This window comes from Microbulbifer sp. CAU 1566, assembly GCF_023156515.1.
In the GTDB taxonomy this organism is placed as follows: domain Bacteria; phylum Pseudomonadota; class Gammaproteobacteria; order Pseudomonadales; family Cellvibrionaceae; genus Microbulbifer.
Map to the genome: position 1 here is coordinate 288,358 of NZ_JALNMG010000006.1, position 101,643 is coordinate 390,000.

83 protein-coding genes (1 of these 83 only partly in view) are annotated in these 101,643 nt (G+C 57.8%); 64 read left to right on the top strand and 19 right to left on the bottom strand.

Going from position 1 to position 101,643, the window contains the following annotated elements; all coding sequences use genetic code 11:
• Both M0G74_RS15705 and M0G74_RS15710 read left to right on the top strand, forming a co-directional pair.
• On the top strand, positions 1–20,287 hold the 3' portion of the coding sequence (locus M0G74_RS15705; RefSeq protein ID WP_248219404.1) for a leukotoxin LktA family filamentous adhesin. The gene continues 4,193 nt to the left of window position 1, outside the view; only the last 20,287 of its 24,480 coding nucleotides appear in the window; its start codon lies off the left edge, out of view; the stop codon is at positions 20,285–20,287.
• 68 nt (positions 20,288–20,355) lie between these two features.
• Entirely contained in the window at positions 20,356–22,041 is a 1,686-nt protein-coding gene (locus M0G74_RS15710) for a ShlB/FhaC/HecB family hemolysin secretion/activation protein (protein ID WP_248219407.1), read from the top strand.
• A gap of 92 nt (positions 22,042–22,133) precedes the next feature.
• On the opposite strand, the gene M0G74_RS15715 is transcribed toward M0G74_RS15710, so the two are convergent.
• On the bottom strand, positions 22,134–22,610 hold the full coding sequence (locus tag M0G74_RS15715; protein WP_248219411.1) for a YbaK/EbsC family protein: 477 nt from the start codon (positions 22,608–22,610) through the stop codon (positions 22,134–22,136).
• Between the two features lie 207 nt (positions 22,611–22,817).
• On the opposite strand from M0G74_RS15715, the gene rpsJ reads away from it, so the two are divergent.
• From rpsJ to M0G74_RS15860, 29 genes are all read left to right on the top strand, one after another.
• Entirely contained in the window at positions 22,818–23,129 is a 312-nt protein-coding gene (rpsJ, locus tag M0G74_RS15720; RefSeq protein ID WP_066967210.1) for a 30S ribosomal protein S10, read from the top strand.
• Positions 23,130–23,239: 110 nt separating this feature from the next.
• On the top strand, positions 23,240–23,875 hold the full coding sequence (rplC, locus tag M0G74_RS15725; RefSeq protein ID WP_160154551.1) for a 50S ribosomal protein L3: 636 nt from the start codon (positions 23,240–23,242) through the stop codon (positions 23,873–23,875).
• 18 nt (positions 23,876–23,893) lie between these two features.
• Positions 23,894–24,508 (top strand): 50S ribosomal protein L4, encoded by a 615-nt coding sequence (gene rplD / locus M0G74_RS15730; RefSeq protein WP_066967204.1) that lies wholly within the window; start codon positions 23,894–23,896, stop codon positions 24,506–24,508.
• Positions 24,505–24,801, top strand: coding sequence for a 50S ribosomal protein L23 (gene rplW / locus M0G74_RS15735; protein ID WP_160154550.1), 297 nt, complete (start codon positions 24,505–24,507; stop codon positions 24,799–24,801). Before rplD ends, rplW begins: the two co-directional genes overlap by 4 nt.
• Positions 24,802–24,815: 14 nt before the next feature.
• Positions 24,816–25,640 (top strand): 50S ribosomal protein L2, encoded by an 825-nt coding sequence (gene rplB / locus M0G74_RS15740; RefSeq protein ID WP_043320798.1) that lies wholly within the window; start codon positions 24,816–24,818, stop codon positions 25,638–25,640.
• A 39-nt stretch (positions 25,641–25,679) separates the two neighbouring features.
• Positions 25,680–25,958 (top strand): 30S ribosomal protein S19, encoded by a 279-nt coding sequence (gene rpsS, locus M0G74_RS15745; RefSeq protein ID WP_105101967.1) that lies wholly within the window; start codon positions 25,680–25,682, stop codon positions 25,956–25,958.
• Between the two features lie 15 nt (positions 25,959–25,973).
• Positions 25,974–26,306, top strand: coding sequence for a 50S ribosomal protein L22 (gene rplV / locus M0G74_RS15750; protein ID WP_043320801.1), 333 nt, complete (start codon positions 25,974–25,976; stop codon positions 26,304–26,306).
• A 19-nt stretch (positions 26,307–26,325) separates the two neighbouring features.
• Positions 26,326–27,006 (top strand): 30S ribosomal protein S3, encoded by a 681-nt coding sequence (gene rpsC, locus M0G74_RS15755; protein ID WP_160154549.1) that lies wholly within the window; start codon positions 26,326–26,328, stop codon positions 27,004–27,006.
• A gap of 11 nt (positions 27,007–27,017) precedes the next feature.
• The gene (rplP, locus tag M0G74_RS15760) at positions 27,018–27,431 is read left to right on the top strand and encodes a 50S ribosomal protein L16 (RefSeq protein ID WP_010133841.1); all 414 of its coding nucleotides are present in this window, start codon (positions 27,018–27,020) and stop codon (positions 27,429–27,431) included.
• Complete coding sequence (gene rpmC / locus M0G74_RS15765) at positions 27,431–27,622, top strand: 50S ribosomal protein L29 (RefSeq protein WP_160154548.1); 192 nt, start codon at positions 27,431–27,433, stop codon at positions 27,620–27,622. The genes rplP and rpmC overlap by 1 nt, the downstream gene beginning before the upstream one ends.
• 2 nt (positions 27,623–27,624) lie before the next feature.
• Positions 27,625–27,888, top strand: a complete 264-nt coding sequence (gene rpsQ, locus M0G74_RS15770; RefSeq protein ID WP_160154547.1) for a 30S ribosomal protein S17 — start codon at positions 27,625–27,627, stop codon at positions 27,886–27,888.
• A 49-nt stretch (positions 27,889–27,937) separates the two neighbouring features.
• Positions 27,938–28,306 (top strand): 50S ribosomal protein L14, encoded by a 369-nt coding sequence (gene rplN, locus M0G74_RS15775; RefSeq protein WP_043320805.1) that lies wholly within the window; start codon positions 27,938–27,940, stop codon positions 28,304–28,306.
• 20 nt (positions 28,307–28,326) lie between these two features.
• Complete coding sequence (gene rplX / locus M0G74_RS15780; protein ID WP_160154546.1) at positions 28,327–28,644, top strand: 50S ribosomal protein L24; 318 nt, start codon at positions 28,327–28,329, stop codon at positions 28,642–28,644.
• Between the two features lie 18 nt (positions 28,645–28,662).
• Positions 28,663–29,202, top strand: coding sequence for a 50S ribosomal protein L5 (rplE, locus tag M0G74_RS15785; protein WP_160154545.1), 540 nt, complete (start codon positions 28,663–28,665; stop codon positions 29,200–29,202).
• Between the two features lie 9 nt (positions 29,203–29,211).
• Complete coding sequence (rpsN, locus tag M0G74_RS15790) at positions 29,212–29,517, top strand: 30S ribosomal protein S14 (RefSeq protein WP_160154544.1); 306 nt, start codon at positions 29,212–29,214, stop codon at positions 29,515–29,517.
• A gap of 24 nt (positions 29,518–29,541) precedes the next feature.
• The gene (rpsH, locus tag M0G74_RS15795) at positions 29,542–29,934 is read left to right on the top strand and encodes a 30S ribosomal protein S8 (RefSeq protein WP_160154543.1); all 393 of its coding nucleotides are present in this window, start codon (positions 29,542–29,544) and stop codon (positions 29,932–29,934) included.
• A gap of 12 nt (positions 29,935–29,946) precedes the next feature.
• The gene (gene rplF, locus M0G74_RS15800; RefSeq protein ID WP_160154542.1) at positions 29,947–30,480 is read left to right on the top strand and encodes a 50S ribosomal protein L6; all 534 of its coding nucleotides are present in this window, start codon (positions 29,947–29,949) and stop codon (positions 30,478–30,480) included.
• A gap of 9 nt (positions 30,481–30,489) precedes the next feature.
• The gene (gene rplR, locus M0G74_RS15805; RefSeq protein ID WP_160154541.1) at positions 30,490–30,840 is read left to right on the top strand and encodes a 50S ribosomal protein L18; all 351 of its coding nucleotides are present in this window, start codon (positions 30,490–30,492) and stop codon (positions 30,838–30,840) included.
• 10 nt (positions 30,841–30,850) lie between these two features.
• On the top strand, positions 30,851–31,360 hold the full coding sequence (gene rpsE, locus M0G74_RS15810; protein ID WP_160154540.1) for a 30S ribosomal protein S5: 510 nt from the start codon (positions 30,851–30,853) through the stop codon (positions 31,358–31,360).
• 66 nt (positions 31,361–31,426) lie between these two features.
• A complete protein-coding gene (rpmD, locus tag M0G74_RS15815) occupies positions 31,427–31,612 on the top strand; it encodes a 50S ribosomal protein L30 (RefSeq protein WP_010133829.1) in 186 nt (61 codons plus the stop codon).
• A 1-nt stretch (position 31,613) separates the two neighbouring features.
• Positions 31,614–32,048 carry a 50S ribosomal protein L15 gene (rplO, locus tag M0G74_RS15820; RefSeq protein WP_160154539.1) on the top strand — a complete coding sequence of 145 codons (435 nt, stop codon included), beginning with the start codon at positions 31,614–31,616 and terminating at the stop codon, positions 32,046–32,048.
• Positions 32,049–32,060: 12 nt separating this feature from the next.
• Positions 32,061–33,407, top strand: coding sequence for a preprotein translocase subunit SecY (gene secY, locus M0G74_RS15825; protein WP_160154538.1), 1,347 nt, complete (start codon positions 32,061–32,063; stop codon positions 33,405–33,407).
• A gap of 39 nt (positions 33,408–33,446) precedes the next feature.
• Positions 33,447–33,563, top strand: coding sequence for a 50S ribosomal protein L36 (rpmJ, locus tag M0G74_RS15830; protein WP_010133825.1), 117 nt, complete (start codon positions 33,447–33,449; stop codon positions 33,561–33,563).
• A gap of 386 nt (positions 33,564–33,949) precedes the next feature.
• On the top strand, positions 33,950–34,306 hold the full coding sequence (gene rpsM / locus M0G74_RS15835; RefSeq protein WP_160154537.1) for a 30S ribosomal protein S13: 357 nt from the start codon (positions 33,950–33,952) through the stop codon (positions 34,304–34,306).
• A 64-nt stretch (positions 34,307–34,370) separates the two neighbouring features.
• On the top strand, positions 34,371–34,760 hold the full coding sequence (gene rpsK / locus M0G74_RS15840) for a 30S ribosomal protein S11 (RefSeq protein WP_020411406.1): 390 nt from the start codon (positions 34,371–34,373) through the stop codon (positions 34,758–34,760).
• Positions 34,761–34,775: 15 nt separating this feature from the next.
• Positions 34,776–35,396 (top strand): 30S ribosomal protein S4, encoded by a 621-nt coding sequence (gene rpsD, locus M0G74_RS15845; RefSeq protein ID WP_160154536.1) that lies wholly within the window; start codon positions 34,776–34,778, stop codon positions 35,394–35,396.
• A 45-nt stretch (positions 35,397–35,441) separates the two neighbouring features.
• Positions 35,442–36,446: a DNA-directed RNA polymerase subunit alpha gene (gene rpoA / locus M0G74_RS15850; protein WP_160154535.1), complete on the top strand. Its 1,005-nt coding sequence runs from the start codon at positions 35,442–35,444 to the stop codon at positions 36,444–36,446.
• Positions 36,447–36,570: 124 nt separating this feature from the next.
• Entirely contained in the window at positions 36,571–36,963 is a 393-nt protein-coding gene (gene rplQ, locus M0G74_RS15855) for a 50S ribosomal protein L17 (protein ID WP_160154534.1), read from the top strand.
• Positions 36,964–37,070: 107 nt separating this feature from the next.
• Positions 37,071–37,334, top strand: coding sequence for a DUF1315 family protein (locus M0G74_RS15860; protein ID WP_160154533.1), 264 nt, complete (start codon positions 37,071–37,073; stop codon positions 37,332–37,334).
• A gap of 188 nt (positions 37,335–37,522) precedes the next feature.
• On the opposite strand, the gene M0G74_RS15865 is transcribed toward M0G74_RS15860, so the two are convergent.
• The 5 genes from M0G74_RS15865 to uvrA form a co-directional block, all read right to left on the bottom strand.
• Positions 37,523–39,580 carry a glycoside hydrolase family 19 protein gene (locus M0G74_RS15865; RefSeq protein ID WP_248219416.1) on the bottom strand — a complete coding sequence of 686 codons (2,058 nt, stop codon included), beginning with the start codon at positions 39,578–39,580 and terminating at the stop codon, positions 37,523–37,525.
• 270 nt (positions 39,581–39,850) lie between these two features.
• Positions 39,851–40,783 carry a biotin-dependent carboxyltransferase family protein gene (locus tag M0G74_RS15870; RefSeq protein WP_248219420.1) on the bottom strand — a complete coding sequence of 311 codons (933 nt, stop codon included), beginning with the start codon at positions 40,781–40,783 and terminating at the stop codon, positions 39,851–39,853.
• Positions 40,780–41,571: a 5-oxoprolinase subunit PxpB gene (pxpB, locus tag M0G74_RS15875; protein ID WP_248219421.1), complete on the bottom strand. Its 792-nt coding sequence runs from the start codon at positions 41,569–41,571 to the stop codon at positions 40,780–40,782. Before pxpB ends, M0G74_RS15870 begins: the two co-directional genes overlap by 4 nt.
• Positions 41,562–42,314, bottom strand: coding sequence for a 5-oxoprolinase subunit PxpA (gene pxpA, locus M0G74_RS15880; protein WP_248219424.1), 753 nt, complete (start codon positions 42,312–42,314; stop codon positions 41,562–41,564). The genes pxpB and pxpA overlap by 10 nt, the downstream gene beginning before the upstream one ends.
• A 53-nt stretch (positions 42,315–42,367) precedes the next feature.
• On the bottom strand, positions 42,368–45,196 hold the full coding sequence (gene uvrA / locus M0G74_RS15885) for an excinuclease ABC subunit UvrA (RefSeq protein ID WP_248219427.1): 2,829 nt from the start codon (positions 45,194–45,196) through the stop codon (positions 42,368–42,370).
• A gap of 151 nt (positions 45,197–45,347) precedes the next feature.
• On the opposite strand from uvrA, the gene M0G74_RS15890 reads away from it, so the two are divergent.
• The 4 genes from M0G74_RS15890 to M0G74_RS15905 all read left to right on the top strand — a co-directional run bounded on the left by M0G74_RS15890 (position 45,348) and on the right by M0G74_RS15905 (position 49,718).
• Positions 45,348–46,751 (top strand): mannose-1-phosphate guanylyltransferase/mannose-6-phosphate isomerase, encoded by a 1,404-nt coding sequence (locus tag M0G74_RS15890; RefSeq protein ID WP_248219428.1) that lies wholly within the window; start codon positions 45,348–45,350, stop codon positions 46,749–46,751.
• A gap of 126 nt (positions 46,752–46,877) precedes the next feature.
• Positions 46,878–48,050 (top strand): MFS transporter, encoded by a 1,173-nt coding sequence (locus M0G74_RS15895; RefSeq protein WP_248219432.1) that lies wholly within the window; start codon positions 46,878–46,880, stop codon positions 48,048–48,050.
• 235 nt (positions 48,051–48,285) lie between these two features.
• A complete protein-coding gene (ssb, locus tag M0G74_RS15900) occupies positions 48,286–48,864 on the top strand; it encodes a single-stranded DNA-binding protein (protein WP_248219435.1) in 579 nt (192 codons plus the stop codon).
• A gap of 17 nt (positions 48,865–48,881) precedes the next feature.
• A complete protein-coding gene (locus M0G74_RS15905) occupies positions 48,882–49,718 on the top strand; it encodes a sugar nucleotide-binding protein (protein ID WP_248219438.1) in 837 nt (278 codons plus the stop codon).
• 111 nt (positions 49,719–49,829) lie between these two features.
• On the opposite strand, the gene fabB is transcribed toward M0G74_RS15905, so the two are convergent.
• Both fabB and fabA read right to left on the bottom strand, forming a co-directional pair.
• Positions 49,830–51,053, bottom strand: a complete 1,224-nt coding sequence (gene fabB / locus M0G74_RS15910; protein WP_160154525.1) for a beta-ketoacyl-ACP synthase I — start codon at positions 51,051–51,053, stop codon at positions 49,830–49,832.
• Between the two features lie 76 nt (positions 51,054–51,129).
• On the bottom strand, positions 51,130–51,654 hold the full coding sequence (gene fabA, locus M0G74_RS15915; protein WP_105103213.1) for a 3-hydroxyacyl-[acyl-carrier-protein] dehydratase FabA: 525 nt from the start codon (positions 51,652–51,654) through the stop codon (positions 51,130–51,132).
• A 262-nt stretch (positions 51,655–51,916) separates the two neighbouring features.
• Between fabA and galU the strand changes: the two genes are divergently transcribed.
• From galU to M0G74_RS15930, 3 genes are all read left to right on the top strand, one after another.
• Complete coding sequence (gene galU / locus M0G74_RS15920) at positions 51,917–52,753, top strand: UTP--glucose-1-phosphate uridylyltransferase GalU (RefSeq protein ID WP_160154524.1); 837 nt, start codon at positions 51,917–51,919, stop codon at positions 52,751–52,753.
• Between the two features lies 1 nt (position 52,754).
• Positions 52,755–54,104 (top strand): phosphomannomutase, encoded by a 1,350-nt coding sequence (locus M0G74_RS15925; RefSeq protein WP_248219440.1) that lies wholly within the window; start codon positions 52,755–52,757, stop codon positions 54,102–54,104.
• Positions 54,105–54,322: 218 nt separating this feature from the next.
• Entirely contained in the window at positions 54,323–55,048 is a 726-nt protein-coding gene (locus tag M0G74_RS15930) for a hypothetical protein (protein WP_248219443.1), read from the top strand.
• Between the two features lie 68 nt (positions 55,049–55,116).
• On the opposite strand, the gene ispB is transcribed toward M0G74_RS15930, so the two are convergent.
• Entirely contained in the window at positions 55,117–56,079 is a 963-nt protein-coding gene (ispB, locus tag M0G74_RS15935; RefSeq protein ID WP_248219446.1) for an octaprenyl diphosphate synthase, read from the bottom strand.
• A 296-nt stretch (positions 56,080–56,375) separates the two neighbouring features.
• Between ispB and rplU the strand changes: the two genes are divergently transcribed.
• From rplU to proB, 4 genes are all read left to right on the top strand, one after another.
• Positions 56,376–56,687, top strand: a complete 312-nt coding sequence (gene rplU, locus M0G74_RS15940; protein ID WP_160154521.1) for a 50S ribosomal protein L21 — start codon at positions 56,376–56,378, stop codon at positions 56,685–56,687.
• Between the two features lie 31 nt (positions 56,688–56,718).
• Entirely contained in the window at positions 56,719–56,976 is a 258-nt protein-coding gene (gene rpmA, locus M0G74_RS15945; protein ID WP_010132157.1) for a 50S ribosomal protein L27, read from the top strand.
• A 121-nt stretch (positions 56,977–57,097) separates the two neighbouring features.
• Positions 57,098–58,303: an Obg family GTPase CgtA gene (cgtA, locus tag M0G74_RS15950; protein WP_248219448.1), complete on the top strand. Its 1,206-nt coding sequence runs from the start codon at positions 57,098–57,100 to the stop codon at positions 58,301–58,303.
• Between the two features lie 57 nt (positions 58,304–58,360).
• On the top strand, positions 58,361–59,497 hold the full coding sequence (gene proB, locus M0G74_RS15955) for a glutamate 5-kinase (protein WP_248219450.1): 1,137 nt from the start codon (positions 58,361–58,363) through the stop codon (positions 59,495–59,497).
• A 128-nt stretch (positions 59,498–59,625) separates the two neighbouring features.
• Here proB and rpsT read toward each other — a convergent pair whose 3' ends face one another.
• The 5 genes from rpsT to M0G74_RS15980 form a co-directional block, all read right to left on the bottom strand.
• Positions 59,626–59,892 carry a 30S ribosomal protein S20 gene (gene rpsT / locus M0G74_RS15960; protein WP_160154518.1) on the bottom strand — a complete coding sequence of 89 codons (267 nt, stop codon included), beginning with the start codon at positions 59,890–59,892 and terminating at the stop codon, positions 59,626–59,628.
• A gap of 159 nt (positions 59,893–60,051) precedes the next feature.
• Positions 60,052–62,112: an ATP-binding protein gene (locus M0G74_RS15965; RefSeq protein ID WP_248219453.1), complete on the bottom strand. Its 2,061-nt coding sequence runs from the start codon at positions 62,110–62,112 to the stop codon at positions 60,052–60,054.
• A 61-nt stretch (positions 62,113–62,173) separates the two neighbouring features.
• Entirely contained in the window at positions 62,174–62,866 is a 693-nt protein-coding gene (pdsR, locus tag M0G74_RS15970; protein ID WP_248219454.1) for a proteobacterial dedicated sortase system response regulator, read from the bottom strand.
• A 254-nt stretch (positions 62,867–63,120) separates the two neighbouring features.
• Positions 63,121–63,840, bottom strand: a complete 720-nt coding sequence (locus tag M0G74_RS15975) for an OmpA family protein (RefSeq protein ID WP_248219458.1) — start codon at positions 63,838–63,840, stop codon at positions 63,121–63,123.
• A gap of 312 nt (positions 63,841–64,152) precedes the next feature.
• The gene (locus M0G74_RS15980) at positions 64,153–64,293 is read right to left on the bottom strand and encodes a hypothetical protein (RefSeq protein ID WP_248219462.1); all 141 of its coding nucleotides are present in this window, start codon (positions 64,291–64,293) and stop codon (positions 64,153–64,155) included.
• Between the two features lie 305 nt (positions 64,294–64,598).
• On the opposite strand from M0G74_RS15980, the gene murJ reads away from it, so the two are divergent.
• The 6 genes from murJ to ispH all read left to right on the top strand — a co-directional run bounded on the left by murJ (position 64,599) and on the right by ispH (position 72,386).
• The gene (gene murJ, locus M0G74_RS15985) at positions 64,599–66,152 is read left to right on the top strand and encodes a murein biosynthesis integral membrane protein MurJ (RefSeq protein ID WP_282450270.1); all 1,554 of its coding nucleotides are present in this window, start codon (positions 64,599–64,601) and stop codon (positions 66,150–66,152) included.
• A 64-nt stretch (positions 66,153–66,216) separates the two neighbouring features.
• On the top strand, positions 66,217–67,194 hold the full coding sequence (gene ribF / locus M0G74_RS15990) for a bifunctional riboflavin kinase/FAD synthetase (RefSeq protein ID WP_248219465.1): 978 nt from the start codon (positions 66,217–66,219) through the stop codon (positions 67,192–67,194).
• Positions 67,195–67,635: 441 nt separating this feature from the next.
• A complete protein-coding gene (ileS, locus tag M0G74_RS15995) occupies positions 67,636–70,440 on the top strand; it encodes an isoleucine--tRNA ligase (protein ID WP_248219468.1) in 2,805 nt (934 codons plus the stop codon).
• Positions 70,433–70,966, top strand: coding sequence for a signal peptidase II (lspA, locus tag M0G74_RS16000; protein ID WP_248219470.1), 534 nt, complete (start codon positions 70,433–70,435; stop codon positions 70,964–70,966). Before ileS ends, lspA begins: the two co-directional genes overlap by 8 nt.
• A gap of 11 nt (positions 70,967–70,977) precedes the next feature.
• Positions 70,978–71,418, top strand: coding sequence for a peptidylprolyl isomerase (locus M0G74_RS16005; RefSeq protein WP_160154510.1), 441 nt, complete (start codon positions 70,978–70,980; stop codon positions 71,416–71,418).
• Between the two features lie 32 nt (positions 71,419–71,450).
• Positions 71,451–72,386: a 4-hydroxy-3-methylbut-2-enyl diphosphate reductase gene (gene ispH / locus M0G74_RS16010; protein WP_248219472.1), complete on the top strand. Its 936-nt coding sequence runs from the start codon at positions 71,451–71,453 to the stop codon at positions 72,384–72,386.
• 17 nt (positions 72,387–72,403) lie between these two features.
• On the opposite strand, the gene M0G74_RS16015 is transcribed toward ispH, so the two are convergent.
• Positions 72,404–72,916, bottom strand: a complete 513-nt coding sequence (locus M0G74_RS16015; protein ID WP_248219473.1) for a GspH/FimT family protein — start codon at positions 72,914–72,916, stop codon at positions 72,404–72,406.
• Between the two features lie 320 nt (positions 72,917–73,236).
• On the opposite strand from M0G74_RS16015, the gene M0G74_RS16020 reads away from it, so the two are divergent.
• From M0G74_RS16020 to M0G74_RS16050, 6 genes are read left to right on the top strand one after another with little or no spacing between them, the layout of a single operon-like run.
• Positions 73,237–73,770: a GspH/FimT family pseudopilin gene (locus M0G74_RS16020; protein WP_248219474.1), complete on the top strand. Its 534-nt coding sequence runs from the start codon at positions 73,237–73,239 to the stop codon at positions 73,768–73,770.
• Between the two features lie 2 nt (positions 73,771–73,772).
• Positions 73,773–74,207 (top strand): type IV pilus modification protein PilV, encoded by a 435-nt coding sequence (gene pilV / locus M0G74_RS16025; RefSeq protein ID WP_248219476.1) that lies wholly within the window; start codon positions 73,773–73,775, stop codon positions 74,205–74,207.
• Between the two features lie 8 nt (positions 74,208–74,215).
• Positions 74,216–75,280 (top strand): PilW family protein, encoded by a 1,065-nt coding sequence (locus M0G74_RS16030; protein ID WP_248219478.1) that lies wholly within the window; start codon positions 74,216–74,218, stop codon positions 75,278–75,280.
• 16 nt (positions 75,281–75,296) lie between these two features.
• A complete protein-coding gene (locus M0G74_RS16035) occupies positions 75,297–75,824 on the top strand; it encodes a PilX N-terminal domain-containing pilus assembly protein (RefSeq protein WP_248219480.1) in 528 nt (175 codons plus the stop codon).
• Positions 75,825–75,853: 29 nt separating this feature from the next.
• The gene (locus tag M0G74_RS16040) at positions 75,854–80,113 is read left to right on the top strand and encodes a PilC/PilY family type IV pilus protein (RefSeq protein WP_248219483.1); all 4,260 of its coding nucleotides are present in this window, start codon (positions 75,854–75,856) and stop codon (positions 80,111–80,113) included.
• Between the two features lie 14 nt (positions 80,114–80,127).
• Positions 80,128–80,556 (top strand): type IV pilin protein, encoded by a 429-nt coding sequence (locus M0G74_RS16050; RefSeq protein ID WP_282450247.1) that lies wholly within the window; start codon positions 80,128–80,130, stop codon positions 80,554–80,556.
• A 44-nt stretch (positions 80,557–80,600) separates the two neighbouring features.
• Here the strand turns inward: M0G74_RS16050 and M0G74_RS16055 are convergent, their stop codons facing one another.
• Together M0G74_RS16055 and M0G74_RS16060 are read right to left on the bottom strand one after the other, a co-directional pair.
• Entirely contained in the window at positions 80,601–82,058 is a 1,458-nt protein-coding gene (locus M0G74_RS16055) for a sigma-54 dependent transcriptional regulator (protein WP_248219487.1), read from the bottom strand.
• 35 nt (positions 82,059–82,093) lie between these two features.
• On the bottom strand, positions 82,094–83,749 hold the full coding sequence (locus M0G74_RS16060; RefSeq protein ID WP_248219488.1) for an ATP-binding protein: 1,656 nt from the start codon (positions 83,747–83,749) through the stop codon (positions 82,094–82,096).
• Between the two features lie 103 nt (positions 83,750–83,852).
• On the opposite strand from M0G74_RS16060, the gene M0G74_RS16065 reads away from it, so the two are divergent.
• Positions 83,853–85,499 (top strand): NAD+ synthase, encoded by a 1,647-nt coding sequence (locus tag M0G74_RS16065; RefSeq protein ID WP_248219491.1) that lies wholly within the window; start codon positions 83,853–83,855, stop codon positions 85,497–85,499.
• A gap of 84 nt (positions 85,500–85,583) precedes the next feature.
• On the opposite strand, the gene M0G74_RS16070 is transcribed toward M0G74_RS16065, so the two are convergent.
• Complete coding sequence (locus M0G74_RS16070; RefSeq protein ID WP_248219494.1) at positions 85,584–86,528, bottom strand: outer membrane protein assembly factor BamD; 945 nt, start codon at positions 86,526–86,528, stop codon at positions 85,584–85,586.
• A gap of 125 nt (positions 86,529–86,653) precedes the next feature.
• On the opposite strand from M0G74_RS16070, the gene rluD reads away from it, so the two are divergent.
• The 5 genes from rluD to M0G74_RS16095 all read left to right on the top strand — a co-directional run bounded on the left by rluD (position 86,654) and on the right by M0G74_RS16095 (position 95,728).
• Complete coding sequence (gene rluD / locus M0G74_RS16075) at positions 86,654–87,607, top strand: 23S rRNA pseudouridine(1911/1915/1917) synthase RluD (RefSeq protein ID WP_248219499.1); 954 nt, start codon at positions 86,654–86,656, stop codon at positions 87,605–87,607.
• 84 nt (positions 87,608–87,691) lie between these two features.
• A complete protein-coding gene (gene pgeF / locus M0G74_RS16080) occupies positions 87,692–88,453 on the top strand; it encodes a peptidoglycan editing factor PgeF (RefSeq protein ID WP_248219503.1) in 762 nt (253 codons plus the stop codon).
• 254 nt (positions 88,454–88,707) lie between these two features.
• Complete coding sequence (gene clpB, locus M0G74_RS16085; protein WP_160154497.1) at positions 88,708–91,314, top strand: ATP-dependent chaperone ClpB; 2,607 nt, start codon at positions 88,708–88,710, stop codon at positions 91,312–91,314.
• A gap of 81 nt (positions 91,315–91,395) precedes the next feature.
• Positions 91,396–92,619, top strand: a complete 1,224-nt coding sequence (locus M0G74_RS16090) for an efflux RND transporter periplasmic adaptor subunit (RefSeq protein ID WP_248219509.1) — start codon at positions 91,396–91,398, stop codon at positions 92,617–92,619.
• Positions 92,620–92,665: 46 nt separating this feature from the next.
• Positions 92,666–95,728: an efflux RND transporter permease subunit gene (locus M0G74_RS16095; RefSeq protein ID WP_248219511.1), complete on the top strand. Its 3,063-nt coding sequence runs from the start codon at positions 92,666–92,668 to the stop codon at positions 95,726–95,728.
• A gap of 81 nt (positions 95,729–95,809) precedes the next feature.
• On the opposite strand, the gene M0G74_RS16100 is transcribed toward M0G74_RS16095, so the two are convergent.
• Entirely contained in the window at positions 95,810–96,298 is a 489-nt protein-coding gene (locus tag M0G74_RS16100) for a DUF4124 domain-containing protein (protein WP_248219515.1), read from the bottom strand.
• 543 nt (positions 96,299–96,841) lie between these two features.
• Between M0G74_RS16100 and M0G74_RS16105 the strand changes: the two genes are divergently transcribed.
• The 4 genes from M0G74_RS16105 (at position 96,842) to pssA (ending at position 101,224) form a co-directional block, all read left to right on the top strand.
• A complete protein-coding gene (locus tag M0G74_RS16105; RefSeq protein ID WP_248219517.1) occupies positions 96,842–98,578 on the top strand; it encodes an acetolactate synthase 3 large subunit in 1,737 nt (578 codons plus the stop codon).
• Positions 98,579–98,593: 15 nt separating this feature from the next.
• Positions 98,594–99,085: an acetolactate synthase small subunit gene (gene ilvN, locus M0G74_RS16110; RefSeq protein WP_043320882.1), complete on the top strand. Its 492-nt coding sequence runs from the start codon at positions 98,594–98,596 to the stop codon at positions 99,083–99,085.
• Between the two features lie 77 nt (positions 99,086–99,162).
• Positions 99,163–100,188, top strand: a complete 1,026-nt coding sequence (ilvC, locus tag M0G74_RS16115) for a ketol-acid reductoisomerase (protein ID WP_160154492.1) — start codon at positions 99,163–99,165, stop codon at positions 100,186–100,188.
• A gap of 118 nt (positions 100,189–100,306) precedes the next feature.
• On the top strand, positions 100,307–101,224 hold the full coding sequence (pssA, locus tag M0G74_RS16120; protein ID WP_248219522.1) for a CDP-diacylglycerol--serine O-phosphatidyltransferase: 918 nt from the start codon (positions 100,307–100,309) through the stop codon (positions 101,222–101,224).
• Positions 101,225–101,643: the final 419 nt, after the last annotated feature.

Here is a 101,643-nt window from a genome sequence, read left to right on the forward strand (position 1 = left end):
CTGGAGTGTTTCCTACAACCTCGACTCCAGTCTCACCAGCCCCGGTATTTTCAGCGATTTCGAACCCTTCAAAGACGTTACCTATAAATACGACTTTGACAGCTCGGTGGCGGTGCGCGCCTACAATCTGATTGAAAGTGCCCATGTGGCCGGCAATATCGGCACCCTGGGTATTCTGCCGAACGGCAATGGCACCAATGACGATGGCAAGTCTATCGGCGGCAGCATTACCTTCGTGCAGCAGGCCACCCAGGCGGTCGCCGGTATCGGCGATGCCAGCATTACTGCCGCAGGCGATGTGAAGGTCACCTCGGAAACCGACGAGCGCCACTTTGTGGTGACGCCGTCTTCCGGCATGGGGACCGGCACCGGCTTCAATGGTGTGATCGCGATTCTGAACAGCGAAGCACTGACCCACGCCTCCCTTTCCAATAACGCCTATGTGAGCGCAGATGACCTGATCATTACCGCCGACCACCAGATGGGTAACTGGGCGGCAGCAGGTGCGGTGAACTGGACCGCTGGTGAAAGCGCCGTGGGTGTGGCGATCGCCGCGAATATTACCCAGGGCGATACCAAGGCGTTTATCGGCGATAACTCCAAAGAAGAAGCAAAAGTCGGCTTCAAAAATGGATCCCAGCCGGATCCGTCCGCGCCCACCAATCCCTCCCAGCCAAGCTCGCCTGCGATCATTGCGCGCAATGTGGAAGTGCGCGGTAAATCCAGCGGCTCCACCGGCAGTGTCGCGGTGGCCGGTGCGCTACTTACCGAAGACACCGGTGAACCCGGTATCGGTGAAAAATTCGAAAGCTGGTACGGAGGCAAGTTTGGTGGCTGGTCCGGAGATCTGGAAAGCAACACGGCCAGCTCCCAGAGTGAAGCCAATTCCGGCTCCAGCAGCAGTTCAGTGGACTCCGCCTCCCAGAGCGGCAGCAACGACAGTTCCAGTTCCGGTGACAATGGCACTGCCTCGGTGGACTCCGACCAGACCAGCCTTGCCGGTGCCGGCAGCGTCACCGTCACCGTGTCCAACCTCGATGCAAAAGCCATCGTCGACGGCGCCACCATCAAGGGGCACACGGGTGAGGAGCTGGACCTGGATATCCAGGCCCTGCAGAAAATCATTTCTGTCTCTGCCTCCGGTTCCGCGGCACTGAACCTGTCCAAGTCCGCGTCCACACCGAACTCCAGCGCCATGGCCGGCGCCATCGCCTACCAGATTACCTTCAACGATGCGCTGGCGTGGCTGATCGAGTCCGATGTGCGCAACGTCGATGATTTATCCATTCAGGCGCTGCATGGCGGTGAGCTCACTTCCATAGGCCTGGCCCTGGCCATCGATACGCCAAGCGCCGGTGGTAAATCCACCTCCGCCGGTGTGTCCGTTTCCGGTGCCCAGGTGCGCGATGGCACCTCTGCGCGCATGGAGGGAAGTACCGTCAGCGGCAGTGGTGACGGCGACAACGATTTCGAAGTAAGTGCTTACAATAATACCGATATCGGTGTGGGCGGCGGTACCCTGTACGGCGGCGGCAAAACCGGTTTCGGTCTTGCGATTACCTTTGCGGATATCGACGACCCCGCGAACCTGATTGGCGACTCTAACCCGGACGGTAACAATGTGTTGTCGTCCGCTTATGACGAAGACGTCTACAGCGGCAAGTCGGTGGAAGCGGTCGTTACCCACGCGGACGATGCTTTCTTTACCAACAGTGCCATTTACAACTTCGACACCATCGACATCAGTGCCCGCGGCCTGCAGCGCATTGGCATCGGCGCCGCCGGCGTTGGCTACAACAATAACGCTGAAAACTCTTTCGGCTTTATGGGCAGCTTTGCCATCGGCTCCATCAAGGGCGACACCAAGGCGCGTCTTGAGGACGTCACCATTACCGGTGCGGATACGGTAGCGGTCAATGTGGCGGGCACCAAGGTCGGCAGCCTGGACGCGATTCTGGACACCCTTGGTTCCAGTTCGGTCAACGAAGATTTCGATTTCACCGGCGCTGCGGCGTTCGATAGTTCCGAGATCCACACCAGTGACGACGGCACCGGTTCTGCCTACAGCTACGGCAGTGAAGGCGAACGCATTATTGCCGTAGCCGGCGTGTTGCAGGCGGGCGGTTCCAACCTCGGCCTGTCCTATGCGCACGCGGATGTGCAGACGGAAAAAACCGCAATCATCAGAAACGCCACCATTAACACCAGTACTAGCGCCGCCAGCAGCATTGATGTGTCTGCGCGCGATGAGGCACTGCTGTATACCGTGGCCGCGGGCCTCGGTGTCGCCACCGGCAAGTACTCGGGCGTCGGTTCGGTCGCGGTCAACAGCCTGAACAACATCGTGCGCGCGGAGCTGGGAGACTGGGACGGTTACAAAAATGGCACCGTGTACGCCGACGATGTGTCGGTGACTGCGCAGAACGATATGGACCTGGTCAACGTGGCCGGCTCCGTGGCAATTTCTTCCGGCACCGGCTTTGCCGCCGGTCTTGCGGTCGCGCTCAACCTGATCGGTGACAGCGGCCACGAAACACTCGCGCGCATTGGCAATATCGACCTGGAAGCTTCCGGCGATGTTACCGTCAAAGCATCCAGCGGCTCCGACGGCGACGCCAACCTGCTGGTGGGTAATGCCATCGGTATCGGCGCCTCCAGCGGCAGCTCCGGCTTGGCCTTTGCCGGTGCCCTCAGCGTTACCGATCTGGATCAGACGGTGCAGGCGGCGATCAAGAATGTGGGTAGCAACGCACTGGGCTCCGCCAGCAGTACCGGCGGCACCATTCGCGTGCAGTCCGCGGACTACACCGACAGTGTCTCCACCGCCTGGATGGGCGCCGGTTCTGCCAGCGGTTCTGCTGGTGGTATTGCCGCGGCGGTGAACCGTATTGACAGCGATGTAACCAGCGAAATCCTCGGCGACGATAGTTCTGACTCCAGCACCGTGCTTAACGCCAAGCACGTTTATCTGGAAGCGCTGCGTGACAACTGGCTGCTCACCATCGATGCCGGTGTGGCGGCCTCCAAGCAGGTTTCCGTTGCGCCCTCTGTCGGCACCGGTGTGGTGGACGGCAATGTCACCGCGCGCATTGCCGACAAGGCCAAAATCAATGCCTACGGCAACGTGGGCGTGGAAGCCCTGGCCAATACCGAAAACCTGGTAGGCAGTGGCGCCGTGGGCGTGGGCCTGAACGGTGGCGCCGGTGCCATCGCCATTTCCACCGCGGTGGAATACGGCAAGACCCAGGCGTATATCGAAGACGCCACCGTCAAGGCCCTGGGTCTTGCCGGCACCTTCAATATTCTCGACGGTGAACTCTCCGGCATGACGGCGTTGCCGGACCTTTCCGCCACGGATGAGGACAGTGATGGCAATTCCAGCGCGGTGGGTAACGGCGATGTGTCCATGGACGACCTCACCACGGCGTTTGGTTCGCAGAACCTGAAAGAGGGGACGCAAGCCATCACCGGTATTGGTGTCAATGCCACCAGTTTTGTAAAGCAGCAGGCGATTACCGTGGGCGGCTCCGGTGGCAAGAACGTGGCGATCACCGCCAACGTGGCCACCAATGTGTTCGAGTCGAGCACCGACGCCTACATCAAGAATGCCACCATCAACAGCGGCGTTTCCAATCAGGACGGTGCCGATGTCACTGTGCGCGGCTCCAGCCACGATTACGGTCTGGGCGTTTCCGCCGGCATTGCGGTGTCGCTCGGCGGTTCCGGTGTGGGCGGTTTCACTACCAACCACATGGGCAAGTCCGCCAGTGCGGAGATCGACAATTCCACCGTCAATGCTGACGAACTGACCCTGGAGGCCAACTCCACCCAGCTGGCGCAGGCGGTTTCCGCCGGTGTCGCCGCGGGCGTCGGTGGCGAGGGCGGTATTGGTGGTACCGCGTCGGTCACCATCAACCTGATGAAGGGCGGCACCAAGGCATGGCTGCACGACAGCACCGTCACCGCCGGTGATGTGGTGGTGAATGCAGAGCGTCGCCAGGATGTGAACTCTGCGGCCGGCTCGGCGGGTATCGGCACCAACGTGGGTGTGGGTATTGGTCTCGCGGTGAATATTCTCGGCGGCAACAGCACCGCGTTGATCGGCAACGACCTGGACGATAACGCCGATGCCGACAGTACCCTGATCAAGGCCGACAATGTGACAGTGGATGCGGACCGCCTGGAGAGCGTCAACAGCTACTCCCTCGGCGCCGGTGTCAGCACCGGTGTCGGCGTGGCGGCGATGATCAACGTCACCGAGTTCAAAGGCGAGACCCGTGCGGCGGTACACGGGCTGCTGCACGATAACGGTACCGCGGCCGACAGCACCGACGACTACTTCACTACCCAGATCATAGGGCAGGACGGCAGCAACGATGCCACCAGCGTCGTGGTCAATGCGCAGGAAATTCTCGACGTCGACCAGGAAACCCTGGGCATCGGTGTCGGCAACAGCGTCGGTGTCGGCGCCGTGGCCAACGTGGTACTGGGCCGCAGCCAGGTGTACTCGGAAGTGGTTGGTTCGGAAATCGACACTGCGCTGCTGGATATGGATGCCACTGCCCAGCGCGAAGCCTGGATGATCTCCATTGCCGGCGGCGCCTCCACCAATGTGGGTGCGGCGGTGAGTATTGGTGTGGCGCTGTTTGGCCAGGGCGATACCACCACCGACGACGGCACCAATGCCGAAGACGAATTCGATCCCTCGCGCCAGTCTGCGAACAGCGTGATGGCGGAAGACACCGCGGCCTACAACCCGCATCTCTCCAGCGCGGATATCGCCGCGATAGAGGAAGAGAGCGGTACCACCATCGAGAGCACTTCTGCACCCAGCACCGCCACCAGCACCGAATCCGGTAATTCGCTGAAGCTGAGCGGTGAGAGCGTGGTGGCCGCGCGCATCTCCGGCGGCGCTATCGATGCGGACACCCTGGATGTGGACGCACAGACCCTGCTGCACACCTATCAGGGCCTGGGCGCGGCCTCCCTTGGCAGTATCGCCATCGGCGGTGCCGTGGGTGTCACCCGCCTGTACGACATGACCATCGCCACTGTGGACACCGATCTCTCCGCGAACAACGTCACCGTGGATGCGCAGGTGATGGACGTGTCCGATGACGATGCTGCAGGCGAAATGAAATCCTTCGTCATCAGCGGCGGCGGCACCGGCGTTGCGATCAGCTACAACGACTTGCGCAGTGAATTGCGCACCGTGGCGGGCGTGACGTCGGCGGCCGGTGATGACACCGGCGATCTCTCAGTATCGGCACGCGACACCACCGAACTCAGAGTGGGCGACCTGGATGCCGGTAAGCCCGGCGACCCCACCGATGGCTCGCTCAGTGTCAGTGTCGGTGCTGCGGCGATCGGTGTGTCGATCGGTTTTGCAGAGAAGAACAGTGACGTGGATGCCTGGCTGGGTGCAACCGGCCACAGCATCGACGGTTACAACAATATCGACCTCGATGCCTACAGTGGAGGTCTGGTAAAAACCAGTGCCTTCGCCTTGGCGGGTGGCCTGCTCGCCGGCGTGCAGGGCGTGATTACCGATGCGCGTGACGAGTCCAACGTCAATGCCACGGTATACGGCACCATTTCTGCGGGCAGCGGCGCGGTCAATATTGATGCCCAGGCAGTACCGGAAGTCTTTTCACGAGCCTACGGCGTGACCGTGGCCGTGGGTGGCTCCATGGGTGGCTCTTTCTCCTACGCCATCGCCGATGCCACCGCTGTGGCAGAAGCCGCCGACGGTACCTACTTCACCGGTGAAGGCACCGTGACCATGCGCGCGGAAACCGGCGATGGTTCGGACGATGACTACGTGAGCGCCGACGCCAATGCGTTTGCGGCATCCGGCGGCCTGTTGGCCGGTGTCGCGGGTTCCGAAGCGCTGGCGGAGAACCGCTCGCAGGCCGTGGCCAAAGTCGGCGACGGCGTGCGTATTCCGGATAATGATTTCGGTGTCTACGCGCGCAATACCGCGGTGCAGTACGCGGATGCCGATGGCTATTTCGTGGGCCTCTACGCCGGTGGTTTCAATTTCTCCACCGCCGAGTCGAGCACCTCGGCGCGGGTGGAATACGGCTCCAACCCGATCTCCAACGCCACCCTGCGCCTCGGCGATTTTATTCTCGACGCCTACAACTACGACGAGAACCAGAGTTTCACCACCGCGGGCGGTGGCGGTTACTACGCCGGCTCCGCGGCGGTCTCGAACGCCAACAGCTACAACAATTCCAGCGATAACAAGGCTGCCAGTGTTGAAATCGCCGACTGGGCTTCCGGCTATACTGCCGTGCCGCTCATGGGGGGCGAGGTGCGCCTGTCCGCCGCGCACGAGAGCCAGTTTTTTGCCGGCACCGACTCCACCACCGTCTCGGTGGTCGGAGGCTCCGGCGCGGTGTCCAACTCGGATATCGACAACGATGCCGAGGTGATCCTGGGCCAGAACGTCAGCTTCGAAGCGCTGCAAATCGATATCGAGGCTGAAAACACCGCGATGCAAATCCAGAGCCCGGCAGAATCCGGCTTCTCGACCAGCATCAATGCCGGCGCCGGCGGTGCCGCCAACGGTTCCGCGGCCATTTCCAATCAGGATCTCACCGGTATCGACGCCACCGTCTCCATCGGCCAGAACGCCGTGCTGGCCATCAGTGACCTGGCATGGCTCGACAGCGAGTACGATCACGGCATCTTTATCGACGCCCACTCGCGCTTCAACGTGTACGACGCCTCGGTATTGAAAGTGGGCGGCGCCCTGCAGGGCGCGGGCTCCGAGTCGGATATTGACGCGACCACCAGCAACACCGTGAACATCGGCGACAACGCGCTGATCTATAACCCGGTAGGGGAGATCGGTATCGGTACCTACACTACGGGTTCCGCGACCGCCCAGGCCGAGACCACGGTATGGGCCATCGCCGGCGTGGCCGGTGGCGTGTCCGATGTGGATATCACCGTCACCAACAAAGTGGATATCGGGCAGGACGTTGTCATTAACGGCTACGGCGATATCGGTATTTACGCCGGGCGCGGCTCCAACTATCTGGCGGAAAACCAGCTGTCCGCCGACGCGCGCACCAATGTGTACAACTGGACCGCGGTACCCATTCCCGCGGGCAATTCGGCCAACGCGGATATCAATCTCACCAACAAGGTGATCCTGGGCGACGATATCGATGTCGGCAGCGATGGCCATGTAAACGTCGAGGCCAACGAGGGCTCGCTGTACGCCAATGCCGACGGCGTCGAGCGCAACCCTTATCTCGAGCTCTTCTCTACCGAAACCACTTTCGGCTCCAGCGATACCAACGCCAATTCCACCCTGGTATTCGAGGGTTCCGGCAATATCGTCGCCGGCCAGAACGCCTATCAGTGGGTGGATATCGACGACAGCGGCAATATCACTTCCCAGCTTGCCGGCTACGGCATGGCGGAGCAGCTGTCGGACAAATACTCCTCCCGCGCCAGCCTGCAGGCCTATATCGACGAGCTGCAGACGCTGGTGGACGAATACGAAAACTGGACCGCTGATACCACCACTACAACCGGTACCGCCACCGATGGCAGCGACGACAGTGGCACTGGCGGCAGCGGCAGTGTCGGTGGCACCAGTACCAGCGGTGACAGCGGTGAAAATCCCTACCTGGATGAAATCAATGCGCTGAAGACCGAGATCGCCAACCTGAACGTGATCCTGAGCGATCTGTCCGAGCAGGAAAACAATGTGATCTCGGTGACCGGTATCGCGGCGTCTGCGGGCAACGTGAGCCTGGTGGCGGATTCCATCGACCTGCAGGGTGGTTTTGGCAATAACCCCATGGTCACCGCCCGCGGCGATGCCTACATCGATATCAACAACCGCGACGATCAGCACCTGCTGGTGGGCAACCTGTATATCGCCAACCAGACCGGCGGCAATGTGTATGTAACCGGCGGTGCCAGCCTCGACAGCAGCTATATCACCGAGGAAAACAGCACCACCACCGGCGTCAGCTCCGGTATCCATATCACCCACAATCCGTCGGGCACGAATTACCTGAATTCCGATGTGATCGTCGACGGCAACATCACCAACCTGCTGTCCACGGTAGATATCACCCTGGAAGAGGGCGACCTGTTACAGCAGTCGGCGGTTTCTGCCAATACCATCAATATCACTGTGGAGAGAGGCTCGCTGGTGGTAAACGCCGGCAATGCGGATGTTTCCTATGGGCGCTCTCCAGCTTCGCTGGTGAACTTCACCGACAAGTGGAAGCCCGTCAATGCATATGACTTCGTGCATTACTGGATCAGCGATCGCTACGAAGCGGATATCGATGCCGTGGGCATCAACGAGTTCAATAACTGGTTCTATGCGTGCGCCACCGCTAACGAATGTCATATTGGCGGCACTGCTTACAACAACGAACACAGCTACTTCGACAATCCTTCGGACGACAACGCCGACTACGACTGGATACACGTGTTCTTCAACTGGGGCTTCAGTGACTCCCAGGAATACGGCGGCGGTGACGCGGTGGATTTGAAATTCAAGACCGACAGCTCCAGCCGCGGCGGACGCCACTGGAAATTCCAGCCGGTGTACGACAAAACGGGCAATCTGATTCAGAGCGCCAGTTACTCATCGGTGAAAAGCGACCTTGGTGCGCCCGGTGCCACCATTGTTGGCGAGAAGGTGGTGATCAATGCCAGGCGGGTGGACATCAATGGCACCATTGAAGTGGGCACCGAAAATAATTGGTCGGTCACGGTGGGTAGTGGTTTCGATGCGGCCATCGCCCAGTACATTGCCGCCGCGGGACTTGCTGACGGTGACCAGATTGCGCTTACGCCCGGCGGTACCCTGCAGGTAAAAAACCCCAACTACGTGAACATGTTCGTCACGCCGTTCGAAGATCGCTATATCTACATCGATCCGCAGGTCAGCAAGATCAGCGGTGCCGAGGGCATCACCCTGACCTACGACGTGGCCAGCAAGCAGTTGCTGGTGGACGATGTGCCGGTATCCGGTGGCGGCTACCTGTCGATCAACGCGATGGTTTCTTCCACCAGTGAAGACGGCAAGATCCTGGTGCGCGACGGCCTCGGCCAGATCGATATCGATAACTACTCGAATACCCAACTGGTGATCAACAGCCTGGATGCGGGCGACGATGCCGTGGGTATCGTGCGCATTACCGATCACAACTTCACCAAAAACATGGGTGATGGCGGTAGTACCCGCGACTACTTCAGCCACTGGTACGTGCACAGCCCCGGCGGCCAGATTCAGGAGTACGAAACCACTTCCTATGCCGCCAGCTGGGAAGATGGCACCTACCTGGGCGCCAGCGGTGGTACCGGTACGACTTCCAGCACCACCTATAACCCACTCGCCGGCCAGTTGTACTACATGCGCGAAGACGCTTCCGTCAGCCGCTCTTACGTTGACTTCCCGGATGGCTACCTGGCCAAGTACCCCGACACCGTGGGCACCTGGCAGGGCACCGGCGCCGGCGGCGCGCTGGAGTGGAATCTGGGTGCCAGCTACTACACCAGCTGCAGCGCCTTCCGGGGCGCCTGTACCAATGGCTCTGCCACAGGCTTTATCCAGCAGGAGCTTTCTGCCACCAGTATCAGCCGCTACCGGTGGGGCATCGGTTACAGCTACTCGGATTACTACGGTTCCAATTGGACCAATACCGACCCGGGCACCTATATCCCCTACGAGCTGGGCATGTCCGCGCACACCTTTGTGAAGGCGGATAACACCATCGGTATTTCGTTTACCGGTGTCGGCACCGGCAGTATCGATATCGATTCCAGCGCCGGCGTGATCATCAACGGCAACATCTACAACCCGCTGGGCACCACCGACATCAACACCAGTGCCAGCCTGACCACCGGCACCGGCGCCTCGTTCAATGCCGATATCCTGCGCCTGTATGCCGGGCAGGGTGACCTGGGCACGCTGGAAGATCCGCTTAACATCACCACCGGAACCGTATCGCTGGATGCCAACGGCGGCTCTCTGTATTTTGATATCACCGGTAAATCCGGCGCGGTGAATCTGGAGCGCTTTGCTGCGCAGTACGACATCGTCGGCTCAGTGGACAAGGGATTGAGCGGCGTCGGCAGCGGCGTTCATATTCAGGGCGATACCCTGAACCTGGTGAGCTATTCCGGCAGCATTGGCAGTGTCGGCACCATCGGCGACAGCGCGACTTACGACTACATCAATTTGGACGTCAACGAAGTCACCCTGGAAGCCGCGGACGATATTGCGATTTATCAGGCCGTGGGCGACCTCGCCGTGAACACCATTTCTGCCAGTGAGGATGTGGTCATCGGCCTCGGTAACGGCAGCCTGTTGAACGGTATCGGCCAGAACGAGAAATCCGATGAGGAACTGGCCTACCTGCAAACCGTATGGGATCGCCTTGGCATTCAGGACGGCAGCGCGGGTGAAGTGGCCGTTACCGGCTACGAGAACCAGTTCACTGGTAACTACCACACCTACTGGTTGATCAAGCAGCGCCTGGATGACGATAGTGAAGCGGGTTTCACCATCAATGCGGCGTTTATGGACAGCTTCAAATCCCGCTACGGTGTTTCCACCGATGCGGAAGCGACCGCGGCGGCGAAGGCGGAATTCTTCGGTCTGGAAGACTGGTTTGCCGATCAGGTCGCGGCACCGGATACCTATGCCGATGCCGCCGATGCCATCGGTCTGGAGCAGAAAGGCACGCTTGAGGGCTACGACTACGGCGACCTGTTCACCAGCAACTACGACAGCAGTTACGCGCTGGAGATCGACGACACTTCCAGCTGGTATACCGGTCTCACCGAGGGCTCCCAGTGGAGCCAGAGCCAGTTGGATATCAGCATCAACGCGGCAGCGCTGAATGCGGATGCCCAGGCTACGTTGTCGAGCCGTGAAGCCAATATCGTTGCGCCGAACCTGCATATCGCCGTCAACGGCGGTAGTGTGGGCCAGGATCTCGCGGACCTGGTGTTCTCCATCGATCGCAACAATCCGGTGATTACCGACGCGCAGAAAATCGCGCTGTTGGAAGCGGGCCCCGGCGATATCGAAACAACCGAAAACGGCGATCTGGTGACCTTCAGCGTGTCGCAGGTGGACCCGATCAAGATCGACACCACCGGCGAGCTGAATGTCAGCGCGAGTGACGAAATTTATATCGAATCTGCCAGTGGCCTCACTATCGGCAATATCACTTCAAGTACCAGTGATGTGCGCCTGGCAGTGAACGGTTCCATCAGTGCAGCATCATCGGGCTTCAATATTTCCGCGCGGGATTTGTATATCGCCAATACCCAGGGGGATATCGGCGCGGGCAGCAGTAACCTCAAACTGCAGCTCTCTGGCGTGCTGCGCCAGGCGGGCGCTGCAGGCAGTCTCTATGTAACCCAGACCGGCGCCGACCTGGTGGTGGACGCCATCAGTGCCGGTGATCGTATCTGGATGGTCAGCAGTGACAATATTGTCGGCCTCGATAGCGAAAGCGTGATCTCCGCCAGCCGTCTCGGCCTTTACACAGACCACAATCTGGGTTCTTCCTCACAGGCGCTGAACCTGCGCATGTCCGGTGGCGGCCAGTTGGCCTTCGGTGCCGGCGATGCCTGGCTGAATATCGCCGACACGTCGGAAGCGGCAATTGCCGGAGGGACCACCGGCGTCATGAGCATCGATGCCAGCGGCGATCTGGTGCTGTTTGGCGACTTGCGCGCAGACGCACTCGACCTGTATGCCGCGGGCGATATTTTCACTTCGGCTACCGGCGTCGTTGAGGTCAACGGCCTGGCGAAATTCGAAGCGGACAACATCACTCTCGATACCCACGACATCACCATCGGCAGCGGCGACTTCGACGCGACGGCCGGTAGCATGACTCTGGGTAACGTCACCACCAGTGGTGACCTGGACCTGGTGGCGAGTGGCCATCTGCAATTCAATGGCGACGTGGACGTGGCCTATACCAGCGCGTCGAGTGGTGGTAGCGCCCGCCTGCTGGCGGATGCCCAGAGCATGGCGATGGCTGCGGCAACCGAGCTGCGTTCCGAAGGCGACATGACCCTGACGGCAATCGACAGCATGGATCTGCAGACGCTGATTGCCGGTGGCGATATCAATCTGACTGCACTGAACCTGATCGATAACGTCAGTGGCAGCATCAATGCGGCGCAGTTGAACGCAGCCAATGTATTTGCCGATGCGCAGGCGATGCTGACACTCGGCAGCGTCAATGCGGGGAATATCGACCTGGAAGGTAACGCCATCCTCGTTACCGGTAATCTGTTCGGCAGTACTGCGGTCACGCTCGATGCGAACGATGGACTGGAAGTGCAGGGCGATATTGGCAGCGCAGCCGCGCGCGCGGTTTCCATTGCATTGAATGGCGGCAGCGGCAATGTGGCACTGGGGGGCAGCGCCTATAGCAGCGGTGCCTTCCTGATTAGCAATGGCAATCTGTTTACCCTAGCGGATGCAAGTACGGTCGACGCGGGCTCGATCAATGTGACCGCCACTGGCCTGTTGGCGGATGTAAATAGCCAGCTTATTTCTGCGAATGGTGCTGCTTTTGATCTTGGTATGAGCGGTGCAGAATTCGGTGCACTGAATATTATCGGTACATTGCAGGTCGACAGTGATGGCGATGTGACATTCCTCGCCGACACCTCTGTAGGTAGCGACCTTGCGCTGAATGCCGCCGGTGACGTGACGGTAGTAGACGCCGTGCTGTTGGACGTTGCGGGAAGCCTGCGCGGAATTGGCGGCACCCTGGCACAAGCCAACAGCTGGAATATGGGGGTGGGCAGTCACCTGATGGTGGACGGCGACGTCGGAGTGGAAACGCTGGCGGGCCAGGAGTTTGCAGAGCTTACGGTCGGCGGTGACATGACGGTAATTGCCGGTGACGACATTGCCTTCAATGACAGTGCGGATATCGGTGGCTTCCTGGATATTTCCGGCGCTGCCGATCTGGCATTCAACGGGAATGTCGGTGTTGGTTCCGCTGCGGCCAATTATCTGTTGATCGATGTTGACGGTGTGGTTTCACAAGCCGCTGGCCAGCAGCTCACCAGCTCCGATGCGATGACGGTTGTGGCTTCCGCCTGGAACGCCGATGCAACCAGCCTGCTGCAGAGCGGTAGCTCGGCAGAATTTACCCTGTCCGATGACAGCAGCTTTGGATTGCTGACCACCGCTGCCGCTCTCACCATTGATGCCGGCGGCGATCTCGATTTCCAGAACACCACCACCGTGGGCTCCGCGGTGAGCGGCGCCGACATGTTGCTGGAAGCCGATGGCGCGGTGATGGTCGCAGACGATGTGCTGTTTGATATTTTCGGCGCGCTGCGCGGTATTGCGGGCACAACGGCAACCGTGGGCAGCTTCAATGCGGGTAGCAGTAGCCTGGTACGTACACGCGGCAAGCTGCAATTGCAATCTGCCGACAGTATCCGCTTCGCCCAGCTGGTTGCCGGTGACGATGTCACTCTGAGCAGTCTCGGTAATATGACATTCAGCGAGACCGGCGATATTGCCGGGGGCCTACTGATTACTGATGCTGCAGATGTGTCTTTCGTCGGGGATGTGGCGGTTGGCAACGCGACCTCTGTCGGCGGCGTCGACCTGACCGCCCGCGGCGCGGTCAGCCAGTCCGCGGGCCAGTCTCTCGTAAGTTACGGCAATGTGATCGGCATTGCGGACAGCTGGAGCATGGGAGCCGGTGCTGGACTGCAGTCCCTCGCGGGTTCGGTACAGCTCACCACTAGCGGCAACATGACGCTGGACAATATTGATAGTGCGAGCGGGATTGCCCTCAACGCCGGTGGCGATCTGGCGTTTAACAATGCATTGACCACCAACGCTAACCTGTTTGTGGATGCCGCCAGTCTGGTTATGGATGCGGCAGCCAGCCTGCAGGTAGCCGGTGACTTCGAGGCGGCCACCGCGGGCGATCAGCAATTCGCACTACTGGATGTTGAGGGTGCCTCGCTGCTGGCGGCCGGTGGCGATATCTATTTCAACGATACGGCGGATTTCGGTGGTGCTCTGACAATCAGCGACGGCGGTAACCTGTCGCTGATCGGTGATGTTGCTGTGGGAACCCTGAGTTCGGCCGACGCCGACCTGAGTTTGCGCGGTGACATTTCTCAAGCCGCGGCGCAAGTCTTTGTCATCAGCGGCGTGCTGGATGCCTCCGCGAACAGCTGGGGCATGAATGACGGCGCACTGCTGCAAACCGGTGGTGCTTTGGCTATCACCACGGCAGCTGGTATGGACCTGGCGCAGTTGGATAGCGGTGCTACCGTCATTCTCAACAGCGGTGCCGGTATTGCTCTCCGCGAATCCCTGGTCGCAGCCGATAGCATTACCCTGCGGGCAGTCGACGCCATCGCCATGAGTGACGCGGCGCTGCTGCAGGGCGGTGCGAACTTGGTTCTTAACGGCAACAGCTTCACCATGGGCAGCGGTGCTCAGCTGAATCTGGTCGGCGACTTCACCGCCGAAACTGCCGCCGAGCAACAGCTTGCGCTGCTGACTGTTGGTGGTAACACCCAGCTCACCGCCGGTGGCGATATCGCGTTCAATGAAACCGCAGATTTGACCGGTGCCCTCACCATCGTTGATGGCAACAATCTGGCACTGGTCGGTGACGTCAATGCGGCAAGCGCAGATCTCACCCTGCGTGGCGATGTCACCCAGTCCGCGGCACAAACCTTCGCTCTCGCGGGCGACTTGCTGGCTTCCGCCAATAGCTGGAGCATGGGTGACGGTGCACTGCTGCAAACCGGTGGCACTCTGGCGATCACCACGGCAGCCGGTATGGATCTGGCGCAGTTGGATAGCGGAGCTACCGTTGCGCTCGACAGCGGTGCCGGTATTGCTCTGCGCGAATCCCTGATCGCAGTAGATAGCATTACCCTGCGGGCAGTCGACGCCATCTCCATGAATGACGCGGCGTTGCTGCAGGGCGGTGCGAACCTGGTACTTAACGGTAACAGCTTCACTATGGGCAGCAGCGCTCAGCTGAATCTGGTCGGCAACTTCACTGCCGATACTGATGCAGGACAAGACTTTGCACTGCTGACCGTTGGCGGCAATACCCAGCTCACCGCCGGTGGCGATATCGCGTTCAATGAAACCGCAGAACTGACCGGTGCCCTGACCATCGTTGATGGCAATAACCTGGTGCTGATCGGTGACGTCAATGCGGCAAGCGCTTATCTCATTCTGCGTGGCGATGTCAGCCAGTCTGCGGCACAAACTTTTGCGCTCGATGGCGACCTGCTGGCTTCCGCGAACAGCTGGAGCATGGGTGAAGGTGCTCTGCTGCAAACCGGTGGTGCTCTGGCGATCACCACCGAAGCCGGTATGGATCTGGCGCAGCTGAATAGCGGCGCCACCGTTGCGTTCAACAGCGTTGCCGGTATTGCTCTGCGCGAATCCCTGATCGCAGCCGATAGCGTTACCCTACAGGCAGTCGACGCCATCGCCGTGAATGAGGCAGCGTTACTGCAGGGCGGTGCGAACCTGGTTCTTAACGGCAACAGCTTCACTATGGGCAGCAGCGCTCAGCTGAATCTGGTCGGCGACCTCACTGCCGATACTGATGCTGAACAAGACTTTGCACTGCTGACTGTTGGTGGTAACACCCAGCTGACTGCCGGTGGCGATATCGCGTTCAATGAAACCGCAGAACTGACCGGTGCCCTGACCATCGTTGATGGCAATAACCTGATGCTGGTCGGTGACGTTAATGCGGCAAGCGCTGATCTCACCTTGCGCGGCGATGTCACCCAGTCTGCGGCACAAACTTTTGCACTCGATGGCGATCTGCTGGCCTCCGCGAACAGCTGGAGCATGGGTGACGGTGCACTGCTGCAAACCGGTGGCACTCTGGCGATCACCACGGCAGCCGGTATGGATCTGGCGCAGTTGGATAGCGGTGCTACCGTTGCGCTCAACAGCGGTGCCGGTATTGCTCTGCGCGAATCCCTGGTCGCAGCCGATAGCATTACTCTGCAGGCAGTCGACGCCATCGCCATGAGCGACGCGGCGCTGCTGCAGGGCGGTGCGAACCTGGTTCTTAACGGCAACAGCTTCACCATGGGCAGCGGTGCTCAGCTGAACCTGGTCGGCGACTTCACTGCCGATACTGACGCTGAACAAGACTTTGCACTGCTGACTGTTGGTGGTAACACCCAGCTCACAGCCGGCGGCGATATCGCGTTTAACGAAACCGCAGAGCTGACCGGTGCCCTGACCATCGTTGATGGCAATAACCTGGTGCTGGTCGGTGACGTGAGCTCTGCAAGCACTGATCTCACCCTGCGTGGCGATGTCACCCAGTCTGCGGCACAAACCTTTGCGCTCGATGGCGATCTGCTGGCCTCCGCGAACAGCTGGAGCATGGGTGACGGTGCACTGCTGCAAACCGGTGGCACTCTGGCGATCACCACGGCAGCCGGTATGGATCTGGCGCAGTTGGATAGCGGTGCTACCGTTGCGCTCAACAGCGTTGCCGGTATTGCTCTGCGCGAATCCCTGATCGCAGCCGATAGCGTTACCCTACAGGCAGTCGACGCCATCGCCGTGAATGAGGCAGCGTTACTGCAGGGCGGTGCGAACCTGGTTCTTAACGGCAACAGCTTCACTATGGGCAGCAGCGCTCAGCTGAATCTGGTCGGCGACCTCACTGCCGATACTGATGCTGAACAAGACTTTGCACTGCTGACTGTTGGTGGTAACACCCAGCTGACTGCCGGTGGCGATATCGCGTTCAATGAAACCGCAGAACTGACCGGTGCCCTGACCATCGTTGATGGCAATAACCTGATGCTGGTCGGTGACGTTAATGCGGCAAGCGCTGATCTCACCCTGCGCGGCGATGTCACCCAGTCTGCGGCACAAACTTTTGCGCTCGATGACGACCTGCTGGCTTCCGCTAACAGCTGGAACATGAGTGACGGTGCTCTGCAGCAAATCGGTGGTGCTCTGGCTATCACCACGGCAGCCGGTATGGATCTGGCGCAGCTGAATATCGGTGCCACCGTCGCGCTCGACAGCGGTGCTGGAATTGCTCTGCGCGAATCCCTGATCGCCGCAGACAGCGTTACCCTGCAGGCAGTAGACGCCATCGCCATGAATGACGCAGCTCTGCTGCAGGGCGGTGTGAATCTGATCCTCAACGGCAACAGCTTCACCATGGGCAGCGGCGCTCAGCTGAATCTGGTCGGCGACTTCACTGTCGATACTGATGCTGAACAAGACTTTGCACTGCTGACTGTTGGTGGTAACACCCAGCTCACCGCCGGTGGCGATATCGCATTCAATGAAACTGCAGATTTGATCGGTGCCCTGACCGTCGTCGATGGCAACAATCTGGCGCTGGTCGGTGACGTCAACGCGGCAAGCGCAGATCTGACTTTGCGCGGAGATGTATCGCAGACAGCGGCACAAACCTTCGCGCTTGATGGCGATCTGCTGGCTTCCGCTAACAGCTGGAGTATGGGTGACGGCGCGTTGCTGCAAACTGGTGGTGCTGTGGCAATTACCACTGTTTCGGGAATGGACCTGGCGCAGCTTTCTAGTAGCGGCACCGTGGCGCTCGACAGCGGCGCTGGTATTAACCTGCGCGAGTTTTTGACTGCGACGAATGCTCTTTCCCTGAATGCTGTCGATACCATCACCATGAGTGACGCAGCCTTGTTGCTGGGCGGTTCTGACCTGTCGCTGGACGGCTACAGCTTCATCATGGGCAGTGGTGCCCAGTTGGATATCACCGGCGATCTCACCGCTGCGACAGGTGCAACACAAGAATTCGCACTGCTGACCATCGGTGGCAACAGCGAGCTGACTGCCGGTGGCGATATCACCTTTAGCGAAACTGCAGACTTCAGCGGATCGCTAACCATCGTCGATGGCGACAACTTGACGCTGGCTGATGATGTCACCGTTGCAAGTGCTGATTTCACTCTGCGTGGTGATGTGGCGCAGTCGGCCTTGACCCAGTTTGTCAGCGCTGGGGATGTTGTTGTGGCGGCGGCCAGCTGGTATGCGGGCGACAACAGTCTGTTGCAGAGCGGTGGTCGTTTCGCACTGGAAAGTGACGGTGATATTTCCCTGTATATCCTGGCAGCGAGCGATGCACTTTCATTGCTGAGTGCCAGCGGCGCTATTGCCTTGCGGGATAACGTGACCGCAGCGGGAGATCTTCAGCTGAATGCAGATGGCGCTGTGTCACTTGCGGCTGCACGCACTATGCATACAAACGGTGATTTCATTCTGGACGGGCAGCGCTTTGATATGGGCGACGAGGCTCTGCTGGAAGTGTTGGGCGATACCATCATTCGCACTCGCGATGGACAGGTACTGCACACGCTGGATCTCGCCGGCAGTGCCGATATTGTCAGCGGCGGCAGCTGGACCCTGAACAGCGACCTGTCGCTGGACGGTGATCTGTCACTGGTTGCTGGCGGCGATGTGGCGCTGTTCAGCGATGTGGCCATTGGTGGTAATAGTGCAATCAGCGCAGATGGCACTCTGCTGGTGCAGGAAGGTCGCCAATTGAATAATGCCGGCAGCCTTGTTGCGCAGTTAGCCAGTTGGCAAATGGGGGCTGGCAGCCTGTTACAGGTTGGCGGTACCACTGAAATCGACAGTGCTGGCGATATTGTGCTTGCCCAGTTTATCGGCAGTGGTGACGCGAGCCTGGTTAGCGGCGCTGGCGTACAGCTCAATGAGCGGGCAGAGGTCTTTGCCAGCCTGGAAGTGGATGCCGCAGCGGCTCTGGTTCAGGCTGAAGGGCAGCGCCTCGTGGTGCACGGGGATTTTGCCGCGCGGGCAGACAGTTGGCAGATGGCCAGTGACGCTCGCCTGCAAGTGGTCGGCAGTGGCCGTGTAGCACTGGATGGCGACGCGGAGCTGCAGCAGCTCAACCTGGGCGGCGATCTGTTGTTGCAAAGTGGTGGCGATGTTGCACTGCAACGCAACATTTACACCGGTGGTGCTTTGACTCTGAGCGCGGCTGGCGATATCAGTCAGGCCGCGTCCACGCTCGTCAAAGTCGGTGGTGCGGTCGATATCGACACCAATCGCTGGACCATGGGTGCAGACAGCCGAATGGAGGCACAGGGCGCGCTTCGGGTTCACAGCCGTGAAGACATGTTGCTGTCCTCACTCAGCAGCAGCTGGAGTGGCGACTACGCCTTCGACCTGAGCACTGAAGGCAGCATACTCGGGCGTAGTGACTCCGACCTGCACTTGCAGGGCGTTGTCGGTGGCCGCAGCTACTTCACCGCTGCTACCGGTATTGGTGCCCCTCTGGTGATGGATCTGCCCTGGCTGTCCGCCGTCAGTGATGAAGGTGACATCAACCTGATCCTGCTGAATGACGCCCACGCAGAACTGCTGTCTGCGCAAAATGGGGACGTGCGGATTCGCGCGTTTGGCGACGTGGATATCGAGGAATTGATTGGCACGCCGCATCTGTGGATAGATGGCTTCCTGCTGGCTAACCAGCTGACGGTCCCGCAGGGCACCTTTATTGGTGGCGAAGGCGTTCAGCTGAATCAGGTAAACCTGACCACGTCCGGCCCGCTGGAAGTCCGCGGCCCCAGTATTGATATCAACGTGGATAGCCAGGGCAGTGCGGAAACCTTCCTGACGTTAACCGGTATCGATGGTGCAGCGGCGCAGTGGGTCGGGGTGAATGTGGATAACACCAGTCGCCTCACTATTGATCGCCTGTTCACCGACTACGGCGCCATAGCCACCAGTGGTGACCTCCGCCTGGAAAGTGCGGAAGTCTACTCTGCGCTGGATATGATCAGTGGTGCGCTGACGTTGTCCCTGAACAATGTCGACCTTTCGCCCCAGGGCGTCAGCGGTCAGCTGGTGACCCCCTACGGGGAGTTCTGGTTGGATACGCGGGACAATCTGTTGCTCACCAATGCCCAGGTTACCCGTTACCGCGACCCGGTAGTGCTGACTTATCAGGGCAAGGAAGGCGAATATGTTGAGGGCGAGCCCGGCTTCTCTCGTCTGTCTATTGAATACCAGTTGGAAAACTCGATTCAGGGGGAGCGCGCGGAAGGGCGTGACCTGCAGCGTCTCTGGTTCAGTCATCCGCTGGACTTCCTCAACGCTGAGGAATACTTCTGGCAGCCGGTGGACTGGTTGGATCCAGACGAATACAGCGAGCTGGACCCGGAAGTTGAGGAGCCCGGTTACGCCGAGGTTGCCATGGATGGCGCGCTGGCCATGCGCGACTGATCGCCGCTTAATCATTAGAAATAATCAGTGCCGGCCGTTGGTAGCCGGCCGGGGAGATGTAAAACAACGTGGCAAGGTTTGATTCTAAAGTGCTCACGGTCCTGCTTGCGGGCATATTCGGTCCGCCGGGTGTGTGGGCGCAGACAGAGAGCGGCGTGCCGGCGCTTGTTCCGGGGGCGGACGCTGGTGCCCAGGCAACAGAAATTCGCCGTCGCGAACAGCTGCTGTTGGAGCGGCCGACACCGCCGATGCCGGCAACGTTAGAAGAGATCGAAGTGTTGGGTGACTCGCGCGATCTTGAAGGCCCGGTATTCGAACTGCGCAGTGTGCGCTTCAGCCCGTCGGAGCTGTTAAGCGAGCAGCAGTTGCGGGACATAGTCACCCCCTACCTGGGCCAGCAGGTCGCGCATAGCCAGTTGATGGAAATCGTAGAGGCGGTCAATCGCAGCTACCGCGAGCAGGGCGTCTATACCGCGGTGGCGGTGCTGCCGCAGCAGGAAGTGCAGGAAGGTGTGGTGGTCATTCGCCTGATTGAGGGGAAGCTCGGCGCTATCCGGTTTGAAGGCAACGAGTACACCTCGGAAGCCTTCCTGGCCCGCTGGATGGAGGCCCACCGGGGACAGGAAACCGTCGATATGCCGCGCCTGCAGGCGGACATCCTGGAGTTCAACCGGGTCAATGACGAGCGTATTCGCGCCGAATTACGTCGCGGTGAGTCCTTCGGTTTGACCGATATCGTGGTCACGGTCCAGGAGCCCGAGCGCGGATTCTTTCAGGCTTTTACCGATAATTACGGCTATGAAAGCTCGGGGCGCGAGGAACTCGGCTTCATGTACCGGCACCAGCACCTGCTGTCCGATGGCGACCGCTCAATCGCGTATCTTTCCGGCAGCGAAGGCGCCCAGTCCCTGAGTCTCAGTTACAACCGTCCCCTGGGCGGCTCTCGTTGGCGTGTCGGTGGCAGCGGCTCACTAACCCGTACCGACCTGACCGAGGGGGACTTCGCTACCAGTAATGTGGCCGGGGATTCCTATAGGTTGGGGCTGGAGTCCTCCTGGCTTGCCTGGTCTGGCGAACAGTTGTGGGTCAATGCGCTGGGCGCGGCCGGCTACACCCGGTCGACCACCGAAATCGCCGGTGTTGTTTTCAGTGACGATGCAATAACCCAGGCACAGTTGGGCGTGAGTCTGAACTGGGTAGGGCGCCAGTGGCAGTTGAGTGGCCGTCAGATGGTGTCCCTTACCGATTTCGATGACAAGTCCGACGTCGCCACCGCCCGACAGGCGACCCGGGAGACACTGTTTAATGGTGGTTTGACCGGCTATTTCCGTTACCGGGATAGCGGTCTCTACGGCCTGTTCCTGTCGCAGTGGCAATATAGTGACGGCCAGCAATTGCCGGGCTCCCTGTCATTTGCGCTTGGCGGCCCAACGAGCATTCGTGGCTACCTACCGAGTGCGGTCAGTGGAGACCGGGGATGGTATGGCCAGCTGGAAGTGCACTACGATGCCTGGCGCCCGTGGGGCGTTGCCGTGGAACCCTATCTGTTCTACGACTACGGCGAAGCCTCTTCCCTGGATCCAGGCGATACTGCCGGCGGTAAGTTACAAACGCCGCTGGCGGCCGCGGGCCTGGGGCTCAGTGTTGCCGGTAGCAACTGGGGAGTAACGCTATCGGCGGCGGAAGCGAAAAAAGAGGCCACACCCAATCAGGACTCGCGTATATTTTACGCGCGGATGAATATCCGTTATTGAGCCACTATAAGGCTCTCCCTTATCTTTCTGCCTTATATGAGGCAGCCCCGGGCTCAGCATAAGTGGCCCGGGGCCAAACACTGACTGATCAGTTAATACCAGTCGCGGCTAAGGTCACAGTGTCGGCAGCTCGATAACAGGCGATCGAACTCCCGACCGTCCATGGCGACCAGGGACTCGTGGTCACCGGACTCCAGGTAAACCGTATCGCTGCGGCCAAGGCTGCTGTCGACCAGAGTGGGTATGCCGTAGGCTGGCCCCAGCGGCGGCAGTGCGCCCACCTCACAATCGGGAAAGACGTTGCCGAAATCGCTTTCTGGCACCATCTCCAGGTGGTTGCGCCCGGTTTCGTCGTAGACCGCCCGCATATCCAGGCTGGCGCTTGCGGGAATGATCACCATCACCATACCCTGTTCATCACGCAGCAAAATCGCTTTGGCAACCCGATCCTCGCGGACGTCCGCCTTGTGCGCGGTTTCCCGGCTGGTGGCGCTGTGGGGGTGTGGAATTACCCGGTATGCGGCCGAGCGATCGTTCAGGTATTGACTGACTGTGGAGGCCATAGTCATGAGAAGTCCTCCTGTTTTGCGCACCGCAAGTGCTTTACTTGAGTGTAGCTTCGCGTCAGCCGAGCCCGCAGGCTGGCCGCATGTTTTGTAACCTCGATTGCGGTTGACAGATCAAAACTTCGCCCGTAGACTTCGCGCTCCTTTTCGCCCGCCCTCGGGGCTGTGTAAAAGGACGTTCTTTAGCTTTAATGACTGGAGTTTGATTCCATGCAGGGTCAACGCATTCGAATTCGCCTGAAGGCGTTCGATCACAAACTGATTGATACGTCTACCCAGGAGATCGTAGAGACGGCCAAGCGCACTGGCGCTCAAGTACGCGGTCCCATTCCGCTGCCGACTCGCAAAGAGAAGTACACCGTACTGATTTCTCCGCACGTCAACAAAGATGCGCGTGACCAGTACGAAATTCGTACTCACAAGCGTTTGCTGGACATCGTAGAGCCCACCGAAAAAACCGTTGACGCGCTGATGAAGCTCGATCTGGCGGCCGGTGTAGAGGTTCAGATTAGTCTCGGCTAACACTTCAAATTAACTACCGAATCCCGAACGAAAAAGGTTCGGGTAGTGTAACGCTCTGAAATTGGGCGGCCGCAGTGGGTTAAAGCCCCGTGCACTGAGAGGTTGAAAAGATGACTATAGGTATTGTCGGCCGCAAAAGCGGCATGACTCGCATCTTCACTGAAGATGGCGCGTCTATCCCGGTAACTGTTATCGAGGTAGCTCCAAATCGCGTCACTCAGGTGAAAACTCTGGAAACTGATGGCTACTCCGCGGTTCAAGTAACTGTGGGTTCCCGTAAGGCTTCCCGTGTCTCCAAGCCCCAAGCGGGCCACTTCGCCAAAGCCAATACTGAGGCTGGCTCTGCTCTTTTCGAACTGCGTACTGACGGTTCTGAAGAGTCCTTCGAAATCGGTTCTGAAATCACTGTTGCTGGCTTTGAAGCTGGTCAGAAGATTGACGTAACCGGCACTTCCAAAGGTAAAGGTTTCCAGGGCGGCGTTAAGCGCTGGAATTTCCGTACCCAGGACGCTACTCACGGTAACTCTCTGTCTCACCGCGCTCCCGGTTCTATCGGTCAGTGCCAGACTCCTGGCCGCGTGTGGAAAGGCAAGAAAATGGCCGGTCACATGGGTGCCGAGCGTGTTACCACGCAAAACCTGGAAGTGGTTCGTGTGGACGCCGAACGCAATCTGCTGCTGGTAAAAGGTGCCGTTCCTGGCGCGCCCGGCGGTAACGTAATCGTTCGTCCGGCAGTTAAAGCCTAAGTCTGAGGGGAAATAGATATGGAACTGAATATCGCTACTCCTGAAGGCGCTAAGGGCACTGTTGCAGTTTCTGAAGTGGCTTTCGGTCGTGAGTTCAATCAGGACCTGGTGCACCAGGCAGTTGTCGCCTACATGGCTGGCGCTCGTCAGGGTACCAAGGCTCAGAAAAACCGCGCTGCGGTTTCCGGCGGCGGCAAAAAGCCGTGGCGCCAAAAAGGTACTGGCCGCGCACGTGCCGGTACTATCCGCAGCCCGCTGTGGCGTTCTGGTGGCGTAACCTTCGCTGCTGAACCGCGTGATCACAGCGTTAAGCTGAACAAGAAAATGTACCGCGCTGCACTGCGCTGCATTCTCTCCGAGCTGGCTCGTCAGGAGCGTCTGGTTGTAGTTGAGTCCTTCGACGTGGAAGCGCCGAAGACCAAGCAGCTGGTAACCAAGCTGGCACAGTACGATCTTTCTGAAGCGTTGATCGTGACCGAAGAGGTTAACGAAAACCTCTACCTGGCCGCGCGCAATCTGCACAAGATCGATGTTCGCGACGTACAGGCAATCGATCCGGTAAGCCTGATTCGCTTTGACAAGGTCGTGGTTACCGTTTCTGCACTGAAGAAAATTGATGAGGTGCTGGGATGAACCAAGAGCGTATCTACAAAGTATTGCTGGGTCCGGTAATTTCCGAGAAAGCAGCTGTGCTGGCGGACACCGCCAACCAGGTAGTTTTCAAAGTAACCACCGATGCCACCAAAGCCGAAGTTAAGGCTGCGGTTGAGAAGCTGTTTAACGTTTCTGTTGAGCAGGTTCGCACCGTGAACGTTAAAGGCAAAACCAAGCGTACCCGCTACGGCATGGGCGTACGCAACGATTGGAAAAAAGCCTACGTTCGTCTGGCCGAAGGCAGCGACATCAACTTCGAAGCTGCTGAGTAAAGGGGAAAGTTGCAATGGCTATTGTAAAAGCAAAACCGACCTCTGCCGGCCGTCGTCACCTGGTTAAGGTTGTTAACTCCGACCTGCACAAGGGTGCGCCTTACGCGCCGCTGGTTGAGAAGAAGTCCAAGACTGGTGGTCGTAACAACAACGGTCGCATTACCACCCGTCATATCGGTGGTGGTCACAAGCATCACTACCGCGTAGTGGATTTCAAGCGCAATAAAGATGGCATTCCGGCCACTGTTGAGCGTCTGGAATACGATCCTAACCGCAGTGCCCACATCGCTCTGGTGTGCTACGCCGACGGTGAGCGTCGTTACATCATTGCACCGAAAGGCCTGAAGGCTGGTGCCAAGATCCAGTCTGGCGACGCTGCGCCTATCGCTGTAGGTAACACCCTGCCGCTGCGCAACATCCCGGTTGGTTCCGTGATTCATGGTATCGAGCTGAAGCCTGGTAAAGGTGCTCAGTTGGCCCGCTCTGCCGGTGCTTCTGTACAGCTGGTTGCCCGTGAAGGTCAGTACGCGACTATCCGTCTGCGCTCTGGCGAAATGCGTAAAGTTCTGTCCGAGTGCCGCGCCACCCTGGGTGAAGTGAGCAACTCCGAACACAGCCTGCGCAAGCTGGGTAAAGCTGGTGCCAAACGCTGGCGCGGTGTTCGTCCTACCGTTCGCGGTGTGGCGATGAACCCGGTAGACCACCCGCACGGCGGTGGTGAAGGTCGTACCTCCGGTGGCCGTCACCCTGTGACGCCTTGGGGTGTTCCGACCAAGGGTAAGAAAACGCGTAAGAACAAGCGCACCGACAACATGATTGTACGTCGTCGCGGCAAGTAAGCCGCGCGCGATGTGTGAGCATCTAAAGAGGAATCTAAAGTGCCACGCTCATTAAAGAAAGGTCCCTTTATTGATCTGCATCTGATCAAAAAGGTGGAGGCAGCGATCGAATCCAATGATCGCCGGCCGATTAAAACCTGGTCTCGCCGTTCCATGATTATGCCGGAAATGGTGGGCCTGACGATTGCTGTTCACAACGGTCGTCAACACGTACCCGTGCTGGTCAACGAAGAAATGGTTGGTCACAAGCTGGGTGAATTCGCTGCTACCCGCACTTACCGTGGCCACGCCGCGGACAAGAAAGCGAAGAAGCGCTAAGCCGAGGTATTAAAGATGGAAGTACAAGCAAAATTACGCGGTGCTCGTCTGTCGGCACAGAAAGCGCGTCTGGTAGCTGATCAGATTCGCGGCAAAGGTGTCGAGGAAGCCCTGGACATCCTGGCTTTCAGCCACAAGAAGGGTGCTGCGATCGTCAAGAAGGTTCTGGAATCTGCAATCGCCAACGCCGAGCACAACGAAGGTGCCGATGTTGACGAGCTGAAGGTTTCCACCATCTTCGTGGATGAGGGTATGACCATGAAACGCATTAAGCCGCGTGCCAAGGGTCGTGCCGATCGTATTCTTAAGCGTACTTGTCACATTACTGTGAAAGTAGCCGAGAAATAAGAGAGCAGGCGAGAAAACCATGGGACAAAAAGTACATCCTACCGGCATTCGTCTGGGTATCGTTAAAAAGCATACCTCTGTTTGGTATGCCGGCAGCGACGAGTACGCAGACAAGCTGTACACGGATCTGAAAGTTCGCGAATTCATTCGCAAAAAACTGGCCCACGCTTCCGTGAGCCGCATCGAGATCGAACGTCCGGCCAATACCGCTCGTGTGACCATTCACACTGCGCGTCCGGGCATCGTGATCGGCAAGAAAGGTGAAGACGTAGAGCGTCTGCGCAACGAGGTAAGCAAGCAGATGGGTGTGCCCGTGCACATCGACATCGAAGAAGTGCGCAAGCCTGATCTGGACGCAACCCTGGTTGCCCAGAACGTTGCCCAGCAGCTGGAGCGTCGCGTTATGTTCCGTCGTGCTATGAAGCGCGCCGTACAGAACGCTATGCGCCAGGGCGCTGAAGGTATCAAGATTCAGGTAAGTGGTCGTCTTGGCGGTGCCGAGATTGCCCGTACCGAATGGTACCGTGAAGGCCGTGTGCCGCTGCACACTCTGCGTGCCAACATCGACTACGGCACTTATGAAGCCAGTACTACCTACGGCATCATCGGTGTGAAAGTTTGGATCTTCAAAGGCGAAGTCATCGGTGACGAAATCCCCGAAGAGAAGCCAGCGAAGACTCGCAAGAAAGCTGCTAAGTAAGGGGTGCGCAGATGCTACAACCGAAGCGTACAAAATTCCGCAAGGTACAGAAGGGTCGCAACCGCGGTCTTTCCCAGCGCGGCTCTAAAGTGAGCTTTGGCGAGTTCGGCCTTAAGGCCATCGGTCGTGGACGCATTACTGCGCGCCAGATCGAAGCGGCTCGTCGCGCAATGACTCGTCACGTTAAGCGTGGCGGTAAAATCTGGATTCGTGTGTTTCCGGACAAGCCCATCACCAACAAGCCTCTCGAGGTTCGGATGGGTAAAGGTAAGGGTGGCGTTGAGTACTGGGTTGCCCAGATTCAGCCAGGCAAGGTCCTCTACGAGATGGAGGGTGTTTCCGAAGAATTGGCCCGTGAAGCTTTCGAGCTCGCCGCGGCCAAGCTGCCTGTAAAGACAACTTTCGTTAAGCGTTCGGTGATGTAATGAAGACTGCAGATCTACGCTCAAAGTCTGTTGAAGAACTGAACCAGGAACTGCTGAGCCAGCTTGAAGCACAATTCAAGCTGCGCATGCAGAAGTCCACCGGTCAGCTGAACCAGACTCATCTGCTGAAGCAGACTCGTCGCGACATTGCTCGCATTAAGACTGTGTTGACCGAGAAGGCAGGTAATTAATCATGGCTGAAGCACAACTGAAGCGGACTCTGACCGGCAAGGTCGTGAGTGACAAGATGGATAAAACCATCACCGTTTTGATCGAGCGCCGTGTTAAGCACCCGATCTACGGCAAAATCGTGAGCAAGTCCACCAAGCTCAAGGCACATGACGAAAACAATGAGTGCGGCATCGGCGATGTCGTAACCATCGAAGAATCTCGTCCGCTGTCCAAGAGCAAGTCCTGGTCCTTGCAGAAAATTGTAGAGCGTGCGGCGAAGGTTTAACCCTGGCCCATTGACTGTGAAGACCTAAACAGGTTTTCGGAGAGGAACAATGATTCAAGCAGAATCCTACTTAGAAGTAGCCGATAACAGTGGGGCTCGCCGTGTCATGTGCATCAAGGTGCTGGGCGGCTCCCACCGTCGCTACGCTGGCGTTGGCGACATCATTAAGGTGACCGTTAAGGAAGCAATTCCTCGCGGTAAAGTAAAGAAGGGTCAGGTAATGAATGCGGTAGTGGTTCGCACCAAGAAAGGTGTGCGCCGCCCGGATGGCTCCCTGATCAAATTTGACGATAACGCAGCGGTGCTGCTGAACCAGAACCATGCTCCGGTCGGCACCCGTATTTTTGGCCCGGTTACCCGCGAGCTGCGTGGTGAGAAGTTCATGAAGATCATCTCACTGGCTCCCGAAGTAATCTAAGCCACGAGCGGAGAAGAGTTATGCGCAAGATCAAGCGTGACGACGAAGTGATCGTTATCGCCGGTCGCGACAAGGGCAAGCGCGGCACCGTACGTAAGGTGCTGAACGACGGTCGCCTGATTGTTGCCGGTGTTCAGATGATCAAAAAACACCAGAAACCGAACCCCCAGCTGGGCGTTGCAGGTGGCATCGTTGAGAAGGAAGCCGCTATCCAGGCTTCCAACGTGGCCATTTTCAATCCGTCAACTAATAAAGCTGACCGGGTAGGCTTCAAAGTACTGGAAGACGGCACTAAGATTCGCGTCTTCAAATCCAGCGGCGATGCCGTTGACGCATAAGTAGGTCAGGTAGATATCATGGCAAGGCTTAAAGAGCTCTATAGCAAAGAACTCGCGCCCAAGCTGAAAGAAGAGCTTGGCCTCGAGAATGTGATGTCCGTGCCGCGCATCACCAAGATCACCGTCAACATGGGTGTCGGCGAAGCTGTTGGTGATAAGAAGGTACTGGAACACGCTGTTACTGATATGACAGCAATCACCGGTCAAAAACCCATCGTGACCAAGGCGCGTAAGTCCATCGCGGGTTTCAAAATCCGTGAAGAATGGCCGATCGGCTGTAAGGTAACTCTGCGCGGTGAGCGCATGTACGAGTTCCTGGAGCGTCTGATCGGTATCGCGATTCCGCGTATCCGCGACTTCCGTGGCATCAGCCCGAAGCAGTTCGACGGTCGTGGAAACTTCTCGATGGGTGTTACAGAACAAATCATCTTCCCGGAGATTGACTACGACAAAGTAGACAAAATCCGTGGTCTGGATATTTGTATTACCACTACAGCAGCTAACGACGATCAAGGTCGTGCACTGCTGAAAGCGTTCAACTTCCCTTTCAAGGGTTAAGAGGATTCCATGGCGAAGAAATCCATGATTGCGCGTGAGAACAAGCGCGCTCGAACCGCAGCTAAGTACGCTGAAAAGCGTCAAGAGCTGAAGGCGATCATCGCCAGTGCCACTGCTTCCGAAGAGGAGCAGTGGGAGGCTCAACTCAAGCTGCAGAAACTGCCGCGCGATGCAAGCCCGGTACGTCAGCAACGTCGCTGTCGTATCACTGGTCGCCCCCACGCTGTCTACCGCAAATTCGGCCTGTGCCGTAACAAGCTGCGTGAAGCAGCCATGCGTGGTGATGTCCCCGGCCTGGTTAAGTCCAGCTGGTAAGGTTGGCTTGAGGAGTCTTAAGTAATGAGTATGCAAGATCCGTTGGCAGATATGCTGACCCGCATCCGCAACGCCCTGGGCCGCGGAAAGGGCAGTGTTTCCATGCCTTCATCCAAATTGAAAGTGGCGGTAGCTGAAGTTCTGAAGAGCGAAGGTTACATCACTGAAGTAAGCGTTAGCGAAGGTGGCAAGCCTGAGCTGACTATTGAACTGAAATACTTTCAGGGCAAACCAGTAATCGCTGAGCTGGATCGGGTTTCCCGTCCGGGTCTGCGTTCTTACGCTGGTAAGAAAGCTCTGCCTACCGTACGCGGTGGCCTGGGTGTCGCGATCGTCTCCACCTCTCAGGGTGTGATGACTGACCGTGCCGCTCGTCAGGCTGGTGTCGGTGGCGAAGTGCTCTGCACCGTATTCTAAGCGGGGGTTGAAATGTCTCGAGTAGCAAATAGTCCAGTAAGCATCCCCGCTGGTGTTTCTGTTGACCTGAAGGGTCAGGATATCGCCGTAAAAGGCGGTAACGGCAATCTGAGCTTCAACATCCACTCCGATGTGGAAGTGAAGCAGGAAGAGAGCCAGCTGACCTTTGCCGCGCGCAATGGCTCCAAGCAGGCGCGTGCACTGGCGGGTACAACCCGTGCACTGGTTAACAATATGGTGGTCGGTGTCAGTCAGGGTTTCGAAAAGAAACTGCAGCTGAACGGTGTTGGTTACCGTGCGAAAGCAGCAGGTAAAACCGTAAACCTGACTCTCGGTTTCTCTCACCCGGTAGATTACGACCTGCCGGAAGGCGTTAGCGCCGAAACCCCGAGCCAGACTGAAATCGTACTGAAGAGCAGCGACAAGCAGCTGTTAGGTCAAGTAGCCGCTGAGATCCGCGCATTCCGTCCGCCGGAGCCCTACAAAGGTAAGGGTGTCCGCTACGCCGACGAACGCGTGTATCGCAAAGAGGCTAAGAAGAAGTAAGGCATAGATATGAACGTTAAAAAGCAATCTCGCTTGCGTCGTGCACGTCGTGCCCGCGCCAAAATGCGTGAGCTGGGCGCCGTTCGCCTGACAGTGAACCGCACACCTCGCCACATTTACGCACAGATCCTGACCGCCGATGGCGACAAGGTATTGGCTTCTGCCTCTACTCTGGATAAGGACCTGCGTGAAAGCAAAACCGGTAACGTCGACGCTGCGACAGCCGTTGGCACCCTGATCGCTGAGCGCGCGAAAGCCGCTGGCGTTGAAACGGTAGCCTTCGATCGTAGCGGTTTCAAATACCACGGCCGTGTTAAGGCCCTGGCAGACGCTGCCCGTGAAGCCGGTCTGAAATTCTAAGGGTTGAGTTATGGCTAGAGATAAAGTCGAAAAAGGCAATGACGAAGGCCTCCAGGAAAAGCTGGTCCAGGTCAACCGTGTTGCCAAAACTGTAAAGGGTGGTCGTATCTTTGCGTTCACCGCACTGACTGTAGTTGGCGATGGCAATGGCCGCGTTGGCTTTGGTCGTGGTAAGGCTCGCGAAGTGCCTGTTGCCATTCAAAAGGCAATGGAAGCTGCGCGTCGCAACATGATCCAGGTAGACCTGAACGGTGACACCATTCAGTACGCTACCAACGGTCGCCACGGTGGTTCCAAGGTTTACATGCAGCCCGCTTCCCAGGGTACCGGTGTTATCGCCGGTGGTGCCATGCGCTCCGTGCTTGAAATGGCTGGCGTTCACAACGTACTGGCCAAGTGCTACGGCTCTACCAATCCGGTAAACGTCGTTCGCGCTACTTTCAGTGCACTGGACCAGATGAGCAGTCCTGAAGACGTTGCCGCGAAGCGTGGCAAGTCTGTGGAAGAAATCCTGAACTGATTCGGTTTGGGCCGCGGCAGTATTACCGCTGCGGCCCGTTCTGAACTTGCTTTGAGTGAATGAGTCATGGCTAAAAAGACCATCAAAGTAACCCAGGTTAAAAGCATCAACGGTCGTCTGAAAAATCATCAGGCATGTGTTGCTGGTCTGGGTCTGCGCCGCATTGGTCACACTGTGGAAGTGGAAGACACTCCCTCTGTGCGCGGCATGATCAACAAAGTGAACTACCTCGTAAAAGTAGAGGAGGCGTAACATGCGTTTGAATGAACTGTCTCCCGCTGAGGGTCACAAGCACAGCGCCAAGCGCGTTGGTCGCGGCATCGGTAGCGGTCTGGGTAAAACCGGTGGCCGTGGTCACAAGGGTCAAAAGGCCCGTTCCGGTGGTAGCGTTCGTCCGGGCTTCGAAGGCGGTCAGATGCCTTTGCAGAAGCGTCTGCCGAAGTACGGTTTCACCTCTCGCGTTGGCCGCTTTGTTGCGGAAGTGCGTCTGGCGGAGCTGGCGAAGGTAGAAGGTGACACTATTGATTTGGCAGCGCTGAAAAATGCCGATATCATCGGCGGCCACATTAAACGCGCCAAAGTGTTCCTGTCTGGTGAACTGACCAAAGCGGTTACCGTGAAAGGTCTGGGTGTCACCAAGGGTGCTAAAGCAGCCATCGAAGCTGCTGGCGGAAAAGTAGAAGACTAAATCGAGGCCCCAATGGCACGACCAGGATCTGGTGTTAACTCCCTGGGTAACGGCAAGGGATTAGGCGAGCTTTGGGCTCGCCTTCGTTTTCTGTTTCTCGCGATTCTTGTTTATCGCATAGGGACCCACATTCCAGTGCCCGGTATTGATCCGGAAAAACTGGCGAACCTGTTTAATCAGAACCAGGGAACCATCCTTGGCCTGTTCAACATGTTCTCCGGTGGCGCACTGGAACGGATGAGTATTCTGGCCCTCGGCATCATGCCTTACATCTCCGCGTCCATCATCATGCAGTTGATGACCGCGGTAACGCCTTCTCTGGAGGCGTTGAAGAAAGAAGGTGATGCAGGACGGCGTAAGATCAATCAGTACACCCGTTACCTGACTGTAGTGCTTGCACTCATCCAGGGTATCGGGATGACGTTTGGTCTGGCCGGTCAAAACCTGGCTTATTCCGCTGAGCCGGCGTTCGGATTTTACTTCGTGGCCGTAGTGTCACTGGTAACCGGCGCTGTGTTCATGATGTGGCTGGGCGAGCAGATTACCGAGCGCGGTGTTGGCAATGGTATTTCCATGCTGATCTTCGCCGGTATTGTTGCGGGACTGCCCAGTGCCATTGGTCAGGCTTTTGAGCAGGCGCGCCAGGGTGAGCTGCATATTCTGATGCTGCTTGCGATTGGTTTTGTAGCGATTGCTGTCGTGTACTTCGTCGTGGTCATGGAGCGCGGTCAACGCCGCATCACCATCAACCACGCGCGTCGTCAGGCGGGTCGTTACTCCCAGGCGCCGGCTGCGCAGTCCAGCCACTTGCCGCTGAAGGTGAATATGGCCGGTGTTATCCCGGTGATCTTCGCCAGCAGTATCCTGCTGTTCCCTGCGACTCTGGCGCAGTGGTTCGGCCAGGGTGGTGAAGGTATCGGCGCGCAGATTCTGCAGTGGATGGCACTGCAGTTGGGCCCGGGCCAGCCGCTGAACATTATCCTGTTCGCGCTGCTGATCGGCTTCTTCTGCTTCTTCTATACGGCGTTGATGTTCAACCCCAATGAAGTTGCAGACAACCTGAAAAAATCCGGTGCCTATGTGCCCGGTATTCGCCCCGGCGAACAGACCGCACGTTATATCGACAGCGTTCTGACTCGTCTGACCCTGGTGGGTGCCGTATACATCGCATTGGTATCCCTGCTGCCGCAGTTCCTGGTAGTTGGGCTGAACATTCCCTTTTACTTGGGGGGTACTTCTCTGCTGATCGTAGTGGTCGTAGTGATGGACTTCATGGCGCAGGTGCAGTCGCATTTGCTGTCCCACCAGTACGAAGGGTTGATGAAAAAGGCGAATCTGCAAGGCTACGGCCGCCGTTAACCGGTAGCCGCCGCAGCAGGAATGAATTGAGGTAAGGTCATGAAAGTACGCGCTTCTGTTAAAAAGATCTGCCGTAACTGCAAAATCGTACGTCGCAAAGGCGTTCTGCGGGTAATCTGCAGCGCCGAGCCGCGTCACAAGCAGCGGCAGGGCTAATCAGCAGTCATTGCTGATTCCCATGACTCACCAAGGATGGTGAGTCAGGTGCTCTCTCCAGGATGAGGTTGGCACCAATTGTTCATTAAAGAATTTGCCTCTTGGCACAGCCCCGTGTTAAAAGGCAGCACCGTAAACCATGAGGTTGGCGGTGGAAGTTGGGAGTTGAACTCCTGGCTTCAAAAAGGGGGCGTTGACTGTCGTCTGCCATCCCCGGGTTTAGGCCCTGGGACGGTGGGCTATTGCAATTTGGTGTTTGAAAAGCTATTCTTGCGCGCCTTTTTGGTGGCGCCGATGGCTTTTTAATCGCTGTCAGCGCCGTATCGAGAATTGAGCCGCGCCTATTACCAAGATGAGCCGGTTCACAATACGTGGAGTATGCCTCTATGGCACGTATTGCTGGTGTAAACGTACCAGACCACAAGCACGCCGTGATCTCCCTGACCCACATTTTCGGGATCGGTCGCACCACGGCTAAGTCTATTCTGGCAGCGACTGGTATCGCTGAATCCACCAAGATCCGCGATCTTTCCGAAGACCAACTGGAATCGGTGCGTGGCGAAGTCGCCAAGTTCACCGTTGAAGGTGATCTTCGTCGTGAAGTATCCATGAACATCAAGCGTTTGATGGACCTGGGTTGCTTCCGCGGTCTGCGCCATCGTCGCAGTCTGCCGCTTCGCGGTCAGCGCACCAAGACTAACGCCCGTACCCGTAAGGGTCCGCGTAAGCCGATTCGCAAGTAAGAGTCGCGCAAGTCTTTACACGCTCCCTTAACAGGAGCTTGGTTACAGGATTTAGGATACAGGTATGGCTAAGCCAAAAACTACTGTTCGCAAAAAGGTCAAAAAGACCGTTGTCGACGGTATTGCCCACATCCACGCATCGTTCAACAACACGATCGTGACGATCACTGATCGCCAGGGTAATACTCTGAGCTGGGCTACCGCTGGTGGCTCCGGTTTCCGCGGTTCTCGTAAGAGTACCCCTTTCGCAGCCCAGGTTGCCGCTGAGCGCGCAGGTACTGCTGCTCAGGAATATGGCCTGAAAAACCTTGATGTCGAAGTGAAGGGCCCCGGCCCCGGTCGCGAATCTGCTGTTCGCGCACTGAACAACTGCGGCTACAAGATCACCAACATCACCGACGTGACGCCGATCCCGCATAATGGTTGTCGTCCGCCCAAGAAACGTCGCGTGTAAGAGGGGGTTGACGAAATGGCACGTTATATTGGACCAAAATGTAAGCTTTCCCGTCGGGAAGGTACCGATCTTCAGCTGAAAAGTGGCGTTCGCCCGCACGAGTCAAAGTGCCGCGCGGAAACCAAGCCTGGCGTTCATGGCGCCGGTCGCGGTCGCCTGTCCGACTACGGCGTTCAGCTGCGTGAAAAACAAAAAGTACGTCGTATCTACGGCGTGCTGGAAAAGCAGTTCCGTAACTACTATAAGGAAGCAGCGCGCCTGAAAGGTGCAACTGGTGAAAACCTGCTGCAACTGCTGGAAAAGCGTCTCGACAACGTGGTTTACCGCATGGGCTTCGGCTCTACTCGTGCAGAAGCGCGTCAGCTGGTATCTCACAAGGCGATTCTGGTTAACGGTAGCGCTGTGAATATCCCTTCTTTCCAGGTGAAAGAAGGCGACGTCATCGCTATCCGCGAGAAAGCCAAAAAGCAGATGCGTATCCAGAACTCCGTTTCCCTCGCTGCACAGCGCGGTGACGTTGAGTGGGTAGACGTGAATGCGAGCAAGCTCGAAGGTACCTTCAAGCGTGTTCCGGATCGCGTGGATCTGCCGGCAGAGATCAATGAAAACCTTATCGTGGAACTCTACTCCAAGTAAGGCTCTGTTCCATTTAAGGAATAAAACTGTAATACAGGTATGGCTATGCAGACTGCTGTCAACGAGTTTTTGACACCTCGTCGTATTGACGTCACCGAGTACAACCAGAACCACGCCAAAGTGGTTCTGGAACCGCTGGAGCGTGGCTTTGGCCACACTCTCGGCAACGCACTGCGCCGCATCCTGCTGTCCTCTATGCCGGGCTGCGCCGTCACTGAAGTCGAGATTGACGGTGTTGAGCACGAGTACAGCGCAATCGAAGGTGTGCAGGAAGACGTAATTGAAATCCTGCTCAACCTGAAGGAAATTGCGGTGGTGATGCACGGCAAGGACCAGGCAGTACTGAGCCTGAGCAAGAAAGGCCCGGGTGCGGTTACCGCTGGAGACATCCAGGTGGATCACGACATCGAAATCGTGAACCCAGAGCACGTGATCGCCAACATTACTGGCGATGTGGAACTCAACCTGCGTCTGACCGTTGCGCGCGGCCGTGGCTACCAGCCCGCCGACGCCCGTCGCGAAGACGAAGAAGAGACCCGCGCCATTGGCCGCCTGCAGCTGGACGCCTCTTTCGGCCCGGTTCGTCGCGTTTCTTACAGCGTCGAAGCGGCTCGTGTAGAGCAGCGCACCGACCTGGACAAGCTGGTTCTGGACCTGGAGACCAACGGTACCCTGGATCCGGAAGAAGCCATCCGTCGCGCCGCCACCATTCTGCAGCAGCAGCTCGCAGTGTTTGTGGACCTGGAAGGCGAGAAGGATGCAGCGCCAGAAGCCAAGGAAGAGGAAGTGGATCCGGTGCTGTTGCGCCCGGTTGACGACCTCGAACTGACCGTGCGTTCGGCTAACTGTCTGAAAGCAGAAAACATCTACTACATCGGCGACCTGATTCAGCGTACCGAAGTAGAGCTGCTGAAGACTCCGAACCTGGGTAAGAAGTCCCTGACCGAAATCAAGGACGTTCTGGCTTCCCGTGGCTTGTCCCTGGGTATGCGTCTTGAGAACTGGCCGCCGGCCAGCCTCAAGGGCGACAGCAAGCTGAGCTCCCTGTAAAGCGTTTGTGGCGCGGGCGTGTTTGCCCGCCCGCGTGAAGAAAACCGAGTGGTGTGCGCCTGCGGCAAGCGCCACTCCCAGACGACTTGCTGTGAAAGCAATTGAAGTCGTGAGGAATTGAGTTATGCGTCATCGTTATAGTGGCCGTAAATTCAGTCGTACCAGCGCCCATCGCAAATCCATGTTCAAAAACATGACTGCGTCCTTGGTCGAGCACGAACTGATCAAAACCACACTGCCGAAAGCCAAGGAGCTGCGTCGCGTCGCCGAGCCGCTGATCACCCTGGCCAAGAAAGACAGTGTTGCCAATCGCCGTCTGGCTTTCGCCCGTATCCGCGACAAGGATGCCGTGCGCAAGCTGTTCGACGAGCTGGGTCCCCGTTACGAAGCCCGTCCGGGCGGTTACATCCGCATTCTGAAATGTGGTTTCCGCGCAGGCGACAAGGCTCCGATGGCTTATGTTGAGCTGGTAGACCGTCCGGTAGCGGACGAGACTGCTGAAGCTGCAGAAGCCTGAGGCGTCCCGCTTTAGGGTTTTCGGTACTTTTTTTGTGCCGAGCGAAGAAAAGCCGGTCATTGACCGGCTTTTCTTTTTTCTGATCTGCAATTTTTGATGGGTGTGTGATGTTCCAGTCCCTGGATGATTTGCTGAAGATATTGAATCCCCAGATCGTGGGTAGCCTCAAGCGCGCAATCGAGCTGGGTAAATGGCCCAATGGTATTGCCTTGACCGAGCAGCAAAAGTCCCTGTGTGGGGAAGCTGTGGCCTATTGGGAGCAGCGTCATATGGAACCCACATCTCGTGTGGGCTATGTGCCGCCAAAGGCTACCCCTTGTGGTGACAAGCACGAACATCAAGACGAGACTGTCACCTGGGTGCACTCCTGAGGTTCCTGATTTCGGGTTTCGGGTTTCAAGATTCGGGTTTTGTGGCGCAGCGCCAATGCCGGTTTGGTCTGGGCAGCTTGCGTAAGCCCACCGGGCACTACCGCTGTTTCCAAACAGCGCAATCCGGGGTTTTTGTAAAAAAGAGGCCAGTAACGTCCGGCCTCTTTTAATTGCGCAAATCTCGGGGATTACTGATTGCGATCGACGTTTACGTCAAAGAAGTGCTCCACACAACGCACGTAGTCACCCTCGATGAATGCGGAGAAACGTGTCTGGTAACCCACCAGCTTGCAAGCGTAGCTCTGTCCATTTGGATACTGGGGATCCCAGCTCCAGTCCTGTTCCCAGTAAATTTCCATGGCGCCCGCGCCACCCACGGCAAACCGGCTCATACTGGCGCAGCCGAGAATTTCATCTGCGGGTATCTCCACCGCTAAGTAGTCGGCGAAGTTGCGATAGTAATCGATGCGGTTTTGCGACTGCGCGTGTTCGCTGCTGCCCCCACACTCAATGCCGCCGTTGATGATCATGGTGGTCACACCAAATCCGGGTAGCAGTCCGCTACCTAGGTCCTGACCGTTGGGCTGCCAGGTACCGTCGATGACATGCAGCATGCTGGGTTTTGGCGGCTGCGGGTACACAAAGAAAAAGACCGCGCTGGCGAGGTTTAGCCAGGTATCCGCCACCAGATTCGGTTGTTCCAGCAGTACGCCCACATCACCAAACATGGCGGCAGAAAACGGGCCGTAGTTGTAGTTGTAACTCAACTGTTTGGCGCCGCGACCGAAATAACTTTTGTAACTGCCATCGGCAAAGGTCGCGCACGGCCACTGCTGTGCCTGCCAGGTCGATGGGTCGCAAATACCGTAGCCATTGGGGGTACTTTCGCTCCACCCCTGTTCGCGGATGAAATACAGCCCCTGGCGCCACTCGGGCTCCGCCCAGTGCGGGGTGTGGCCACCAGTCTCCTGGGTGAAGTGGGCGAACATGGTGGCAAGAGATTTCCGGCAGATCGCCTCGGCGTTGCGGCCGTCACTATAGTCGCCACAGAATGCCGGGAATTTGGCAACAGCACGCAGGAAGTTGGTATATGAATACTCCGCCGCGCGCACCGGGAACAGGAAGTTCCAGTCCGGGTTGCCGATGATGGACTCTACCCGCTGTACGTTTTCCGGGTTTTCACTGCGACCGGGAGTGACTGCTTCTACTTCGGAATTTTCCCGCGTGACGATCGATGCTTTCACCTGGGTAAACAGCGGGCTTGAGGTCAGCTCGGCTTCCCGCGCCTCCAGGGTACTGAGCGGAATACGGAAACCGCTGTCGCCACACTGCTGTTGAACGGAAACGTTTTCGCTAACAATCAGTTCCCCATTGGTAGCTTGCAGTTCGAAGGCGTAGACCGAATCAATCCCCGCATCGGGCAAATTCACCGCGGTGATTTCGCTGTTGGGCGTGAGGATTTCGGCCGCGGGTCCACTGATCTGCCTCCAGGTCAGAACATAGGTTTCACCGTCGGGATAGGAGGAGTTTTCCGCGCTGAGGGTAATAGTGCCCGGGCAGGCGCTGGTGCTCTCGGGGGCGCTAATCACAATCGTTGGCAGCGGCGGTATGTATGGATCTGCCCACTGCATTACCTGCACGGTGGTGTAATCCGTCTGCTCGGCATCCGATACGCTGAGCCGGAACTCGTACTGGGTATCGGTCTCTACGGGCGGCAGGTCTACCTGGGTGCCGCTGGCATTTGGCGCCTGAATTGCCGCTACCGGTGAGGCTGGAGAAATCTGAGTCCACTGGAACGTGAGGGCATCACCATCCGGGTCCGATGACAGGCTGCCGTCGAGTGCGATGCTGCCCGCGCCGCTAATTTCCGCGGGGCTTGCAGAGGCACTGGTCACCGGTGCCTGATTGCCATTGCCGAAGGTACAGGAGCCCGGGCCATCCAGGATCCAGGGGCTGTCCCAGCTGTTGCTGGCGGTATAGGCCGCTTCCGGAGAATCGTTAGGGCCGGCCCACCACTGGGCCCGGAACAGGTCTTCCTGGTAGCAGACCGTGCTGCCGCCAGCGTAGCTCTGTCCGGCCTCATAAGTCTCTGCGGGCAGAACGGCATGTGCAGGAATGCACATGGTTGTTGCGAGGGCAAAAGCCGTCAGCGGGCCGCGCAGGGGGTTTGAGCGGGGGTTCCGGAATGGGGTGATTGGCAGCATGTGTGCCTTGGCGGCCGCTGAGGGCCTGGACTGAGTGGACATGTCTTCTCCATTTATTGTTATTTCAGTTAGCGCAATCGAAACGTTTGACAGCGTTGTCATTTGCGCAGGAGAAGTTAGCGAAAGCCTTGGGGCTCGGGAAGGGGATCCCGCGCCAATTCCCGGAAGAGCTGTCAGGTTTTGACAAGTTGCCAGGGGGCAGGGGAGCTGTTGCCAGGGATCTGGGGAGCTAAAGATCTGGAGATGCGGGAGATATAAGGATCCGGGGATGGCGTTCAGATACCCAGCTTTCCGCCGTCGCCAGTTCGCGGGTTACAGCCGGGAATCAAGTTCCGCCAGCAGTCGCGACTTGTCCCGGAGGATTTGGTGGGCGGTGTTGAGGTCGACGGCTTCAAAGTCCAGGCGCGCACCGGGCGCCAACTGTCCCAGCCGGTGCAGGTCTGCACTGATGACGTGCGCGATGCGCGGGTAGCCGCCGATGGTCTGGCCCTCGACAAAACTGACAATGGGCAGGCCATTGGGGGGTACCTGTACTGTGCCGGGGCACAGGCCGGAGGAAATCTGCTGGGGCATGTTTTGCAGGGGGAGTGGACTCCCCTGCAGGCGTATACCCATGCGGTTGCTCTGCGGTGAAACGGTAAAACCGCCCTGGTAAAACTGCGCCAGTGCATCGCTGGAAAAATACTGGGCCTCCAGGCCCGGCAGCACACGCAGCAGGGGTCGGGCGCGGTAATCCAGGCGGTACTCCCCGGGTAGTGCCCGGGTTGGCGCTATGCGACTGTGGCGCAGGGGCAGTCGATCGCCCGCCTGCAGTGCGCGCCCGCGCATTCCGCCGAAGCCCGCAATCATATGGGTGGAAAGGCTGTTGAACATGGGCGCAAGGTCCATATCTGCGGCGAGTGCGATATAGGCTCGGACCCCCGACCGCAGCGCGCCGAAACGGAGCCGGTCGCCACTGCGCATTGCCAGTACCTGGTCGTTGTCGGCCGCCTTGTCGTTATGGAACAGATCAAAGCGTGCGCCGGTCACCGAGATGGTGACATCCGCGGTGAATTCGATTTCCGGGCCTGTCACCGCCACCTCGAGACAGGGGTGTGAGGGCGGGTTTCCGAGCAGCAGGTTGCCCAGGTGCATCGCAAACGTATCTGCTGCACCGCCGCAGGCGAGTCCCCAGCGCAGGTTTCCCGGTCGTCCGCCGTCCTGAACCGTGGTCTGCAAACCCGGCTTAATGATAAGCAGGCTCATCGCGCGCCCTCCGAACTCGTGGTATTCACCAACGGTACACACACTGGAGTGGCCAGTGGATCCATCTCCGCAAACTGTTCTGCCGTAATCGCCACAAACTGAACCCGGTCGAGGGGACGGGCGATAAACGGCGTTTCCTGTCGTGGGCGGAACAGCGCAAGCGGGGTGCGGCCGATCACCTGCCAGCCACCGGGGGTCGCCTGTGGATAAATGCCGGTCTGGGCACCACCGATACCCACCGAGCCCGCGGCCACCTTGAGCTCGGGGCGCGCCTTGCGCGGGCAGTGCAGCTGTGGGTCCAGTCCCCCCAGATAGAGAAACCCCGGGGTAAACCCGAGCATATGCACCAGGTAACGCGGCGCAGTGTGGCGGGTAATCACCTCGCTTTTACTGAGCCCGGACTGGGCGCAGACGGCGGGCATATCAGGCGCAAAGTCACTGTCGTAGCACACGGGTATCCGGATCAGTGTACGGGGGCCCTGCGCCGGTTGTGCGCGGCTCAGGGTTTCCTCGGTCAGCGCTCGCAGCATTGCTATCAGGGTATCGGTGCCGGAGGACGCGGGACGGTCAGCGGGATCCGCGGGCAGCAGTCGCAGCGGGTCGAAGCACACCGTAAGGCACTGATAGGCGGGCACCAGTTCGGTAACCGCGGGGAGGGATGCCGATTCGATTACCTGGGCGAGGGCAATTATCCGTTCGCTCAGGGGCTCGCCGGGTGCTTCCGCAAAGCGGATGTCCAGTGCGGCATCACCGTTGGGCTGCAATTCGAAGGCGCTGGTTATTGGCATAGCCGGATTCCGGCGCGCAGCAGTTCCTGTTGCAGATCCTGCGCAATCGATTCTGCCCGCGGGTTGTCGCCGTGCAGGCAGATACTGTCGACGGAAAACTGCAGTGGTTTTTTCTCGATCGATAAGAAGGGTTGGCCGGTGGATAGAGCCAGGACCTGTGCCAGGCATTCGTCGAACGATGACATCACCGATCCGGGCATACTGCGGGGGGCAAGCTGGTGATCGTTCAGGTAGCGCCTATCCATAAAACCTTCACGCAGTACCGGGTGCCGGTATTTCTTTGCGACCCGCTCCATTGCGGCGTTGGCCAGGGCGAGAATCTGGAGGTTGCTGAATTCCCGGGCAATCAGTTGCACCAGGTCTTCGGCGAGCTCCTCATCCGCTTCGGCGTCGTTATAGAGGGCCCCGTGTAATTTGATGTGGCTGAGAGTTACCCGCTCATGTTCCGCGATGGTCTGCAGTGCGAGTATCTGCTCACGCACGGAGCAAAGCAGATCCTGGCGAGGCATGGACAGGGAGCGGCGGCCGAAATTTTCCTTGTCTGGATAGCCCGGGTGGGCACCGGCGGCGATACCGGTTGCGCGTGCATTTTGCAGCGACAGCGCCATGGTGGTGGCATTGCCGGCATGGCCGCCGCAGGCAATGTTGCAGCGGGAAATAAACGGCATGATGCGCGCATCGCGCGCGCAGTCTTCCGCGGTTTCACCTTCCCCCAGGTCACAATTGATATCGACGCTGGTCATCGGCGGCCCTCCGTGCCGGCTAGCCCATATGGTTGGATTTTCCTGTGGACAAGTTACCGGCTTTTCAGCATCGATTTAAGAAAGCGCCCGGTGTGGGACCCCTTCACCTTGGCCACCTGTTCCGGCGTACCTGTGGCAATAATCTCGCCGCCGCCGGAACCGCCCTCGGGGCCCAGATCCACAATCCAGTCTGCGGTCTTGATGACGTCCAGGTTGTGCTCGATCACCACAATGGTATTGCCGTGGTCGCGCAGTCGGTGCAGTACATCCAGCAGCAACTGGATGTCGGCAAAGTGCAGGCCGGTAGTGGGCTCGTCGAGGATATACAGGGTCTGGCCGGTATCGCGCTTGGACAGCTCGCGGGACAGCTTTACCCGCTGGGCTTCACCACCGGACAGCGTGGTCGCGGCCTGCCCAAGCTTGATGTAGGAAAGACCCACGTCCATCAGTGTCTGCAGTTTTTTCGCAATGGAAGGCACCGGGTCAAAAAACTCCCGCGCGTCTTCCACGGTCATTTCCAGCACCTCGTGGATGCTCTTGCCCTTGTACTGCACTTCCAGGGTTTCGCGGTTGTAGCGCTTGCCCTTGCAGGTATCACAGGGCACGTAGATGTCCGGCAGAAAGTGCATTTCCACCTTGATCACACCGTCGCCCTGGCAGGCCTCACAGCGGCCGCCTTTTACGTTGAAGCTGAAGCGACCGGGCTTGTAGCCGCGGGAGCGCGCCTCCTGGGTGCCGGAAAACAGTTCGCGAATGGGGGTAAAGATTCCGGTATAGGTGGCGGGATTAGAGCGCGGGGTGCGACCGATGGGGCTCTGGTCGATATCCACGCATTTGTCGAAATGATCCAGTCCCTCGATCGCCTTGTGCGGCGATGCCTTGAGGGTGGTGGCCTTGTTCAGCGCGGTGGCCGCGAGCGGATACAGGGTGGTGTTGATCAGGGTGGATTTACCGGAACCGGAAACGCCGGTGACACAGGTAAACAGCCCCACCGGGATTTCCAGGTCGACATTTTTCAGGTTGTTGCCGGTGGCGCCGGCGATCTTCAACACCTCTGCGGAGGCGGCAATGCGCTTTTCCGGAATCTTGATCTGTTTCTTGCCGGACAGGTACTGGCCGGTAAGTGAGCGCTCGCAACTGGCCACCTGTTCGTGGGTGCCGGCAGCGACCACTTCGCCACCGTGCACACCGGCGCCGGGGCCGATATCGATCAGGAAGTCCGCCGCGCGGATCGCGTCCTCGTCGTGTTCGACCACGATCACAGTGTTGCCGATGTCCCGCAGGTGGGTGAGGGTATTCAGCAGGCGCTCGTTGTCCCGCTGGTGCAGGCCGATGGAGGGCTCGTCGAGAATGTACATCACACCCACAAGACCGGCGCCAATCTGGCTGGCCAGACGGATGCGCTGGGCTTCACCACCGGACAGGGTTTCGGCACTGCGGTTTAGTGTCAGGTAGTTGAGGCCCACATCCACCAGGAAGCGGAAGCGGTCGCGCAGCTCCTTGAGAATCTTGTCGGCAATCTCTTTCTGCGCGCCCTTGAATTGCAGCTGGTTGGCGAAGTACTCAAAGGCATCGCCCACCGGCAGCTCGGTGATCTGCGCCAGGGTGCGGTTGTCCACAAACACATTGCGCGCTTCCCGGCGCAGGCGGGTACCTGCACAGTCCGGGCACTTCTGGGTGCTCAGGTATTTCGCCAGCTCCTCGCGCACCGACTGGGATTCGGTGTCCCGGTAGCGGCGCTGGAAGTTGGGGATGATGCCCTCGAAGGTGTGGCGGCGGATGGTGACGTCGCCGCGGTCGTTGACATAGCTGAAGTCCACCGGGGTATCGCCGCTGCCGTGCAGAATGACCTCACGATCGCGTTTGCGCAGTTTCTGCCACGGCTTGTCGATATCGAAATCGAAGTGCTCCGCCAGGGAGGTGAGCATGTGGTAGTAGTAGATATTGCGTCTGTCCCAGCCGCGGATGGCACCTTCGGAAATACTGCTCCCCGGGTCCAGGATCACCTTGTCTTCATCGAAGAACTGCTTCACGCCCAGGCCGTCACAGGCGGGGCAGGCACCGGCGGGGTTGTTGAACGAGAAGAGGCGCGGCTCCAGCTCGTCCAGTGAGTAATCACATACCGGGCAGGCATGGCGGGCGGAGAAAAGGTGGTCATCTTTCCCGCCATCCATGTAACTGATCGACGCGATGCCATCGGTGAGGTTCAGTGCTGTCTCAAAAGACTCCGCCAGCCGCAACTGCAGATCGTCGCGCACCTTGAAGCGGTCGACCACCACCTCGATGGTATGTTTCTTGCGTTTATCCAGCTTGGGGGTGTCGTCCAGGTCGCATACGGTGCCGTCGATACGCGCGCGCACAAAGCCGTCCCGCCGCAGCTGCTCGAACACGTGCAGGTGTTCACCCTTGCGGTCGCGCACCACCGGCGCCAGCAGCATGATTTTGGTGCCCTCCGGCAGCGCCAGTACCTGGTCCACCATCTGGCTGACCGTCTGCGCCTGCAGCGGCTCGTGGTGTTCCGGGCAGCGCGGCTCGCCGACGCGGGCGAACAACAGGCGCAGGTAGTCGTAAATCTCGGTGATGGTACCGACGGTGGAGCGGGGGTTGTGGGAGGTGGATTTCTGCTCGATGGAAATGGCCGGTGACAGGCCTTCCACGGTGTCCACGTCGGGCTTTTCCATCATCGACAGGAACTGGCGCGCATAGGTGGAGAGGGACTCCACGTAGCGGCGCTGGCCCTCGGCGTACAGGGTGTCGAACGCGAGTGAGGACTTACCAGAGCCGGAGAGTCCGGTGATCACGATAAGTTTGTCGCGGGGAATATCCAGGTCGATATTCTTCAGGTTGTGGGTGCGGGCACCCCGTACGTAAATCGTATCCACAAGTTGTCCTGTGTTTTAGACGGGCGTCGCCGCCGGCGAACCGGGCGGGAGAAAACGGTCAAGTATAATCCGGTGCGGGAGTGTGCCAAAATTCCCCCTGCTTTGAATACGAATAACCTGAATTGAATAACCCAGTCTGGACCCGGAAATCATGATCCCCGTCATTCTCTGTGGTGGCACCGGCTCGCGCCTGTGGCCGCTGTCCCGCGAAGCCTATCCGAAACAATTCCTGTCCCTCGCCGGCAGCCAGACCATGCTGCAGGCCACGGCGCTGCGCCTGAGTGGCTTGCCTGCGGTGCAGGCGCCGATCCTGGTGTGCAACGAGAATCATCGCTTCGCCGCTGCCGAACAGTTGCAGGAAATTGATCGCGCGGCCCAGTCCATCCTGCTGGAACCCTGTGCGCGCAATACCGCCCCTGCCATTGCCCTGGCAGCGCTGGCTGCGGTGGAGAAGGGTGAGGATCCCCTGTTGCTGGTATTGCCGGCAGATCATGTGGTGGCCGATACCACTGCCTTCCAGCAGGCTGTGATCGCCGCCACTGAGCTGGCCGAAAATGGTCATCTGGTCACTTTCGGCATAGTGCCCACCCGTGCCGAGACCGGCTACGGCTACATCCGCAGTGGCGATTCCCTGGCCTCCGGCTGGAAAGTGGCGGAGTTTGTGGAAAAGCCGGATCAGGCAACTGCGGAAGGCTATCTGGCCAGTGGCCAGTACAACTGGAACAGCGGCATGTTCCTGTTCCGCGCCAGTCGCTATCTGGAAGAGTTGGCGCTGCATCACCCGGAAATTCTCAGTGCCTGTCGCGAAGCCTATAGTGGGGCCGCGCGGGATCTGGACTTCACCCGCATCGACGCCGAGGCCTTCGGGCAGTGTCCGTCGGATTCTGTTGACTACGCGGTAATGGAAAAAACCGAAGCCGCCGCGGTTATTCCCATGCAGGCGGGCTGGAGCGATGTCGGTTCTTGGTCGGCCCTGTGGGAACTGGCGGAGCGGGATGAAAACGACAACCTGTTGCGCGGCGATGTGCTGGCCGAAGACGCCAGCGGCTGTCTGGTACACGGCGGTGACCGCCTCGTCGGAATCCTCGGTGTAAAGGACCTGGTGGTGGTCGACACCGACGACGCCCTGATGGTGGCGGACAAGAGCCGGGTGCAGGAGGTCAAGAAACTGGTGCAGCGCCTGAAGCAGAGCGCGCGCAGCGAGGCGGAAAACCACCGCAAGGTGTTCCGCCCCTGGGGTTACTACGATTCCATCGACGCCGGGCCGCGCTTCCAGGTCAAGCGCATTGTGGTCAAACCCGGTTGCCAGTTGTCTCTGCAGATGCACCATCACCGCGCCGAGCACTGGATAGTCGTGCGCGGTACCGCCATGGTGACCCGCGGTGACGACCAGCTGCTGCTGACCGAGAACGAGTCCACCTTTATCCCGCTGGGGGTGGTACATCGCCTCGAAAATCCGGGCTCTATTCCTCTGGAGCTGATTGAAGTGCAATCCGGCAGCTATCTTGGAGAGGACGATATTGTGCGCTTCGAGGACCAGTACGGGCGCAATTGACGGCTGCTGTTGACCGTCGTATCGCCATAGCCTGGCGCTATTTGGCCCTTAGGTGGCGGGGGATCAACCTCCGCTGCCGCGGCTGCTACAATGCGCTCCGTTTTTCGCTGTGTCCGGAACCTCCGCATGAACTCCACTGAACGCCGCGCCCTTGCCGGCCTCGCCTCCCTTTATGTTTTCCGCATGCTGGGCCTGTTTATGGTGCTGCCGGTGCTGTCGCTCTATGGCGCCGACTATCAGGGCAGCACGCCGGCACTGCTGGGCCTGGCGCTGGGGGCTTACGGGCTCAGCCAGGCACTTCTGCAGATTCCGCTGGGGGTGCTGAGCGATCGCTGGGGGCGCAAGCCGGTCATCTTTGTGGGGTTGCTGGTATTTGCCTTCGGCAGTGTGGTGGCCGCGCTCACCGATTCGGTTTACGGATTGATCGCCGGGCGGATTCTCCAGGGCGCCGGCGCCATTGCCGCGGCCACCATGGCACTGGCGGCGGATTTGACCCGGGATGAGAACCGTGGCAAAGCCATGGCGGTGATCGGAGCCTCCATCGGTGTTGCCTTTGTACTCGCCGTGGTACTGGGGCCTCTGGTCGCCGGTTTTGGCGGTCTCTCGGCCATTTTCTGGCTGACTGCGCTGCTGGCGCTACTGGGTATATTGCTGGTGTGGCGACTGGTGCCGAACCCGCCGGTGGCTGAGCGCCGCGGGCCGCAGCGGGGCGACTTTTCCCGCCTGCTGGCCCAGGGCGATGTGTGGCGGCTGGTGTGCGGTGTCTTCTTCCTGCACCTGCTGTTGACCATGATGTTCGTACCCCTACCGCTGCTACTGGTAGATCAGTTGCACCTCCCCAGTGACCAGCACTGGAAGCTCTACGGCCCGCTGATGCTGGGCGCTTTCATTTTTATGGTGCCGCTGATGCGAATGGCGGAGAAGCGTCACAAGGTGCCGGCAGCCATGCGCCTGGCCCTGCTGGGGCTGATTTTTGGCGGCGTGGCGCTGATGCCGCAGGTACACGGAGCCTGGGTCATCGTTTGTCTGGGAGTATTTTTCCTCGCCTTCAACTTGCTGGAAGCGCTGCTGCCGGCCCAGCTGACCCGAGTGGCACCGGCGGAGTGCCGCGGCGCAGCGACCGGTCTTTACGCCACCCTGCAGTTCCTGGGGGCATTTGCCGGCGGAAGCCTCGGTGGAGTGGTTTACGGGAGCGGCGGCGCGGGCACTGTAGCGACCCTGGCACTGGGCGTTTTGGTGCTCTGGTCGCTGGCCTGGTGGCAGATGCGTGGCACCCGGGTACCGCTTGCCAGCGTCTGATACACCGGCGGTGACGGCCCCCGGGCGAGTGTTGTATGCTGCTGGATAAAAATACACTGTAAGCGGTGCGGGCAGCCTGCTCGGCGATATTCCTGAGTGACTCAGGGGACGTCCGGGGCAAGCCTCCGCGCCGCTTTCCGATTCTGAATTTCAGTAAAACTTTCATTAAATCCAAACATTGAGCAGGTCCGTATGCGTATACCGCATATAGAGGACCGACCGAGAGGAGAGGCATATGGCCAGGGGCGTAAACAAAGTAATTCTGATTGGTAACCTGGGCGGCGACCCGGAAACCCGCTACCTCCCCAGTGGCGGCGCAGTCACCAATGTAACCCTGGCGACTTCTGAAACCTGGAAAGACAAGCAGACGGGCCAGAACCAAGAGCGCACCGAATGGCACCGCGTGGTGTTCTTCAACCGCCTGGCTGAAATCGCCGGTGAATACCTGCGCAAAGGCAGCAAGGTATACCTGGAAGGCTCACTGCGTACCCGCAAGTGGCAGGACAAGCAGTCCGGCCAGGACCGTTACACCACCGAAATCGTCGCCAGCGAAATGCAGATGCTGGATGGCCGCGGTGAACAGGGTAGCGGCGGCTACCAGCAGGGCGGCCAGGGTGGCTACTCCCAGCAAGGCCAGCAAGGTCAGCAGGGTGGTGGTTTTAACCAGGGCGGCGGCTATCAGGACGAGTTTTCCCAGGGCCGTTCCACGCCGTCTCCGATGGCCCCATCCCAGCAGCCGGCCAACAAGCCAGCGGGCAATCAGTCGCCGGCCGGTGGTTTCGATAACAGCTTCGACGACGATATTCCGTTCTAAGGCGAGTCTTCACTTCCATGCATCACACAGGCTACCAGCCGGATACGGTCGCCCTGATCGGCGCCGGCAACGCCATCGACAGTGCCTTGCAAAAGGGCTTGCAACGCGTGGGCTTCCGGGTTCAGTTACTGGGTCCGGAGCAGGTGTCGCAGGTGCGGGCGGGGGCGCTGGTGATCAACGCGGCCAGCTGTGCCGGCAGTGCCCGCAAGGAGCTGGCCCGCGATGTCTGTGACGCATTGGCGCAGGTCTCGTACACTGCGCTGTTGCACCTGTCTTCCTACGCCGTATTTGGCGGCGGTGTGCGCAAGAAAATCCATGAGGACGACGAGCCAAGCCCCGACACAGAGAGCGGCCGTGAGTGGCTCTACTGTGAGCAGCGCCTGGGTGCACTGGAAAATACCAGCATCCTGCGCCTCGGCTGGAAAGTGGACCGCAGCGAGCGGGCCCTGTTGGGGCGGATTGTCTCCGGCCTGCTACAGAGTAAGCCGATCGTGCTGGACGACGTCACTCGGGGTAATCCGGTGACGGTTTCCGATTTGGTGCGGGTTGTGGTGGCGGTGACCCAGCAGCTTGCCAGTGGTGCCCCCCGCTCCGGTGTTTACCATTTTGGTTCTGCGGATACCTGTACCGCGATGGACTTCGGTCGTGAGGTGGTGGATCGGGTGCAGTCTTTGTATGGCGAAGATTTCGCCGCTGAGCTGCTGGCCTTGTCGCCGGCAGCGGCAGACCACTCGTCGGTACTGGCCTGCGAAAAACTGCGGGATGTGTTCGGTATACAGCAGCGCAGTTGGCGCCAGGGGCTGACGCGGCAGGTGGAATTGTGGCTGGAGCGATTGCAGAAAGCGGAAGGCTGAAACGCAATTTGTGCCCAATAAAAAAGGCGAACTGCGTGCAGTTCGCCTTTTTTATTGGTGTGGTCTAAGTCTGTTCGATCTTAAACCTTCCAGCTCCTACACCTTTAACGCTTATACCTTGTCGAAGATCAGGCTGGCGTTGGTGCCACCGAAGCCGAAGCTGTTGGACAGTGCACGGCGCACTTCGGTCTCACGCAGCTCGGTCACCAGGTCGAGGCCTTCGGCCGCTTCGTCCACGGTTTCCACGTTGGCAGAGGCGGCGATAAAGCCATTCTGCATCATCAGCAGGCTGTAAATCGCTTCCTGTACGCCGGCGGCGCCCAGGGAGTGACCGGTGAGGGACTTGGTGGAGGCGAATGCCGGCACTTTGTCGCCGAACACTTCTTTCATTGCACGCAGTTCAGCGACGTCACCTACCGGGGTGGAGGTGCCGTGGGTGTTGATGTAGTCCACACCGCCTTCGAGGCCCTTGCCGTCCATACCTGCCAGCGCCTGCTGCATACAGCGTGCCGCGCCTTCACCGCTGGGGGCCACCATGTCATAACCGTCAGAGGTGGCACCGTAGCCCACCAGTTCGGCGATGATGTTGGCTCCACGGGCTTTGGCGTGCTCGTACTCTTCCAGAACCACACAGCCGCCACCGCCGGCAATTACGAAACCGTCGCGATTGGCGTCATAGGGGCGGGAAGCGGTGGTCGGGGCATCGTTGTACTTGGAGGAGAGGGCACCCATGGCGTCAAACAGGTGGGTCAGACTCCAGGCCAGTTCCTCACCGCCGCCGGCAAATACGATGTCCTGTTTACCCATCTGGATCAGCTCGGCACCGTTGCCGATGCAGTGCGCCGAGGTGGCGCAGGCCGAGGAGATGGAGTAGTTCACGCCCTTGATCTTGAACGGGGTGGCAAGACACGCGGATACGGTGCTGCCCATCACCTGGGGCACGCGGTAGGCGCCGACGCGACGAACACCCTTGGTTTTGAGGATATTCGCAGATTCAATGATCGCCGCGGTGGAGGTGCCGCCAGAGCCCATGACCAGACCGGTGCGTGGGTTGGAGATTTCTGACTCTTCGAGGCCGGCCATTTTGATGGCTTCGGCCATGGAAACGTAGGCGTAAGCGGCGGAATCGCCCATGAAGCGCAGGTGCTTGCGGTCGATGTGTTCCTTGAAATCGATATCGACGACACCGGCGATCTGGCTGCGCAGACCCAGCTCGGCGTACTCATCCATGTAACGGATGCCGCTGCGGCCGGCTTTCAGGGAGGCCAGCACTTCCTCGGTATTGTTGCCGATGCAGGAAGTGATGCCCATTCCGGTAATGACTACCCGGCGCATAGTGATCTCCAATAAAACGTATAGAGTGAATTGTTATTTTTTTATATGACAGTGTCTTGTTTGACCGACAGACGGATTAAAAGTTGTCTGTACGGGTAAACAAGCCAACGCGCAGATCCTTGGCAGTGTAAATCTCGCGACCGTCAACAGATACAGAGCCATTGCCAATACCCATCACCAGCTTGCGCTCTACCAGGCGGCTCATCTGGATATGGTAAGTGACTTTCTTGTTGGTCGGTAGAATCTGGCCGGTGAACTTCACCTCGCCACAACCGAGGGCGCGACCGCGGCCGGGGTTGCCTTTCCACGCCAGGAAGTAACCCAGCAACTGCCACATGGCGTCGAGGCCAAGGCAGCCGGGCATGACCGGATCGCCGGGGAAGTGGCAGTCGAAGAACCACAGGTCCGGAGTGATATCCAGTTCGGCAATCAGCTCCCCTTTGCCGAACTCACCGCCGTCTTTGGCAATATGGGTGATGCGATCCAGCATCAGCATGTTGGGGGCGGGCAGCTGGGCATTGCCCGGGCCGAACATTTCACCGCGGCCACAGGCCAGAAGTTCTTCGCGGGTGTAGCTGCTTTTTTGAACGAAATTACTCATTGGGTCCCCGATTTTGGGCATTCTTTACACGAGCCGGCATTCTAAGGGCTAAGGATAGCTTGTCCAGTCGGTCATAAGCCTTTTTGTGACTGGAATTGTCTCAATTAACCCTTGACCCTCTGTGTATAGCGCGAAACGTCGGGCTTTGGGCGGCTCTGGCCGCCGGTCTTCAGGCTGGACTGATTCTTGCCTCATTTTTGTGATAAGTTGCTGAAATTCGGCGCCGGAGAGCGCCGATTCAGTATTTTAATGAGGGGGAGCAATGCTCAAAAAATGTCTTTTTCCGGTGGCCGGGTACGGAACCCGCTTCCTGCCGGCAACCAAGGCAATGCCCAAAGAAATGTTGCCTCTGGTGAACAAGCCGTTGGTGCAATACGGGGTAGAGGAGGCCATCGAGGCCGGCCTTACCGAGATCGGCTTCGTCACCGGGCGCGGCAAACGCGCTATTGAAGACCATTTTGATACCAACTTTGAGCTGGAGCACCAGATCGCCGGTACCGGCAAGGAACGCTACCTCGACTCTGTGCGCGAGGTGATCGATACCGCCAGTTTCTCCTATACCCGCCAGGGCGAGATGCGCGGGCTTGGCGATGCCATCCTGCAGGGGCAGCGTCTTATCGGCGACGAGGCGTTTGCGGTAGTGCTCGCGGACGACCTGTGCCTGAATGAAGAGCTGGGTGTTCTCGGCCAGATGGTGCAACTCTACAAGCAATTCCGTTGCAGTATTGTGGCGGTAGAAGAAGTGCCCGAGGACCAGATTCACAAATTTGGCGTAATTGCCGGCAATGAAATCAAGCCGGGCCTGTACCAGGTCACGGACATGGTGGAAAAGCCCAAGGCGGAAGAGGCGCCGAGCAATATGGCGATCATTGGTCGCTATATTCTGACGCCGGATATATTCGACCTGATCCGCGAGACCCCGCCAGGAAAAAATGGCGAGGTGCAGATTACCGATGCGCTGCTGACGCAGGCTCAACGCGGTTGCGTTCTTGCGTATAAATTCAAGGGTCGCCGTTTTGACTGCGGCTCCGTCGACGGCTTTATCGAAGCCACCAACCACGTTTACCAAAATGTTTATTTGCCCGGAGAAAAAGGCTGATATGTCTGAATTAACCTGTTTTAAAGCCTACGATCTTCGCGGCCGTGTGCCCGACGAACTGAACGTTGATGTGGCCTACCGTGTCGGCCGCGCGTTTGCCCAGTTTCTGGATGCCCGCCGCGTTGTGGTGGGTCATGATATCCGCCTCACCAGCAGTGAATTGACCGATGCCCTGGCCAACGGCCTGCGCGACGCCGGTGCCGATGTTTTCCATATTGGCGAGTGCGGCACCGAGGAAATTTACTTCTCCACATTCCACGGCGACTTCGATGGTGGCATCTGCGTGACCGCGAGCCACAACCCCATGGATTACAACGGCATGAAGTTTGTGCGCACCGGCTCCCGTCCCATCAGTGGCGATACCGGTTTGCTCGACATCAAGCGCCTGGCAGAAGAAAACAACTTCCCGGCAGTGGAAAAGCGTGGCGAACTGCACACCTTTGCCCACCGCGACGATTTCGTGAAGCACCTGCTGGGCTATGTCAATGTGTCCGAGCTGAAGCCGCTCAAGCTGGTCGTCAACGCCGGTAACGGTGGTGCCGGCTCTGTAGTGGATGCGCTGGCGCCGAGCCTGCCGTTCGAATTTGTGCGCGTACACCACGAGCCAGATGGCAACTTCCCCAACGGTATCCCCAACCCGATCCTGCCGGAAAACCGCGAGTCTACTGCCATCGCCGTGCGCGAGAGCGGTGCGGACTTCGGTATCGCTTGGGATGGCGACTTCGACCGCTGTTTCTTCTTTGACGAAAGCGGCGAGTTCATCGAGGGCTATTACGTGGTTGGCCTGCTGGCGGAAGCCTTCCTGGCGAAGCACCCGGGTGCCAATGTGGTGCACGATCCACGCCTGACCTGGAACACCGAAGATATCGTCAAGGCCGCGGGCGGTGCGCCGGTACAGAGCAAAACCGGCCATGCCTTCATCAAGGAGCGCATGCGCAAGGAAGACGCCATCTACGGTGGCGAGATGAGCGCGCACCACTATTTCCGCGATTTCGCCTACTGCGACAGTGGCATGATTCCCTGGTTGCTGGTGGCGGAGCTGGTAAGCCGCAGTGGCAAATCTCTGTCACAACTGGTGGGTGAGCGTATGGCCGCTTTCCCATGCAGTGGCGAGATCAACTCCAAAGTGGCAGACCCGAAAGCACTGCTGGCCGCAGCAGAAGAAAAATATGCAGCTGGTGCCAACAGCGTCGAGCACGTAGACGGCCTGAGCATTGCCTTCGACGACTGGCGGTTTAACCTGCGCATGTCCAACACCGAGCCGGTTGTGCGCCTGAATGTCGAGTCCCGTGGGGATGAGACTCTGATGAAGGCCAAGACCGATGAGTTACTCGGCCTGATTCGCGGTTGATATTGATACTGTGGGTGGGCGTTTCCCGCCCACAGTTTCTCCGCTTGTTCTTTTCTTTTTAGTAATTCCGCTGTTAAGTCCTACCGATCTTCCGCAGTTTTCCCATTTTTCACTCTCACGTGGCAGTCTGTGAGTTTTGTAACAGTTTCGGCTCTCCTGTCGCTAGAATCCTATTTGTTGTTTAAGCTTGGATGTGCATTCTATATCCGAGAATATTCATGAATTCGATCCGTTCTGTATTGTTTCTTCCGGTTATTTTGTTTGTCGTTTTTTGTGGATTTGTTTCCGCCGGGCTGTTTATTCCCGGCTTTCTAGAATTTGTGGGCGGACTCGATGGGATAATTCTGCCCACGATAATTATGCTGGGCATAAGTTTATGGATGGCAGCGTCCTTTCGGCGTCGTCGGGTTTTTTCGGTATCTGTGGACCTGGTGCGCATCCAGATTGCGTTGATAGTGTCAGCCTACGTATTTCGCGGTGAAGAATTTAATTTTGTGTTATTCGTGTTTTTGGCTGCGATTGTAGGTTTGTTTTTGCTTCGTCAGGGAAGAGTGTGGCTGTCCTCCGAGCGACAGCTCTACGGATATAGTGGGGAAGTGTTACACCGCGCAATGCAACGTTTGGCGGATAGCGGAAAAATTATCCAGATATCGAGTTCGTCACAAGAAATTCAGGGGCGATTTGTCACTGGGACCCCGGACGGTAGCGTAAATAGAGATCTATCGGGCAGAGAAATTGAGTTTCGGCTGAATTTCGATAAAACGCCTATACCCACCTTAAGTATGTGGGGGCCGAATGCACCGGTGTATGCTCGTGCACTGCTCGTTGAGCTTGACGCGGAACTGGAGTCCTCTGGAGCTATCGAGAATTATGTCTTTTCGTGGCGGGTGCCCGTTTTGCTCGCCGCTCCTTGGTTGATCGGTATTATGTGGGCGGTTCTCTAACAGGGCCCCCAAAAAAAAAGCCCCGGGATCGCTCCGGGGCTTTCTTTTCACTCGGGAAAGTGGGAGATCTATTTGTTACGCTGAATCGAAAATTCCGCTAACTGCTGCAATGCAGTCTTGTGCTCACCATCCGGCAAAAATTCCAGTTTTTCCAGGGCGAGTTCCACTTCTTTTCTGGCGCGATCGAAGGTGTAGTCCAGCGCACCGCACTCCTCAATTGCTGCAACAATTTCTGTGAGCTTCTCCGCGCTTTTCTGTTCAATCGCTTCACGTACCAGTGTGGCCTGTTCTGTAGTGCCATTCGCCATCGCATAAATCAGTGGCAGGGTAGGCTTGCCTTCGGCCAGGTCGTCGCCCACATTCTTGCCCAGCTCCTCGGAGTTGCCGCGGTAGTCGAGGGCATCGTCTACCAGCTGGAAGGCGGAGCCGAGGTGGCGGCCGTAGAGTTTGAGGGACTGGCGCTGTTCTTCCGTGCAGTCGGCCAGTACTGCGGCAGTTTCGCAGGCGGCTTCAAACAGAGCGCCGGTCTTCTTGTGGATAACCGCAAGGTAGTTGGCTTCCGTGACCGCCGGATCACCGGCATTCACCAATTGCTGTACCTCGCCCTCGGCGATGGTGTTGGTGGTGTCGGAGAGGATGGACATGATGTCCATATCCTTCAGGGCAACCATCATCTGGAAGGCTCGGGAATAGAGGAAGTCGCCCACCAGTACCGCCGGCGCGTTGCCCCACTGGGCGTTGGCGGTGATGCGGCCGCGGCGCATATCCGAGGTGTCTACCACGTCGTCGTGCAGCAGGGTGGCGGTGTGGATGAACTCGATGATGGTGGCCAGGTCTATGTGGTTCTCGCCCTGGTAGCCGGCGGCGCGGGCGCAGAGCAGCACCAGCAGCGGGCGCAGGCGCTTGCCCCCAGCCTCGACCAGGTAGTGCCCAATGTTCTCCACCAGCGGAACGTCGGAATGCAGTTGATCGATGATACGTTGATTGACGGCCGCAAAATCGTCGGCGGCTACCTGGTGGAAAGGCAACATTCAGGGTTCCTTATACTGCGCTTATTTTCTCTCAGGGCGGCAAGCCTAGCGGTTTTGGCCCCGGGCGGAAAGGCGTGAAGTGGGACAGCCTGCCCGAAAAACGCACTATTGTATCAATCGTGCGAATTGATTAGAATCTGCGCCCCGCTCAAACCGGGCCTATCCCTCATGGGAGCCGCCGGAGTCGGGGAAACAGTGTTAATCAACACGGCGCAAGCTCCCAAAATGCTGGCTAACCGGTCATTAGTTTGGCCTGCCGCTGCTTCGTGTCGTCCATTTTGTTGGAGCATAGAAATATGTACGCAGTTATTGAAAGCGGTGGCAAACAGCACCGTGTAGAAGAAGGCGAAGTTCTGCGCCTGGAAAAAATCGAAGTAGCAACCGGTGAATCTATCGATTTCGATAAGGTCCTGATGGTTGTGAACGGCGACGCTATCAACATCGGTGCGCCGGTTGTTGAAGGTGCCAAAGTGACTGCAGAAGTGCTGAGCCACGGCCGCGGCGAGAAGGTGAAAATCATCAAGTTCCGTCGTCGTAAGCACTCCATGAAGCGTCAGGGCCACCGTCAGTGGTACACCGAAGTTAAAATCACTGGCATCAAAGGCTAATCACCAGGTAACAGAAGAGGAGTAACTACTCATGGCACATAAGAAAGCTGGCGGTAGTACGCGCAACGGGCGCGATTCTGAAAGTAAACGCCTGGGCGTTAAGCGCTTTGGCGGTCAAGCTGTCTCTGCAGGCAGCATCATCGTTCGTCAGCGTGGCACCAAGTTCCACGCTGGTGTAAACGTTGGTATGGGCAAAGACCACACTCTGTTCGCTACTGCCGATGGCGTAGTGAAGTTTGAGGTCAAGGGTGCCAATAACCGCAAGTTTGTTTCCATCGAAACAGCCTAAGCGGTCATAGCGTCCGATAAAAAGCCCCGCAATTGCGGGGCTTTTTTGTATCTTGCCCCCTTTTTTTGTATTGATCTTGGGCAAATTACACTGAAGACCGGTCAACCCGGTAAGTAGAGCCATGAAATTTGTAGATGAGGCGCCGATTTCGGTGCAGGCCGGCAACGGCGGTAAGGGATGTTTGAGCTTTCGTCGCGAGAAATTTGTCGCCAAGGGTGGTCCCGATGGCGGTGACGGCGGCGATGGCGGCTCCGTGTATCTGGTGGCTGATGAGTCACTGAATACCCTGGTGGATTACCGCTACCAGCCGAATTACCGCGCGCAAAGTGGTGAACCCGGCCGCGGGCGCAACTGTACCGGTGCCAAAGGTGAAGAGCTCGAGCTGAAGGTGCCTGTGGGTACCACCGCCATTGATGTGGATACCGGGGAGACCCTGGGGGATCTGCTGGTGGCGGGTGAGCGTTTGCTGGTAGCTCAGGGCGGCTGGCACGGGCTGGGTAATACCCGCTTCAAGTCCAGTACCAATCGCGCGCCGCGTCAGACCACGCCCGGCAGTGAGGGTGAAAGCCGCAACCTCAAGTTGGAACTGAAAGTGCTGGCCGACGTGGGCATGCTGGGGCTGCCCAATGCGGGCAAATCCACGTTTATTCGCGCCGTGTCTGCGGCCAAGCCGAAAGTGGCGAATTACCCCTTTACCACCTTGGTACCGAACCTGGGTGTGGTGCAGGTGCAGAAGTATCGCAGCTTTGTCATTGCGGACATCCCTGGTCTGATCGAAGGGGCGGCGGAAGGTGCCGGTCTGGGTATCCGCTTCCTCAAGCACCTTACCCGCTGCCGGGTACTGCTGCACCTGGTGGATCTGGCGCCGTTTGACGGTTCTGATCCGGTGCAGAATGCGCTGGCGATCGAGCGTGAGCTGGAAGCCTTCAGTCCCACCCTGGCCGGGCGTGAGCGCTGGCTGGTGCTGAACAAGACTGACTTGGTGCCGGCAGACGAGCTGGAAGAGCGCTGTCAGTCCATCGTGAATGCCCTTGGTTGGCAGGGACCGGTGTTCCGGGTGGCGGCGATTCGCGGCGAGGGCACCGATGTACTCAGCGGGCAGCTGATGGATTACCTGGAAGAGGTCAAGCATCAGGAAGAGCTGGATGGTGAGCTGTTCGAGGCCGAGCAGGAAGCTCAGCGGCAGATGCAGCGCGAGGCGCGGGAGCGCATCGAAGCGCAGCGCCAGGCACAGCGTGCCAAGCGCAAAGCGGCGAAAGAATCTGACGAGGATGATGAAGATTGGGACGACGATGACTACGACGTGGATGTAGAATATCGCCCCTGAATCAGGCGTCTCTTTAGTTGATTGTTTTGTTGAGGCGCGTTTTTACAAGAGGAAGAAATGGATTCTATCTCGTCGCGCCAGCAACTCTCTTCCAGCAAGCGCTGGGTTATCAAAATTGGCAGCGCACTGCTGACCGATAATGGCCGCGGAGTCAACCGCGCGGCTATCCAGAACTGGGCGGGTCAGATCAGTGCCCTGCGTCGGCAGGGCATCGAGGTGCTGCTGGTATCCTCTGGCGCTGTCGCTGCGGGTATGGATCGTCTCGGCTGGCGCAAGCGGCCGGAGTCGATCCACCAGCTGCAGGCGGCCGCCGCTATCGGCCAGAGTCATCTGGTGCAGGTGTACGAGCATGCCTTTGGCCAGTACGACTGCCGCACCGCTCAGATCCTGCTGGATCACGACGACCTCTCCAACCGCACCCGCTACCTGAATGCCCGCAGTACCCTCAAGACCCTGCTATCTCTGGGGGCGGTGCCCATCATCAATGAAAATGACACGGTGGTCACCGACGAAATCCGCTTTGGCGACAATGACACCCTGGGCGCCCTGGTGGCCAATCTGGTGGAGGCGGATGTTCTGTTGATTCTCACCGATGCCGATGGCTTGTTCACTGAAGATCCCCGCGACAATCCTGCGGCGGAGCTGGTGCGCGAGGCAACGGCGACGGATCCCCGGCTGGTGGCGATGGCGGGCGGTTCCCGCAGTGGTCTCGGCCGCGGCGGAATGGCGACCAAAGTGCGCGCGGCCCAGCTGGCGGCGCGCTCCGGGGCGCGCACGGTCATTGTCGGCGGCAGTGCGGACCTGGTTATCGAGCGGGTTGTGGCCGGTGAGGATCTGGGGACCCTGCTGCTGCCGGAGGCGGATCCGCTGACGGCGCGCAAGCGCTGGCTTGCGGGCCAGCTGCAGGTGCGCGGCCGGCTGCATCTGGACGCCGGTGCCGAGCGGGCGCTGCGCAATCAGGGGAAAAGCCTGTTGCCGGTCGGGGTGGTGAAAATGGATGGGCGTTTTCACCGCGGTGAGCTGGTGAGTTGTATCAATGCGGCAGGCGAGGAAATTGCCCGGGGGTTGGTGAATTACGATAGTTCCGAGGCGCTGAAAATCTGCGGTCAACCCTCAGATCGAATTGTCGATTTGCTGGGTTACCGGGACGACGATGAGCTGATTCACCGGGATAATCTGATACTGCTTTCCTGAGGTTGCCCGCAGGGCGTCAGGCATCACCGGGCGCCAGCTGGTAGGTATGAATCAGCAGGCACAAAATAAGCAGACACAAAAAAGCCCCGCCATGGCGGGGCTTTTTCATGCTCAGAACAAGCAGCGGCTTAGGCCGCCAGCTTTTTGATCTGGGCGTTCAGGCGGCTCTTATGACGAGCAGCCTTGTTTTTGTGAATGATGCCTTTGTCAGCCATGCGGTCGATAACCGGCACTGCCGCGGTGTAGGCGGTCTTGGCTTTTTCTGCATCACCTGCATCGATGGCCGCAACTACCTTTTTGATGTAGGTGCGCACCATGGAGCGCAGGCTGGCGTTGTGGTTGCGGCGCTTTTCGTTTTGGCGCGCGCGTTTCTTCGCTTGAGGTGAATTGGCCACCGGTTGCTCCTGTCTGGAATCAATAAAACTCGAACTTCGGGCCGGGGGCCCGTTTGGGACGCGACATTATCCCCAGCGTTGGTTGTTTGTCAACCGCTTGCGCCAGCAGTTTGTGACCGCTGCGGACACGGACGTTGCTAGCGATGTAGCGTCAGGGCGCTAGCGGGGAAGCGTCAGGGTAAACGTCACTCCCTGGCGGTCTTCCCGGTTGGCTGCATTCAGCTGGCCACCGTGAAAATCCGCAATCAACCGCGCGATATGCAGTCCCAATCCCAGGTGGCCGGCCTTGCCGCCGTCATCGCGGACAGAGACCAGGGAGTCGAACAGTTTCTGGCCGAACCCCTCGGGCAACAGGGGGCCGTCATTGCTGACGGAAACCCGGTATTCCCGCTTGCTCTCGCTGGCGCTGACGGTGATCTGGCTACCGTCGGGGGCAAAGCTCACCGCGTTGTCGATCAGCTTGTCCAGCAACTGTGCCAGCAGCTCCGGGGCACCGTGGTAGTGGAGCTGTGCCGGCGGCGGTGGTGTCTGCTGCAGCTCGAACCTGTGGTGGGGGTGGGCATCGGCGTAGCTCTGGGTCAGGAGCTGCAGCAGGTCGGCGAGGTCGAAGTCCTCCCGTTCCGCCTGGCTGATGCTGGCCTCCAGGTGTGTTGCTGCCGACAGGGCATTGAGGATGGAAGACAGGCGCGCGCCGCCGTCGGCCGCGCGCTCGGCGTAGCGTCGGCTGTCGCTGTCCAGTTCGCCGGCGCTCAGGTTGTCCAGGGATGAGCGCACCACCGCCAGCGGAGTACGCAGTTCGTGGGACAGTTTGCCCGCCAGGCTGCGCAGGTACTGGTGGTAGTGGTCCAGCTCCGCCAGCAGGCTGGCGAAGGCCCGGTTCAGGGCGCCCAGCTCGTCGTTAACAAAGGGTTGTGGAAAGTCTCCCCGCAGGCGGCCGCTCGTATCCACCGCGTTTCGGGCGGCCCGGTGCAGGCGCCGGATGCGCCAGGATAACCAGCTGGCATAGCCGAGCAGCAGTAACAGCACCAGTCCGGCGGCACCGGCGGTGGTTAGCCACAGGCGCCGGGCGGCGGACTCGGTGAGGGATTGCAGGGCACTGGCAGACTGCGCCGCAATCACCCGCCCCAACAGCGGCCGTTCGATAATGTCGTCGGCGCGGGTGACTACCGGCACGCTGACCGCACCGATGCGATCATCGCCGGCGTTGGCTTCGTCTGCTGCCCGGAACCACTGGCCGGCGGTGTCCCGGTTTTGGGTCAGGGAGTCCGGGTACTGGCGCGGTAGCGGCGGTAACTGGTCGGTAGTGAGGATCTGGCGGTAGAGCCAGTCCAGCAGCCAGTGGCGCTCGCCGGAAGAATCTGACGTTTCCCGCTCTTCGGCAAAGTCAGTGCCGCTGCTGGCCAGTACAAACCCCTCTTTGTCGACCACCGTCAGCTGCAGCTCCGGGCGCGCGAAATGATTCAGTTCCTGCTGCAGATCGCGCAGGGGCTCCACCAGTATGCCGGGGCGCCCGTCTGCGGGCAGGGTGCTGGTGTGGCGCGCTGCTTCTCCGCCGTCGCTGCGGATACGATCTTCCACCGCGATCGCCAGTTCGCCATCGGTGAGGTCGAAGGGCATGGAGAGCTCCAGCTGGTAGCCCCGGGGGGCGGCGGTCCAGCGCCCGCGAATGCGCAGTTCGCGCTCGTATTCGCCGCGGCGGGGGTTGTACCAGAGGGCGCGCACCGGGCCTTGGCTGGCGACAGGCAGGGTGTACTGCTGGCGGGCGGTGTACAGCTGCACCGTGTCGCCGCTGGAAATGTCACTACTGCGGGGATCGTGGTAGCTGGGGCTGCGATCTTTGGCGGTCAACAGCAGGTATATCTGGCTGCCATTTCTGCCCAGGGTGACCTGGGCCAGGGGCTTGCCGTCTTGGTCCAAGAGCTGTCGCGGGGGCAATGCCAGTCCCCGCCACTCTTCTCCGTAGCCGTCCAGTACCGGCGCCTGGGGCAGGGGGTTCAGGTACAGCTGGGCGCCCGGTGGACGGCCGGTTCGCCTGGGGTCCGGTGCGATCAGCTCGGGGGCGCTGGCGAGGCGTGCGGCAATGGCGTTACCGGTGGCTTCCAGGGTCTGCATCTGGCCCTGGCTCAGGGCCTTGTCCACCTGGCGCAGATACTGGCAACCCGCCCAGGGCAGGGCCAGGGTGCAGAGGCTGAGCAGTATGAGTTGGCGGCGCAGTTTCACAGGGAAGGCTTCAATGGGTGAGTTTCAGTGGGTGTAGATGTGCTTAAAGTTGTGGGTGTGCTTAAACCTGCCAGCGATAGCCCATGCCGTAGGCAGTGCTGATGGCGTCAAAATTACCGTCAATGGTCTGGAACTTGCGCCGTATGCGCTTCACATGGGAGGTAATGGTGTTGTCATCCAGTACCACCCGCGCGGCTTCCATCAGCTGGCTGCGGGATTTGACGTGCCCGGGGCGCTTGGCCAGTGCGTGCACAATCCAGAATTCCGTCACCGTCAGGTCGACGGCTTCCCCCTGCCAGTGGCAGTGCAGTCGCGATACGTCGAGGGTCAGGTCGCCCTGGGTGAGGGTTTCGCTGTCATCCCCCTGGGATTGCATCACGCTCACCCGGCGCAGCAGGGCGCTGATGCGGGCCTGCATATGGGGCAGGGAGATGTCTTTGGTTAGGTAGTCGTCGGCGCCGAGGCGCAGACCGGAGATGATGTCGAGTTCCGAATCCCGCGCCGTGAGGAACAGGATCGGCAGGGTGGGCGCCATGGCGCGCAGTTCCCGACACAGGTCGAAGCCGCCCTCGATTTCTGCACCCAGCCCCACATCGATGACCGCCAGGTCCGGCAGGCGCTGACGGAAGGCCTCCAGGGCCTGTGGGCGCGTGTGGTAAAGGTTTACCTGATAGCCGGTGCGGCGCAGGGCGTCGCGGTAGTTTTCGGCGATGGCAATTTCGTCTTCGACAATGGCGATGGTAGGGCTGGTCATGGGGTTTCCGGCACCGTTATTGGCATTTTATCTGGCGGAAAATCATGCCCGAAGCGGAGCTGGCTGGCAAAGTGTGCCTGCTGGCCGATGGCCCGGGAGTCATTAAAAAGCGCGCGGCATACTGGATGCGGCGCGCAAGGCTAAATGTTACAGGGCTGGAGAATAGAGCTTGCCGAGAGTCGTCCGAGACCGGTTGCCGCTTTTGCAGAGCGGCAACCGGTCACGTGTGTGGAAAGCGGCTGGAACGGGTGGCGTTAGAAGGCGCCGGCCACGGATTCCGGGGTGCCGAAGTGGATGTCCACGCGGCGCTCCAGGGCATAGGCGTCCGCGTCGCCCTTTGGAGCTTTGGATTGGCTGGCACCCAGGGCGCGGCGCTCGATACGCTCGGGGGCCACACCGTAAGCTTCCAGGGCGCGCTGTACACTCAGGGCGCGCTGGTCGGAAAGTACATTGTTGTAACCGTCGCTGCCGCGGGGGTCGGAGTGGCCCTCCAGGTAAACCTGCAATTGCGGGTGGCGGTTGAGGAAGTCGGCCATAGCGGCGACATGACGCTCCTGGGCTTCCTGAAGCTGGTCGTCACCGGTGGTGAACAGCATCTGGAACTCGAGGCTATCCAGCGCCAGCTCCTGAGCATCGTTGGCGGACAGTCGCGCCGCGTCCAGTTGTTGTGCCAGGTTGCCCATTTCTGCGCGGCTTTCCGTCAATTGAGTTGCGAGCATGTCGGCCTCTTCTGCTTGCTTGATCTGTTCGCCCAGCCAGGCTCCACCGAGGGCCCCGGCGATAAAGCCAATCGGGCCACCTACGGCGGCGCCCGCAACTGCGGCGCCGGTGAATACAGTGGCCTGTTTGGCCGGGGTCAGGGCTGAGCCCTGGAATTCTTTGTCGGTGTCAGTGGCGGCCGTGGCAACGTTGCTCAGGGTCAGGGTGTTCAGGGCCAGGCTGCTCAGGGTTACTGCCAATACCATCTTTTTCATGATCGTGTTCCTTGCGATTTGAGGTTTGAAATGACTGCTCTTTGGTTCCGGCCGGGTTGCGTTCCCGCCTCGGTTGATAGTCATTTAACCCCCGCAAGGAGGCACTGGCGTGGCGCCAGTGGGGCAAATTCCGCAGCAATTATGGCGAATTGTGGCGGTGTGCCCTGTGATTCAGTTCAGCCTACGGCAATCTTTAATGCCCGGGCTGCTTCTGGACCCGATTCCTTTAGCCTCTTTTTCCGCCGCATAGTTCCGAAAACAGTTCCGAAAAACAGTTCCGCTAGTCCGTTCTGCAAGGCCTGCGTCGCCAGGCTAGCTCTGCTGGCGGCGGTAGCGGCGGTCCCGGGGCTGGTCGATTCGTACCCTCACTCTCTGTGGCCGCGGGCCCAAGGCAACCACGGCATACAGGATCACCGCTAGAATCAGTGCAATAATCAGTGCGTTGATGGTCATTCCATTCCTCCTCTATGGCCGCCATTCCCTGCAGGGCTCGTCAACTGCTTAACCTCAGTATAGTTCCACCTTGCGCCAACCGTAGCGTGCTGTTTCGGTTGGTGCAGGTCGGCGTAGATGGCGGTGGGGGTGGATTGCGGTAGACTTGCCGGCCATCATCACCCCGCGATTTATTCTTCCGTCAGTTATCAGGAACCAGGGACGTGGCAGAACCACCTTCGGAGCAGGATCAGGCCGAGGCACCGCCACCGGCGGCGCCGGCAACACCCGCAGCGCAAGTTACGAAAGATAGTCCCCAGCGGGGATTGTTGCGCGGAACTTCCGTGGTCGGTGGTGCCACTTTGTTGTCCCGGGTTATGGGTTTGGCGCGGGACATGGTATTTGCCCGGCTGACCGGTGCCAGTGACGCCGCCGACGCCTTTTTTGTAGCCTTTAAGATCCCCAATTTTTTCCGCCGCCTGTTTGCTGAGGGCGCTTTCTCCCAGGCGTTCGTACCGGTGCTGGCAGAATACCGCCAGAGGGGCGGCTTGGCAGCGGTGAAAGAGCTGAATGACCGGGTGGCCGGTGCCCTCGGTGGCGCGTTACTGATGGTTACTCTGTTCGGCGTACTCTGCGCACCGCTGGTGGCCGGTATTTTTACCCCCGGTTGGTGGTGGGGGGGCAATGAGCCGCAAAAGTTCGCAATGGCTACGGATATGCTGCGCATCACCTTTCCGTATCTGATGCTGATATCCCTCACTGGCTTTGCCGGTGCCATCTTCAACAGCTTCGATCGCTTCGCGATACCCGCTCTGACGCCGGTGTTGCTGAACCTGGTGCTGATCGGGGCGGCCACCATTGCCGCCAACTGGTTTGAGCCCCAGGTCATGGCCCTGGCCTGGGGGGTACTGGCGGCAGGGGTGGTGCAGCTGTTGTTCCAGATCCCCTTTCTCATCAGTCAGGGACTGTTGCCTAGGCCACGCTGGGACTGGCAGTACCCAGGTGTGCGCAAAATTCTGCGCCTGATGGCGCCTGCCATTTTTGGCGTGTCGGTCACCCAAATCAGCCTGGTGCTGGATACGGTGCTGGCCTCCTTCCTGCCCACCGGGTCGGTAACCTGGCTCTACTTCTCCGATCGCTTGGTTGAGCTGCCTCTCGGGGTGTTCGGAGTAGCCGTTGCCACGGTGATCCTGCCCAACCTGTCCAGGTTGCACGCCGGCGGCGATCCGCAGCGCTTTCGTCACACCATTGACTGGGCCCTGCGCAGTGTCACCCTGATTGCCCTACCGGCGGCGGTAGCGCTGTTTGTGCTGGCTGAACCGCTGCTCACGGTGCTCTTCCAGTACGGCAATATGACACCGCGGGACATGGAAATGGCGGCCTGGTCACTGCGGGCCTATACCTTCGGCCTGTTGTTTTTCATGCTGATCAAGGTACTGGCGCCGGGTTATTTTGCGCGCCAGGACACGACGACACCGGTACGCTTCGGCCTGATTGCCATTGGTTCCAAGATGATCCTGAGCCTGGCGCTGGTCATACCGCTACACATTTACTTCCAGCTCGGCCATATGGGGCTCGCCGCAGCCACCGCCGGGCAGGCGGCGATCAACGCCTGGCTGCTCTATCGCGGGCTGCGCCAGGGCGGCGTTTACGCCCCGGAGCCCGGTTGGAAGGCCTACCTGATGCGCCTGCTGCTGGCGAATCTGGCGATGGCCGCGGTATTGCTGGCGACATTGCACTACTGGCCGGCGTGGCACGAATGGCCCTGGTGGCAGCGCGCCTGGCGCATGGGGGCGCTGGTGGCAGCCGGTGGCGCCACCTACGGCTTGATCCTGCTGGCCAGTGGCTTGCGGCCAAGGCATTTTCGGGCCACATCGTGAAGCCAAAATCCGTTATACTGCGTCGCTTGATTTTGCAAGACCGACAAAGGGTGAGTGAAGCACTGTGACCGAGCAACGGGAGCTGATTCGCGGGTTGCACAACCTGCGGCCGGGCCACCGGGAATGTGTGGCGACCATCGGGTCTTTCGATGGCGTGCATCTGGGGCATCAGGCGATTATCAGCCAGTTGCGTGCGCGCGCTGCAGAGCGCAAGCTGCCGTCGGTAGCAATCATTTTTGAGCCGCAGCCCCACGAGTACTTCTCCGGCGAAAAGGCCCCCGCGCGGCTGATGCGCTTCAAGGAAAAGGTACTGGCACTGTTCGACGCCGGCGTTGATCGCGTTCTGTGTCTGCAGTTCAACGAGCGCCTGCGCAGTCTGGGTGCCGAGGCATTCATCCAGCAGGTACTGGTGGACGGACTGAGCGTGCGCCACCTTGTAGTAGGTGACGACTTCCGCTTCGGCTGCGACCGCAGCGGCGATTACCGCCTGCTGCAAAAAGCCGGCGCTGATACGGGCTTTACCGTGGAAGACACCGCTACCCTGGAGATTGCCGGCGAACGGGTGAGCAGTACGCGTATCCGTGAGGCACTGCAAAATGCGGACTTTGCTCTGGCGGAGCAGTTGCTGGGTAAACCTTACCGGATTACCGGCCTGGTGGCCCGCGGCCGTGCGCTTGGTCGCCAGCTGGGGGCGCCCACTGCCAATGTGCGCCTGCACCGCTATCGCTCGCCGCTGGTGGGTGTGTATACGGTGACGGCGAAACGCACCGACGGCAGCCCGATGTCTGGCAGCCGTATGGAAGTGGCGGGTGTGGCCAATGTGGGTTTTCGTCCCACGGTAGAGGGCGAGGGTGCAAAGCCGCTGCTGGAAGTGCATTTGTTCGACTTCAGTGGCGACCTTTATGGCCGCGAAATCGCAGTAACTTTCTGCCACAAGCTGCGCGATGAAGAGAAGTTTGAGTCTTTGGAAATACTCAAACAGAAAATCGCGGAAGACATCGAAAATGCGAAGGCTTGGTTTGCTCATCGCAAACCAGATTGAGCAAAAAAAAATTACCCCTTTGTATCTGACGTAGTACAGCTCGCAGATGCGAAGGCAGAGCACCGGGTACGGACTTTCAGGAGCGTCGGCGACAGGGACGTCGCCGCCGCAGCGCCCAGGGATGGGTTCACAGCGGTCCTGAAAGTCCGTACCCGGTGCTCTGCCGCCACGGAACCAGCTCCAACGGAGCCCGGAGCTTAACAGCAGAGCTCTGATTTGAGTTCAGTGGCGCCGGAGCACTGGGTATCAGGTTTCAAAAACGCTGCAAGTACATCCCTGTAAGCTCCGTCGGCGACGTCCCTGTCGCCGACGGTTTTGAAACCTGATCCCCAGCACTCCCGCTTAAATTTCCAGTTTTGGGCTCCGTAAGCCTTTCGAGGTTTGAGTGCAAAGCGCAATCAACAATTTAAAACCCCGAGCTACAACTGAAGTAGATAGCCAATGACCGATTACAAAGCGACCCTGAATCTGCCCGAAACCGACTTCCCCATGCGCGGCAATCTGCCCCAGCGGGAGCCGGCGATTCTGAAAAAATGGCAAGAAGGCAAGCTCTACGAAAAAATTCGTGAAGCCCGTGCGGGCCGCGAACAGTTTATCCTGCACGATGGCCCTCCCTACGCCAACGGCGATATTCATATCGGTCATTCGGTTAACAAAATTCTGAAAGACATCATCGTCAAATCGAAAACCCTCAGTGGCTTCGATGCCCCCTACGTGCCCGGTTGGGACTGCCACGGCCTGCCCATCGAACACAAAGTGGAACAGAAAGTCGGCAAGGCCGGCGTCAAAGTCGATCACAAAACCTTCCGCCAGAAGTGTCGTGAGTACGCGGCCAAGCAGGTGGATGGCCAGAAGAAAGATTTTATCCGTCTAGGTGTATTCGGTGAGTGGGACAACCCCTATCGCACCATGGACTATCAGTTTGAAGGCGACATCATCCGTGCCCTCGGCCGCGTGGTGAAAAACGGTCACCTGTCCCGTGGATTCAAGCCGGTTTACTGGAGCGTTGTGGGTGGCTCAGCGCTGGCGGAAGCGGAAGTGGAGTATCAGGACAAAACCTCCTTCTCCATCTACGTAAAATACCCGGTTACCGATGAAACCGCGTTGGCCATCGCCGATGCCGCCGGTGGCCATGCCGGTGATGGCCAGCTGTCTGTCGTTATCTGGACCACTACCCCCTGGACCCTGCCGTCTTCCCAGGCAGTTTCCGTACATGCGGACCTGGAGTACGTCGTAGTGCAGGTGGGCGAAGAGCGCCTGCTGGTTGCGGCAGAACTGAAAGATGCGGTGCTGGAAGCTGCGGGTGTAAGTGGTGAAGTGGTCGGTCGCATTCACGGCGCCGCGCTGGAGCACCTGAAGGTAAACCACCCCTTCTACGAAAAACAGCTGCCGCTGATCCTGGCAGACCACGTCACTACCGATGCCGGTACCGGCTGTGTGCACACAGCGCCGGACCACGGTCCCGACGACTTCAATGTGGGCAAGCGCTACGGCATAGAAACCCTGAATTATGTGGACGACAACGGCGTTTACCGCGATACAGTGCCGCTGTTTGCGGGCGAGCATGTGTATAAGGTGGACGGCAAGATTGTCGAGCTGCTGGAAGAAAAGGGCGTGTTGTTGCACCAGGACAAACTGGTCCACAGCTACCCCCATTGCTGGCGCACCAAAACCCCGCTGATCTATCGCGCTACGCCGCAGTGGTTTATCAGCATGCAGCAGAACGATCTGCTGGATCACGCCCAGAAGGCAGCGGATGAAGTTGAGTGGATCCCCGGCTGGGGCAAGGCGCGTATCGATTCCATGCTGGATGCCAGCCCGGACTGGTGTATCTCACGCCAGCGCACCTGGGGCGTGCCCATTGCGCTGTTCGTGCATAAAGAAACCCACGAAATCCACCCGGAAACCCCGGCGCTGATGGACAAGGTTGCCGAACTGGTGGATCAGGGCGGCATGGATGTATGGTTCGACCTGGATGCCAAAGCGCTGCTTGGTGACGATGCCGACAACTACCAGAAAGTCACCGATACCCTGGATGTGTGGTTCGATTCCGGTGTAACCCACTACGCGGTGCTGGAGCGTCGCGATGGTCTGCGTTTCCCGGCGGACCTGTATCTGGAAGGCTCCGACCAGCACCGCGGCTGGTTCCAGTCCTCCCTGAAAACTTCCATCGCCATTAATGATTGTGCGCCCTACAAGCAGGTATTGACTCACGGTTTCACCGTGGACGCTCAGGGCCGCAAAATGTCCAAGTCCATCGGTAATACGGTGGCGCCCCAGGATGTGATCAACAAGCTGGGCGCGGACGTTCTGCGTCTGTGGGTATCCGCCACCGATTTCAGTGGCGAGATGGCGGTGTCCGACGAAATCCTTAAGCGTACCGCGGATTCCTATCGTCGCCTGCGCAATACCGCGCGCTTCTTCCTGTCGAACCTCGCGGGCTTCGAACCGGAGAAAGATCTGTTGCCGGTGGAAGACATGCTGGCACTGGATCGTTGGGCGTTGGATCAGGCGGCCAGGCTGCAACAGGAAATCATTAGCGCTTACGATCGTTACCAGTTCCACCAGATCTACCAGAAGCTACATAACTTCTGCGTGGTGGAAATGGGTGGCTTCTATCTGGATATCATCAAGGATCGTCAGTACACCACCCAAGCTGATAGTGTCGCCCGCCGCTCCGCGCAGACGGCGCTGTACCACATCGTGCAGGCTTTTGTGCGCTGGGTAGCGCCAATCCTGAGCTTCACTGCCGAAGAGCTGTGGCAGTTTGTACCGGGTGCCAAAAGTGAAAGCATACTGCTGGAAGAGTGGTACCAGTTCCCGGCGCTGCCGGCGGAATCCCTGATGGATGCCGAATACTGGGATGCCATCGCGGATGTGAAAACTGCAGTGAACAAGGTACTGGAAGAGCAGCGCGGCGCGGGCAACATCGGCGGTTCTCTGCAAGCCTCTGTCACCCTGTTCGCCGATCCCGGTTTGCAGGAAAAACTGGATGCGCTGAAAGATGAGCTACGTTTTGTGCTGATCTGTTCTTCCACTTCCGTGCAGCCGATTTCCGATGCCGCCGGTGCGGAAGAAACTGAACTGGCCGGCCTGCGGGTTGCCGTACACAAAGTGGATGCGCCCAAATGTGGCCGCTGCTGGCACTACCGTGAAGATGTGGGTAGCAACAGTGAGCACCCGGAACTCTGCGGCCGCTGTGTAGACAATGTCAGTGGTGAAGGTGAGGTGCGTCACTATGCCTAACACCTTGGGGCATAAAGTCCTGGGCGCCCCTGGGCGCTGGTATCTGCTGGCGCTGCTGGTCATTCTGGCCGATATCGCCACCAAGGTATGGGCGGTCGACAAGTTTATGTACGGCCCGGCATTACAGATCATTCCCGGGTTTCTGCAGTTTACCTATGCAGAAAACTACGGTGCAGCCTTCAGTTTTCTCGCCGACGCCGGCGGCTGGCAGCGCTGGTTTTTTGGCGTTATCGCGCTCGTGTTCAGTGCGGTGGTGATTGTTTGGATATGGCGCCTGCCCGCGGTGAAGCGCTGGGAACCGATGGCACTGGCATTCATTCTTGGCGGAGCCCTGGGTAACCTGTGGGATCGTATTTTGCTGGGCTATGTGCGGGATTTTATTTCCGTTTATTACGGAAGCTGGCACTTCCCGGTATTCAATATTGCCGATGTTGCCATCTCCGTGGGCGCGGCCATGCTGGTCATCGAATTGTTGTTTTTCAAGGATCGCAGCGACGATTCTCCTGAGAAAAGTGCAGAAGTTTAAAGGCAGTACCCATGAGCAATAATGTAATAGGCGAACACAGCCGCGTAACCCTGCACTTCAGCCTCAAGCTGGACGACGGTTCTGAAATTGACTCCAACTTTGATGGCGATCCGGCCACTTTTATTGTGGGCGATGGCAATCTGCTGCCGGGTTTTGAGCAGGCGCTTTTTGGCCTCACGGCCGGTGATGAAGCGGAAATTGAAGTGCCGCCGGAGGCTGGTTTTGGTCAGCGCAACCCCTCCAATATCCAGAAGGTAAAACGCGGTCACTTCTCTCCGGATATCGAACTGGAAGAAGGTCTGGTGATCTCTTTTGATAACGGCAGTGGCGAATTGCCCGGTGTGATTCGTGAAATCGGTGACGACGAAGTGGAAGTCGACTTCAATCACCCCCTGGCCGGCCAGACGGTGTTCTTCCACGTAAAAATTCTCGAAGTGGCCTCGGTCAACTGATTTCAGCTTAGACAGGTCAAGGACTGAGTAGTATGCAGATTCGCCTCGCCAATCCCCGCGGTTTCTGTGCCGGTGTCGATCGCGCTATCGACATCGTCAACCGAGCCCTGGATGTTTTCGGTGCGCCCATCTATGTGCGCCACGAAGTCGTGCACAACAAATTTGTGGTCGACAGCCTGCGTGAGCGCGGCGCCGTGTTTGTGGATGAGCTGGACGAAGTGCCGGATGATGTAATCGTCATCTTCAGCGCCCACGGCGTATCCAAAGCGGTGCAGCAGGAAGCGGCCGACCGCGGCCTCAAGGTATTCGATGCAACCTGTCCGCTGGTGACCAAAGTACACATGGAAGTGAGCAAGTTCAGTAGCGACGGCAGCGAGTGCATTCTGATCGGTCACGAAGGTCACCCGGAAGTAGAGGGCACCATGGGCCAGTATGACACTAGCTGTGGTGGTGCCATCTATCTGGTGGAAGATGAGCAGGATGTTTCCGAACTGAAGGTCAAAGACCCCGACAACCTGACCTTCGTCACCCAGACCACGCTCTCTGTAGACGACACCTCCCGGGTAATCGACGCCCTACGAGCCAAGTTCCCCAATATCCGCGGCCCGCGCAAAGACGATATCTGCTATGCCACGCAGAACCGCCAGGACGCCGTGCGGCAATTGGCACTGGAATGCGACCTGGTCCTGGTCGTGGGTAGTCCCAACAGTTCAAATTCCAACCGATTGCGTGAACTGGCAGAGCGCTGTGGAACCGATGCTTATCTGATTGATGGTCCAGATTGTGTGGAATCCAGCTGGTTGGTTGGTAAGAAAGTTATCGGGATTACCGCGGGAGCATCGGCGCCAGAGGTACTAGTCGAAAGGGTGATCCAAAAGCTGCGGGATCTTGGGGCAGACATCCCGGACGAAGTGGCCGGAATCCCGGAAAACATCAGTTTCAGCCTGCCGAAAGAGTTACGGGGCTGACCCGCTCTGTCTGCCCGTTAGCAGTCTTCCACAGAAATACGCTGCTGCCGAACTCTTCCTGTGTTGGCGAGGGTTAGTTTATAACCTCCTTGGCCATTTGCAGAGCAAATCGTAAAGCTACCCATTCCCAGCGCACCGCCGGACAGTGTTCCGGCGGTGCGACTTTCCCCTGTGCCGACAAAAGAAACATAATTGGCTAGAGGGCCATTCGCCTTTATCTCGACGCCTTTTATTGGATTGCCGATTGCTATAGCTGGCTCGTCGCCGTCCCTCTCGCCGTCAAAATCCCGGTCATAAAAAATCTCCCAGCCCGCTTCCCAGTTACCAATTTTTCGCAGTGTGGCTCGGCGGTTGGTTGTAACCGCTTTGTTTCGAGTCAGTTGTATCGCTTGTAGTAGTTGGTCTGCTGCCGCTCTAGTACGGCTAGCTTCGATCTGCTCACCAATCCTGGGGGTGGCCACGAGGAGCAAAACCGACAAAATACTCAGCGTAATCAATAACTCAATTAAAGTAAGACCTCGTTCACACATGTCCTTCCCTGGTCGTTAAGTTTATTACTCAGGTCATCTTCCTGATGACCGTTCGTGCTGTCCTGGGCACCGCTCATCGGTGGGTTGAACCCTTGATGAAGGTGCCGTGGTAGGCTTCGCCAAAATTATCATTGCCCTAATTGCATATCTAGAGCACAAGAGGGGCCCTGACAGCGTGTGATGTAGTACGCGCCAGAAAGTTTGGTTCTGTGGTCCCATTTTGATTGCCATATAGGCAATTGGCCTTTTATAGGGGCGGTCACGGATAAGAAGATACAAATTGATAACATTATGCTGCTTTTGGATTGGGGGATTCACTCATGGGGTATAGGCAGAAGGGGTTAACCCTTATTGAGTTAATGGTCACCATCGCGGTATTGGCCATTGTGGTGGCTATTGCAATACCCAGCTTCAATACATTGATTGCCAACAGCCGTGCACTTTCCACTGGTGAAGAATTGATCAGCGCGCTGAACTATGCCCGTGCTGAGTCCATCAAACGAGGAGACCGGGTAACCCTTTGCGGAACAACAAATGGCACGGCCTGTAACGGAACCTGGGCAAATGACTGGATTGTAGTGGCCGATGATGCTGCAACAGATGATGCTGCCAGCCCCGTGGTGGGCGGGGTGTTGCGGTTTTGGGTGGGCCCGAAGAAGGGCGCGGCTGTAACGGAAGCCGGTGCGGCGACATTTGTTCGTTTTACGCGAAAAGGAACCCTCGGTAACAGTGGCGGGGGAACAATAACCCTTACTGCTGCTGCAAGTGGTTGCAGTGGTAACTCGGCGCGGCAAGTAACCGTTGGTATTGCCGGTGTTCTTAGTGGGCAGCGGACGACACAAGGATGCTCCTGATTATGCACAACACCATCTACAACCAGCGAGGCGCAGGTCTTATTGAAGTCCTGGTTACGGTTTTGATTCTCGGTACTTCATTGCTTGCCCTGGCTGCTCTGCAAAGCAAATCTTTGCAGTACAACCACAGTGCCTACCTGCGCTCTCAAGCGAACATTCTCGCTTACGACATTCTTGATCGTGTGCGGATCAACCGGAAGAACGTGGGTAGCTACAACCAGAAAATGGATGCAGCCAAGCCTGCCGGGGGCACTGTGGCATCCAATGATATAAGAGACTGGTTAACGACCATTGAAACCATGCTTCCCGGAGCAGACGGCGCCGTGACCTGCGATGCGAACAGTTTATGCACCGTAGAGATTCAATGGGCAGAACAAAGTAGCTCCGGCGAAAAAACCGAAGAGCAGGGCTCTTTCGTTTACACCACCCAAATTTGAGACGCCAGATGAAAAATTTGTCTAAGCAGAGCGGCATTTCCCTGGTCGAGTTGATGATCTCCATCACCATCGGCCTGATTCTTATGACGGGTGTCGTCCAGTTATTTCTTTCCAGTCGCGCAACGTTTAGCACCCAGCAGGGGCTCGCTCGTGTACAGGAAACCGGGCGCCTGGCCGTAGAGTTTCTGGCCGAAGATATCCGCATGGCAGGGTATATGGGGTGTATGAGCAAGAAACTGAACTTTACCAACACGCTCAATGATTCCGATACCGTAGCATTTGATTTCGAAATTGGCATTGAGGGGCTCGACAACGTTGGGGCGACTGTCGACGACGGGTACCCGGACAACATCATTCAGGGTACCGATGTCCTTGTAGTTCGTGGTGCCAATGGTAACGGGATCGGTGTAACGAGGAACAACGAATCAGGCCAGCTGTTTGCGGAAAATAGTGGCGTCGCAGCAACCTGCGATGACAAGGAAGCGAGTTTTAGCGGTCTTTGCGAAAACGATATCCTGGTTGTCTCCGATTGTCAGAAAGCTCGAGTGTTCCAGGCTACCAACCTGACGGCTACCGGAGGGGCGGTTGAAATCAATATTGTGCACTCCAAAGATGGCAGCGCTGAACCCGGGAATAACGTTGCCTCTTGGGGCGGGAATTCATCCAAAGATCCTGATGAAAAGTTTGGGCCTGATTCCCAGATCATCAAAATGAATACCATGGTTTACTACATTGCGAACGGTACATCGGGAATTCCCAGCCTGTTCCGGTCGGTGAATGGCAGCGCCGGACAGGAACTTCTGGAAGGTGTACAGAACCTGCAAATTACTTACGGCCGTGATACTAACAGTGACAAAGTACCGGACGATTACCAGACCGCAACGGAAGTTGGTACTGCATGGGAAGAAGTTACATCGGTACGATTGGAATTACTGGTACAGAGTACTGAAGATAATGTACTCGAAGATCCTCAACCTTATACATTTAACGGTGCAACGGAGAATAGTCCGGGCGACCGGCGTCTACGGCAGGTCTTCATTAATACCGTGGGTATCCGCAGTCGCCTCCCCTGATCAGAATAGGACGAGTATGAATAATTCAATGCGTATGTCTTCACAGCGGGGGATGACCCTTATAGTTGGGCTAATCATGGTTCTGCTGATGACGGTAGTCGGCATGGCTGCCATTCGTGGGAGTGGAATGCAGGAAATGATGGCCGGCAATATGCGTGATCGAAATCTCGCCTTTCAGGCTGCTGAAGCGGCCTTACGGCAAGGGGAGGATGATGTTGCTGGTGATACTCTACCTGCATTCACTGGTAGTGGCTATTACGCCGATCTCGACAACTCGAGCAACTCTGGATACTGGTCGACGACATTCGACTGGACGGATACCAATGCCAAAAGAACCGACCTGAGCTTGAAGTGGGTTTCTGCTGAACCACAGTATGTTGTGGAAGAGGTCGTCAGCACCGTGGTGAAAGGTTCGGAAGGCGGCGCAATCGACTTTCTTGAAACTCTAAAATCAGAAGAGACCGTGTTTTACCGGGTAACCAGCCGGGGTGCTGGCGGTTCCGCTGATTCTGTTGTCATCCTGCAGTCTACCTATAAAAGATAAAAAACACCGAAATTATCAAGAGAAATAACATGAAATGGCTCGCATCTAAAGCGCGATTGTTAACAAAGTTGACTACGGCAATTCTCTCTATCGGTGTTGCTCACAGCGTGCATTCTCTGGAATTGTCTCAGTCCCCGCTGTTCCTGGCTCAGCCAGTCAAGCCGTTAGTAATGCTGAATATGTCGAATGATCATCAGCTGTATTTTAAAGCGTATGATGACTATACCGATATTAATGATGATGATAAGGGTATTGCTGATACCACTTACATGAACACTTATGACTATTATGGCTACTTTGATAGTAGCAAGTGTTACAGCTACGAAAGCGGTGTGTTTAATCCAAAAAGTATCACTACTGATCACCGCTGTACGACAGTGGGGGGCGGCGACTGGAGTGGCAACTTCCTCAACTGGGTGTCCATGACCCGAATGGATGCTGTGCGGAAAATATTGTATGGAGGGAAGCGAAAAAGCGATACCGCTACCGAAACGATTCTTGAGCGTGCCTATATCCCTTCAGACGCACACGCTTTCGCCAAGTACTACGGCGGCAGTGATTTGGCAGACTTTACTCCATTTACCTACACATCTGATGCGTCAAATCCCGAAAAGCAGGGAATCACTTTCTGTAATGTGACCTATGCAGAAAAAGGTTTATCGCAGAATATAGATGAGCCGCCACTAATCCGCGCAAAGCTCGGCAACTACTCACTGTGGGCGAGCAATCAGGCTTTTCAGTGCATGTGGAGTAACAGTGGCGGTACCAAATTTGATTTGCTCTCCGATTATGGAATGGACTCTTATGTCGGAGCCCCAAGCAAGCCCGCGATCAGTACTGATGGTGGTGAATACTATGCCAGGGTGAAGGTTTGTGATAGCAGTGTTGGGCTTGAAGAAAATTGCCGCTCATATCCCAGTGGCAATTCAAAGCCGACTGGGCTACTGCAAAAGTATGGTGAAAAAGACGAAATCCATTTCGGGCTTATAACCGGCTCTTATGACAAGAATAAATCTGGCGGTGTACTAAGGAAAAATATTGGAAGCCTCGCAAACGAAATTGCCGTTGCTACCGATGGCACCTTTGTCAACCCTGTAGATAGCGGCAGTATTATCGGCACTTTGAATAAGCTGCGGATATCGCGCTACGATCATGAGAGTGGACAATATGTGAGCTCGGATAGCTGTAATTGGGGGCTCGCTTCCTTCCCCGACGGGGATTGTTCTAACTGGGGTAATCCACAGTCGGAAATTTATCTGGAGTCTCTCAAGTACCTGGCAGGTGAGTCTGCGACTGCGGCATTCCTGGCGGATGACTCCGGATATATTCCCAATTTGAGTCGTCGTGATTGGGTAAAACCTGTCGATAGTACCAATTACTGTGCGGCAACAAGCATTATCCAGTTCAACGCGTCCACCAGCTCTTATGACAATGATCAGCTGGGCGGGGCTACGCTCGTATCGACTACTGATATTGAGTCCTGGACAAACAAAATCGGGGATGCTGAAAAGATCCACAATGGAAGTTATTTTGTGGGCGAAGCGAGCAATTCAGAAAAGAATCAGCTGTGCACCGCAAAAACGGTTGGAAGCTTGTCGGCTGTACAAGGCACCTGTCCTGATGCTCCGCGCTTAGAGGGCTCTTATAATCTGGCCGGCCTTGCATATTACGCTCGGGCCAATGATATCCAGAGCTCACTTACCGGGGTTCAGAACGTAACTACCTATGGTGTGGCGCTTGCACCCGCGGTGCCGAAAGTTGAAGTGCCAACGGACGCAGGGAAGGTGACCATCTTGCCGGCCTGTCGAAATAAGTCCACCAGACTCTACTCTGAATGGGGCGAGGGTGCAGTGGAACACGGCAACTGTGCCATTGTGGATTTCAAGATCTTACAACAGTCTGCGGATGGCAAGTCCGGAACTCTCTATGTGAACTGGGAAGACAGTGAGCAGGGGGGAGACTATGACCTGGATATGTGGGGGATCATTGCTTATTCGGCTATGGGAGACTCGATTAGCGTAACTACCCGGGTGATGGCCCAGGCCGCCTCACATGTCATCGGTTTCGGTTATGTCATCAGTGGAACGGAAGATGACGGATTTCATGTGAAGTCTGGAATCAACAATTTTACCTACCCGGGAACTGATTGCACGGCTTCTGGCGACTGTACTTGCCTGGCTGACGGTAATGATGGAACCGGGGGCAACGGAATCTGTATTAACGCAAAATCAGGTACCAAGACCTTTAAAGTCGGTGGCTCTAGCGCAAAATTGTTGGAGCAGCCGCTTTACTACGCGGCCAAGTGGGGCGGATACAGTGACAGTGAAGACGGCGTAGCCCCGAGTGTCGATGCAATTGCCGCTGGCGGTGCCGAAAATTATTTTTATGCGATTGAGCCGTCAGAACTCGAGGAAAATCTCGGGGAAGCACTGGAGCGAGTGGCTTCTGCCGCTGGATCAGCCTCTTCTGTTGCGGCCAACTCCACCCGCTTGGGTACGGATACCGTAATTTATCAAGCGCTGTTTGACAGCTCTGACTGGCATGGCGAACTAAAAGCTCTCAAGCTGATTACTAAAACCATCGAAAAAGATGATGGCACCCTGGAGAAGGTTACCACCATAGGGGATGAGGTTTGGTCGACCAGCGATGCGAGTTTTACGCCTTTGGCATCCAGAAAAGTATTTACTTATAGCAAAGGTGATGGTGCAGTATTTGCCTGGGATCAATTGTCAGATGCGCAAAAGCAGGCACTGATGGGAGAAGGCAGTACGGATGAAGAGGCTGGTAAAGCTGTTCTTAATTGGGTGCGAGGCTCCGACCAGGAGGGTCTGAGAGATCGTGAAACATTGTTGGGTGATATTGTAAATTCGAGTCCGGTATTTGCAGGGCGTAAAAATTACAATTTCCAACTCTTGCCTGACACTATGGGCGGGCACAAGTATCAAGCCTATATGGCCACTAAATTAACCCGGAAAGAGGTTGTTTATGTGGGGGCAAATGATGGAATGCTGCACGCGTTTGATGCCAGTTCAGGAAAAGAGCTCTTTGCGTATGTGCCCTCAGGTGTTTACTCAAAATTGAAGGATTTGGCGTCACCGAATTACGGTACAGGCAGTAATCCGCATAAGTACAATGTCGATGGCCCGCTGTTCGTCGGTGATGCATATGTCGGTGGTGAATGGAAAAATATCCTGGTCGGAACACTCGGCGCCGGTGGTCGGGGGGTATTTGCATTGGATGTTACCGATCCAACGAGCTTTGATGAGGATGATATTCTTTTCGAGCTCAGTGAAACTGATTTTTCCGGCGCATTGGGTAATGTACTGGAGCAGCCTGTCATTGCGCCAACGGAAGATGGGTGGAAGCTGTTTTTTGGAAACGGCTACAACTCGTCTGAAGAGAAGGCCCGCCTGTTCGTGGTGGATCTCGTTAACCCCCTCACTGCTTCTGATGTAGTGGAGGCCAGCACTGCGGGTTCGAATGGCTTGTCCGGCGCGGCTCTTTTGACCGACGGCACTGGTGCGGTTGTTGCTGCTTACGGCGGTGACCTACTGGGTAATATGTGGAAGTTTGAGGCGGGCAAGAGTGGCAATGATATTGAGTGGCAGGTCGCGCTCTCTGGTAGCCCGTTATTCACGGCAAAATACCCATCGGCGGACCCAAATGTCGCTGATCAGGTTCAGCCGATCACTGCTACACCAACGCTTGGGCTAAACCGGAGTAAGCAAAATGCGATTATGGTGTACTTCGGGACGGGCAGCTACCTGACTGGCGCGGACAACAGTGCCGTGGGTGTCAATAGCGTATATGCGATCGCGGATCAGGGAAGTGCTGTATCCAGCCGTAGTAACTTGATGCAGAAGACAATTTCGGAGTCCGGTGATACACGCGTTGTCCAAAACAATGATGATACCAGTTGGTGGGCGTCGAAAGATGGTTGGTATATGGACTTTTCGACCGCGGCGGGAGAACGTGTAACTAGTAAGCCGCTATTGGAGCATGACCGCCTTTTGTTCCCAACGCTAATCCCGTCGACAGACCCCTGTGCATTTGGCGGAAGTGGCTGGATGATGGAGATAATCGCGGTTGGGGATCAGGACAATACGCACTCCATATTCGGTGAGGACGGGGCGAAAACAGAGTACGCCATTATTGGCTATTCCGGAGTTATCCGCGATCGCGATAGAATTATCCTTACTACAAACGATATTAAGGGTAATCCTGACGCACACGACGGTGATGCGCCACCCGATGCCATTGGTCGTATGTCCTGGCGTCAACTGCGTTAATAAGGTAACTGGCAATGAAAATACAAAAAGGTTTTACCCTGATTGAGCTGATGATTGTTGTGGCAATTATCGGCATTATCTCGGCTATTGCGTATCCCTCGTATATGGAATCGGTACGTAAGAGTAATCGCGCAGATGCAAAGGCGAGCCTGAATGATGTATCGCAGCGGCTTCAGCGTTGTTTCACAGCCTATAACAGCTATGTGCACGATAGCTGTGCCGTAGGCAAGTCGCTCGATGGTGGCGGCACTGTGTCTTCTGGGGAAAACCTGTACACGATAGCGGCAGATGGTGGCGATGACATTGATGCGACCACATTTACCCTGACCGCTACGCCGGTAGTGGGGACCTCACAAGCTGGAGATAAAAAGTGCGAAACATTGACACTGAGTCAGGCCGGGGTTCAGGGCGCTACCGGATCTGACGCCGCGAATTGCTGGTGAGGCGACTTAAATCGCTATATATAACTGACCCGGCTATTGCCGGGTCAGTCGTTTTCAAGCCCTAGTTTTTTCAACCGATACCGCAACGACCGAAAACTAATCCCCAACTTCTCCGCCGCGGCTGTCCTGTTCCAGCGGGTTTCATTCAGCGCACTTTCTATGGCTTCGCGCTCGATGGTTTGCAGGAAGTCATCCAGCGTTTCGTAGTCCGAGGCGGAAAACTGTTCGGGGTAGGTGGTGGTCGTCGTCAAGGTCCCAATTTGAGTGGCCGGTTGTTCGTGGCTTCTGGGCGGTACATACGCCAGGTCGGCCACCGGGTAGCTGCTGGTGTCACCGGACACGGGGATGGGGATGGGGCTCTCTGCGTGCAGCAGTAGATCACTGGCTCTGAGGGTGTTGCTTTCGCAGAGAGTGAGGGCTCGCTCGAGGATGTTTTCCAGCTCACGGAGGTTGCCAGGGAAGTCGTACGCCTGCAGCGCACTGACCGCATCCTGGGCTGCTTTCGGGGGCGCCCCCTTGCTATCTGCCGTCAGGCGGCGCAGGAGGTTGCGTGTCAGTAGCGGGATGTCTTCAAGCCGATGGCGCAGTGCGGGAACGGCAACTTCTATGACGTTGATACGGTAAAACAGGTCGCTGCGAAAGCGGCCGCTGCGCACCTCACTGACCAGATGTTTGTGCGAGGCGCTCAGGATGCGGATATCGAGCTCAGTGAACTCGCTACTGCCGACCGGAGCAAAACGTTTTTCCTGTATTGCCGCCAGCAGCTTGACCTGAAGCTCAAGCGGCAATTCAGTAATTTCATCCAGGAACAGCGTGCCACCGTTGGCAGTGTGCAAAACGCCTTCGGTTTTTTCCGTCGCTTTGTCTATTCCGAATAATGCTCTTTCAAGTCGCTCTGCCGGAGTGGCGGCGCAATGCAGTATTGCGAATGCATTGTTGGCCCTTGGCCCCTGGAGATGAATACTGCGAGCAGTCAGTTCTTTACCGGAGCCGGGTTCGCCCTGGATATGCACCGGGGCATCGCTGCGGGCTATTTTTTCTATCTGTGAACGCAGTTGCTGAATGGCCGGGGATTGCCCCTGCAGCAGCGGCGGAAACTCCTGCCGCTCAATATCGCGGTCTTCATTCAGTCGCAGGGCCAGTTGTACCAGCGCGCGCAATCGCTCCAGGTCGACGGGTTTGCTGACAAAGTCAAAGGCTCCGAGCTTGAGTGCGCTAATGGCGGTATCCATATTGCCATGGGCGGTAATGACGGCGACAGGGAGGGCTTGATCTGGTGAGCGATCCTGGATCTGTTCTACGAGTTGCAGGCCATCGCCATCGGGCAGGCGCATATCCGTAAGACAGAAATCGTATTGTTTTTCATTGAGGCGACGATTGGCTTCGGCGACAGACATGGCGACATCCGCGCGCACGTTCATGCGTCGCAGAGTCATTGAGATCAAGTCGCAGATGTCGGGCTCGTCATCTACAACCAGGGCAATCGGTTGTCGCTCGGCCATGGTAGATAGCAGTGAAATTTATTTTTGTTGCGCGTTCAGAAAACCTGTTCCGCGTGGGCAAATTCTACTCTGAAGCAGCTGTGATTGTCTTGGTTGCGACAGTAATAAAGATTTGCCCGGGTAGATTCACAGAGTTCGCGGGCAATATAGAGCCCTAATCCGGCACCAGAAGTCTGGGTGGTGAAAAAAGGTTCAAATATCTGATCTTTGTGTTCATCCGCAACCCCCGGGCCAAAATCCTGAACCTCCAGGCGGGCACATTCCCGGGACACTACAAAACTGACAGTTACGACTACCTCCGCCCTGCCGGTGGCGATGTGTGAGTGCCGCACGGCATTGTTGCAGAGGTTGGTGACGACCTGGGTCATTTGGTGCGGGTCGAAACGCGCGTAGATCGGGTGTGATGGTGTCTCCAGTGTAATGCGGGTTTCCGCCGGCATTCCCGCGCGGTAATCCGTCAGGAACTGTTCAATCCAAACACACAGGTCCTGCAGTTGAGGTTCAGTCATTTGGCGGCGAGAAAGCTGCATGACATCCTCGACGATTCGGTTGACCCGTTGGCTGTGACGAAAAATGATCTCGGTCAGCTGCCGGTCTTCGTCGCTAATGGAATCGGATTCCGCAAGTAGTTGCGCGGCGTGGCTGATGGCACCCAGGGGATTGCGCACTTCGTGGGCAATGGAGCCGGTCAGGCGACCGAGTGAGGCGAGTTTCAGTTGCTGGGCCTGTTGTGACAATTTGCGGTTGTCTTCGAGAAAAACCAGTGTGCTTTTTTTGGATTCGTTGGAGAGGCTGGTGATGCTAGCGCGAAGCTGGCTGTGCCCGGCCCCCTCGACAAGGCCACTGTGGGCCCCCGATTGTTTGCGCAAACTGTTCAATGCACGATTAAACTTCGGGCTGAGACTACCTCCGGCTATGCGGTTGATACCGAGTAATTGCTGTGCGGAGCGGTTGATCAGCTCGGCATTTCCCTGCCCATCGAGTACCAGAACACCGGTGTGCATCTGGGCCACGATCTGTTGGGTAAGTCGCTGTAAATGCGCGGCTTGCCGACGTTCCTGTTCGGCCTTCTGGTTGGCGAGGCGGATGTGGGTCGAGAGATACTGGAGTGCGGTTACACCGGTAAACAGTAATATTCCGAGACTGCCCGCGGAAACGATATCCTGGGTTTCCGCCTGGCCGATCAGTATCCCGAACAACTGTTGCGCAATGACCGCGATACTGGTGATGGCGGCGAGGAAGGCCCCCATGCGTTTGTCCAGCAGTAGAGAGCCCACCGCGCAGGTGGTGAGCAATAGGTAGCCGACACCGGAATCCAGGCCACCACTGGCCTGGATCAACAGCAGAAAGGCGATGATATCGCAGCTGAGGATGCTGCCGATGCGCAGTGGCGTGGTCAGGAAGCGGCCAGGGTAGAGAAAAAGCAGCCAGGCGATATTGAGCACCGCATAGGTAATGGCGGTGTTCAGGTACAGGGCCGGGTACAGGGTGCCGACGGTGCCGCGGCTGATACCGGATGCAAACAGTCCCAGCAGGATGAGCGCAATTGCTACCCGGTACCAGGCGTATATTTTGAGCAGGTCCCGCTGTCGCAGGCGCGGGCGGATCAATTCCGCAGTAGCTGGGGTATTTTGTTGCGGCGGGGTTATGTCCCTGTGCAGGGGGTCACCTGAGGCGGTTTGGCTGCTCACTTTTTATTCTCATTCTGGGGGCGCGTCCGGCGAATGCCGCGCAGATGTTGTGCACCCAGTGGGCATGGCTACAATAGCGGCCTCAATCCAACGGGGTAAAAAGATGTCTACTTTGCAGCTAGTGCTGGCGCAAATCAATCTGCTGGTGGGAGATATCCCCGGGAATACCGACCAGATAGTCGAAGTCGCCCGCAGGGCCCACCGCGAGCACGGCGCTGACCTGGTGCTGTTCCCTGAGCTGACGCTCTGTGGTTATCCGCCAGAAGACCTGCTTTTGCGCCCCAGTATGCAAAAGCGCATAGATGATGCTCTGGCCAAGCTGCTGCAGGCGGATCTGCCCTGCGCAGTTCTGCTGGGCTACCCGCGGCTGGTAGCGGGCACGGTGTTGAACATGGCCGGCTTGATCCAGAACGGTGAGCTGGCGGCGGAATACGCGAAGCAGAAGCTGCCCAATTACCAGGTGTTTGACGAGCTGCGCTATTTCGTACCCGGCGATCAGGCCTGTGTGGTGGACATTAAAGGAATTCCCACCGCCATCACCATCTGCGAAGACATCTGGCACCCGGAACCCGTGGTGCAGGCGGAGCGGGCGGGTGCCAAATTAATGCTCAATATCAACGCTTCACCCTTCCACCGGGGTAAGGCCCAGGAACGGCTGGCCCTGCTGGGGCGCCAGGCGCAAGCGGGCAAGATGCCCATCGTGTACGTCAACTCCGTTGGCGGCCAGGATGAGCTGGTGTTTGACGGCGGCTCCTTTGCGGTCGACAAAGACGGTGAGTTGCGCGCGCGTGCCCCTGAATTTGTGGAGAGCCTGCTGCCGGTCACGGTGAATGTCGACAGTAAAGGCGATGGTGATGGCAATGAAGTGTCTCTGGCACCAGGTAACGACGCCAAACCCCTGCCTGATCTGGCATCGGTGTATCAGGCACTGGTGCTGGGCGTGCGCGATTACGTTAACAAAAATGGCTTCAAGGGCGTGGTCCTGGGGCTGTCCGGGGGCATCGACTCGGCGCTGACCCTGGCGATTGCGGTGGATGCGCTGGGGCCGGATCGGGTGGAAGCGGTGATGATGCCTTTCCGCTATACCTCCGACCTGTCGAAGAATGATGCCGCGGATCAGGCCAGGCGCCTGGGTATCCACTATCGGGTCATTGGCATCGAAGGGATTTTCGATGCCAGTATGAAGGCGCTGGAAGGTGAATTTGCCGGCAGTGAACGGGATACCACGGAAGAGAATCTGCAGGCCCGTGCCCGCGGTATGTTGCTGATGGCTATTTCCAACAAAAAGGGCTTTATGGTGCTCACTACCGGCAACAAAAGTGAAATGTCCGTGGGGTACGCGACCCTCTACGGGGATATGGTTGGCGGCTACAATGCCCTGAAAGATGTGCCAAAAATCCTTGTGTATGAGTTGTCCCGCTACCGCAACAGTGTCTCCGAAGTGATTCCGGAAACCGTCATTACCCGCGAGCCCAGTGCCGAGCTGGCACCGGACCAGGTGGATTCTGACAGCTTGCCCCCCTATGAGGTGCTGGATGAAATCCTGCGCCTGTACATCGATCGGGATATGAGTGCCACGGCGATTATTGCCAAGGGATTTGATGAGGAAGTGGTGATGCGGGTGGTGCGTTTGGTGGACCGCAACGAATACAAGCGCCGCCAGGCGGCGGTGGGCGTGCGGATTTCCGAGCGCGGCTTCGGGCGCGACCGCCGCTACCCGATCACCAATGGCTGGAAGGCCGGGGAGTAAAGCCCGCCGCTAAAATTGCGCCATTAAAAAAGGCCCCCGCAGTGTCACTGCGGGGGCCTTTTTGTCAGCCTTGAGCGATGGGCTTTACAGCTCCGGCGGAAGAGGTGCGTCTTCGGCGCGGTACTCCGCATTGTACAGCTCGCGGCTGTCAAATCCGCGCGGGTCGGACTTTTCGAACAGGCCGAGGGTAATGCGGTGGATAAAGCTGCGGCCGCTGGCGCCGGCGTAGTATCTGTAGTTGAAGGTACCATCATCGCGGAAGGCCGGGTGATGGGGGTAGTTGGTGCGCAGTACGTTCAGCGAGGTGGCTTCCAGCTGCGGCATTTCCAGCAGGTGGTAGGACTGCACCATGACTGCCAGGGCATCTGGCACTGCCGGTGTCTGCTGGAAGTTTTCCACTACATAGCGACCGCGGTTGGCGGCGGCCAGGTAGGCGTTGCGCTTGAAGTAGTAGTTGGCCACGTGGATTTCATAGCGCGCCAGCAGGTTGCGCAGGTGGATCATGCGCTTCTGGGCGTCCGGTGCATAGCGGCTTTCCGGATAGCGGGCCATCAATTGCGCGAAATAGGCGAAGGACTCGCGGGCAGACCCCGGGTCGCGGCGCGTCATGTCGGTGGGCAAAAAGCGCTCAAACAGGCCGCTGCCTTCCGTAAACGACGCCAGGCCTTTCATGTAGTAGGCGTAATCCACATTGCGATGCTGCGGGTGCAGGCGTATAAAACGGTCCGCCGCGGAAATGGCGGCATCGTTCTGGTAATCGCGGTAATAGGCGTAAATCAGTTCCAGCTGGGCCTGTTCGGCGTAGTTGCCGAAGGGGAAGTTGTCTTCCAGGGCCCGCAGATTCTTGATCGCCAGCTCCCACTGGCTGGATTTCAGCTGTCGCTGGGCAGCTTCATAGAAGGCCTGCTCGGTGCGATTGCCGGAGGGAAGCCCCTCTTCCTCTTCGTCGGTACTGGCGCACGAGGCCACAAAAACGGCCAGCAGAACCAACCACAGGGTTTTCCAGGCCTGATTATTCCAAGACCACATTGCCCCACGCTCTATCATTATTTGTCTCAACCTTATTAAACTAGCCGCCCTAAAATTCACCGGGGGCTGAAGGGCAGCTATTTAACCACAGCGCCCCGCCAGCCCAAAGTATTAGACCCTCTCGGATGAGCAATCAAATACATATCGATATCGAAGTGCCCGCGGAGTGCGCGGGCCAGAGGTTTGACCAGATCGCAGCGGATTTGATCCCTGATTATTCCCGCGCGCGCCTGCAGGCCTGGATAAAAGGCGGCCAACTCACTGTAGATGGCCGTACTGGCAAGCCCAAAGACAAGCTGTTCGGCGGAGAAAGCCTGCAGTTGCGGGCCGAACTCGAGCCCCAGGGCGAGTGGCTGCCACAGGACATGGACCTGAATATCGTCTTTGAAGACGACAGCCTGCTGGTGATCAATAAACCGGCAGGCCTGGTAGTGCACCCCGCTGCGGGCAACCCGGATGGCACGCTGTTGAACGGCTTGTTAGCCCACTGCCCCGGCCAGCACCAGATCCCCCGTGCCGGCATAGTGCACCGCCTGGACAAGGACACCAGTGGCCTGATGGTAGTGGCCAAGACGTTGCCGGCCCAAACCGCCCTGGTGGATCAGCTCAAGGCGCGCACGGTCAGCCGCCAGTACGATGCCATAGTGCAGGGCAACATGCGGGTCGGCGGTACCGTGGATGCCCCAATGGGACGCCACCGGCAGAATCGTCTCAAAATGGCGGTGCTGGACTTTGGCGGTAAGGAAGCAATTACTCACTACCGTGTGCAAGAGCGGTTCCGCGCCCACACCCTGGTACGTTGCCAGCTGGAAACCGGTCGCACCCACCAGATTCGGGTGCATATGGCGCATATTCGCCACTCGTTGATTGGCGATCCTTTGTATGGGGGGCGCAGCAAACTGCCGCCGGGTGCCGCTCCGGAATTGATCGCAGCCCTGCAGCAGTTTCCACGCCAGGCCCTGCACGCCGCCGAGTTGGCTCTGATTCATCCGCAAACCGGTGAATCCATGCACTGGTCGACGCCCATGCCTGAGGATATGCTGCAGCTTCTCGAGTACCTGCGGGACGATAAAGACTGACCCCGGCACTCTAACTTCTCAATCACACACTGCGTGACTTTCGACGGAACCACCTTAGTCGGAACCACCCTAGTAGGAACCACCATGTCTGCTGAACACTACCTGACCCCGGATTGGCCCGCGCCCGCCAATGTGCGCGCCTTTTCTACGTTGCGTGGCGATGGTCATAGTCAGGGGGATTACCGCGCGTTCAATCTGGCGGATCACGTAGGGGATGCTGCGGAGGCGGTGGCTGCCAACCGCGATAAGCTGCGTCGGGAGCTTGCGCTACCGGGCGACCCCCAGTGGTTGGAACAGATTCACAGCGACAAGGCGGTCGAGGCGCAGGGCGATGGCAAAGTGCGCACCGCGGACGCCAGTTTTACTGCCGAAAAGAATACCGTGTGTGCGGTACTGACGGCGGACTGCCTGCCGCTTCTGGTATGCAGCCGCGATGGCAGTGAAGTGGCGGCTATCCACGCCGGTTGGCGTGGACTTACGGGTGGAGTCATTCGCGAAACCATCAGGGCAATGGCGACGGCACCAAAAGACCTGCTGGTGTGGCTCGGTCCGGCCATAGGTCCACAAGCCTTCGAATGTGGGGTGGATGTGTTAGAAGCGGCGTTTGAGTCTTCCATGAGTGAATCCCACGGATCCGCGATTGCCAAGTGTTTTGTGCCGCATGCCAAAAAGCCACTGCATTTTCTTGCGGACATTTACGGACTGGGGCGCGCGGAGTTGGCCGAACTGGGGGTTACCGAGATTTATGGTGGCGACCGCTGCACGGTTTCTGAGGAGCAAGACTTCTTTTCCTACCGCCGCGATGGCAATACCGGGCGCATGGCGTCACTTATCTGGTTCGAATAGTTTTCTGTCTGGCGTTTTAATAGATTCGCCAGTCAGGGTAAACCCGTCGCCCTCTACTTCTGTTCTCCTGCTCTTTTCCTGTCCTGTCCAGTTTCGCCCTGTAACTGGACAGGTGGTAACGAAGTGCAAAACTTGAAAACCTCTCATCTGCCCGCAAATTACTGATCAGCACTAGACTGTATTCGTCATTGCGTTTCCACGCGCCGTAGTTCTGGCTTCCCGGCGTGTTATTGATCAGGAGAGGGAAAAGTACAATGCGCATCGACCGGATGACAAACCCGCTGCAAGCGGCCATTGCCGACGCTCAATCCATTGCCGTCGGTCGCGATCATAATCAGATTTACCCCGAACACCTGCTGCAGGCACTGCTGGACCAGTCCAATGGCAGTACCACCGCATTCCTCAATCAGGCCGGCTTTAATATCAATGGCCTGCGCAATGACCTCGCAAAACGCCTCGATAGCCTGCCCACTGTGGGCACGCCCACCGGTGATGTGGGAATGTCCCAAGAATTGATGCGCCTGTTCAACCTGGCGGATAAAAAAGCCCAGAAAAATGGCGATAGCTTTATCGCCAGTGAAACCGTTTTGCTGGCGGCATTTGATGCCGCCGCCGGTGAAGTTTCAAAAATTCTCAATGCCCATGGTGATTTAAAGCATCTACAGGATGCCATCAGCAAAGTGCGCGGCGATGAAAAGGTGAATGATCCCCAGGCGGAAGAAGCGCGCCAGGCGCTGGACAAATACACCATGGACCTGACCGCCCGCGCGGAGGCGGGCAAGCTGGATCCGGTGATCGGCCGAGACGACGAAATTCGCCGCACTATTCAGGTGCTGCAGCGCCGCACCAAAAACAATCCGGTACTGATCGGCGAACCTGGGGTCGGCAAAACCGCCATCGTCGAAGGATTGGCCCAGCGTATTGTCAACGGTGAAGTGCCCGAGGGGCTCAAGGACAAGCGCCTGCTGTCCCTCGATCTCGGTTCCCTACTGGCCGGTGCCAAATTCCGCGGCGAATTCGAAGAGCGCCTCAAGGCGGTGTTGAATGAGCTTTCCAAACAGGAAGGGCGCGTCATCCTGTTCATTGACGAACTGCACACCATGGTGGGCGCCGGCAAAGCCGAAGGCGCTATGGATGCAGGCAATATGCTGAAACCGGCGCTGGCGCGCGGTGAGCTGCACTGCGTAGGCGCGACGACGCTGAATGAATATCGCCAGTACATTGAAAAAGATGCGGCACTGGAGCGGCGCTTCCAGAAAGTGTTGGTGGATGAACCTACCGAGGAAGACACCATCGCCATTCTTCGGGGGCTGAAAGAGCGCTACGAAGTGCACCACGGGGTGGATATTACCGACTCTGCCATTATCGCCGCCACCAAACTCTCCCAGCGCTATATCACCGACCGTCAGCTGCCGGACAAAGCCATCGACCTGATCGACGAAGCGGCCAGTCGTATCCGAATGGAAATTGATTCCAAGCCGGAAGAGATGGATAAGCTGGAGCGACGCCTGATCCAGCTCAAGATCGAGCGCGAGGCAGTCAAGAAAGACAAGGACGATGAAGGGGCGAAAAAGCGCCTGCAAAAGCTGGAAGAGGATATCGACAGTATCGAGAAAGAGTACGCAGATCTGGAAGAAATCTGGAAGGCGGAAAAAGCCAAGCTGGCCGGCAGTGCAGACATCAAGAACAAGCTGGAGCAGGCCAAGCTGGATATGGACGCGGCGCGCCGTGCCGGTGACCTTACCCGAATGTCGGAAATTCAATACGGTGTTATTCCCCAGCTGGAGCAGCAGTTGAAACTGGCTTCCGACAACAGTGACACCAGTGACAACCAGCTGTTGCGAAACCGGGTCACCGATGAAGAGGTTGCGGAAGTGGTTTCCCGCTGGACCGGAATTCCCGTTTCCAAAATGCTCGAGGGTGAGCGTGAAAAACTGCTGCGGATGGAGGCCAACCTGCACGACCGGGTGATCGGCCAGGATGAAGCCGTTGAGGCGGTATCCAATGCCGTGCGCCGCTCCCGTGCGGGGCTTGCTGATCCCAATCGCCCCAATGGTTCATTTCTGTTCCTGGGCCCCACCGGTGTGGGTAAAACCGAGTTGTGTAAGGCCCTGGCCGAATTCCTGTTCGATACCGAAGACGCCATGGTGCGCATCGATATGTCGGAATTTATGGAGAAGCACTCCGTGGCCCGGTTGATCGGAGCGCCCCCGGGCTATGTGGGTTACGAGGAGGGTGGTTATCTCACCGAAGCGGTGCGCCGCAAACCCTATTCGGTGTTGTTACTGGACGAGGTGGAAAAGGCGCACCCGGATGTATTCAACATTCTGCTGCAGGTGCTGGAAGATGGTCGCCTTACCGATGGCCAGGGTCGCACCGTCGACTTCCGCAATACCGTGGTAGTGATGACGTCTAACCTTGGATCGGACCTGATCCAGAAATACGCCAGTGCCCGCGATGATGACGAAATCGACAGCGAAATCCACTACCGCCAGATGAAGGCGGCGGTGATGGAAGTCGTCGGTCAGCATTTCCGTCCGGAACTCATAAACCGCATCGATGAAGTGGTGGTGTTCCACCCGCTCAATCGTGCCGAAGTGCGCTCCATTGCCGAAATTCAATTGCACAACCTGCGCAAGCGCCTGGCGGATCGCGATCTGAAACTGGAGATGTCCGACGAGCTTCTCGGCAAACTTGCGGATGTAGGGTTTGACCCGGTTTACGGCGCGCGGCCCTTGAAGCGGGCGATCCAGATGTGGCTGGAAAACCCACTGGCACAGGATGTGCTCTCCGGAAAATTTGTTCCCGGCGATACCATCCACGCGACCCTGGAAGGCGACAAGGCGGTCTTCAACAAATAACACTTCCTCTCGTCGTTTTGCTGCCTGCTCCTGTGCTGGGGGCAGGCGGCAATCTGAGGTGAGCATCAATGGATCTGATGTATGGCACTGGCGAGGCAGATATTTAACCGGCGCATGCTGTGGATGCTGCTGGGTTGCCTGTTGGTGTTTGGCGGTGTCTTCGGATTTAAATTCTTCGGCAAGTACATGATGAACCAGTTTATGGACAACATGTCATTGCCGCCCGCCACCGTCACCACCGCGCGCGTGGATCAGCAGCGTTGGCAGACTCGCCTGCAGGCGGTTGGCAGTCTGCGCGCCATCAATGGCGTCAATGTCACGACCCAGGCCCAGGGCGAGGTTAAAGCCATTTACTTCGAGTCCGGTCAGTCGGTGGAAAAGGGCACCTTGCTTGCCGAGTTGACTGCGGACCCGGAAACCGCCCAGATCAAGGTGCTGGAGGCCGAACGGCGCCTGGCCGAGCGGGATTTCAAGCGCATTTCTGAGCTGTACAAGAAAGGCGTTGCGACACTGCGCGAGCTGGACCAGGCCCAGGCAACGATAGATCAGGTACTTGCCAACCTGGCGGTGCAGCGCGCCACCATCAGTGAGCGGACGATCACCGCTCCATTCTCCGGTCAATTGGGTATTCGACAGATCGACCTGGGGGAGAATGTAGCACCCGGTGATACCGTCGTTTCTCTGCAGCAGCTGAACCCTATCTATGTGGACTTTTCCCTGTCGGAGCAGGATTTTTCCCGGGTGGCCGAAGGGCAGGGCATAGAACTGACGGCCGCGGCCGTTCCCGGGGAAGCGTTCCAGGGGCGAGTTTCGGCCATAGATCCGGCGATCGATCCCCGCAACCGTACCTTCCTATTGCAGGCGACATTGGAAAATCGCGAACGAACGTTGCGCCCGGGGATGTTTGCCGATGTTGCCGTCAAAGTGGAAAAGTTTCGCAACGTACTCGTGGTTCCCCGTACGGCAATCAGTTTTGCTCCCTACGGCAATGCGGTGTTTGTTATCCGTAAACCAAAAACAAGTGACCCGAAAGCTACAGCCAACTCTGCTACCAATGCCGCAACCAATCCCCCGAAGAACGCCCCGAAGAGTGGCTCGAAGAATGCCCCCGAGTGGGTCGCCGTCAAACGTTTCATTAAAACCGGTGAGGAGCGCGGCGATTTGATCGAAATCACCGAAGGCGTGGAAGCGGGGGAGCAGGTAGCCACCAGTGGTCTGTTAAAGCTGCGCAACGAAGGTGCGGTCATTATCAACAATGACAACCCGCCACCGGATCAATTGAACCCCAAGCCGGATAACAGTTAGCAGACGCGGGATTCAAAATGTTGCCTAGCGCAGGCAAGGATGCCGAGTGAATTTTACCGATATCTTTATTCGCAAACCGGTACTGGCCTGTGTAGTCAGCCTGTTCATTTTTCTTCTCGGTTTGCGTTCTGCGTCCGAGCTTAATGTCCGCCAGTATCCGGAACTGGAAAATGCGGTGATCACCATTACCACCGTGTATGTGGGGGCCGACGCGGATCTGGTTCAGGGGTTTATCACCACCCCTCTTGAGCAGGAAATTGCCAGCGCGGATGGGCTGGACTACATCGTCTCCACCAGTATCCAGGGGGCTTCGGTCATTCAGGCGTATGTACGTCTGGATTACGATCCCAACGAAGTACTCACCCAGGTGGTGGCCAAGGTCAATAAGCTGCGCAATGAGCTGCCGGTGGAGTCAGAAGACCCCACGGTAGATCTGGCGGTAGGAGAGACCATTGCCGCCATGTACCTGTCCTTTTCCTCCGAGATCCTGGATAACAACCAGATAACCGATTACATCACCCGTGTCGTCCAGCCAAAGCTCTCGACCATTGCCGGAGTACAGCGGGCAGCCCTGCTCGGCAATCGTACCTTTGCCATGCGTATCTGGCTCAAACCTGCCGAGATGGCCGCCCAAGGAGTAACCCCCGGCGATATTAGCGAGGCACTGCGGCGAAACAACGTCCTGGCGTCAGTAGGCAGCACCAAGGGTACCCGGGTGGCGATGGATATCCGCGCGGCCACCGACATTGCCTCCGAATATGCATTTCGCAAACTGGTTGTGCGCGCCGACGATGATCAATTGGTGCGCCTGGAGGATGTGGCGGAAGTGGAGCTGGGGTCAGAGTCGTACGAGACCTCGGTGACCTTTAACGACCGATCGGCGACTTTCGTGGCGGTGGAAGTCGCGCCCGACGCCAATGCTCTCGATGTGATTGCCGATGTGCGGGACAAGCTGCATGGCGAGATTTTCCCGCAGTTACCGGAAGGTATGCTGGGAGAAATTCCCTACGACAGCACCGAGTATATCCAGGACTCCATCAACGAAGTCATCAAGACCATTGCTGAGGCGGTGCTGATTGTCATTGTGGTGATCTATCTGTTCCTGGGGTCGCTGCGCAGTGTGATCATTCCCGCCGTCGCCGTGCCCTTGTCCATGGTGGGAGCGCTGTTTCTGATGTTGTTGATGGGTTTTTCCATCAATCTGCTCACCCTGCTGGCAATGGTTCTGGCGATTGGCATTGTGGTGGACGATGCGATTATCGTGCTGGAAAACGTGCACCGTCATATTGAAGAGGGATTGTCGCCGCAGGAGGCGGCCTTTAAAGGTGCGCGGGAGCTGGCCTGGCCCATCGTTGCCATGACCACTACCCTGATCGCGGTGTATCTCCCCATTGGTTTTCTCGGTGGCTTGACCGGCACCCTGTTTGTGGAATTTGCGTTTTCGCTCGCCGGGGCTGTGCTGCTTTCAGGGGTGGTAGCGCTGACCCTGTCGCCAATGATGGCGGCGAGGGTTTTGCGGGCTGAGGATGGTGAACGCGGCAATCGTTTTGAGGCCTGGCTGGAGGGTGGCCTGGGGCGGTTGGAGTCCAGCTATCGTCGGCGGTTGCACGGTGCGCTGGATGATCGGCTGGTGATTCTTGTCTTTGGCTTGATCGTTCTGGTCAGCTGCTACTTCCTGTTTGTCACATCACCCAGTGAGCTGGAACCGAAAGAAGATCGCGGTTTTGTGTTGGGGATTGCCCGCGGTGACTCTTTTGCCACCCTGGATTATATGGAACAGTACACCAATGAAATCAACGGCGTGCGCGACCGCCACCCGGAAGTGGAAAACCTGTTTCTGTTAAATGGCGTTGGTGGCGCCGGCAATAGTGCCAATAGCGCCATTTCGGGTTTTGTGCTGTCTTCCTGGAACAAGCGGGATAAAAACACCCAGGAAATGCAGGAAGTCATCAATGCGGAGGTCTCCCAGATTGCGGGGCTGAAAGTAGCCACCTTCGTGCCACCGAGCCTGCCCACGGCAGGCGGTACCTTGCCGGTGGAGTTTGTGATTGGCACCACGGAACCCATTGCCAGCCTCGCGAGCTTTGCCGATGACATCATGGGGCGCGCGCTTGCGACGAAAAAATTTATCTTCCTTGATGCGGACCTGAAGCTCGATAAACCGCGTTTGACGGTGGTGGTTGATCGTGACAAGGCCGCGTCGATCGGCATCACCATGGCCGATGTGGCGCGGGAGTTGGGCGCCATGATGTCTGGTGCCTATACCAATCGATTTTCACTGGAGAACCGCAGCTACAAGGTTATTCCTCAGGTGGTGCGTGCGGATCGCCTGACCGGTGAACAGTTGCTGCAGTATTACATCCGGGCCGGTGACGGTACTCTGGTGCCCATGTCCACGCTGGTACAGTTGAAGGAGACTGTTGAACCCCAGCAGCTGAAGCGATTCCAGCAGTTGAATGCAGTGACCATTTCAGGAGTGCCCCGGCCGGGTATTCCTCTCGGTGAAGCACTTGGGGTTTTGGAGTCGGCCGCACAGGAGGTTTTACCGCGGGAGTATTCCACGGATTACTCCGGGCAGTCGCGCCAGTTCAAAAGCGAAGGTTCTGATCTTTTGCTGACCTTCTTCTTCGCCTTGATTGTTATATACCTGGTGCTGGCGGCCCAGTTTGAGTCCTGGCGCGATCCTCTGATTATGCTGGTGACGGTGCCGATGAGCGTGTGTGGTGCCATGATTTTCGTCAGCCTGGGGCTTACCACCTTGAATATTTATACCCAGGTGGGGTTGGTGACGCTGATCGGTGTTATCTCCAAACACGGCATATTGATTGTGGAGTTTGCCAACCAGTTACAGCAACAGGGTCGCAGTAAACGTGAGGCCATTGAAGAGGCTTCGGCGATTCGGCTTCGACCAATTCTGATGACAACGGCTTCTCTGGTGCTTGCCATGGTGCCGCTGCTGATTGCTGCGGGCCCCGGTGGTGGGGCACGCTTTGCGATGGGGTTGGTGGTGGCTTCGGGAATGACGATTGGGACCGTATTTACCCTGTTCGTGCTGCCGGCCATGTATATGTATTTGGGGCGGGATTATCGTCACGGGCACAACGGGTGACGCTGTCAGGGCAGGACTGCTAAGTGTCCCACCCTGACTGAAGGGAAACCTATGGGAAGGGTGTCTGGCGCGCGGGTTCTGTTAACAGTTGGTTTGTGCCGTCTCGCGGGCTTGCTGGATACGCTGCTGCCTCTCTTGTTCTGGCAGAACCCGGTAGTTTCCGCTGGCGTCTACTTCTCGCACCCTGGCGTGTGACTGCAGCTCCTGCAACCGTTGCTGGGCATTGCGACAGCGCAGAGCGCGCGCCGCTTTTTCAGCCTGGCTGACGGCCGCTTGGGTATTCTGCTGCTCGGGCTGGGGTGCCGGCTCGGAGTCGCCAGCGGTCTTTTCGCTCACCGGCTCGCTGGCAGTTGCCATTTTACGCTGGGCGATCAGGGCGTCCTGTTCCTGCTGCCATTGTTTGAATCGCTCGGATTTGGGCGCCTTCACGACTTCTACCTGCTCCTGCTTCGGGGGCTGGGAGCCGAAGTGCACCACCCCGTTGTCGTCGACCCACTTGAAGATGCCGTCGGCCTGCACGCTTGCGGCCAGGCCAAGCCCGAGAGTCAGGGTCGCGATGAAAGTGCGCATGAAGAGTTGCCTTGTGTCGTTGTTGTGCTTGGTCGCCGCATTGGGTGCGGTTGTGACTGGGTAAAGTCACCAGACTGCCGCTGATTGTAACGGGGGGAGCGGGGTATCTCGCAACCCAGTTAACAATTTTGCGCAAGGCCGATACCAGAGTTGCCCCGTTATGGGGCTCAATCGTGTTTCTTCTATTGACACCCAGTGCTCAAGCTGGAGAATTTACCCCTTGCTCGGCAAAGACGATGGCACCGCAACACCCTGCGGCTCTCATTCTCTTTCCGGCGGGTTAAGCGCCCGCCATCTCCTGTCGAGGAGGCCCTCCCCATCTGGAGGCCTTGGGGCCCGCACCCCGGTTCCGCTACCGGTCGGGTTCCGCGCAATTTGGCGTCACCGTGAAGTTATCCTAAAAAACGGGCTAAATCTGCGTTTAAGGCTGATATTTATCACGCTTTTCCTTTAGAATCGCCGTCTGGCTTTCGCGCCGTCCGGCTTTTCTGTGGTTTGTGGATGATGCGGATCCTAAAAATGGGAAATTTTGAGGGGGCTCAAGTGGAATTACTCTCCGGCGGCGATATGTTGGTTCGCGCGCTGCAGGATGAAGGGGTTGACCTGATATTCGGTTACCCCGGAGGTTCGGCACTTCATATATACGATGCCATCTTTCGGCAGAAGGGCATCAAGCACGTGCTGGTGCGCCACGAACAGGGCGCAACCCACGCGGCGGACGGTTACGCCCGCGCCACGGGTAAAACCGGCGTGGTACTAGTGACTTCCGGTCCAGGTGCAACCAATGCCATTACTGGTATTGCGACGGCTTATATGGACTCCATCCCGATGGTGGTCATCTCCGGCCAGGTACCTTCTGACAAAATCGGTGAAGACGCCTTCCAGGAAACCGATATGGTCGGTTGCTCACGCCCGATCGTTAAGCACAGCTTCCTGGTGAAGAACGCGGAAGAAATTCCCGAGGTTGTCAAAAAAGCCTTCTTTATCGCCTCTACTGGCCGTCCCGGCCCGGTGGTGATTGATATCCCCAAAGACATCACCAATCCGGTGGACCGTTTTCCGTATAAGTATCCGGAAAAACTGCGCATGCGCTCCTACACGCCGGCGGGCAAAGGTCACACCGGCCAGATTCGCAAGGCGGTGGCATTGCTGTTGTCCGCCAAGCGGCCGGTGATCTATGCCGGTGGTGGTGTGGTTCAGGGCGACGGCGCCGAGTTGCTGACCGAGCTGGCCCAGCGCCTGAACTACCCGGTAACCAATACCCTGATGGGGCTAGGTGCCTACCCGGGCACCGACAAGCGCTTCCTGGGCATGCTCGGTATGCACGGTACTTTCGAAGCCAATACCGCCATGCATCACGCCGATGTGATTTTTGCAGTGGGCGCGCGCTTTGATGACCGGGTAACCAATACCCCGAACAAGTTCTGCCCCGGTGCCAAGGTCATTCACATTGACGTGGATCCTGCGTCCATTTCCAAAACCATCACTGCAGACGTGCCGATTGTGGGCACGGTGCAGTCGGTGTTGGCCGAAATGCTGGAAATGCTCAAGGCCTCGAAGGAGATGCCGGACCAGTCCGCGATCGTGGATTGGTGGCGCCAGATCGACGATTGGCGTGAGCGCCACGGTCTCTATACGGCGCCACGCTACCGCACCGATGGCGACATGATCATGCCGCAGGAAGTGATCAGCGCGGTGCACCAGATCACCAATGGCGACGCCTACGTGACCTCAGATGTTGGTCAGCACCAGATGTTTGCCGCGCAGTACTATCTGTTCGACAAGCCTCGTCGCTGGATCAATTCCGGTGGCCTCGGCACCATGGGCTTCGGCCTGCCGGCGGCACTGGGGGTGAAAATGGCATTCCCGGATTCCGAAGTGGTCTGTGTGACCGGTGAAGGCAGTATCCAGATGTGTATTCAGGAGCTGTCTACGGCAACCCAGTACCATCTGCCGGTGAAAATCCTGTGTCTGAATAACCAGGCCCTGGGCATGGTTAAGCAGTGGCAGGAAATGCAGTACGAAGGCCGTCTGTCCAACAGTGTGTATGAAGAGTCCCTGCCGGACTTCATCAAGCTGGCGGAAGCCTACGGGCATCTGGGCATGAAGATCGAGCACCGCGATGAGCTGCACGGTAAGCTGGCCGAAGCCTTCGCAATCAAGGATCGCACCGTGTTTATCGACGTATACGTCGATCCGTCTGAGCACGTTTACCCCATGCAGGTGATGCCGAGTGGCTCCATGCGGGATATGTGGCTCAGCAAGACGGAACGGACGTAAAGGGAGGTAAGCAAAATGCGCAGAATTATTTCAGTTCTGATGGAGAACGAGCCCGGTGCTTTGTCGCGCGTGGTTGGCCTGTTTTCTCAGCGAGGCTACAACATCGAGAGCCTCACTGTGGCGCCGACCGAAGATGCGACGCTGTCGCGTCTTACGTTGACCACCATCGGGGATGACCACAAGATTGAACAGATCACCAAGAATCTGAACAAACTGATCGACGTGGTTAAGCTGGTGGATCTAACCGAGGGTTCACATATTGAGCGCGAACTGCTGCTGGTGAAGGTGCGCGCGACCGGTGCACAGCGTGATGAAGTAAAGCGCAGTGTGGATATTTTCCGCGGTCAGATTGTTGATGTCACCAGCAACATGTACACGGTACAGGTATCCGGTACCAGTGAAAAACTCGACGCTTTCTTACAGGCGCTGGGCGAGCACACCATCATGGAAGTTGTTCGCTCCGGAGTAAGCGGGATTGCCCGTGGTGAGAAAATTCTCAGTATTTGAGCGTCAAACATCGAAGTAGGAATTTCCGGGTTTCAGCCCGGACTGAAATTCAAAGCACATTAAGTAGGAAGTAAGTTATGCACGTTTATTACGATAAAGATTGTGACCTCTCTTTGATCAAAGGCAAAACCGTTGCGATCATCGGTTACGGTTCCCAGGGCCACGCCCACGCCAACAACCTGAAAGATTCCGGTGTGAGCAACGTCGTGGTTGGTCTGCGCAAGGGCTCTGCTTCCTGGGCCAAGGCGGAAAAGGCCGGTCTGCGTGTTGCCGAAGTAGCCGATGCGGTTAAAGATGCTGATGTGGTGATGATTCTGACTCCGGATGAGTATCAGGCCGGGGTATATCGTGAGCAGGTGGCTCCGAACCTGAAAGCCGGCGCTGCTCTGGCGTTCGCCCACGGCTTCAACGTGCATTTTGAGCTGATCGAGCCGCCGAAAGACGTTGATGTGATCATGATTGCGCCGAAAGGCCCGGGTCACACTGTACGTTCTACTTACCTGGAAGGTGGCGGTGTCCCGACCCTGATCGCCATCTATCAAAATGCCTCCGGCAGCGCCAAAGAGCTGGCCCTGTCTTACGCATCTGCGAACGGTGGTGGCCGCTCCGGAATCATCGAAACCAACTTCCGTGAAGAAACTGAAACCGACTTGTTCGGCGAGCAGGCGGTACTGTGTGGTGGTGTTTCTGCGCTGGTACAGGCGGGCTTCGAAACCCTGACCGAAGCTGGTTACGCACCGGAAATGGCGTACTTTGAATGTCTGCATGAGCTGAAGCTGATCGTCGACCTGATGTATCAGGGCGGTATCGCGGATATGCGCTACTCTATCTCCAATACGGCAGAGTACGGCGACTACGTTACCGGCCCGCGCATTGTTACCGAAGAGACCAAGGCGGAAATGAAGCGCGTTCTGAAAGATATTCAGACCGGTAAATTTGCTAAAGACTTCATGCTGGAGTCTCTGGCTGGCCAACCGCGTCTGAAAGCGGAACGCCGTATCGGTGGTGAGCACCAGATCGAAGAGGTAGGTGCCAAGCTGCGCGCGATGATGCCCTGGATCAAGGCCAACAAAATCATCGACAAGACCGAAGGTAACAGCTAAGCGCTGACCTTTGATCAAAAAGCGGCGAGGCTTTGCGGCCTCGCCGCTTTTTTTTTGCCGGTTCGTCACTGTACACTCGCAACCATATCAACTGATTTGAGTCGGGAAGGAAGCTTGTATGAGCGACAATAAAGGCGCTTCGGGAGCAGATAGTGCACGTGCAGAAGAGGAAATCCGCTTGCCGGTAGATGAGCATATTGAAGAGGAGCTCTCTGCCAGCGGTAAAAAGGTGCGAGCAAAAGGGGTATACCTGCTGCCGAACCTGATTACGACCGGCGCACTGTTCAGTGGCTTCTATGCCATCGTTGCGGGAATGAGTGGCAACTTCGAGGCTGCTGCCATTGCCATCTTTGCGGCCATGATCCTCGATGGCCTGGACGGCCGTGTTGCCCGGCTCACTGACACCCAGAGTGCCTTCGGGGTCCAGTACGACTCGCTTTCCGATATGGTTTCGTTTGGTCTGGCGCCGGCGTTGGTGGTATTCAGTTGGGGGCTGGAGCCCCTGGGCAAGCTGGGTTGGGCGGCGGCCTTTCTTTATGCAGCCTGCGCCGCACTGCGCCTGGCTCGTTTTAACACCCAGGTGGACACTGTAGACAAAGGTGTCTTTATCGGGCTTGCCAGCCCTACTGCGGCAGCAATAGTGGCCAGTATGGTCTGGGTAGGGCATGAGGCTGATGTCGGCACAGGGCTTGGCATTGTTGCTGCATTGGTTACTGTCGCTGCCGGACTGCTGATGGTTTCCAATTTTCACTACTCGAGCTTCAAAAAGCTGGATTTCAAAGGGCGGGTTCCCTTCGTGATGATGCTGGCTATCATCCTGATCTTCAGTCTTGTCACTATCGATCCGCCACGAGTGCTGCTGGTGATTGCGATCATCTATACCTTTTCCGGTCCCGTAACCTGGGCCCTGAAAGGGCTGCGCAAGCGCCGCAGTCAGGTTGCTGGCGATAGCGTGGCAGCAGCAGAAGGCGAGGCTGGAGAGGAAAGTAAGGAAAAACCTACTGTGCACAATGCCGGCGATTCAGGGGAGAAGTAGCAGCCCTCAAGATTGGCTGCCGGTCTGATTTGATCCTGATTGGCCGGCAGTTCCCCCTTCCGCATTTGGCAACTTCCTGTCTCGATACTATTCTGAAGAGATCCCCCTGGCGAAACTGTCGGGCCCCGCATTGCGGCCGCTTTGCGACTTTTTCAAAAAAGCGCTTGCGTTGCCCGGGGCAGGCTCGTATAGTTCGCGCCCTCACCGCTGTAGGGGCAACCCAAAGCGCGGCGAGAAAGTAAGATAACCGATTGATTTTCAAAGAGTTTTTCTCTGAAAAAGAATTTCAAAAAGTGCTTGCCGAGGTCGGAGAGCTCGCTATAATGCGCGCCCTCAAGCAAGGTTGCCAAGCGCACTTGCTGAGTGTTCGACCGGGGTCTCGGGTAGATCCTTCGGGGTTGGGAATGTCGCTGTTAAAG

Coding starts and splice junctions, on each gene's coding strand:
- M0G74_RS15715 (WP_248219411.1), bottom strand. CDS start 22,610: ATGACTATGGCCTCCACAGTCAGTCAATACCTGAACGATCGCTCGGCC.
- rpsJ (WP_066967210.1), top strand. CDS start 22,818: ATGCAGGGTCAACGCATTCGAATTCGCCTGAAGGCGTTCGATCACAAA.
- rplC (WP_160154551.1), top strand. CDS start 23,240: ATGACTATAGGTATTGTCGGCCGCAAAAGCGGCATGACTCGCATCTTC.
- rplD (WP_066967204.1), top strand. CDS start 23,894: ATGGAACTGAATATCGCTACTCCTGAAGGCGCTAAGGGCACTGTTGCA.
- rplW (WP_160154550.1), top strand. CDS start 24,505: ATGAACCAAGAGCGTATCTACAAAGTATTGCTGGGTCCGGTAATTTCC.
- rplB (WP_043320798.1), top strand. CDS start 24,816: ATGGCTATTGTAAAAGCAAAACCGACCTCTGCCGGCCGTCGTCACCTG.
- rplV (WP_043320801.1), top strand. CDS start 25,974: ATGGAAGTACAAGCAAAATTACGCGGTGCTCGTCTGTCGGCACAGAAA.
- rpsC (WP_160154549.1), top strand. CDS start 26,326: ATGGGACAAAAAGTACATCCTACCGGCATTCGTCTGGGTATCGTTAAA.
- rplP (WP_010133841.1), top strand. CDS start 27,018: ATGCTACAACCGAAGCGTACAAAATTCCGCAAGGTACAGAAGGGTCGC.
- rpmC (WP_160154548.1), top strand. CDS start 27,431: ATGAAGACTGCAGATCTACGCTCAAAGTCTGTTGAAGAACTGAACCAG.
- rpsQ (WP_160154547.1), top strand. CDS start 27,625: ATGGCTGAAGCACAACTGAAGCGGACTCTGACCGGCAAGGTCGTGAGT.
- rplN (WP_043320805.1), top strand. CDS start 27,938: ATGATTCAAGCAGAATCCTACTTAGAAGTAGCCGATAACAGTGGGGCT.
- rplX (WP_160154546.1), top strand. CDS start 28,327: ATGCGCAAGATCAAGCGTGACGACGAAGTGATCGTTATCGCCGGTCGC.
- rplE (WP_160154545.1), top strand. CDS start 28,663: ATGGCAAGGCTTAAAGAGCTCTATAGCAAAGAACTCGCGCCCAAGCTG.
- rpsN (WP_160154544.1), top strand. CDS start 29,212: ATGGCGAAGAAATCCATGATTGCGCGTGAGAACAAGCGCGCTCGAACC.
- rpsH (WP_160154543.1), top strand. CDS start 29,542: ATGAGTATGCAAGATCCGTTGGCAGATATGCTGACCCGCATCCGCAAC.
- rplF (WP_160154542.1), top strand. CDS start 29,947: ATGTCTCGAGTAGCAAATAGTCCAGTAAGCATCCCCGCTGGTGTTTCT.
- rplR (WP_160154541.1), top strand. CDS start 30,490: ATGAACGTTAAAAAGCAATCTCGCTTGCGTCGTGCACGTCGTGCCCGC.
- rpsE (WP_160154540.1), top strand. CDS start 30,851: ATGGCTAGAGATAAAGTCGAAAAAGGCAATGACGAAGGCCTCCAGGAA.
- rpmD (WP_010133829.1), top strand. CDS start 31,427: ATGGCTAAAAAGACCATCAAAGTAACCCAGGTTAAAAGCATCAACGGT.
- rplO (WP_160154539.1), top strand. CDS start 31,614: ATGCGTTTGAATGAACTGTCTCCCGCTGAGGGTCACAAGCACAGCGCC.
- secY (WP_160154538.1), top strand. CDS start 32,061: ATGGCACGACCAGGATCTGGTGTTAACTCCCTGGGTAACGGCAAGGGA.
- rpmJ (WP_010133825.1), top strand. CDS start 33,447: ATGAAAGTACGCGCTTCTGTTAAAAAGATCTGCCGTAACTGCAAAATC.
- rpsM (WP_160154537.1), top strand. CDS start 33,950: ATGGCACGTATTGCTGGTGTAAACGTACCAGACCACAAGCACGCCGTG.
- rpsK (WP_020411406.1), top strand. CDS start 34,371: ATGGCTAAGCCAAAAACTACTGTTCGCAAAAAGGTCAAAAAGACCGTT.
- rpsD (WP_160154536.1), top strand. CDS start 34,776: ATGGCACGTTATATTGGACCAAAATGTAAGCTTTCCCGTCGGGAAGGT.
- rpoA (WP_160154535.1), top strand. CDS start 35,442: ATGCAGACTGCTGTCAACGAGTTTTTGACACCTCGTCGTATTGACGTC.
- rplQ (WP_160154534.1), top strand. CDS start 36,571: ATGCGTCATCGTTATAGTGGCCGTAAATTCAGTCGTACCAGCGCCCAT.
- M0G74_RS15860 (WP_160154533.1), top strand. CDS start 37,071: ATGTTCCAGTCCCTGGATGATTTGCTGAAGATATTGAATCCCCAGATC.
- M0G74_RS15865 (WP_248219416.1), bottom strand. CDS start 39,580: ATGTCCACTCAGTCCAGGCCCTCAGCGGCCGCCAAGGCACACATGCTG.
- M0G74_RS15870 (WP_248219420.1), bottom strand. CDS start 40,783: ATGAGCCTGCTTATCATTAAGCCGGGTTTGCAGACCACGGTTCAGGAC.
- pxpB (WP_248219421.1), bottom strand. CDS start 41,571: ATGCCAATAACCAGCGCCTTCGAATTGCAGCCCAACGGTGATGCCGCA.
- pxpA (WP_248219424.1), bottom strand. CDS start 42,314: ATGACCAGCGTCGATATCAATTGTGACCTGGGGGAAGGTGAAACCGCG.
- M0G74_RS15890 (WP_248219428.1), top strand. CDS start 45,348: ATGATCCCCGTCATTCTCTGTGGTGGCACCGGCTCGCGCCTGTGGCCG.
- M0G74_RS15895 (WP_248219432.1), top strand. CDS start 46,878: ATGAACTCCACTGAACGCCGCGCCCTTGCCGGCCTCGCCTCCCTTTAT.
- ssb (WP_248219435.1), top strand. CDS start 48,286: ATGGCCAGGGGCGTAAACAAAGTAATTCTGATTGGTAACCTGGGCGGC.
- M0G74_RS15905 (WP_248219438.1), top strand. CDS start 48,882: ATGCATCACACAGGCTACCAGCCGGATACGGTCGCCCTGATCGGCGCC.
- fabB (WP_160154525.1), bottom strand. CDS start 51,053: ATGCGCCGGGTAGTCATTACCGGAATGGGCATCACTTCCTGCATCGGC.
- fabA (WP_105103213.1), bottom strand. CDS start 51,654: ATGAGTAATTTCGTTCAAAAAAGCAGCTACACCCGCGAAGAACTTCTG.
- galU (WP_160154524.1), top strand. CDS start 51,917: ATGCTCAAAAAATGTCTTTTTCCGGTGGCCGGGTACGGAACCCGCTTC.
- M0G74_RS15925 (WP_248219440.1), top strand. CDS start 52,755: ATGTCTGAATTAACCTGTTTTAAAGCCTACGATCTTCGCGGCCGTGTG.
- M0G74_RS15930 (WP_248219443.1), top strand. CDS start 54,323: ATGAATTCGATCCGTTCTGTATTGTTTCTTCCGGTTATTTTGTTTGTC.
- ispB (WP_248219446.1), bottom strand. CDS start 56,079: ATGTTGCCTTTCCACCAGGTAGCCGCCGACGATTTTGCGGCCGTCAAT.
- rplU (WP_160154521.1), top strand. CDS start 56,376: ATGTACGCAGTTATTGAAAGCGGTGGCAAACAGCACCGTGTAGAAGAA.
- rpmA (WP_010132157.1), top strand. CDS start 56,719: ATGGCACATAAGAAAGCTGGCGGTAGTACGCGCAACGGGCGCGATTCT.
- cgtA (WP_248219448.1), top strand. CDS start 57,098: ATGAAATTTGTAGATGAGGCGCCGATTTCGGTGCAGGCCGGCAACGGC.
- proB (WP_248219450.1), top strand. CDS start 58,361: ATGGATTCTATCTCGTCGCGCCAGCAACTCTCTTCCAGCAAGCGCTGG.
- pdsR (WP_248219454.1), bottom strand. CDS start 62,866: ATGACCAGCCCTACCATCGCCATTGTCGAAGACGAAATTGCCATCGCC.
- M0G74_RS15975 (WP_248219458.1), bottom strand. CDS start 63,840: ATGAAAAAGATGGTATTGGCAGTAACCCTGAGCAGCCTGGCCCTGAAC.
- M0G74_RS15980 (WP_248219462.1), bottom strand. CDS start 64,293: ATGACCATCAACGCACTGATTATTGCACTGATTCTAGCGGTGATCCTG.
- ileS (WP_248219468.1), top strand. CDS start 67,636: ATGACCGATTACAAAGCGACCCTGAATCTGCCCGAAACCGACTTCCCC.
- lspA (WP_248219470.1), top strand. CDS start 70,433: ATGCCTAACACCTTGGGGCATAAAGTCCTGGGCGCCCCTGGGCGCTGG.
- M0G74_RS16005 (WP_160154510.1), top strand. CDS start 70,978: ATGAGCAATAATGTAATAGGCGAACACAGCCGCGTAACCCTGCACTTC.
- ispH (WP_248219472.1), top strand. CDS start 71,451: ATGCAGATTCGCCTCGCCAATCCCCGCGGTTTCTGTGCCGGTGTCGAT.
- M0G74_RS16015 (WP_248219473.1), bottom strand. CDS start 72,916: ATGTGTGAACGAGGTCTTACTTTAATTGAGTTATTGATTACGCTGAGT.
- M0G74_RS16020 (WP_248219474.1), top strand. CDS start 73,237: ATGGGGTATAGGCAGAAGGGGTTAACCCTTATTGAGTTAATGGTCACC.
- pilV (WP_248219476.1), top strand. CDS start 73,773: ATGCACAACACCATCTACAACCAGCGAGGCGCAGGTCTTATTGAAGTC.
- M0G74_RS16030 (WP_248219478.1), top strand. CDS start 74,216: ATGAAAAATTTGTCTAAGCAGAGCGGCATTTCCCTGGTCGAGTTGATG.
- M0G74_RS16035 (WP_248219480.1), top strand. CDS start 75,297: ATGAATAATTCAATGCGTATGTCTTCACAGCGGGGGATGACCCTTATA.
- M0G74_RS16040 (WP_248219483.1), top strand. CDS start 75,854: ATGAAATGGCTCGCATCTAAAGCGCGATTGTTAACAAAGTTGACTACG.
- M0G74_RS16050 (WP_282450247.1), top strand. CDS start 80,128: ATGAAAATACAAAAAGGTTTTACCCTGATTGAGCTGATGATTGTTGTG.
- M0G74_RS16055 (WP_248219487.1), bottom strand. CDS start 82,058: ATGGCCGAGCGACAACCGATTGCCCTGGTTGTAGATGACGAGCCCGAC.
- M0G74_RS16065 (WP_248219491.1), top strand. CDS start 83,853: ATGTCTACTTTGCAGCTAGTGCTGGCGCAAATCAATCTGCTGGTGGGA.
- M0G74_RS16070 (WP_248219494.1), bottom strand. CDS start 86,528: ATGTGGTCTTGGAATAATCAGGCCTGGAAAACCCTGTGGTTGGTTCTG.
- rluD (WP_248219499.1), top strand. CDS start 86,654: ATGAGCAATCAAATACATATCGATATCGAAGTGCCCGCGGAGTGCGCG.
- pgeF (WP_248219503.1), top strand. CDS start 87,692: ATGTCTGCTGAACACTACCTGACCCCGGATTGGCCCGCGCCCGCCAAT.
- clpB (WP_160154497.1), top strand. CDS start 88,708: ATGCGCATCGACCGGATGACAAACCCGCTGCAAGCGGCCATTGCCGAC.
- M0G74_RS16090 (WP_248219509.1), top strand. CDS start 91,396: ATGGCACTGGCGAGGCAGATATTTAACCGGCGCATGCTGTGGATGCTG.
- M0G74_RS16100 (WP_248219515.1), bottom strand. CDS start 96,298: ATGCGCACTTTCATCGCGACCCTGACTCTCGGGCTTGGCCTGGCCGCA.
- ilvN (WP_043320882.1), top strand. CDS start 98,594: ATGCGCAGAATTATTTCAGTTCTGATGGAGAACGAGCCCGGTGCTTTG.
- ilvC (WP_160154492.1), top strand. CDS start 99,163: ATGCACGTTTATTACGATAAAGATTGTGACCTCTCTTTGATCAAAGGC.
- pssA (WP_248219522.1), top strand. CDS start 100,307: ATGAGCGACAATAAAGGCGCTTCGGGAGCAGATAGTGCACGTGCAGAA.